The sequence below is a fragment of the Pseudomonas sp. B15(2017) genome, from assembly GCF_002113215.1.
Classification (GTDB): Bacteria; Pseudomonadota; Gammaproteobacteria; order Pseudomonadales; family Pseudomonadaceae; genus Aquipseudomonas.
This window is the reverse complement of sequence record NZ_NEJZ01000007.1, coordinates 1-115343: the sequence shown is the minus strand read 5'-3', so window position 1 is coordinate 115343 and position 115343 is coordinate 1. Positions and strand designations below refer to the sequence as shown.

Genomic DNA, 115343 nt, shown 5'->3' with positions numbered 1-115343 from the left:
AGTCGGTCTCGAACAGCTTGCGGAAATAATCGGAGGCGCGTGCTGTCCACTCATCGTCGCCATAGGCGCGCTGGTGGCCGTGGTTGGCCTGTTCCATGGCAGCCCAGGCTTCAGGGCAGATACCGGAATAGTTGTCGCTGGCGAATTGTTGGCTCTTGTCGGTCATGGCCGGCTTCCGTAATCGAGGCGCTTGTGGCGCTTCGTGGGGTCAATGATGGTGCGCACTGTACCGAAGATCATCCGGGGAGCACACGGGATGTCGCTGTCAAAACTTTACAAGGATGCGAGCCGATTATGCACCTGAGCCGGCGCGACGGCGCACTCGATCTGCTCAAGTGGCTGGCGCTGCTGAGCATGCTGCTCGATCACCTGCGATATGTCGGGATCAGCGCCGATTGGCTGTATGTGCCGGGACGGCTGGCGTTCCCGTGGTTCTGCCTGGCGATGGCGGCGAATCTGACGCGGGACGGCGCACGCAAGACCGAATGGCGCTATCTGGGCTGGTTGCTGCTGTTCAGCGCTATCAGTGAAATTCCCTACCGTCTGTACATTCCCGCGCCCGACACCTTGAACGTGATGCCCACGCTGGCGCTGGGTTTGCTGGTGGTGCGAGGCTGGCAGGATCGAGTGCTGATTTCACGCCTGCTGGGAGTCGGAGCCTTACTGGCGGCGGCGATGTTCCCGGAGCGGCTGATGTTCGGTCTGTTCGGCGTCCTGCTGCCGCTGGCGATGTTGTTGGTATTTCATCGGCCCTGGTATTTCAGCCTGCTACCAGGGCTGGTGTGTGTGGCCGCGAATCAATGGCGGGTGCTGTACGAAGCCGCGCAGTTCGGCAACATCGTCGCCATCTTCGGGCTTGCGACCTGCCTGATGGCGCCACTGCTCGGAATGTTCCTGTTGCGACACGCCACTTACCTCCACGCGCCACCCATGCGGCGCTGGGCGTATGCGCTCTATCCCGCGCATTTCATGGTCCTTCTGGCCTTGCGCCAGCTGCTTGTTTGAGTCCGTCGTCCCCGCCATGTCGTAAACGCACCTTTGCGTGGCGTCCGTAGGCATTTGACCTCCCTGCGCCGGCCATACCATCGCATCAAAGGGCACTGGCTGAACGCCGTGCCTTACCGAGACGAATGGCGCACAGATGCCGCTGGGAGAGACGCGATGTTCAGCAAGCAAGACCGGATCCAGGGTTACGACGATGCACTGCTGGCGGCGATGAATGCCGAGGAGCAACGTCAGGAAGATCACATCGAGCTGATCGCGTCGGAGAACTACACCAGCAAACGCGTGATGGAAGCGCAAGGCAGCGGCCTGACCAACAAATACGCCGAAGGCTATCCGGGCAAGCGCTACTACGGTGGCTGCGAGCACGTCGACAAGGTCGAAGCGCTGGCCATCGAACGCGCCAAGCAACTGTTCGGCGCCGATTACGCCAACGTCCAGCCGCACTCCGGTTCCTCGGCCAACAGCGCCGTGTACCTGGCCCTGCTGCAAGCAGGCGACACCATTCTCGGCATGAGCCTGGCCCACGGCGGTCACCTGACCCACGGCGCCAAGGTTTCGTCCTCGGGCAAGTTGTACAACGCCGTGCAGTACGGCATCGACACCAACACCGGCCTGATCGATTACGACGAAGTCGAGCGTCTGGCCGTCGAGCACAAACCGAAAATGATCGTCGCCGGTTTCTCGGCCTACTCGAAAACCCTCGATTTCCCGCGCTTCCGTCAGATCGCCGACAAGGTTGGCGCGCTGCTGTTCGTCGACATGGCCCACGTTGCCGGTCTGGTGGCCGCCGGTCTGTACCCGAACCCGCTGCCGTACGCCGATGTGGTCACCACCACCACCCACAAGACCCTGCGCGGTCCGCGTGGCGGCCTGATCCTGGCCAAGGCGAACGAAGAGATCGAGAAAAAGCTCAACGCGGCGGTATTCCCCGGCGCCCAGGGCGGCCCGCTGATGCACGTCATCGCCGGCAAGGCCGTGTGCTTCAAGGAAGCGCTGGAGCCTGGCTTCAAGGCCTATCAGCAACAAGTGATCGACAACGCTCAGGCGATGGCGAGCGTCTTTATCAAACGTGGCTACGATGTAGTGTCCGGCGGCACCGACAACCACCTGTTCCTGGTCAGCCTGATCCGTCAGGGCCTCACCGGTAAAGACGCAGACGCCGCCCTCGGTCGCGCGCACATCACCGTCAACAAGAACGCCGTACCGAACGACCCGCAGTCGCCGTTCGTCACCTCCGGCCTGCGCATCGGCACCCCGGCGGTGACCACCCGCGGCTTCAAGGTGACCCAGTGCGTGACGCTGGCCGGCTGGATCTGCGACATCCTCGACAACCTCGGCGATGCCGATGTCGAGGCCAACGTCGCCCAGCAGGTTTCGGCCCTGTGCGCTGACTTCCCGGTTTATCGCTGAGCGTTCTGGAGTACATGACTATGCAACGCTATTCGGGCTTCGGCCTCTTCAAACACTCCCTCAGCCACCACGAAAACTGGCAGCGTATGTGGCGCACGCCGACCCCGAAAAAGGTCTACGACGTGGTCATTGTCGGCGGCGGCGGGCACGGTCTGGCGACGGCCTACTATCTGGCCAAAGAACACGGCATCACCAACGTGGCCGTGGTCGAGAAGGGTTGGCTGGGCGGCGGTAACACCGCGCGCAACACCACCATCGTCCGCTCCAACTACCTGTGGGACGAATCGGCGCACCTGTACGAACACGCGATGAAACTGTGGGAAGGCCTTTCGCAAGACCTGAACTACAACGTGATGTTCTCCCAGCGCGGCGTCTACAACCTGTGCCACACCCTGCAGGACATCCGTGATTCCGAGCGTCGGGTCAGCGCCAACCGCCTCAACGGCGTGGACGGCGAACTGCTCAACGCCAAGCAAGTCGCGGACGAAATTCCGTACCTCGACTGCTCGAAAAACACCCGCTACCCGGTGATGGGCGCAACCGTTCAGCGTCGCGGCGGCGTGGCCCGTCACGATGCCGTGGCGTGGGGCTTTGCCCGTGCCGCCGACGCCTTGGGCGTGGACCTGATCCAGCAGACCGAAGTGATCGGTTTCCGCAAGGAAAACGGCGTGTGCATCGGCGTTGAAACCAACAAGGGTTTCATCGGCGCCAAGCGCGTCGGCGTGGTGACCGCCGGTAACTCCGGGCACATGGCCAAACTCGCCGGTTTCCGTCTGCCGATCGAATCCCACCCGTTGCAGGCGCTGGTGTCCGAGCCGATCAAACCGATCATCGACAGCGTGATCATGTCCAACGCCGTGCACGGTTACATCAGCCAGTCCGACAAGGGCGACCTGGTGATCGGCGCCGGTATCGACGGCTACAACGGCTACGGCCAGCGCGGTTCGTACCCGGTGATCGAGCACACCATCCAGGCCATCGTCGAGATGTTCCCGGTGCTGTCGCGGGTGCGCATGAACCGTCAATGGGGCGGCATCGTCGACACCACGCCGGACGCCTGCCCGATCATTTCGAAAACCCCGGTGCCGAACATGTTCTTCAACTGCGGTTGGGGCACCGGCGGCTTCAAGGCCACACCGGGTTCGGGCAACGTGTTTGCCGCGAGTCTGGCCAAGGGTGAAATGCACCCGCTGGCCGCACCTTTCTCCATCGACCGTTTCCACAGCGGTGCGTTGATCGATGAACACGGCGCTGCGGCTGTCGCCCACTAACAGGAGAAATCCCCATGTTGCATATCTTCTGTCCTCACTGCGGCGAACTGCGCTCCGAAGAGGAATTCCATGCATCCGGCCAGGCGCACATTCCGCGTCCGCTGGATCCGAACAGCTGCACCGACGAGGAGTGGGGCGACTACATGTTCTTCCGTGACAACCCTCGCGGTCTGCACCACGAGTTGTGGGATCACGTCGCCGGTTGCCGCCAGTACTTCAACGTCACCCGCGACACCGTGACCTACGAGATTCTCGAAACCTACAAGATCGGCACCAAGCCGCAATTCACCGACAAGGCTGACACTGCGAAAACAGCCACGACGGCGCTGGGAGAGAAGGTATGAGCCAGACCAATCGCCTGTCCAACGGTGGACGGATCGACCGCAACAAAGTGCTGAGCTTCACCTTCAACGGCCAGACCTACAAAGGTTTCGAAGGCGACTCGCTGGCCGCAGCCCTGCTGGCCAACGGCGTCGACATCATTGGCCGCAGCTTCAAGTATTCGCGTCCACGCGGCATCTTCGCCGCCGGTGCCGAAGAGCCGAACGCGGTGCTGCAGATCGGCGCAACCGAAGCCACCCAGATTCCCAATGTGCGCGCCACGCAACAGGCGTTGTACCAGGGCCTGGTCGCCACCAGCACCAACGGCTGGCCGAGCGTCAACAACGACATGATGGGGATTCTCGGCAAGGTCGGCGGCAAGCTGATGCCACCGGGTTTCTACTACAAAACCTTCATGTATCCGCAATCGTTCTGGATGACTTACGAGAAGTACATCCGCAAGGCTGCAGGTTTAGGTCGCTCGCCGACCGAGGTCGATCCGGACACCTACGACTACATGAACCAGCACTGCGACGTGCTGATCGTCGGCGCCGGCCCGGCCGGTCTGGCCGCTGCGCTGGCGGCTGCGCGCAGCGGTGCGCGGGTGATCATCGCCGATGAACAGGAAGAGTTCGGCGGCAGCCTGCTCGACTCCCGCGAAAGCCTCGACGGCAAGCCTGCGATGGAGTGGGTGGCCAGTGTCATCGCTGAATTGAAGAACACTCCGGACGTGCTGCTGTTGCCGCGCGCCACGGTCAACGGTTACCACGACCACAACTTCCTGACCATTCACGAACGCCTCACCGATCACCTCGGTGACCGTGCTCCGATCGGCCAGGTGCGTCAGCGCATTCACCGCGTCCGCGCCAAGCGTGTGGTGCTGGCGACCGGCGCTCACGAGCGTCCGCTGGTCTACGGCAACAACGACGTGCCGGGCAACATGCTCGCCGGCGCAGTGTCGACCTACGTGCGCCGTTACGGCGTGGCACCGGGCAAAAAGCTGGTGCTGTCGACCAACAACGATCACGCCTATCGGGTGGCGCTGGACTGGCTCGACGCCAGCCTGCAAGTGGTCGCCATCGCCGACGCGCGCAGCAATCCGCGTGGTGCACTGGTGGAAGAAGCGCGCGCCAAAGGCATTCGCATCCTCACCGGCAGCGCCGTGATCGAGGCCCGTGGCAGCAAGCACGTCACCGCTGCCCGCGTGGCGGCGATCGATGTCAAAGGCCACAAGGTCACCAGCCCGGGCGAATGGCTCGACTGCGACCTGATCGCCAGCTCCGGCGGTTACAGCCCGGTGGTTCACCTGGCGTCGCACCTTGGCGGCAAGCCGATCTGGCGCGAAGACATCCTCGGTTTCGTACCGGGCGAAGCACCGCAAAAACGCGTGTGCGTCGGTGGCATCAACGGCGTCTACGGTCTTGGCGATTCGCTGGCTGACGGTTTTGAAGGCGGCGTGCGCGCTGCGTCCGAAGCCGGTTTCCAGACCGTTGAAGCCGTGTTGCCGAAAGCCCTGAGCCGTCTCGAAGAACCCACCCTGGCGCTGTTCCAGGTGCCGCACGAGAAAGGTACTTCCCGGGCGCCGAAGCAATTCGTCGACCTGCAGAACGACGTGACCGCCGCCGCCATCGAACTGGCGACCCGCGAAGGTTTCGAATCGGTCGAGCACGTCAAACGCTACACCGCGCTGGGCTTCGGCACCGATCAGGGCAAGCTCGGCAACGTCAACGGCCTGGCGATTGCCGCCCGTTCGCTGAACGTGACCATCCCGCAGATGGGCACCACGATGTTCCGTCCGAACTACACGCCGGTGACATTCGGCGCGGTAGCCGGCCGTCACTGCGGGCACATCTTCGAACCGGTGCGCTACACCGCGCTGCATCAATGGCACCTGAAAAACGGCGCCGAGTTCGAAGACGTCGGTCAGTGGAAACGTCCGTGGTACTTCCCGAAAAACGGCGAAGACATGCATGCCGCGGTCAAACGCGAATGCAAGGCTGTGCGCGACAGCGTTGGCCTGCTGGACGCCTCGACCCTGGGCAAGATCGACATCCAGGGCCCGGACGCCCGCGAGTTCCTCAACCGCGTGTACACCAACGCCTGGACCAAGCTCGACGTGGGCAAGGCCCGTTACGGCCTGATGTGCAAGGAAGACGGCATGGTCTTCGACGACGGTGTGACGGCGTGTCTGGCCGACAACCATTTCGTCATGACCACCACCACCGGCGGCGCGGCTCGCGTCCTGCAGTGGCTGGAGCTGTACCACCAGACCGAATGGCCGGACCTGAAGGTTTATTTCACCTCCGTCACCGACCACTGGGCGACCATGACCCTGTCCGGCCCGAACAGCCGCAAGCTGCTCAGCGCCGTGACCGACATCGATCTGGCCAACGAAGCGTTCCCGTTCATGACCTGGAAAGAAGGTCTGGTCGGCGGTGTGCCGGCACGGGTGTTCCGCATCTCGTTCACCGGTGAGCTGTCGTACGAAGTCAACGTCCAGGCCGACTACGCGATGGGCGTGCTGGAAAAAATCGTCGAGGCGGGCAAGCAGTACAACCTGACCCCGTATGGCACCGAGACCATGCACGTGCTGCGGGCCGAGAAGGGCTTCATCATCGTCGGCCAGGACACCGACGGCTCGATGACCCCGGACGACCTGAACATGGGTTGGTGTGTCGGTCGCACCAAGCCGTTCTCGTGGATCGGCCAGCGCGGCATGAACCGTGAAGACTGCGTGCGTGACCAGCGTAAACAACTGGTGGGCCTGAAGCCGATCGATCCGAACGTGTGGCTGCCGGAAGGTGCACAGCTGGTGTTCAACACCAAGCAGTCGATCCCGATGACCATGGTCGGCCACGTGACCTCCAGCTACGCGCACAACTCCCTCGGCTATTCGTTTGCCATGGGCGTGGTGAAGGGCGGTCTGAAGCGCATGGGCGAGCGGGTGTTCGCACCGCTGGCGGACGGCAGCGTGATCGAGGCGGAAATCGTTTCTTCGGTGTTCTTCGATCCGAAAGGCGATCGCCAGAACATTTGACACTGATCGTTCCCACGTCGAGGCGTCGAACCGTCTGCGTGGGAATGCATCCCGGGACGCTCCGCGTCCCAAGAGCGGACGCAGAGCGTCCATGGCGGCATTCCCACGCAGAGCGTGGGAACGATCAAACAAAAGAATAGGTGCTTTATGACCGCAGCCAACGTTTACCAACAACGCCCGACCAACGGGGCCAAGGCCGAGTCGTCGCTGCATCACGCCGACCTCGCCAGCCTGGTCGGCAAGGGCCGCAAGACCGCCGGCGTGACCGTGCGCGAGAAGAAACTCCTCGGCCATCTGACCATCCGTGGCGACGGTCACGATGTCGCGTTCGCTGCCGGCGTGCACAAAGCGCTGGGCATCGAATTGCCGGGCGCCCTGAGCGTGATCGTCAAAGGCGAAACCAGCCTGCAATGGATGGGGCCGGATGAGTGGCTGCTGATCGTGCCGAGCGGTGAAGAATTCGCCGCCGAGCAGAAACTGCGCGAAGCGCTGGGCGATCTGCACATCGCAATCGTCAACGTCAGCGGCGGGCAGCAAATACTCGAACTGAGCGGCCCGAACGTGCGTCAGGTGCTGATGAAATCCACCAGCTACGACGTGCACCCGAACAACTTCCCGGTCGGCAAGGCCGTTGGCACGGTGTTCGCCAAGTCGCAGCTGATGATTCGCCACACCGCCGAAGACACCTGGGAACTGCTGATCCGTCGCAGCTTCTCGGATTACTGGTGGTTGTGGTTGCAGGATGCGTCTGCCGAATACGGCCTAAGCGTTCAGGCGTAATGATCGTTCCCACGCTTTGCGTGGGAATGCATCCCGGGACGCTCCGCGTCCCAAGAACGGACGCAGAGCGTCCATTGCGGCATTCCCACGCAGAGCAATGGGAACGATCAGAGGCCAGACCCAGGAGAAAACGATGAGCCGCGCCCCGGATACATGGATTCTGACCGCCGACTGCCCCAGCGTTCTCGGCACCGTGGACGCGGTGACGCGTTTTCTGTTCGAGCAGGGCTGTTACGTCACCGAGCACCACTCGTTCGATGACCGGCTTTCGGGCCGGTTCTTCATTCGGGTGGAATTCCGTCAGCCCGAAGGCTTCGACGAGCAATCCTTCCGCGCCGGCCTCGCCGAACGCGGTCAGGCGTTCGGCATGATCTTCGAGCTGACCGCGCCGAACTACCGGCCAAAAGTGGTGATCATGGTTTCCAAGGCCGATCACTGCCTCAACGACTTGCTCTACCGCCAGCGCATCGGCCAGTTGTCGATGGATGTGGCGGCGGTGGTCTCCAACCACCCGGACCTCAAGCCGCTGGCCGACTGGCACCAGATTCCCTACTACCATTTCCCCCTCGACCCCAACGACAAACCCGCCCAGGAACGGCAGGTGTGGCAGGTGATCGAGGAGGCCGGCGCTGAACTGGTGATTCTCGCCCGCTACATGCAGGTGCTGTCACCGGAGCTGTGCCGCAAGCTCGATGGCAAGGCGATCAACATTCACCACTCGCTGCTGCCGGGCTTCAAGGGCGCCAAGCCGTATCACCAGGCCTACAACAAGGGCGTGAAACTGGTGGGCGCCACGGCGCATTACATTAACAACGACCTCGACGAGGGGCCGATCATCGCCCAGGGCGTCGAGGCGGTGGATCACAGTCATTACCCCGAAGACCTGATCGCCAAGGGGCGTGATATCGAAGGCCTGACCTTGGCCCGGGCGGTGGGGTATCACATTGAGCGGAGGGTGTTTTTGAACGCCAATCGCACGGTCGTTCTCTAGATCGCTTTCGCGAGCAAGCTCGCTCCCACATTGGAATGCGTACCCCTGTGGGAGCGAGCTTGCTGGCGATGAGGCCATAACAGGCAACACAAGAATCAGCATCTGTACCCGAGCACTTAACGCGCTGCCTGCCTGGGCGGCGCGGTTCCATAAAAACAACAGCGAGGTGAAAGCATGTCTGGCAATCGTGGTGTGGTGTATCTCGGCGCTGGCAAGGTCGAAGTACAGAAAATCGACTATCCGAAAATGCAGGACCCGCGCGGCAGGAAGATCGAGCACGGCGTCATCCTGCGTGTGGTTTCAACCAATATTTGCGGATCCGACCAGCACATGGTGCGCGGCCGTACTACCGCCCAGGTCGGTCTGGTGCTGGGGCACGAGATCACCGGTGAAGTGATCGAGAAGGGCAGCGACGTCGAAAACCTGAAAATCGGCGACCTGGTGTCCGTTCCGTTCAACGTGGCTTGCGGGCGCTGCCGTTCCTGCAAGGAGCAACACACCGGCGTCTGCCTGACCGTCAACCCGGCCCGCGCCGGCGGTGCCTACGGTTACGTCGACATGGGCGACTGGACCGGCGGCCAGGCCGAATACGTGCTGGTGCCGTACGCCGACTTCAACCTGCTGAAACTGCCGGACCGCGACAAGGCCATGGAGAAAATCCGTGACCTGACCTGCCTCTCCGACATTCTGCCGACCGGTTACCACGGCGCCGTTACCGCCGGCGTTGGTCCGGGCAGCACCGTTTACATCGCGGGTGCAGGTCCGGTCGGTCTGGCCGCAGCCGCCTCCGCCCGTTTGCTCGGCGCGGCGGTGGTGATCGTCGGAGACGTCAATACCATCCGCCTGGCCCACGCCAAGGCTCAGGGTTTCGAGATTGTTGACCTGTCGAAAGACACCCCGTTGCACGAACAGATCGCTGCATTGCTGGGCGAGCCTGAAGTGGATTGCGCGGTGGACTGCGTCGGCTTCGAAGCTCGCGGCCATGGTCACGACGGCGTCAAATCCGAAGCCCCGGCCACGGTGCTCAACTCGCTGATGGGCGTGGTGCGTGTCGCCGGCAAGATCGGTATTCCGGGCCTGTACGTGACCGAAGATCCGGGCGCTGTCGATGCCGCCGCGAAAATGGGCAGCCTGAGCATCCGCTTCGGCCTAGGCTGGGCGAAATCCCACAGCTTCCACACTGGCCAGACCCCGGTGATGAAGTACAACCGCCAGCTGATGCAGGCGATCATGTGGGACCGCATCAACATCGCCGAAGTGGTGGGCGTGCAGGTCATCAGCCTCGACCAGGCGCCGGAAGGCTACGGCGAATTCGATGCGGGTGTACCTAAGAAGTTTGTGATTGATCCGCACAAGTTGTTCAGTGCGGCGTAAGCGATGAGGCAATAAAAAAACGGCGACCTCGGGTCGCCGTTTTTTATTGGAAGACGAAAAGCTTCGGGTGTTTTATTCCGGCCGAACCTCTTCTGCCTGCATTCCCTTCTGTCCTTTTCTTGCAACGAAACTCACGGACTGCCCTTCTTTAAGGCTTTTGAAGCCGTCACTCTGGATCGCTTTGAAATGGACAAAAAGGTCATCGCCTCCACCTTGTGGGGTAATGAATCCGAACCCTTTTTCATCATTGAACCATTTGACGGTTCCTTTCACTCTTTCATCTGACATGTTCGTGCTTCCCGCTTCGTTTGATTGATTGACGCGTTACAAAAGCTTAGAGAACCGAGCCGGTCTGGCTACGTCCTCGTCTTGAGCCAGTCGGATGTTGATTGCATAAAACTGGCCTTTATCACTTTGCACAAGGTCATAAGTGACCTTTCGCCCCGCTTTGATATGTTTGAAGTCCGGATGGCCCCGGTCGATGCAGAAGATGATCGGCGAGACTTTTGAGTCTGGTATTTCATTGCGCTCTACGCATTGCTTTTCCATCGCCGTATCTCCCATTCAAATGGCTGGCGCCTGACCCTCGCTGTTTCCGAATCATTGATGCCACTTCACCGTATTCCAGTTCCGATGACTCGGTAACTGTCATATCTGACAGGTAAAGAAATCCTTTCGGCATCAACGCCCGCCTTTTTATGAAGGTGAGAAATAAAGGGTCGGTCCTTCGGCTGAAAGCGCGTCACGCTTCCTTCACAAACAGGATGTGAATATCCAGTTGCACGCCGGAACATGCTGCCGCCTACCCGGTCAAACCGGCAGTTTGATCGCCAGTATCCGGGCGATCTTCACGCCACAAGAGGATGTCTGAATGAAGATTTCACGCGGTTTTGCCCTGGCATCGCTCCTGACCCTGGCGGCAGGACCGGTGTTTGCCGGTTTCAGTTTGAACGACGTGGCCGGCGTGGTATCGGGCATGCAGGGCGGGGACAAGGCTGCAACCGCAGCGCCGACCTCGGAAACCGCTGGCTTGTTGAGTGCGCTGAGCGCGCTGGACCTGACGCCCCAACAAGCCGTGGGTGGCACCAGTGCCATGTTGGGCCTGGCGAAGAACCAATTGAGCAGCACTGATTATTCCGAACTGGCCAAGGAAGTGCCCGGTATCGACCAATTGTCGGGCGGCGCTGGCAGTCTGGCGGCGTTGAGCGGCTTGCTCGGCTCGTCCGGCAAGTCAGCCGGGCTGGAAAATGCGCTGGGCAACGTCAAAGACACCAATGACCTGAACAACGCCTTCGGTGCGTTGGGCATGGACAGCGGGATGGTCGGCCAGTTTGCCCCGATCCTCCTGCAATACCTTGGTCAGCAGGGTGTCGGTGGTTCGTTGCTGCAAAGCCTGGGCAGCATCTGGGGCACCGGCACCAACGGTTGACTCAGCGGCGCTCGTCCTTGAGTTCGTTGATGCGCTGATCCTTGAGGGTCCAGAGCTGATTGACCCAGTTCTGGACCTTCTCGCGAAACACCGGATCGTTTTCGTAATCGCCCTGCCACAAGGCCGGATCCAGCTCGCGGGTCTGGATGTCGATGATCACGCGCGGCACGTTGCCGCTGATCAGGTCCCAGAACCCCGGAATCTTCTGCTGTGGATAAACCACGGTCACATCGAGAATCGCGTCCAGCTGTTCGCCCATCGCCGCCAGTACGAACGCCACGCCGCCCGCCTTGGGCTTGAGCAGGTGGCTGAACGGTGACTGCTGCTGAGTGCTTTTGGCAGCCGTGTAACGCGTGCCTTCCAGATAATTCACCACCGTCACCGGCTGGCGCTTGAACAGCTCGCACGCAGCCTTGGTGATTTCCAGATCCTTGCCGGCCAGCTCCGGGTTCTTCGCCAGGAACGCCTTGGTGTAGCGCTTCATGAACGGGTAATCCAGCGCCCACCAGGCCAGGCCCAGGAACGGTACCCAGATCAGTTCTTTCTTGAGGAAGAACTTGAAGAACGGCGTGCGCCGGTTGAGGGTCTGGATCAGCGCCGGAATATCGACCCAGGACTGATGGTTGCTGATCACCAGGTAGGAAGTGTCGCTGCGCAGGTCTTCGCCGCCGCGAATGTCCCATTGGGTGGGGATGCACAGGCGAAAGATCAGCTTGTCGATTTCTGCCCAGGTTTCGGCGATCCACATCACCGCCCACGAGGCGTAGTCGCGAAAGCGCCCCGGCAGGACCAGCTTGAGCAGGGCGAACACCATCAGCGGGCCGAAGAGCACGAGGGTGTTGGACAACAGCAGCAGGGTGACGAGACAGCCGGTGAGCAAGCGGCGCATAAGCAACTCTTGGAAAACGGATGGGCGCGCCATGATAAGTGGCTTCGGCCAGCAGGCCAAATCGTCCGGTGACGAATGTTTCACCTTTGGCGCGTTAGCCTGATCGTCCCCACGCTCTGCGTCCCTGTGACGCGGAGCGTCACCTGATGCATTCCCACGCGGAGCGTGGGAACGATCAAGTAAACAACGGTCTAAAATCTCGCGTCTGACGCCCCCATTTCCCAAGGAAGCCCCTTACGTGAAATCCCTCCTTGCATTGCTTTCCCTCGTAGCCCTGCCGGTTCTCGCCGCCGAGCCGACCCTGTACGGTCGTTACGAATACATCGCGCTGCCGGAAATCGGCGGTGAAGTGCTCAAGGCCAAGATGGACACCGGCGCGCTGACCGCCTCGCTGTCGGCCAAGGACATCGAGACGTTCAAACGCGACGGCGAAGACTGGGTGCGTTTCCGCCTGGCCACCAAGGACGCGAGCAACAAGGTGTACGAACACAAGGTCGCGCGGATCAGCAAGATCAAGAGCCGCTCGGATGAAGAAGACGAGGGCGAAAGCACCGAAGTGGCCAAGCGCCCGGTGGTCGATCTGGAGCTGTGCCTGGGCGACATCAAGCGTACCGTGGAGGTCAACCTGACCGACCGCAGCAACTTCAACTACCCGTTGCTGATCGGCGCCAAGGCTCTGCGTGAGTTTGGCGCGGCGGTGAACCCGGCGCGGCGCTTCACGGCGGACAAACCTGATTGCTGATCGAGCGTCGTGTCTCGCAAATGCTGTTCCTTTTTGACGGTGTCTGTTGCCGTCATGCTGCGTTGCCGCTCCTCGCCATAGCGGGCTATGACTCGTCGCGGCGCCTTGCCTGACGACAACAGCCACTCGTCAAAAAAGGAACGCATTTGTGAGACGCGACGCTGGTGGTCTCATTGACGTAACGCCGGGCTTGGGGCACCGTTCGCGCACTTAACCCACAGGCTCGGACGCCATGCCTCATATCCTGATTGTCGAAGACGAAGCGGCGATTGCCGACACGCTGATTTTTGCCTTGCAGGGCGAGGGCTTCACCACGACCTGGCTGAATCTGGGTGCGGCGGCGCTGGAGCATCAGCGCCAGACCCCGGCGGATCTGATCATCCTCGACATCGGTCTGCCGGACATCAGCGGCTTTGAAACCTGCAAGCAGTTGCGTCGTTTCAGTGAAGTGCCGGTGCTGTTTCTCAGCGCGCGCAACGCCGAAATCGATCGCGTGGTGGGGCTGGAGATCGGCGCCGACGATTACGTGGTCAAGCCGTTCAGCCCACGTGAAGTGGCGGCCCGGGTCCGGGCGATTCTCAAACGCATGGCGCCACGTCCGCCAGCTGATGCCTGGTCGGGAGTGTTTCGCATCGATCCCGAGCGCGTACAGATCAGCTATCGCGGCCAACCCCTGAGCCTGACCCGCCACGAATTCCGCCTGCTGCAATGCCTGCTCGAACAGCCCGAGCGGGTGTTCAGCCGCGAGCAACTGCTTGATGCGCTGGGCGTGGCGGCGGATGCCGGTTACGAGCGCAGCATCGACAGCCATATCAAAAGCGTGCGCGCCAAATTGCGTCTGGTGCGCGCCGAGGCCGAGCCGATCCAGACCCATCGCGGCCTCGGTTACAGCTACAGCCCGGGGCACAGCTGATGTCGCTGGGGCTGCGGATTTTCCTGGTGTACGTGCTGTTCATCGGCCTGACCGGGTATTTCGTGCTCAACACCGTGATGGAAGAAATCCGCCCCGGCGTGCGCCAGTCCACCGAAGAAACCCTGGTCGATACCGCCAACCTGATGGCGGAAATCCTGCGGGACGATTTCAAGGCCGGCACGCTCAATCAGAACCGCTGGCCCGAATTGCTCCGCGCCTATGGTGAGCGCCAGCCGAAGGCGACAATCTGGGGCCTGGCGAAGAACCAGGTCAACCACCGCATCTACGTCACCGACGCCAAGGGCATTGTGGTGCTGGACTCCAGTGGTCTGGCCGTCGGTCAGGACTACTCGCGCTGGAACGACGTCTACCTGACCCTGCGCGGCGAGTACGGCGCACGCTCCAGCCGCAGCGACCCGAATGACCCGAACTCTTCAGTGATGCACGTCGGCGCACCGATCCGCGACAACGGCGCGATCATCGGCGTGGTCACCGTGGCCAAACCCAACAGTTCACTGCAACCCTATGTCGATCGCACGGAACGGCGTTTGCTCGGTTACGGCGCTGGGTTGATCGGCCTCGGCCTGCTGTTGGGCGCCGGGCTGTCGTGGTGGCTGAGCCGCGCGCTGCACCGCTTGACCGTGTACGCCCAGGCGGTGAGCGAGGGCCGTCGGGTGGCGGTGCCGCACTATCGCGGTGGCGAGCTGGAGCAGTTGGCGACCGCCGTGGAACAGATGCGCATCCAGCTCGAAGGCAAGGCCTACGTCGAACGCTATGTGCACACCCTGACCCATGAATTGAAGAGCCCGCTGGCGGCGATTCGCGGTGCCGCCGAGTTGTTGCAGGGCGAGATGCCGACGGATCAGCGCCTGCGTTTCGTCGGCAATATCGACAATGAAAGTGCCCGCATGCAGCAGTTGATCGAACGCCTGCTGAACCTTGCCCAGGTCGAGCAGCGGCAGGGCCTTGAGGAGCGCGTCGCCGTGCCGTTGGCGGCGCTGGTGAATGAGTTGCTACAGGCACAAATGGCGCGTATCGAAGGCCGGCAACTGCGGATCGAGCAAACCATCGCGCCGGATCTGGCGTTGATCGGCGAGCCGTTTCTGCTGCGTCAGGCGCTGGCCAATCTGCTGGAAAACGCGCTGGATTTCACGCCGCAAAACGGTTCGCTGCGCTTCAGTGCCGAGCGGGTTGGCGAGCAGGTCGTGCTTCGACTGTTCAACGAAACCACGCCGATTCCCGACTATGCCTTACCCCGCTTGAGCGAGCGCTTCTACTCTTTGCCCCGTCCGGACAGCGGACGTAAAAGCACCGGTCTCGGGCTCAACTTCGTCGAAGAGGTGGTCAAGTTGCACGGTGGTTCGCTGCGCATCGGCAACGTTGAAGGCGGGGTGGAAGTCGTTCTGCAGTTGTAGTCTCCACACAAACTCCACATTCCTCCCACAAAACCCCCACATCCCCTTTGCAGACTCTGCCCATCGAAACAGGGAGAGTCCCATGAACAAAAGTCTGACGATAAAACTCGGGGCCATTGCCCTGCTGATCCTGGTGTTGCTGGTGCCGCTGCTGATGATCGACGGCATCATCGATGATCGCCAGCAACTGCGTGACGGTGTGCTGGAAGACATCGCCAGAAGCTCGAGCTACAGCCAGCAACTCAGCGGGCCGGTGATGGTTGTGCCGTATCGCAAAGTGGTGCGCACCTGGAAGACCAAAGAGAAGAGCGACGAGCGATACCAGGAAATCGGCGAAGAACGTGGGCGCCTGTATTTCCTGCCGGAGCGTTTTGAGCTCGACGGCCAGGTGCAGACCGAGCTGCGCGCCCGGGGCATTTATGAGGCGCGGCTGTTCCATGCCGACAACCGCATCAGCGGGCATTTCTCGCTGCCGGCACAGTTGGGGATCAAGGAAGACTTCGTCGATTACACCTTCGATGCGCCATTCCTGGCGGTCGGCATCAGCGACATTCGCGGGATCGAAAACGCGCTGAAGCTGGAACTGGGTGCGCAACGCCTGGACTTCGTGCCCGGCACTCAGGTCGGCTGGCTGGGCGAGGGGGTGCGAGTGACGCTGCCGGCGCTGGACACCGGCAAGACCACGGAACTGGCCTTCGGCTTCGACCTGCGCCTGCAAGGCACCGGCTCGTTGCAGGTGCTGCCGGTGGGCAAGACCAGCCGGGTTAACCTCGCTGCCAACTGGCCGCACCCAAGCTTCATCGGTAACTTCCTGCCGGCCAAGCGCGAGATCAACGATCAGGGTTTTACCGCTGACTGGCAGACCTCGTTTTTCTCCACCAATTTGCAAGAAGCGATGAGCCGTTGCGTGTCGGGCAATGATTGCGAGGCGTTCAACGGGCGCAGTTTCGGCGTGAGCTTCATCGATCCGGTGGATCAATATCTGAAGAGTGACCGGGCGATCAAATATGCGCTGTTGTTCATCGTCCTGACGTTCGCCGGTTTCTTCCTGTTCGAAGTGCTGAAAAGCCTGGCGGTGCACCCGGTGCAATACGCGCTGGTGGGGGTGGCGCTGGCGTTCTTTTATCTGTTGTTGCTGTCGTTGTCCGAGCACATCGGATTTGCCCTGGCGTATCTGTTGTCGGCCAGCGGTTGTGTGTTGTTGATCGGCTTCTATGTCTGCCACGTACTGCGCAGCGTGCGGCATGGCTTGAGTTTTTCGGCGGGGTTGGCGGCGTTGTACGGCTTGCTCTATGGCCTGCTGAGTGCCGAGGATTACGCGCTGCTGATGGGCTCGTTGCTGCTGTTCGGTCTGCTCGGTGTGTTCATGGTGCTGACCCGCAATCTGGACTGGTACGGGATCGGGCAGAAACCGGCCAAACCGCTGGAATTCGATATCGGAGCGGTGCAATGAGCCGGTTCGTGGGGTTGCGTGAGGAGCAGCGGGAGGCCGAGGTGTTAATGACGCTGATTATCGGGTTTCTGCCAGTTGGACCGCGCTGTTGCATTCGCGAGCAAGCTCGCTCCCACAGGAAGGGTGTTGCTTCAGATTGCTCCGTCGCATCCAGGACCAGTGTGGGAGCGAGCTTGCTCGCGAAGGGGCCGGAACAGTCGGCCTAGACCTTCGGCATGGTCGCAATCATCGACGGCCGCTGGCTCACTTCAAAGAACCAGTTGGCCAGTTGCGGGTTGGCGTCACGCCAGCCCAGATCCGGGAAGCGCAGATCCAGATAATCCAGCGCACAGGCCACGCTGATCGAGGCGACGTCGAAGTGGCAGGTCAGCTCGGCAATCGCGTCGCGCTCCAGCAGGGCGAGGGCGCGGCGGATTTTCTCGCGCTGGGCCTCGAGCCATTCGTCCCAGTGTTTTTCCGGAGCACGCAGCGCTTGCTCGTAACGCACCATGACCGAGGCGTCCATGATTCCGTCGGCCATCGAGGCCAGGGTCAGGCGCCGCCAGCGGGCCGAGCCGTCGCGGGGGATCAACGGGTTGCCGACGTGCTGGTGGTCGAGGTAATCGAGGATCACCCGGCTGTCATGGATGACGTTGCCGTCGGCCAGGCGCAGGGCCGGGATCTTGCCCAGCGGGTTGTCTTCGTTGAGGGCGGCGTCCGGGCTGACAGGGCTGAGCACGCAGTCCTGCAGCGCGACGCGATCCTGCTGGCCGGTCTCGTGCAGCAGCACCATGACTTTGCGCACGAACGGGGACAGGGTGTTGTGGAACAGGGTCATGCTGGGAGCGGACATCGGCAGGGTCTCGGTCAGGGGCAATGACGGGCAGCATAGCGCGTTGCCCGTCAGGCTCAAGCCGTTCAGCGACGTTGCAGCAATCCGCGCAGGGCAATGGCGGCCGGAACGCCCAGGCCAATCCAGCTCAAGCCATCCCAGATCCCGTCGCCCAGCAGCGCCGCGAACAGGCCCGCCGCACTCAGCAGCGCGATCACCAGCGGCGTGCTGAAGACCTTCCAGAAATTCGACTGACGCGGCTTCATGCAGAGGCCTCCGCCGCTTCCAGTACCGGTTTCGCAGCCTTGCGCCGTACCACCCACAAATACACGCCACTGGCGAGGACGATGATGGTCAGCACGTCCAGCGTGGCCCAGAGGATTTTCATCGGCATGCCACCGTAGTCACCGAAGTGCAGCGGCTGCGACATGCCCATGGCGTCCATGTACCACGGTCGTTCTGCCACCGCCGTGACTTGCAGGGTGCTGGCGTCGATCAGTACCGGGGTCAGCAGGTGCGAGGTCAGGTGAGTGCCGCCTTTCATGAACACCGAGTAATGGTGCTCGCTGGAGAAGCGGGTGCCGGGGAATGCGATGAAGTCCGGCTTCATCTCCGGTGTGACGCTTGCGGCGATGTCCAGCACCCGGGTGGCCGGGGCCAGTTGCGTCAGCGGCGGGGCATCGCGGTAGGGCGCGATCAGGGTGGTCAGCGCATCGGCGCGCCATGCGGCGATCAGCAGATCGGCGCAGGCGCTGATCACGCCGGTCACACCCACCACCAGCGCCCAGGTCAGGGTCACCACGCCGATCAGGTTGTGCAGGTCGAGCCAGCGCAGGCGGGTGGATTTGTCCTGGCGCACCGTGCCGAACTTCAAACGGCGCATGAACGGCAGGTACAACACCGTGCCGGACACGATCGCGACTACGAACAGCAAACCCATGAACGCCAGCAGCAGCTTGCCCGGCAGCCCGGCGAACATGTCGACGTGCAGACGCAGGATGAACAGCATCAGCCCCCCGTTGGCCGATGGCATCTCCAGCGCTTCGCCGGTACGCGCATCGAGCATGAAGGTGTGCGAGGAGTTGGGCTCGGTGCCGGCGGTCTTGGCCATGATGGTCAGCACTGCATTCGGCTCGTCGTCTTCGAAGCCGAAATACTGTACGACTTCACCGGGCCGATGCTTCTCCGCCGCTTCGACCAGTTGCGCCAGGTTCAGATGCGGCGTGTCCGCCGGCATCAACCGCAACTCGGGCGCATCGCCCAACAGGTGGTCGATTTCGTGATGGAAAATCAGCGGCAGGCCGGTCAGGGCCAACAGCAGCAAAAACACGGTGCAAATGAGGCTGGTCCAGGTGTGGACGAAGGACCAGCGACGAATTGTTTTACTTTTCATTTCATGACCTTCAAAAACACCCAGGCCGTCCACGAGGAACGGCCTGGTTGCAGGGCCTGTTTCAGTTCAGGCGCTTACCACTTGTAGGTGGCGCTGGCGATGACGCTGCGCTGGTCACCGTAGTAGCAATAGAAGCCGTCGCAGGTGGAGATGTAGTCCTTGTCGAACAGGTTGGTCGCGTTGAGTGCCAGCGACGCGCCTTTGAGGCTGTTGTCCAGACGGCCGAGGTCGTAATGCACAGCGGCGTCGAACACGGTGTAGGCGTCCGCCTTGCCCAGCCAGGTGTTGGCCTTGTCGCCGTAGGTGTTGCCGGTGTAGCGCACACCGCCGCCGATGCCGAAGCCGTCGAGTACGCCGCTGTGCCAGGTGTAGTCGGTCCACAGCGAGGCTTGCTGGTTCGGCATCAGTTGCAGACGGTTGCCCTTGTCGACACCTTTCTGCACTTCGGATTTGGCCAGGGTGTAGGCGGCGATGACTTTCAGGTTATCGGTAACGTCGGAGACGGCTTCCAGCTCCAGGCCTTTGACTTTCACTTCACCGGTCTGGCTGGTGATGGTCACGTTGTTGACGATTGAGTTGACCGAGACGTTCTTCTGGGTCAGGTCATACACCGCTGCGCTGAGCAGAGTCTTGCTGCCCGGTGGCTGGTACTTGATGCCCAGTTCCCACTGCTTGCCCTCGGTGGGCTTGAACGAGTCGGTGGCAGTGGCATCGGCGCCGCTGGTTGGCTGGAAGGATTCGGCGTACGACAGGTACGGCACGAAACCCGAGTCGAACACATAGCTGATCGCCGCGTTACCGCTGAACGCCTTGTCACGCTGGGTGTTGGTGGCGTCGCCCTTGTTGAAGAACCTGGTGCTGGTGTGCACCCAGTCTTCGCGGCCGCCCAGGGTCAGGCGCCACTGGTCCAGGGCCATCTGGTCCTGCACGTAGAGGCCGCTCTGGTAGGTTTTCTGGTTGTAGTCATAGAACGCCGAGGAGCGCGGTGGACGAATGATCGTCTGGCCGTAGACCGGGTTGTTGACGTTGATGTCCGGTGCGGAGCCGAAGATCGAGGTGTAGTTGTCGTTGCTGCGCTGATGGTCGAGACCGAGCAGCAAGGTGTGACGGATATCGCCGGTGGCGAAGTCCGCCTGGAAGTTGTTGTCCACGGCGAACTGGCTGATGTCCTCATCGACGTTGGTGGTACCGCGACCGACATTGCCCTGATCGTCGACGGTGAAGCCGGCGAAGGATGGGTTGTAGCTGTTGACGGTCACCGTCTGGAACGACAGGTCGGACTTGGTGTAACGCAGATTCTGTTTGAACTGCCAAACGTCGTTGATGCGGTGTTCAAAGGCATAGCCGAGCGCGTAGTAAGTGCGGTCGTAGAAGTCGTAGTCAGGATCGCCCAGGTTCTTGTGATGGGAGATCTTGCCGAACGGCATGTCGATCTTGGTGCCCTGGATCGGGTAGAACTGGCTGGTGACGCCGGTATCGTCGCGGGTGAACTGCGAGAGCAAGGTCAGCCTGGTGTCTTCGTCGATGTTCCAGGTCAGGCTCGGGGCGATGTTGTAGCGCTTGTTTTCGATGTGGTCGATCTGTGTGTCGCTGTCACGCACCACGCCGCTGATGCCATACAGGAACTGACCGGCGTCGTCGATCTTGCCGGTGCTGGCGAAGTTGATCTGACGGTGGTTGTCGCTGCCGTACTGCAACTGGATTTCGCTGCTTTGCACATCGCTTGGACGACGGCTGACCATGTCCAGCAGTCCGCCCGGCGGAGTCTGGCCGTATACCGAAGAAGCCGGGCCGCGCAGCAGGGCGAGGCGGTCGAGGTTCCAGGTTTCCGGTTTCGGGTTGGCATAAATGCCGCGAGGCAGCGGCAGGCCGTCGAGGAATTGGGTCGGTTCGAAACCGCGCACGCGCAGCCAGTCGATCCGGGTGTCGCTGCCGTAGCTGCTGGCGGTGATGCCCGGCATGTAGCGCACGGCGTCATCGAGGCTGTGCACGCCACGGTCTTCCATTTGCTGGCGAGTGGCGACCGAAATCGAACGCGGCGCCTCGACCAGCGCGGTGTCGGTCTTGGTGCCGGCGGCGGTGCGAGTGGCGGTGTAGCCTTCGACCGGGCCCCAGGCGCTTTCATAGTTTTCCACGCCGATCACCGAGGTTTCCGGCAGAGCCATCACGCCTTCCGGCACGGCGACCAGGGTGTAAGTACCGGCGCTGCTCTGTTCCAGTTGCAGACCGGTGCCACGCAGGGCCGCGCGCAGGGCGCCGGCCGCGTCATATTGGCCATTGACTGGCGCCGAGGTCTTGCCCGCCGCCAGCGAGGGGTTCAGCGACAGTGTGAGGCCGCCCTGGCTGGCGATCTGGTTCAGGGTGGTCGACAGCGGTGCCGCCGGCAGGTTGTAGGCGCGCACGCTCGACGCCTGTTCAGCGGCGATCAGTTGGCTGCTGGCCAGCGGGGTGCAAAGGGCGATGGCGACCGCCAGCAAACTGGGGCGCAACAAGGTGTCTAGCGAACGGGACATACGGCGGCTCCTGAATGGAAATATTTCTCAATTGCCTGTGTGCCGGACGAGATTCGAAAAGTGATAGGGCTGGATGAAAATAATTTCGATTAACGAACGACATCGCTGCGCGAGTCAGCAGAAAGTCCGTTTTCATGGGGGCGAGCAGGCAACGCGGTGTGTCAGGGCTTCGGATCAGCCTTGGCCACGGTCACCCACCACGGTGTGTGCTGCTCGATCTGCACCGGCAGGCTCGGCAGCAAGGCGTTCAGCGCCTTGTCGGTGTCGTGCAGGGGGAAGCTGCCGGTGATGCGCAGGTCGGCAACGTCCGGCGCAATACCCAGATGGCCGCGACGATAACGACCGAGTTCATGCACCAGGTCTTCCAGGCGCGCGTTGTCCACCACCAACATGCCGCGGGTCCAGGCATCGGCGCCGGGGTTGAGCGCCAGCACCGAATCCAGACCGTTGTGGCGGATCAGCACTTGCTGGCCTTCGCGCAGGATCTGTTCCTTCGGATCGGATTGCGGATGCGCCGCGACCGCTGATTGCAGCACGCTCAGACGGGTGCCGGCGTCTTCGCGCTTGACCAGGAACCGCGTGCCCAGGGCGCGCATGCTGCCCTCGGCGGTTTCAACGATGAACGGCCGCGCATCGCCGTGCCCGGTTTCGACGAGGATTTCGCCTTCCTGCAACACGATCAGCCGCTGCTTTTCATTGAAGCGGACATCCACCGCGCTGTGGGTATTCAGGTTGAGCACGGTGCCGTCGGCCAGGCGCACGGTGCGCTGTTCGCCGGTGGCGGTGCGTTGGTCGGCGAGCCAGTAATCCAGCGGCAGATAACGTTCGCCGGCAAACAACGCCAGACCGATCACCGCGACAACACTGGCCAGCCCGCTGCCCAGCTTGCGCACCCGACGGCGAATGCCTTCGCGCGATTGCAGCAATGCGCTGCGCGCCGGGCCATTGGCCACGCTCAAACGCTGGTCGAGCATGCCCAGCTGGCGCCAGGCGCGTGCGTGTTCTTCGTTGGCCGCGTGCCATTTGGCGAACTCTTCGCGCTCCAGTGGCGTGCTGGAATCGAGGGTCAATTGCCAGGCAATCGCCGCGTCCAGCACATGGGCCGGAACCGGTCGGGAACTGGCCGGGCTCATGTCGGCTCACCGTACAGCGCGATGTAGCACTGGCGGATGCCCTGGGCCAGGTATTGGCGCACGCGCGGGACCGACACGCCGAGTTTGTCGGCGATCTCGGCATGAGTCAGGCCATCGATACGGTTATAGAGGAAAGCGGCGCGGGCCTTGGTCGACAGCTTGCCCAGCATGCGGTCGATGGCCTTGAGGTCTTCGAGGATCAGTTGCTGTTCTTCGACAGAGGGCTGTTCGCCCTCGGGGATCAGCATCAGTTCGGCCAGATACGCCTGTTCCAACGCTGCACGGCGGAAGTAGTCGAACAGCAGGCCTTTGGCGATTGCCACCAGAAACGCCCGGGGCTCGCGGGGCGTCAGCAACTCGTCGCGGCCGAGCAGGCGCACGAAGGTGTCCTGGCTCAGGTCTTCGGCGCGTTGCGGGCAAGCCACGTTGCGGCGCAGCCAGGCCAGCAGCCAGCCGCGGTGGTCGCGATACAACGCACCGACGAGCTCACTGTGAGGGCTTTGGGCTGAAGACACGACGACACCGACTGGGAAGTGTTAACTAACGAGAATTGTTCGCGATTGTGGCAGAGGTGGGAATGGTTAGCAATTGGCCACCGGTCGGGTTGTCGGGCGACAACCCGGATTCAGAACGAATGCGTCTGTTGGCGGCGTTTCCACTGACTCAGGCGTTGCTGCAGATTCAGCGGGCTGTGGATCTGCTGCTGGCGTGCCCGGCTGAACAGGATCAGCGCCAGTTCCGCCGTGGCCAGCGCATCGGCACTTGCATGGTGACGCTCGAACACTTCGAGCTTGAACCAGTCGATCCACTCGTCCAGCCCCGCCTCGCGAATGTGTGCCTGCGGGCATAGCAGCGGAGCGATCTGCGCCACATCGAGGAACACCGTCTGCAACTTGTGCCCCAGATGTTCCTTCAATGCGCGGCCGAGCATGTGCTGGTCAAACGAGGCGTGAAACGCCAGCACCGGACTGTCGCCGATAAACTCCAGCAACTCGACCAGAGCTTCGGAGGGCTCGCTGCCGGCGGCAATCGCGCTCGGGGCCAGGCCGTGAATCAACACGCTCGGGCCGAGTTTCAGCTCGCGACATTGCAGGGTGCGTTCGAACTGCTGGCTGAAGTCGATCGCACCGTCCTCGATCACCACCGCGCCGATCGACAGCACCCGATCCTTGTTCAGGTTCAGCCCGGTGGTTTCCAGATCCAGCACCACCCAGCGCTGTTCGCGCAGGCTGCATTCGCGCAGTTCGCCGATGGCCGGGAGTTTCGTCAGGCGTTGTTGCAAGTCGACCGGCACAACGGGGCTGGCCGGGCGCATCCACGAAAACAGGCTCATAGCTGATACCGCAAGGTCAGGCTGCTTTGCAGGCGCTGGGCCTGGCGCAGGGATTCACGCAGGATGCGCCGGTCCAGATGATTGAGGCTGTCGGGATCGACCCGGTTCGAGTACGGCAGGTTTTCCCGGCTCTGCAGTTGATGCTGCTGCATGCGCGTTTGCTGGATGAAATGGTAGGCCTCTTCGTACGCGGCGCCATCCAGCCGGTCGATGACTTGTTTATCCACCAGCTGGCGGAAGCGTTCGAGGGTGTTGTTGGCGTCGATGCCATGGGCCAGCGCCAGCAGACGGGCACCGTCGACAAAGGGGGTCAGGCCCTGGATTTTCAGGTCCAGCGTGGCTTTCTCGCCGTTCTTTTTCGTCAGCACGAACTCACGGAAGCGGCCGACCGGCGGACGGTTGCGCAAGGCGTTCTCGGCCATCATCCGCTGGAACAGCCGGTTGTCGCCAACCTGATCGAGAATTCCCCGGCGCAATTGCTCGCAGCCCTGTTCGTCACCCCAGACCACCCGCAGGTCGAAATAAATGCTGGAGCCCAGCAGGTTCTCCGGCGTCGCCTCGCGAATGAACGCGGCAAAGCGTCGGGCCCATTCGGCGCGGGACAGGCACAGCTGCGGATTGCCGGCCATGACATTGCCTTTGCACAGGGTGAAGCCGCATTGCGCCAGGCTGTTATTGATCTGCTGGGCGATCGGCAGCAACTTGCCGCGAATCTCCGCCGCATGGGCTGCATCCCGCGCGTCGAACAGAATGCCGTTGTCCTGATCGGTGTGCAGGGTCTGCTCGCGCCGGCCTTCGCTGCCAAAGCACAGCCAACTGAATGGCACGCCGGGATCGCCTTTTTCGGCAAGGGTCAGTTCGATAACCCGGCTCACGGTGTGATCGTTGAGCAGGGTGATGATGTGGGTGATCTGGGTCGAAGACGCGCCGTGAGCGAGCATGCGCTCCACCAGTTGGCCGATCTCGCCGCGCAGGGTCACCAGTTGTTCAACCCGTTGGGCGCTGCGAATGGTCCGTGCCAGGTGCACCAGATCGACCCGTTGCAGCGAGAACAGGTCCCGCTCGGAAACCACGCCGCACAGACGTCGATCCTTGACCAGACATACGTGAGCGATGTGCCGTTCGGTCATGGCAATCGCCGCGTCGAAGGCGCTGTGATCCGGCGACAGATAGAACGGCGAGCGGGTCATGTGCCGTTCGATCGGCTCGCTGAAATCGCCAACCCCTTCAGCCACGACATGCCGCAGGTCGCGCAGGGTGAAAATCCCCAGCGGCGCCTTGTGTTCGTCCACCGCGACGATGCTGCCGACCTGTTGTTCGTGCATCAGCTTCACTGCTTCGCGCAGTGGGGTGGCAGGGCTGCAAATCACCGGATGGCGCATGGCCAATTCGCCGAGACGGGTGTTCAGCGAGTATTGGGTGCCGAGGGTTTCCACGGCTTTTTGCTGGACTTGCTGATTGACCTGATCGAGCAGGCTGCTGACCCCGCGCAGGGCGAAATCACGGAAGGTGCCGGAGAGGGCGAACAGTTTGATGAATGCCAGTTTGTTCAGTTGCAGGCAGAAGGTGTCTTCGCCGGCCAGGTGTTCGGTGCGGGTCGCCCGTTCGCCGAGCAGCGCGGCGAGGGGAAAACACTCGCCGGTAGTGATTTCAAACGTGGTTTCGGTGCCGCCCTTGGCCGTATGCGGACGCTCGCCGACCACCCGGCCCTGCTTGACGATGTAGAAGTGTTCGACCGGCCCGTCGGCAGGTTTGATGATGCTCTCGCCCTGACCGTAGAAGCGCAGCTGACATTGCTCCACCAGGTAGGCCAGGTGGGCATGTTCCATTTGATTGAATGGGGGGAAGCGCTGGAGAAATTGCAAAGTGCCCTGAATGTTCTGCAACACCGCGGTTTTCCCTGCCTGGGTGAAGGCGTCCGCTTTACTCATAACCATTACCGCAGTCTTTTTCGAATTGTTGTTGTCGGATCGTTGCAGCCATGGTCGACCCCATCGCGCGGGGTGCCCATTGGACGTAAGTCTAGGTTTGGCATGCCATTGGGGAGTTTTCGGATATGCCCTACAAAATCAGTCGGAAATTCTTCGGTTCGCCCCTTGGAAAAAAATCCGACGAAGTGCACATTTAAGCTCTGCCCAGCGATGTCTGACCACTGTGCCAGGGGATCGATTTTGAAAACGTAGAGAACGCCATGTCCGACCACGATATTTTGAGCGACGCCGAGCGCGAAGCACTCAGCGCCGTCATGCTGGAACCCGATCTGCCGCCGCAGCGGGTACTGATCGTCGACGACGACAAGGATGCCCGCGAGTTGTTGTCGGAGATCCTGGCACTGGATGGCATTCGCTGCCTGACTGCGGCCAGCGGCGAGTCCGCACTGAAGATGCTTGAAGAAAAACCTTCCATTGGCCTGGTAATCACTGATCTGCGGATGGGCAATGTCGGTGGGCTGGACTTGATTCGGCAAGTGCGTGAATCGGTACGGGCAGCGATGCCGATCATCATCGTCTCGGGCGATGCGGACGTGAAGGATGCGATTGCGGCGATGCATTTGAGCGTGGTGGACTTTCTGCTCAAGCCGATCGATACGGCCAAGTTGCTTGGACTGGTCAGGCATGAGCTGGGCATCGAGCCTTAGCCAGTGCGGCGCAAACAAAAAAGCCCTGATCGAAAGATCAGGGCTTTTTCATGTCCGGCATCAGCGCAGGTTACAGGCCGTTGGCAGCCTTGAACTCGCGACGACGACGGTGCAGGACCGGCTCGGTGTAGCCGTTCGGCTGTTTGGTGCCCTCGATCACCAGTTCGACCGCCGCCTGGAAGGCGATGTTGCTGTCGAAGTTCGGGGCCAGCGGACGGTACAGCGGGTCGTTGGCGTTCTGACGGTCCACCACCGGCGCCATGCGCTTGAGGCTTTCCATCACATGCGCTTCGGTCACGATGCCGTGGCGCAGCCAGTTGGCGATGTGCTGGCTGGAGATACGCAGCGTCGCACGGTCTTCCATCAGGCCGACGTCGTTGATGTCCGGCACTTTCGAGCAACCCACGCCCTGGTCGATCCAGCGCACCACGTAACCGAGAATGCCCTGGGCGTTGTTGTCCAGTTCGTTCTTGATCTGCTCCGGAGTCCAGTTCGGGTTGACCGCCAGCGGAATGGTCAGGATGTCATCGACCGAAGCGCGGGCACGTTTGGCCAGCTCGGCCTGACGGGCGAACACGTCGACTTTGTGGTAGTGCAGCGCGTGCAGCGCAGCGGCGGTCGGCGATGGAACCCAGGCAGTGTTGGCGCCGGCCATCGGGTGAGCGATTTTCTGTTCCAGCATCGCTGCCATCAGATCGGGCATCGCCCACATGCCTTTACCGATTTGTGCACGACCTTGCAGGCCGGTGCTCAGACCGATATCGACGTTCCAGTTCTCGTAGGCGCCAATCCACTTCTCGGCCTTCATGTCAGCCTTGCGCACCATCGGGCCGGCTTCCATGGAGGTGTGGATTTCGTCGCCGGTGCGGTCGAGGAAGCCGGTGTTGATGAACACCACGCGCTCGCTGGCCGCCTGGATGCAGGCCTTGAGGTTGACCGTGGTACGGCGTTCCTCGTCCATGATCCCGACTTTCAGGGTGTTGCGCTTGAGGCCCAGCACGTCTTCGATGCGACCGAACAGCTCGTTGGTGAACGCCGCTTCTTCCGGGCCGTGCATCTTCGGTTTAACGATGTAGACGGAACCGGTGCGGGTGTTCTTGCGCGAAGTGTTGCCATTGAGGTTGTGCATCGCCGCCAGGCAAGTCACCAGACCGTCGAGGATGCCTTCCGGTACTTCGTTGCCGTGCTTGTCGAGGATCGCGTCGATGGTCATCAGGTGGCCGACGTTGCGCACGAACAACAGCGAGCGGCCGTGCAGGGTCAGTTCGCTGCCGTCGACCTTGGTGTAGGTGCGATCCGGATTCATGGTGCGGGTGAAGGTCTGGCCGCCCTTGGTGACGGATTCCGCCAGGTCGCCCTTCATCAGGCCCAGCCAGTTGCGGTAGATCACCACCTTGTCGTCGGCATCGACGGCAGCCACGGAGTCTTCGCAGTCCATGATGGTGGTCAGTGCCGCTTCCATCAGGATGTCTTTGACGCCGGCGGCATCGGTCTGGCCGACCGGGGTGCTGGCATCGATCTGGATTTCGAAATGCAGGCCATTGTTCTTCAGCAGGATCGCGATCGGCGCATTGGCGTCGCCCTGGAAGCCGATCAGCTGTGCGTCGTTGCGCAGGCCGCTGGTGCTGCCGCCCTTGAGGGTGACGACCAGTTTGCCGTCAGCGATCTTGTAGCCGGTGGAGTCGACGTGGGAGCCGGTCGCCAGTGGCGCGGCTTCGTCGAGGAACGCACGGGCGAAGGCGATGACTTTGTCGCCACGCACCTTGTTGTAGCCTTTGCCTTTTTCCGCGCCGCCGGCTTCGCTGATGGCGTCGGTGCCATACAGGGCGTCGTACAGCGAACCCCAGCGGGCGTTCGAGGCGTTGAGGGCGAAGCGGGCGTTCATCACCGGAACCACGAGTTGCGGGCCGGCGGTACGGGCGATTTCGTCATCGACGTTTTGCGTCGTTGCCTGGAAATCAGCCGCTTCTGGCAGCAGATAACCGATCTCTTGGAGGAAGGCTTTATAGGCCACGGCGTCGTGCGGCTGACCGGCACGGCTCTGGTGCCAGCCATCGATACGAGCCTGGAAGTCATCGCGTTTGGCGAGTAGGGCTTTGTTCTTCGGCGCCAGGTCGTGAATGACCTTGTCGGCACCTTCCCAGAATTTTTCGGCGGTGAGGCCGGTACCGGGAATGGCTTCGTTGTTCACGAAGTCGAACAGGACTTTGGCGACCTGCAGGCCACCGACTTGAACGTGTTCAGTCATTGCTTGCCTCACTCTGCTCAGCTATTTCGCTTTTCAGCTCTTCAATTTAACAATGAAGCCTCTGGCCATTTAAACCACAAACCCCTCGACCAGTACATGCCATCGCTGGCGGCTGGGTTGGGACCAATCAACGGCTTGGGGGCCTTGCTGACGGGGCTTTCAGGGTTGCGAACGTGCCTTGGGCAGACATCGATCCAGCGTTATGTAGTGCGCGCTGCGGCATACTACATGATGAGTTGCGGTTGTGAAAATCAGACTAATTACGTCGTTCTGCGACCCCATGACGCATTGCGGTCACGGCGCGGAACGGGATGTTCTCAAAAAACCAATGGATTGTTCCAGCTAAATATAAAAAGTTGTACACGATTTGTGATTTCGAGCGTCTGAGGCGTCTGTCGAACGCTTGCCTATACTTGCTTTTCTATAACAAAAGTCATGACAGAGGGCTGCGCCATGGATCACCTCGTACTCACCGTCTTCGCACCGGACAAGCCCGGGCAGGTCGAGCGCATCGCCCAATGCATCGCCGAACACGGCGGTAACTGGCTGGAAAGCCGCATGTCGCGGATGGCCGGGCAGTTCGCCGGGATTCTGCGCGTGGGAGTGCCGGCAGAGGCTTACGACGAATTAGTCGATGCCCTACAAGCTTTGTCGGCGCAGGGCATTCGCGTGCTGGTGGCCGAAAGCGGTATCGAGCAGGCCTGCACCTGGAAACCGATCGCCATGGAACTGGTGGGCAATGATCGTCCGGGCATCGTGCGCGACATTACCCGGTTGCTGAGCGAGCAGGGCGTCAACCTCGAACGACTGGTGACTGAAGTGCGCCCGGCGCCGATGAGCAGCGAACCGCTGTTCCACGCCGAGGCGATTCTCGCGGTGCCGCTGACCCTGTCGCTGGATGTTCTGCAATCGCGGCTGGAAACCCTGGCCGATGACTTGATGGTGGAACTGGTGCTGCGCACCGATCCGTGAGCGCGGGAAGGGTTATCCAGTTTTAGCGTGCACCTGCCTGTGGATAACCTGTAGAGACCGCGCGTCAGGCCACGTCAGCCGTGGCTTGGCGAGGACTGATCAAAAAACCGCCAACATTCAGTGACTTGCGCACAAACGGCGGGGATCACGCTGTGGATAACCTTGGGAAGGAACGATACAGGCCACGAGAACCGTGGCCTGTGGAGGTTTGTACGTTTTTTGATCAGCTGCGTCGGCGCAGGCTCATCCACGCATCGACGCTGTACACCGCAAGGCCGGCCCAGATAAACATGAAGGCGATCAGCGTGCTGGACGACAGGTGTTCGCCGAACAGCAATACGGCTTGCAGCAGTACCAACGTCGGCGCCAGGTATTGCAGGAAACCGAGGGTGGTGTAGGGCAGGTGCCGTGCCGCTGCGTTGAAGCACACCAGCGGCACCAGTGTCACCGGGCCGGCCGCCACCAGCCACCAGGCTTCGGATGTCGTCCAGAACTCGGCCTGGGCGCTGGTCGCGGTCGGATTGAACAGCAGCCACGCGAGGGCGATCGGCACCAGCATCCAGGTTTCCACCACCAGCCCCGGCAGCGCCTTGACCGGTGCCTGCTTGCGGATCAGCCCATAGAAACCAAAAGTCAGCGCCAGCACCAGCGACACCCACGGCAGACTTCCCACCTGCCAGACCTGCTGAGCCACGCCGACCGTTGCCAGACCGACCGCCAGCCACTGCATGCGCCGCAGGCGTTCGCCCAGAATCAGCATGCCCAGCAACACATTCACCAGCGGGTTGATGTAGTAACCGAGGCTCGCTTCCAGCATCCGGCCGTTGTTCACCGACCAGACGTAGGTCAGCCAGTTGGCCGCGATCAAGGTGCCGCTGAGCGCGAGAATCGCCAGGCGTTTCGGGTTGTCGCGCAGTTCCTGCCACCAGCCGGGATGCTTCCAAACCATCAACAGCAGCGCGCCGAACAGCGCCGACCACAGCACCCGGTGAATGATGATTTCCACTGCCGGCACTTCGGCGATGGCTTTGAAGTAGAGCGGGAACAATCCCCAGATGATGTAGGCACTGAGGCCCAGAATGTACCCGCGACGCGGGTTGGCGGCTTGCATGCAGAGTCCTTGCTTAGGCAGCTAACAAAGCAGCGATTGTACGGGCAGTTGTATAGACGTGTCGTGTCAGAAAAGCTTCAACGGCTCTTCGTTCAGCGCCGACAGTTGCTCACGCAACGCCAATACCTGATCGCCCCAATACCGCTCGCTGCCGAACCATGGAAAGCTGCGAGGGAACGCCGGATCGTCCCAGCGCCGGGCCAGCCAGGCGCTGTAATGCATCAGGCGCAAGGCGCGCAGCGGTTCGATCAGCGCCAGTTCGCGCGGGTCGAAGTCATGAAATTCGTTGTAGCCGTCCATCAATTCCGACAACTGTCCCAGACAATCCTGACGATCGCCGGCGAGCATCATCCAGATGTCCTGCACCGCCGGGCCCATGCGGCAGTCGTCAAGGTCGACGATGTGGAATATCTCGTCGCGGCACATCATGTTGCCGGGGTGGCAGTCGCCATGCATGCGGATGTTCCGGTGCGGGGTGTTGGCGTAGACGTCCTCCACACGCTTGAGCAGGTCGCGGGCGACGGACTCGTAGGCCGGCAGCAGACTCCTGGGGATGAAGTTGCCTTCCAGCAACGTGGTCAGCGAGTCATGGCCGAAGTTCTGCACGGCCAACGCTTCGCGGTGCTCGAACGGTTGGGTCCCGCCGACTGCGTGCATGCGCCCGAGCAACTGGCCGAGGCGATACAGCTGATCGAGATTGCCCGGCTCCGGCGCCCGGCCGCCGCGACGGGGAAACAGGGTAAAACGAAAGCCGGCGTGTTCGTGCAGGGTTTTACCGTTATGGATCAATGGCGCCACCACCGGAATTTCGACGTCAGCCAGTTCGAAGGTGAACTGGTGCTCTTCCAGAATCGCTTCGTTGGTCCAGCGCTGCGGGCGATAGAACTTGGCGATCAGCGGTTCGGAGTCTTCGATGCCGACCTGATAGACGCGGTTTTCGTAACTGTTGAGCGCCAGAATGCGCGCGTCGCTCAGGAAACCGATGCTTTCGACGGCATCGAGCACGAGGTCTGGGGTGAGGGTTTCAAACGGGTGGGCCATGCTGACTCCTGCGCGCAGCAGGCTGCTGCGTCCGGCTCGGCATGGTAGCGCAGACGGGCTGTCTTGAGTGGGATCGTTCCCGTGCAGCGCACAGGAACGATCAGAACGTCGCCCGATCAGGCGCCGACGATCCCGCCATCCTCACGGGTAATTGCCATCACCGACGAGCGCGGCTTGCCGTTCGGCAAATGCTCGGGGAAGGTCGAACCGCCGTTTTCGCCCGGGTGCTGAATCCCGACGAACAGGGTTTTCTGATCCGGCGAGAAGCTGATCCCGGTGACTTCGCAACCGATCGGTCCGACCATGAACCGGCGAATCTCACCGGTCGCAGGATCTGCGCAGAGCATCTGGTTGTTGCCCATCCCGGCGAAATCACCGGTGTTGCTCGAGTCGCCGTCGGTGAGAATCCACAGTCGGCCAGCCTTGTCGAAGCCGAGGCCGTCGGGGCTGTTGAACATGTTTTGCGGGGTGATATTCGATGAGCCGCCCTTCGGTGTACCGGCGTGCACGCTCGGGTTGCCGGCCACCACGAACAGATCCCAGGCGAAGGTCTTCGAACCGTGATCGTCGCGGTCGGTGCGCCAGCGCAGGATCTGCCCGTAGACGTTCTTCTCGCGCGGGTTCGGCCCGCCCACCGGTTGCCCGTCCTCGCCGCGTTTGGCGTTGTTGGTCAGGGTGCAATAAACCTGGCCGTCTTTCGGGCTGACCACGATCCATTCCGGACGGTCCATGCGCGTGGCGCCGACCACGCTGGCGGCGAGACGCGCGTGAATCAGCACTTCGGCCTGATCGGCGAAACCGCTGCTGGCGTCGATGCCGTTCTTGCCGTGGGTCAGCTCGATCCACTGGCCCTGGCCTTTCGGGTGATCCGGATTACCGTCACCGGCATCGAACCTGGCCACATACAGCGTGCCGTGATCGAGGATGTCGCGGTTGGCCTTGGCGTTGCGATGATTGATCTTGTCGCGGCTGACGAATTTGTAGATGAACTCGCCGCGTTCGTCGTCGCCCATGTAGACCACGGCGCGACCGTCGTCGGTCTCGGCCAGTGCGGCGTTTTCATGTTTGAAGCGACCGAGGGCGGTACGTTTGACCGGGGTCGATTGCGGGTCGAACGGGTCGATTTCCACGACCCAGCCGTGACGGTTCAGCTCGTTCGGGTTCTTCGCCAGGTCGAAGCGCGGATCGAACGGATGCCAGTTGATCTCGCGGCTGGCGGCTGTCACACCGTAGCGTTTCTGCGCCGGGTCGAACTGCTGCTGGGCGTTGCTGCTGCCGAAGCAGTCGGTGAAGTTCTCTTCGCAGGTCAGGTAAGTGCCCCACGGCGTCTTGCCGTTGGCGCAGTTCTGGAAGGTGCCGAGGACTTTCTTGCCATGCTTGTCGGCGCTGGTTTTCATCAGCTCGTGGCCGGCGGCCGGGCCGCTGATCCGCAGCGGCGAGTTACCGTGAATCCGCCGGTTGTAGCGCGAGCCCTGAACGAACTGCCATTGGCCGTTCTTGCGCTGGACTTCGATTACCGACACACCTTCGCAGGCCAGGGCCTTGCGCACGTCTTCGGCCGATTGCGGCAGGCCGCCGTGCGGATAGAGGTAGCGGTAGTTTGTGTATTCGTTGTTGATCGCCATCAACGCACGGTTTTTCTCGCCCGGGAATTCAAACAGGCTCATGCCGTCGTTGTTGTCGCCGAACTGCACTTCCTGTGCGGCCGCGGTTCCATTGCCGCTCGGGTCGAAGGCCGGGCCGTTCTTGTGCAGCGGTTGACCCCAGCTGATCAGCACCGACGACTTGTAGCCCTTGGGCAGGCTGATGGTGTCGGTGGTGGCCGCCGGAATGCTGTCGAAGCCGAGCAAACGGCTGTTGCCGGCGCTGACACTGGCGGCCAGTACGCTGCGACTCAGCAGGTTGCCGCCGAGGAACATCGCCGCGCCGCACAGCGCGCCGGCACTGATGAAACCGCGACGGCTCAGGCCGACCATTTTTTCCAGGTCTGTGGATTGGTTTTCTTCTAATAGGCTCACATCAGGCTCCCTGCATGGTTTTGGCAGCCACCTTAATGCGGGTCGATGACGCTTTCGTTGCAGCGCTGTCAGAGCGGTGTGCCCAGCAGCACATTCGACGGGGAAAACTGCACCTGCACCGGTTGCTCGACCTTCAGACCACGGCTGCGCAAGTCCAGCGGTTCGGCCAGCGCGCAAAGGGTCTGGCCATTGGGCAGGGCGATGCGTACTTCGCTGGGGCCGTCTTCGGCGTCGAGAATCGCCTCGATCCGACCGTTCAAAAGGTTGTGTCCGACGGCAGGCGTAGCCTCGGGCGCGAGCAGTTCGAGCCAGCCGGCCTTGATCAGCGCCACCACTTCCGTGCCCGGTTGCAGCTCCAGGTGCACAGTGCTGTCGTGGGTGATCTGCGCGTCGATCGACAGACCTTCGGCCAGCTCAAGGCGGATCAGATCGTTGCGGCCCTGACCTTCGATCTGCACGACTTTGCCGTGCAGTTGATTGCGCGCGCTGGTCCTGAGCATCAGCCGACCGAGCAGGTCCAGATCGCTGGCATCCTCGGCGGCTTCAAGTACCTGGGCCTGCAAGGCTTGCAGCTTCTGATAGAGGCGCAGCACTCGCTCGCCCTCGCTCGACAGTTTGGCGCCACCTCCGCCCTTGCCGCCGACCGCGCGCTCGACCAGAGGCTTTTGCGCGAGGTTGTTCAGCTCATCGATGGCATCCCACGCCGCCTTGTAACTCAGGCCGGCGCTTTTCGCGGCGCGGGTGATCGAACCCTGCTCGGCGATGTGTTGCAGCAAGGCGATGCGCTGCGGACGGCGGACGATGTGCTGGGACAACAGGGTGGGCAAGGACATGGCGGACGCTTTGCTGAAGGGTTGAGGGAGGACGTTGGCGGCTCGAGGCGTATCCGTCAAGCCGGGTCGCCGGGTTTTGGCGTGCGGGCCAGGCAGTACACATCCACCCGTGCGGCGCCGGCGTTCATCAGCAAACGGGCCAGCGCCTGGGCGGTGGCGCCGGTGGTCAGCACGTCGTCGACCAGGGCCAGGTGCCGGCCTTTCACCTGGGCATCGGGACTGAGGGCGAAGGCGTGTCGCAGATTGCTTTTACGTGCCTTGGCATTGAGGGCTTGCTGGGCGTCGGTATCCTGCACGCGCAAGAGGTTGTGCTCTTCGCAAGGCAGGTCGAGTGACTTGCCCAGCCACTGCGCCAGCATCGCCGCTTGATTGAAGCCGCGCTGGCGCAGGCGTTTCGGTGCAAGCGGCACCGGCAGCAGGGCGTCCGGGCGAGGCAGGTCTTCTTCGAAGCGATGTTGCAGGAACTCGCCGAGAACGTCGGCGAGCAAGTGGCCAAGCGGCCATTTGCCGTTGTGCTTGAAGCGGGTGATCAGCGTGTCCATGGGAAAGCTGTAAGTCCATGGCACGGCGACTTGTTCAAAGGCCGGTGGATCCTGCAGGCAGGCACCACAGGTCAGGCTGGCGGCGAGGGGCAGGGCGCAGGTCACGCATTGATCGCCCAGCCACGGCAGATCGGTTTCACAGGCAGTGCAGATCGGGATTTGCCCGTCTGCCGGTTCGTCACACAATAAACAGTGTTGTTTGTTTTTTAACCAGATGTAAACCGGCCTTTTGTAGTGTGGTTGACAGCGCATGACTCTTCCTTAAATATGCCGAACATCCGTGTCGTGCCTGTGGGTATTCCGTTTCCCCAGGCGCCAGCCAAGCATAACCAAGGAAACGCCCATGAGCGCCAGCACCACTGCCACCCTGCGTCACGACTGGACTTTGGCCGAAGTCAAAGCACTTTTCGTTCAGCCATTCAACGATTTGCTGTTCCAGGCGCAGACGGTGCACCGCGCGCATTTCGACGCCAACCGCGTCCAGGTTTCCACCCTGTTGTCGATCAAGACCGGCGCCTGTCCGGAAGATTGCAAATATTGTCCGCAGTCCGGTCACTACAACACCGGGCTGGAAAAAGAAAAGTTGATGGAAGTGCAGAAAGTCCTCGAAGAGGCTGCCCGCGCCAAAGCTATCGGCTCAACCCGCTTCTGCATGGGCGCGGCGTGGAAACACCCGTCGGCCAAGGACATGCCTTACGTACTGAAGATGGTCGAAGGCGTGAAGGCCATGGGCCTGGAAACCTGCATGACCCTCGGTCGTCTCGATCAGGATCAGACCGAAGCGCTGGCCAAGGCCGGGCTCGACTACTACAACCACAACCTCGACACCTCGCCGGAGTTCTACGGCAGCATCATCACCACCCGCACTTACAGCGAGCGCCTGCAAACCCTGGCGTACGTGCGCGATGCGGGGATGAAGATCTGCTCCGGCGGCATTCTCGGCATGGGCGAGTCCCTCGATGACCGCGCGAACCTGCTGATCCAGTTGGCCAACCTGCCGGAGCACCCGGAATCGGTGCCGATCAACATGCTGGTGAAAGTCGCCGGCACGCCGCTGGAAAACGCCGACGACGTCGATCCGTTCGATTTCATCCGCATGCTCGCCGTGGCGCGCATCCTGATGCCGCAATCTCACGTGCGCCTGTCCGCCGGCCGCGAAGCAATGAACGAGCAGATGCAGGCCCTGGCGTTTTTCGCCGGCGCCAACTCGATCTTCTACGGCGACAAACTGCTGACCACCGCCAACCCGCAGGCCGACAAGGACATGCAGCTGTTTGCGCGTCTGGGCATTCAGCCGGAAGCCCGCGAAGAGCATGCCGACGAAGTGCATCAGGCCGCCATCGAGCAGGCGCTGGTGGAGCAGAAGAGCAGCGAGCAGTTCTACAACGCGGCGGTGTAAAAACCTGCGCGGATTCCTCTGAAGGAATGCAAACCCCTATGGGAGCGAGCTTGCTCGCGATAGCGGTGCTTCAGTCGACATTGATGTCGGATGTGAAGGCCTCCTCGCGAGCAGGCCCGCTCCCACAAGGGGATCTGTGTCACTTGAATGTCGAGGCTTGCATGTCTTTCGATCTCGCCGCACGCCTTGCTGCCCGTCGTGCCGAAAATCTTTATCGCCAGCGGCCATTGCTTGAAAGCCCACAAGGGCCGCAAGTGGTGGTCGACGGCCAGCCATTGCTGGCGTTCTGCAACAACGATTACCTGGGGCTGGCCAATCACCCGCAAGTGATCGAAGCCTGGCGCGCCGGTGCTTCGAAGTGGGGCGTCGGCGGTGGAGCCTCGCATCTGGTGATCGGCCACAGTGGCCCGCATCACGCGCTGGAAGAGGCTTTGGCGGATCTCACCGGACGGCCTCGCGCGCTGTTGTTCACCACCGGTTACATGGCCAACCTCGGCGCGGTCACCGCATTGGTCGGGCAGGGCGATACGGTGCTGGAAGACCGGCTCAATCATGCCTCGTTGCTGGATGCCGGATTGTTGTCCGGCGCGCGCTTCAATCGTTATCTGCACAACGACGCCGACAGTCTGGCCAAGCGTCTGGAGAAAGCCACCGGCAATACGCTGGTGGTCACTGACGGCGTGTTCAGCATGGACGGCGACCTTGCCGATCTGCCGGCCCTGGCCCGGGAAACCAAGGCCAAAGGCGCGTGGTTGATGGTCGATGACGCCCACGGCTTCGGTCCTTTGGGCGCGAATGGTGGCGGGATCGTCGAGCATTTCGGTTTGAGCCAGGAGGATGTGCCGGTATTGGTCGGGACTCTTGGCAAAGCGTTCGGCACGGCGGGTGCGTTCGTCGCGGGCAGTGAAGAGCTGATCGAAAGCCTGATCCAGTTCGCCCGTCCGTACATCTACACCACCAGCCAGCCGCCGGCGCTGGCCTGTGCAACATTGAAAAGTCTGGAACTGCTGCGCAGCGAACACTGGCGTCGCGAGCATCTGCGCACGCTGATCCGCCAGTTCCGCCACGGCGCCGAGCAGATTGGTCTGGAACTGATGGACAGCTTCACGCCGATCCAGCCGATCCTGATCGGCGATGCCGGTCGCGCCGTGCGTCTGTCGCAGATGCTGCGCGAGCGTGGGCTGATGGTCACTGCGATCCGCCCGCCGACCGTGCCCGCCGGCAGTGCGCGGTTGCGGGTGACGCTGACCGCCGCCCACAGCGAGGCGCAGGTGCAGCTATTGTTGGAAGGACTGGCCGATTGCTTTGCCAAACTCAAGTCGGAGCCAAGCCATGCGTGATCGTCTGATTCTGCTACCGGGTTGGGGGCTCGGCGTTTCGCCGCTGGAGCCGCTGGCCGCTGCGTTGCGTGGACTCGATGAACACCTGCAGGTCGACGTCGAACCGTTGCCGGAGCTGGATTCCAGCGATCTGCAAGACTGGCTCGACGAACTCGATGAGCGCATCCCCGAAGATGCCTGGCTCGGCGGCTGGTCGCTGGGCGGCATGCTCGCTTCCGAGCTGGCGGCACGGCGTGGCGAACATTGCTGCGGCTTGCTGACCCTGGCGAGTAATCCTTCGTTTGTCGCTCATGAACAGTGGCCTTGTGCGATGCCCGGCGAGACCTTCGATGCGTTTCTTGCCGGTTGCAGCGCTGATCCGCGGGCGACCCTGAAGCGATTCTCTTTGCTCTGCGCCCAAGGCGCGCAAGATGCGCGCGGCTTGTCGCGGTTGTTGCTCGGCGGCGCGCCGAATACTTCGCCGGCCGCTTTGATGGCGGGTCTGGAATTGTTGGCGCAGATCGATACGCGGGAAGCCTTGCAGGCGTTTCGTGGCCTGCAACTGCATTTGTTTGGTGGGCTGGACGGGTTGGTGCCGGCGGAGTCTGCGGGCGAGCTGTTCGCGTTGCTGGCGGATGTCGAAGTGGGTCTGATCGAGCAGGCCAGCCATGCGTTTCTTCTGGAAGACCCCCACGGTGTGGCGGGTGCGATCCAGGCGTTTTTAAGTGAGTGTGGTGATGACTGATTTGTCTGTTGCTGCGTTGCCCGGCGGCTTGCCTGACAAGCGCCAGGTCGCGGCTTCTTTTTCTCGCGCGGCAGCCAGTTATGACAGCGTCGCCGAGTTACAGCGCGATGTCGGTACACAGTTGATGAATCGCTTGCCGGTGGGTTTTCGGTCGTCACGCTGGCTGGATCTCGGCTGTGGCACAGGGTATTTCACACGGGCGCTGGCCGAGCGATTTGGTGAGGGGCTGGCGCTGGATATCGCTGAGGGCATGCTCAATCACGCCCGGCCGTTGGGCGGCGCCACGCACTTCATCGCTGGCGATGCCGAGCGTTTGCCGTTGCAGGATTCAACGTGTGATCTGATCTTCTCCAGCCTCGCCGTGCAATGGTGCGCGGACTTTGGAGCGGTGCTCGGCGAAGCGTTTCGAGTGCTGAAACCTGGGGGGATTTTCGCGTTTGCTAGTCTTTGTGCAGGGACGCTGTACGAACTGCGCGACAGTTGGCGTCAGGTAGACGGCCTGGTGCACGTCAACCGTTTCCGCGAGTTCGCACGTTATGAGCAATTGTGCGCGGCCAGTGGCTTGTGCAGTGTTTGTCTGGAGAACCGGCCGCATGTGCTGCATTACCCGGATGTGCGCAGCCTGACTCATGAACTCAAGGCCTTGGGCGCGCATAACCTGAACCCCGGTCGGCCGGGTGGATTGACCGGGCGGGCGCGGATTCTGGGCTTGGTCGAGGCTTACGAGCAGTTCCGCCAGCCTGCGGGACTGCCGGCGACCTATCAGGTAGTCTACGCCGTGTTGGAGAAACCCTTATGAGCGCAGCCTATTTCATCACCGGAACCGACACCGACGTTGGCAAGACCACCGTGGCCGCCGGGTTGCTGCACGCTGCGCGGTCGGCGGGGCTGAGTACGGCGGCGGGCAAACCGGTGGCGTCCGGTTGTGTAGTGACGCCCAAAGGTTTGCGCAACTCCGATGCGCTGGCGTTGCAGGCCGAATGCTCGTTGCCGCTGACGTATCAACAGGTCAACCCGGTGGCGTTCGAGCCGGCGATCGCGCCGCATCTGGCAGCGCGTGAGGCCGGTGTGGCGCTGACCGTGCAATCGTTGCTGGCGCCGATGCGCGAGATTCTGGCCATGAACGCCGACTTCACGCTGATCGAAGGCGCGGGCGGTTGGCGGGTGCCGTTAGCGGATCAGGACAATCTCTCGGATCTGGCCATCGCGCTGAAGCTGCCGGTGATTCTGGTGGTCGGTGTGCGTCTGGGATGCATCAGCCATGCATTGCTGACTGCCGAGGCGATTGCCCGGGACGGCCTGCAACTGGCCGGTTGGGTGGCGAACATCATTGATCCGAAGACGTCGCGGCTTGAAGAAAACCTCGCGACACTCGCCGAGCGAATTCCGGCGCCGTGCCTGGGGCGAGTGCCGAAACTCAAGGCGGTCAGCGCCGAAGCGGTTGCCGATCACTTGCAACTGGATCTGCTCGACTGATTTTGGCTATGGCAAGGCACTGTGCCATTAGTGTTTTTGACGGGTGTTTTTCTGGCGCCTCTGGTTCAATGGCACCCATTGATCCTTCCCAAGGATGAGAGCTCCCATGGAAATCTCTGGAAATACAGCTTTTTATGCAGGTCTGAGCACCATTCAGACCGGACAGAACCGCGTCGACCAGGCCGCCAGCCAGATCGCCAGCAGCACCATCGAGCGTTCGGTCACCAGTCAGTCTTCGGAAGTGCAGGTCGATCGTCTGCGTTCTGTGGACCGCGCCCAGCAATCGGACCTGGCCAGCAACATGGTCGAGATGGCCCAAGGCAAGTTTCAAGCGGAACTGGGTGTGAAAGTCGCCAAGGCTTCCGACGAAGTGCTCGGTACGATCATCGATACCTTCGCCTGATTTTCTGACCTGCGCTTTGCCAGACGCCGCGACTGTTCGCGGCGTTTTTCGTTGTAAGTCCTTCTCCCTCAACTAATCTTTTTTCAGTGCACATGCCTCGGTCGGGCGCATGTCGTATTGCTCTGTCCGGCGTTTGGAAAATGTGATGACGAATGGCAAAAGAACGACGCTTGACAAGATTTCGGCGTAAACGTATGTTTCAAACAACTGTTTGACCGTCACAACAAATCAACGCGGTCGTTCATTCCCGGTTACATCAGCAGAGGTTTATCGCTATGCCTGACTACAAGGCCCCCTTGCGTGATATTCGCTTCGTTCGTGACGAACTGCTCGGCTACGAAGCGCACTATCAGAGCCTTCCAGCGTGCGCAGAAGCAACGCCGGACATGGTTGACGCCATTCTCGAAGAGGGCGCCAAGTTTTGTGAGCAGGTGCTGGCACCGCTGAACCGCGTGGGTGACACCGAAGGCTGCACCTGGAGCGAGTCTGGCGTGAAAACCCCGACCGGCTTCAAAGAGGCCTACAAGCAATTCGTGGAAGGTGGCTGGCCAAGCCTGGCCCATGACGTCGAGCACGGCGGTCAGGGCCTGCCTGAGTCGTTGGGTCTGGCCGTCAGCGAGATGGTCGGCGAAGCCAACTGGTCGTGGGGCATGTACCCTGGCCTGTCGCATGGCGCGATGAACACCATCTCCGAACACGGCACCCCAGAGCAGCAAGAAGCCTATCTGACCAAACTGGTCTCCGGCGAATGGACCGGCACCATGTGCCTGACCGAACCGCACTGCGGCACAGACCTGGGCATGCTGCGCACCAAGGCCGAACCTCAGGCCGACGGTTCCTACAAAGTCTCCGGTACCAAGATCTTCATCTCGGCCGGTGAACACGACATGGCCGACAACATCGTCCACATCGTGCTGGCCCGCCTGCCGGACGCACCGGCCGGCACCAAAGGCATCTCGCTGTTCATCGTTCCCAAGTTCCTGCCGAACGCCGACGGCACCGTCGGTGCACGCAATGCTGTGACCTGCGGTTCGATCGAACACAAGATGGGCATCCACGGCAATGCGACCTGCGTGATGAACTTCGACGGCGCGACCGGTTTCCTGATCGGCCCGGCGAACAAAGGCCTGAACTGCATGTTCACCTTCATGAACACCGCACGTCTGGGTACCGCGCTGCAAGGTCTGGCCCACGCCGAAATCGGCTTCCAGGGCGGCTTGAAATACGCTCGCGATCGTCTGCAAATGCGTTCCCTGACTGGCCCGAAAGCGCCGGACAAAGCGGCTGACCCGATCATCGTTCACCCGGACGTACGCCGCATGCTGTTGACCATGAAGGCATTCGCCGAAGGCAACCGTGCGATGGTGTACTTCACCGCCAAACAGGTCGACATCGTCAAATACGGCGTGGACGAAGAAGAGAAGAAGAAAGCCGACGCACTGCTGGCCTTCATGACTCCGATCGCCAAAGCGTTCATGACCGAAGTCGGTTTCGAATCCGCCAACCACGGCGTACAGATCTACGGCGGCCACGGCTTCATCGCCGAGTGGGGCATGGAGCAGAACGTTCGCGACAGCCGCATTTCGATGCTGTACGAAGGCACCACCGGCATCCAGGCACTCGACCTGCTGGGCCGTAAGGTGCTGATGACTCAGGGCGAGGCTTTGAAGGGCTTCACCAAGATCGTCCACAAGTTCTGCCAGAACAACGAAGGCAACGAAGCCGTCAAAGAATTCGTCGCACCGTTGGCTGCACTGAACAAAGAGTGGGGCGAGCTGACCATGAAGGTCGGTATGGCCGCCATGAAAGATCGCGAAGAAGTCGGCGCGGCCTCCGTGGACTACCTGATGTACTCCGGTTACGCCTGCCTGGCCTACTTCTGGGCTGACATGGCGCGTCTGGCTGCTGAAAAACTGGCTGCCGGTACCACCGACGAGGCGTTCTACACCGCCAAGCTGCAAACCGCGCGCTTCTACTTCCAGCGCATCCTGCCGCGTACCCGTACACACGTGGCCACCATGCTGTCGGGCGCCAACAACCTGATGGACATGAAAGAAGAAGACTTCGCACTGGGCTACTAAGCCTTAACGCAGTCCTTCAAAAAACCGCTGCTCCTTCGGGGGCAGCGGTTTTTTTTGTACCCGGATTTCCCCAATCCCGGGGCTCATTCCCCAGCATGGATAAGGGCGCTGCTCAGCCGAACCCTTGCGCTTATTGATTCAAAATGTTTCCAGAAGAGTGGCCAATTAATTGCACCGCCCGATTTACCGGTGCTTATCAGAACTGCCTGCTCAAAGAAGCAAGACGCCCGGCACTTAACAACAACAGTCAGGGTGAAGCCTATGAACATCAGTCGACTCGCTCGTTTGACCTTTTGGTTACCCGTCGCGCTGGCAGTCCACAGCGCATGGGCCGCCGACCCCGCCGAAGTCGATCCTCCCGTGCCGGAGGTTCCCTCGCTGCAATCGTTGCGCGGAATGGTGCCCCCCGATCCGTCCGGGACCGAGGGCGGACGCAAGGTCGACCTGATGACCGACTACGTGCTCAATCGCCAGGCCGCGATCCTGCTGGGCAAGGCGCTGTTCTGGGACATGGAGATCGGCAGCGATGGCGCCACCGCCTGCGCCTCCTGCCACTACCACGCCGGCGTCGATCACCGCATCACCAACCAGCTCAACCCCGGCCAGGCACACACCAACGCCAACGTCGCGTCGATCTTCAACAAGCCGTTTGTGGCCTCGGACATTCCGGGTGACGTGGCGTCCTACGCAACGTTGTCCGGCGGCAAGGGTGGCCCGAACTACACGCTGAAGAAAACCGACTTCCCGACTCACGTGCTGAGCAATCCGCTGGAGCGCAACTCGCCCATCGTGTACTCGACGGACGATGTGGTCGGCTCGCAAGGCGTGTTCGACGCCAACTTCGTCAAACCCAATCAGGCGCGTTTCGACAAATGCACTCAGCAGCCGGACGGTATTTTCCAGGTCGGTGGCATCAACGTTCGCCGCAGCACCGGGCGCAATGCGCCGTCGGTGATCAATGCCGCGTTCAACGTGCGCAACTTCTGGGACGGTCGGGCCAACAACGTGTTCAACGGCTTCTCGCCGTTCGGCAATCGCGATCCGGATGCCGGGATCTACGTGACCAGCGAGCGCAGCACAATCGCGACCAAAGTGCGGCTGGCGCTCAACGATGCGTCAGCCGCCTCGCAAGCGGTCGGCCCGCCCGGTAGCCCGGTGGAAATGTCCTGCGGCGGTCGCACCTTTGCCGACATCGGCCGCAGGATGCTCGACACGTTGATGCTCAAGCAGCAACGGATCTCATCCACCGATTCGGTACTGGGTCCTGTGTCCGGCGCACGACGGCCGACCTATCGCGAGCTGATCAAGAACGCCTTCCAGCCCCGGCTGTGGAACGCCACGCAAAACGTTCTGGTGGGCGGTGCGCCGTACACCCAGATGGAGGCCAACTTCCCGCTGTTCTTCGGCCTGGCGATCCAGATGTATGAGGCGACGCTGGTGTCCGATCAGGCGCCGATCGACGCCTACCTGCAAGGCGATCACACCGCGATGAACGCGCAACAGGTCGAGGGCATGAATCTGTTTCTCGGCAAGGGTAAATGCGTCAATTGCCACGGCGGTCCGGAGCTGACCAACGCCGCCAGCCGCCTGCTGATGCATCCGCGCGAACGCATCGAACGGATGGTGATGGCCGACAACCTGACCACTCTCTACGACAACGGCTTCTACAACACCGGCGTGCGTCCGACCTCGGAAGACCTGGCCCTCGGGGGCGCGGATGCGTGGGGCAACCCGTGGTCGTTCACTCGGCAGTACAACACGGTGTTGCAGGGCGGAAAATCGGCCGATCCGCTGGACGTCGATGTCTGCACGTTCGAGGCGCCGTTGAGCGCGGCCATTCCATGCGATGCCACGCTCAAGCCGAATGTCGGTTTCCGCGATTCGGTCGACGGCGCGTTCAAGACCCCGACTCTGCGCAACATCGCGCTGACCGGGCCGTACTTCCACAACGGCAGCCGCTCGACGCTCAAACAGGTGATGGAGTTCTACAACCGTGGCGGGGACCGGCGCGGGGAAGACGCCAACAACACCAGCGGCTTCGAGCATCCGGCGGTGAACCAGCACAACACTTCCAACCTCGACCCGGACATGACGGCGCTGAACCTGACGCCCGATGAAATCGATGCGCTGGTGAAATTCATGGAAGTCGGCTTGACCGATCCGCGCGTGGCCTGGGAGCGAGCACCGTTCGATCATCCGTCGCTGGTGATCCCGCAAGGCCATATCGGCGATGAAAATGCCGTGACCCAGCGCCCGGCCAGTCCGAAAGTCACCACCCGTCAGGCGATGGACGCATCGCTCAATCTCAAGCCTTACGGTGCTGAAGGCAGGCCCGCGTCCGAAGGGCCATTACAGCCGTTCTACAACGATCTCTGAAAAGAAAAACAGACCATGGCCATCAAGAATGATGGCCATGGTGGCCGTCTAGCGGCCATTCCGCAAAAAACCTTACTGAATCCCTCAGCTACCGACGATTTCGGCCGTTAAAGAGACAGCCTGTGATCTGGATCACATTGTGTGTGCTTAACTGGCCATATTGCAGGCACAATGCCATCTCTTTGCCATGACGGGTCGGAGCTTTACCCTTGCCGCGTTCTTCAGCTGTACGTTTCAGTCATTTCCTACCTTCACTGCTGTTGTTGCTCGCGGGGTTGGCGGCTGCGTACGTCAAAGACCTCAACGTGTTCTTCACTTCGCTGTTCAACGTGTTGCCGACCTTGGTGCTGCTGTTGGGCGGTTCGTACTGTGCGGTTTACCGACGTCAGCGCGAGCTGTTTCTGATGGTCACGGTCTACATCGCCTACTTCCTGCTCGATACCCAGACCGACTATTACCGCGACAACGGCAAGGTCCGCGACGACGCGGCCGTGGTGTTCCATCTGGTCTGTCTGCTGTTGCCGCTGCTGTTCGGTCTGTTCGCCGCGTGGCAAGAGCGCACGCACCTGTTTCAGGACATGGTCGCGCGCTTCGCCGTGCTGCTGGCCTTTGGCAGCGTGGCGCTGGGGCTTGAGCAAAGTTATCCGCAGGCGTTGCTGATGTGGCTTTCCGAAATCCGCTGGCCGGCGCTGCACGGCGCGTGGATGAGCCTGATCCAGTTGTCGTATCCGGTGTTCATCTCGGCGTTCCTGCTGCTGGCCTGGCAATACTGGCGCAACCCGCGTCCGCTGCATGCGGCGCAACTGGTGGGGTTGCTCGGCGTGTTCTGGATGCTGCCGAAAACCTTCATCCTGCCGTTCACCCTGAACATCATGTGCAGCCAGGTGATGTTGATGATTGCCGCGGCGGTGGCGCACGAGGCTTATCAAATGGCTTTCCGCGACGAGCTCACCGGCCTGCCCGGGCGCCGCGCACTCAACGAGCGCATGCAGCGTCTGGGGCGCAACTATGTGCTGGCGATGAGCGACGTCGATCACTTCAAGAAATTCAACGACACCCACGGCCACGACGTGGGGGATCAGGTCTTGCGCCTGGTCGCCAGCAAGCTGTCCAAAATCAGCGGCGGCGGTAGGGCTTATCGCTATGGCGGTGAGGAATTTGCCCTGGTGTTTGCAGGCAAGACCCTCGAGGAGTGCATGCCGCACCTTGAGGTCATCCGCGAATCGATTGCGTCCTACAACATCCAGTTACGTAATCAGGAAAGCCGCCCGCAGGATGATCAGCAGGGACGTCAGCGTCGCTCGGGTTCGGGCGCGTCCAGCGTGTCGGTCACGGTCAGTATCGGCGTAGCCGAACGTCTGGAACAGCGCACCCCGGAGGAAGTGCTGAAATCCGCCGACCAGGCGCTCTACAGCGCCAAGGGCGCAGGGCGAAACTGTGTGATGGCGTTCGGTCAAAACCGCCGTGGCGCGGTGCGCATGGACAGCGCCGCAGGTTGAGTGATGACGGCGCATTCAGCGTCTGGACAGTGATTGTGGGGCAGGGTGGCCGGCAGTAGGTTGAAGCAATCTGCTGAAGGAGAAGCCACCATGCCCGAGTACAAAGCTCCCCTGCGCGACATGCGCTTTCTGATCGACCACGTCTTTGACTTCCACACTCAGTACGCGGCCCTCGGCGCCCACGACGCCAGCCCGGACATGATCAACGCGATCCTCGACGAAGGTGCGAAGTTCTGTGAGAACGTTCTGGCACCGCTCAATCGCAGCGGTGACGAAGAGGGCTGCCATTTCGACAATGGCGTGGTGACAACGCCTACAGGTTTCAAGCAGGCCTTCGCACAATACGTGGAAGGTGGCTGGCACGGTCTGGCGGCAGATCCGACCTACGGTGGCCAGGGCCTGCCGAGTTCGCTGGGGCTGGTGATCAGCGAAATGGTCGCCTCCAGCAACACGTCGTGGGGCATGTACCCGGGCCTGACTCACGGCGCCATGTCGGCGATCCACGTCCACGGCACCGAGGAACAGAAAAACACCTATCTGCGCAAACTCACCGCTGGCCAGTGGACCGGCACCATGTGCCTGACCGAAGCCCATTGCGGGACTGATCTGGGCATCATCAAGACCCGTGCCGTGCCTCAGGCCGACGGCAGTTATGCAGTGACCGGCAGCAAGATTTTCATCTCCGCCGGCGAGCACGACATGAGCGACAACATCATTCATCTGGTGTTGGCCAAATTGCCGGACGCGCCAGCGGGGACCAAAGGCATCTCGCTGTTCATCGTGCCGAAATTCCTTCCGGACGCCTCCGGTGAGGCCGGCGAGCGCAATGGCGTTTCCTGCGGTTCGATCGAACACAAAATGGGTATCAAGGCCTCGGCCACCTGCGTGCTGAACTTCGACGACGCCAAAGGCTTCCTGATCGGCGAGCCGAACAAGGGCCTGAACTGCATGTTCACCATGATGAACCATGCGCGTCTCGGTACCGGGATGCAGGGCCTGTGTCTGGGCGAGGCAAGTTTCCAGGGCGCCATCAAATACGCCAACGACCGTCTGCAGATGCGTGCCCTGACCGGCGCCAAAGCCCCGGACAAACCGGCCGACCCGATCATCGTCCACCCGGACGTGCGACGCATGCTGCTGACCATGAAGGCCTTTAACGAAGGCAACCGTGCGCTGACCTATTTCACCGCGCAAATGCTCGATGTCGCGCATCTGAGCTCGGACGCCGAGGCGCGTCAGGAGGCCGAAGACCTTCTGGCGTTCCTGACTCCGATCTGCAAAGCCTTCATGACCGATACCGGGCTGGAGGTGACTAACCACGGCATGCAGGTGTTCGGCGGCCACGGATTTATCCGCGAGTGGGGCATGGAGCAACTGGTTCGTGATTGCCGGATCGCGCCGATCTACGAGGGCACCAACGGCATTCAGGCGCTGGATCTGCTCGGACGCAAGGTGCTGGGCAGCCAGGGCAAGCTGCTGCGCAACTTCACCAAAATCGTCCACAAGTTCTGCGCCGCCAACGCCGGGCACGCGCAATTGGGCGGGTTTGTCGCGCAGCTCGATGGCCTCAATCAGCAGTGGGGCGAACTGACCATGAAGGTCGGCATGGCCGCGATGAAAAATCCCGATGAAGTTGGCGCCGCGTCGGTGGACTACCTGATGTACAGCGGTTACATCGTTCTGGGCTACCTGTGGCTGCGCATGGCCCTGGTCGCCCAGGCGCAGCTGGAGTCGGGCGAGGGTGATGGCGATTTCTGCCAGGGCAAACTGGCGACGTGCGAGTTCTACTTCAAGCGTCTGTTGCCGCGTACGGAGGCGCATCGTTCGGCGATCGAGGCGGGCAGCGATTGCCTGATGAAACTGCCGGCCCAGTTGTTCTCGCTGTAACACGCCCCTGTTAAACAAAAGAGCCCGCTGATTGCGGGCTTCTTTATGGTTGATTGTTGATGACTAAAAATAACAAAACAGTCACCGCCTGACCCTATGTGTCGCAAAAGTTGTTGGGTTACACTCCAGCTCAACGAAAACACCCTTCCACGAATCACCTGTTTAGATCTTTGCGAGGTTTGCCATGGCTGACTACAAAGCGCCGCTGCGCGATATGCGCTTCGTCCTCAATGAAGTGTTCGAAGTCGCCAAACTCTGGGCCGAACTGCCGGCCCTGGCCGAAACCGTGGACGCGGAAACCGTTGAAGCCATTCTCGAAGAGGCCGGCAAGGTCACCAGCAAAAGCATCGCGCCCCTGAGCCGGGCCGCCGACGAAGAAGGCTGCCACTGGGCCGACGGTGCCGTCACCACGCCGGCCGGTTTCCCACAGGCCTATCAGACTTATGCCGAAGGTGGCTGGGTCGGTGTGGGCGGTGATCCGGCCTACGGCGGCATGGGCATGCCAAAAGCCGTGTCGGCTCAGGTCGAAGAAATGGTCAACTCCGCCAGTCTGGCTTTCGGCCTGTACCCGATGCTGACCGCCGGCGCCTGCCTGTCGATCAATGCCCACGCCAGCGAAGAGCTGAAAGCCGCTTACCTGCCGAACATGTACGCCGGTGTCTGGGCCGGTTCCATGTGCCTGACCGAACCGCACGCCGGTACCGACCTGGGCATTATCCGCACCAAGGCCGAGCCTCAGGCCGACGGTTCCTACAAGGTCAGCGGCACCAAGATCTTCATCACCGGCGGTGAGCACGATCTGACCGAAAACATCATCCACCTGGTGCTGGCCAAACTGCCGGACGCTCCGGCTGGGCCGAAAGGCATTTCGCTGTTCCTGGTGCCGAAGTTCATGGTCAATGCCGATGGCAGCCTGGGTGCGCGCAACCCGGCGAACTGCGGTTCGATCGAACACAAGATGGGTATTCAGGCATCCGCCACCTGCGTGATGAACTTCGACGAAGCCGTGGGTTATCTGGTCGGCGAGCCGAACAAAGGCCTGGCCGCGATGTTCACCATGATGAACTACGAGCGTCTGGGCGTCGGCATCCAGGGCCTGGCCACCGGCGAGCGTTCGTATCAGAACGCCATCGAATACGCCCGTGACCGTCTGCAAAGCCGTTCGCCGACCGGCGCGCAGAACAAGGACAAGGTTGCTGACCCGATCATCGTCCACCCGGACGTGCGTCGCATGTTGCTGACCATGAAAGCCTCGAACGAAGGCGGTCGTGCGTTCTCCACCTACGTGGCGATGCAACTCGATACCGCCAAGTTCAGCGAAGACGCCGCCACCCGCAAACGTGCGGAAGATCTGGTGGCCTTGCTGACGCCAGTGGCCAAGGCGTTCCTGACGGATCTGGGTCTGGAAACCACCGTCCACGGCCAGCAGATTTTCGGCGGCCACGGCTACATCCGCGAGTGGGGTCAGGAACAACTGGTGCGTGACGTGCGCATCACCCAGATCTATGAAGGCACCAACGGCATTCAGGCGCTGGACCTGGTGGGTCGCAAGATCGTCGGCAGCGGCGGCGCGTTCTACAAGCTGTTCGCCGACGAGATCCGCCATTTCACCGCGACTGCCAGTGCCGATCTGGGCGAGTTCACCAAACCGCTGAATGATGCCGTCGACATCCTCGACGAGCTGACCTCGTGGCTGCTGGACCGGGCGAAAACCAACCCGAACGAAATCGGCGCGGCGTCGGTCGAGTACCTGCAGGTGTTCGGCTACACCGCTTACGCCTACATGTGGGCGCTGATGGCCAAGGCATCGCTGGGCAAAGAAGCGCAGGACGATTTCTACGCGAGCAAACTCGGTACGGCGCGGTTCTATTTCGCCCGTCTGCTGCCGCGGATTCACTCGCTGAACGCGTCGGTCAAGGCCGGCAGCGAGTCGCTGTTCCTGCTGGACGCTGCGCAGTTTTGATGATGTAACGTCATGTAAGCGATCTCTTACATGACGTGCTGCTGTTCTCCCATAGGCGAAGATTGGATCCAGAGCTAATCTATTTTCCATGGACGTCGCGCAGGAAGCGCAAAGTAACAACACGGACACGTAGGATTCTGCCAGGGTGGCGGAGTGAAATGGATGTCAGGGAAACAGTCTGCAAAGCCCCGCTTCGGCGGGGTTTTCTTATGCCCGCAAAAAAGTTTTCAGTTCAGCGCATCCAGTGGCGGCGTACCTTTCAGCGGTTTGTCCTCACGCTGCATCACCTCTTCCAGCAACGTTCGCAGCAAGGCCAATGGTGCCTGTTGGCGCTGCACATCGCGACACACCAGCCCGACCTTCAACGGCACACGCGGCTCACTCAACGGTTTCCACAGCAGATCCTGATCGTCGTACTCCTTTTGCGAACGACCGGGCAGCACCGTCGCCAGACGCGTGTGCGGCAGGCTGTCGAGAATCCCCACCATATTGTTCAGTTCCGCCTGCACTTGCGGGCGTCGTCCGAGATTGGCCAATTGCGCCTGCCAGATCTGGCGGATCTGAAACTCTTCACCCAATAGCAACATCGGTAATTCGGCCGCCTGACTCATCGAGACTTTCTTGAATTCCCGCAGCGGATGATCCGCCGGAATGACCAGTGTCAGTTCATCTTCGTACAACATTACGCCGTGCAGACCGGGCTGCCGTGGCGGCAGATAGCTGATGCCGATATCCAGCAGGCCATTGAGCAGACGCCGTTCGATCTCCAGCCCCGTCAATTCATAAATCTGCACCACCAGATGCGGCTGGGCCTTGCGCACTCGCTCGAGCATTTGCGGCACCAGGCTGGTGTGCACGGTCTGCAGAACGCCGATCGCCAGTGTCCGCAATGCCTGACCCTTGAAGTTGCCCAGCGCCTCACGCGCCCGCTGCATGCCGTCGAGCAGCGGCAGGGCGTGGTTGTACAAGGTGTGGGCGGCGAGCGTCGGCAACAGGCGTTTGCTGCTGCGTTCGAACAAGGTGACGTCGAGGTTTTGTTCCAGGTGGCGAATCTGCTGGGACAACGCGGGTTGAGAGATCGACAGGCGCTCGGCGGCGCGTCCGACATGACCTTCTTCGTAGACCGCGACGAAATAACGCAGTTGTTTGAAATCCATAAGTAACACTTATTGAAAATGCTGGGAAATCGAAATGGCTCGACGCCGTAAACGGGCCTAGTCTAACCGCATTCACAAGGCTTGCAGGGCCGGAAAGCGCAATGACCAGCGTTTGTTTTGAAAGTGTTTACATAGGCAGTTCAAAAAACCTCGATCGAGGTTTTTTTCAATGAATCTGTTCAGTTTGCGGCGCCAGACGCCGAGCCTCGATGACCTGTCTTTTGAAACCCGGGAATCGGACGCCGCTGATGGCTTGAATGCCGAGCGCCTGATGCCCAGCGTCGAGCGCCCGCAGCAGGTATTCGTTCGTGGCCAGGGCTCCTGGCTGTGGGACAGCAATGATCGCGCCTACCTGGACTTTTCCCAGGCCGGTGGTGCCAACAGCCTCGGCCACAGCCCTTCGGCGCTGGTCAAGGCGATCGCCAACCAGGCTCAAGCGTTAATCAATCCCGGCTTCAATCTGCATAACCGCGGCATGCTCAGCCTGGCCGAACGCCTGTGTGCCAGCACTGCCAGCGATCAAGCGTATCTGCTCAACAGTGGCAGTGAAGCTTGTGAAGCGGCAATCAAACTGGCGCGCAAATGGGGCCAACTGCATCGCGGCGGCGCCTCGCGGATCATTGTCGCCAGACAAGGCTGTCACGGACGTAGTCTGGCGACTATTTCGGCGTCGGACAGTTGCAACCTGCACAACCGCTTCGCACCGTTGCTGCCGGGTTTCGATCTGGTGCCGTTCAACGATCTGCCGGCGCTGCATGCCGCGGTCGATGCGCAGACCGTGGCAATCATGCTCGAACCGATCCAGAGCGATGCCGGTGTGATTCCTGCCACCGAGCATTACCTCAAGGGTGTCGAGCGTCTGTGCCGTGAGCTGGGGATTTTGCTGATCCTGGACGAGGTTCAGACCGGCATCGGCCGCTGCGGCACCTTGCTCGCCGAACAATCCTACGGCGTGCGCGCCGATATCGTCGTGCTCGGCAAAGGCCTTGGCGGTGGTGTTCCCTTGGCGGCGTTGCTGGCGCGAGGCAAGGCCTGCTGTTTCGATTCCGGCGAGTTGGGCGGCACTCATCACGGCAACGCGTTAATGACCGCCGCAGGGCTGGTGGTGCTCGACAGCGTGCAGGACCGCGCATTCCTCGAACAAATCCGGGACAACGGCCAGCACCTGCGCGAAGGGCTCGCCCGTCTGGCCCATCGTTATGAACATGGCGAGTTGCGTGGACAAGGGTTGTTCTGGGGACTGACCCTGTCGGAAGACTCCGCCGAAGCCGTGGTAAAAGCCGCGCTTCACGAGGGCTTACTGCTCAACGCCCCACAAGCCGACTGCCTGCGCTTCACCCCGGCGCTCAACGTCAGCAAGGCCAACATCGACGAAATGCTCCTGCGCCTGACCCGCGCCTTCTCCCGGGTACGCACGGCGCAACTGCAATGCCGAAAAGGGATTGCCGTCTGAGCTGAAGTTTCCCACCCGAATTCAAGAACCGTCTCGCGGTATAACGCACGCCCCACGCCTGATTCTTTTGGCGTGGGGCGTTTTTTTTGTGGTCGGTAATGGCCATCAGATGGCGAGACCGCGGTTTGCACTGAACCCTGACAAACGGCAAAGGTCGATTAGCTTGTATGGCTCAGGTGAGCCAACCCCCAATCAGGAGCTGCCCCATGGACTTTATCCGCATCATCATCGCCATTCTGTTGCCGCCACTGGGCGTGTTTCTGCAAGTCGGGTTCGGCGGCGCGTTCTGGCTGAACATTCTGCTGACGCTGTGCGGTTATATCCCGGGGATCGTGCACGCGGTGTACATCATCGCCAAGCGCTGAGTCTCAGTCCGTCAAACCCATTACTCGCCGATAGAACCGCCATTCCTGCTCCAGCGCATGGGCCTGATTGGCGGCCCGGCGGAAGCCGTGGCGCTCATCGGCGTAGTAATGCGCTTGGACCTCAATGCCGTTTTGCTCCAGGGCCGCGACCATGTCGCGGGTCTGTTGCGGTACGACAACGGCATCCAGTTCGCCCTGAAAGAAAATCATCGGTACGCGAATGTTGTCTGCGTGCAGCAATGGCGTGCGGGCGGCGTAGCGCTCGGCGTCCTGCTCCGGATCGCCGATCAGCCAGTCCAGGTAATCGCCTTCGAACTTGTGTGTCGCGCGACCGAGAGCAACCGGGTCACTGACGCCATAAAGGCTGGCACCGGCGCGGAATACCTGATGGAACGCCAGGGCACATAGCGTCGTGTAACCACCGGCGCTGCCGCCACGGATGAATGCACGGTCGCCATCGATCATGCCGCGATCATTCAGGTAGGCCACCACCGCACAGGCATCCTCGACATCCACCGCGCCCCAACTCAGATGCAGCGCCTGTCGATACTCCCGGCCATAGCCGCTGCTGCCTCGGTAATTGAGGTCCGCGACGGCGAAGCCGCGTTGCGTCCAGTACTGGATGCGCGGGTCGAGCATCGGGTAGCACGCCGACGTCGGGCCGCCGTGGATGAAGACCACCAGCGGCGGTTTGGCATCGCCATTGGTGGCCGGATAAAAGAAACCGTGCGCTTCACCTGAACCGCTGGGATAGCGCAGGGTTTGCGGACGGCTGATGCGTTCAGCGGGCAGCGGCGCAACGCCGCCGGCCAGCACCTTCACTTCACGCGACTCGAGATCAATGGCAAGTACCGCTGAAGGGCTGATCGGTGAAGCGGCGATGCAGTAAATGAACTGATCATCGACAGCCAGATGGCGGAAGCGACTGTAGTCGCCGGTGAAGTCTTCGCCGTTGAGCGCCAGACGACCAAAACCGTCTTCGCTCCAACTCGCCAAATGGCTTTCGCCGACGGGCAGCCAGGTGCAGCCGCCGAGTTGCCACGGCGCTGGTGCGTGATCGGCTTCGGCACAGGGCAGCATTCGCAAACCGGCTGCGGACTCGATCCACGGTTGCCAATATCCGCCACGATCAGTCAGACAGCCCAGTCGGCCACTGGCATCGAAGCGCGGTTGCTGGATCGACTCTTCAAGCGTTTCACCTGCCACGCAACGTGGAGCAGAAAATCCATTACCTGTGCGCTCGGCGATCATCAAACGGGTGGAGGTCCACGGCTGATGCGGGCGGCTCCACTCGATCCATGCAAGGCGTTGGCCGTCCGGGCTGATAATGGGCGACGCGTAAAAATCCGCGCCATCAACCAGCCTGTGGCGTTCGCCACTCGCCAGATCAATAGCCACCAGCCGATGCCGATCACCGTTCTCTTCAACAGCCAGCACCTGCCCGTTGGCAAAATGCAGATCACCATATCGGCATTCCCCGGACGTCAATGCTACGGGTTCGCCGTCCAGCGCCTGTCGGTACAACTGCTGGTCCGCCTCGTTGACGAAAACCACTCCCTCAGGCGTCAGACAAAACGCCCCACCGCCATATTCGTACACCCGACTGCGCACGCTGAAACCCGCGGGTGTCAGACATTTCGCCGAGCCATCGCGCCAGTGCCAGATCCGGCACGCGGCGTCTGCCGGCCGGTATTCGTTCCAGAACAAACCATGGGCGCCGAGCTGCAGTTCGGCGAAATCCACACCGGCAGCAACGGCGGCAGTGGCGCTGAAAGGCTCAGCCTTTGGCGATGAGGCGCGAGTTTCGTTCATTGCGAAAGGCCAGTTGTTCGATGGTCTGGGTGGCGTGCTCGGCTTCTTCGCGGGCCTTGAGAATCACACCGTGATGTTCGGACTTGCTGCACACCGGATCGGCATTGCTGGCATCGCCGGTGAGCATGAAGGCCTGGCAGCGGCAGCCGCCGAAATCCTGTTCCTTTTCATCGCAGGAGCGGCACGGCTCGGGCATCCAATCGTAGCCGCGGAAACGGTTGAAGCCGAACGAGTCGTACCAGATGTGCTGCATGCTGTGGTCGCGCACATTGGGAAATTGCACCGGCAGCTGTCGGGCGCCATGACAGGGCAGGGCGGTGCCGTCCGGTGTGACCGTCAGAAACAGACTGCCCCAGCCGTTCATGCAGGCTTTCGGGCGCTCTTCGTAATAGTCCGGGGTGACGAAAATCAGTTTGCACGGATGCCCTTCGGCCTCCAGCTTGGCGCGGTATTCGTTGGTGATGCGTTCGGCGCGGACCAGTTGTTCCCTGGTCGGCAACAGGCCGACACGATTGAGCTGCGCCCAGCCGTAGAACTGGCACGTGGCGAGTTCGACGAAGTCCGCTTCCAGCGCGATGCACAGCTCGATGATGCGGTCGATCTTGTCGATGTTGTGCCGATGAGTGACGAAGTTCAGCACCATCGGATAGCCGTGGGCTTTCACGGCGCGGGCCATTTCCAGTTTCTGCGCGAAGGCTTTTTTCGAGCCGGCGAGCAGGTTGTTCACTTGCTCGTCGCTGGCCTGGAAACTGATCTGGATGTGATCGAGCCCGGCCTTCTTGAAGTCGCTGATCTTCTGCTCGGTCAGGCCGATGCCGGAGGTGATCAGGTTGGTGTAGAAACCCAACTGGCGCGCTTCACGGATCAGCTCGGCAAGGTCCTGGCGCACCAGCGGTTCACCGCCGGAAAAGCCCAGTTGCGCCGCACCCATCTCCCGCGCTTCACGGAACACCTTGATCCACTGCTCGGTGCTCAGCTCTTTGCCCTGCCCGGCAAAATCCAGCGGATTGGAGCAGTACGGGCATTGCAGCGGGCAGCGATAAGTCAGCTCGGCGAGCAGCCATAGCGGCAGGCCGATTTCCGGTTTGGCCGGGACTTGCACCGAGGACTCAGGCAAGTTCGATCCAGTGCTGCGCACGGGCAACCTCCATGAATTGCTCGATGTCGTCACCGAGCTCGGGTACGCCGGGAAACTGTTTGTCGAGTTCGGCGATGATCGCCGCGACATCCCGCTCACCGTCGATCAGGCCGCCGATCAGCGCGGCACTTTCGTTGAGCTTGATCATGCCCTCCGGGTACAGCAGCACATGGCCTTTCTGGGCCGGTTCGTACTGGAAACGGTAGCCGGGACGCCAGTTCGGGGTCTTGCTGCGGTCGAAACTCATAAGGCGATTCCTTTATGCCAGACCCGTTGATCGGTGACGCTGTGATACGGCGGGCGGTTCAGTTCGTAGGCCATGCTCATGGCATCGAGCATGCTCCAAAGGATGTCCAGTTTGAACTGGAGAATTTCCAGCATGCGTTCCTGGCCTTCGCGAGTCTTGTAGTGCTCCAGCGTGATCGCCAGACCATGCTCGACATCGCGTCGGGCCTGACCGAGACGGGTGCGGAAATATTCGTAGCCGGCCGGGTCGATCCACGGGTAATGCTGCGGCCAGCTGTCGAGCCGCGACTGGTGAATCTGCGGCGCGAACAGTTCGGTCAACGAGCTGCTGGCGGCTTCCTGCCAACTGGCACGGCGGGCGAAGTTGACGTAGGCATCGACGGCGAACCGAACGCCGGGCAGCACCAGTTCCTGGGAGCGCAATTGAGCCGGATCGAGACCGACGGCCTGGCCCAGTCGCAGCCAGGCTTCGATGCCGCCGTCTTCACCGGGAGCGCCGTCGTGGTCGAGCAGCCGCTGGATCCACTCGCGGCGGATCTCGCGATCCGGGCAGTTGGCGAGGATCGCTGCGTCTTTCAGGGGAATGTTCACCTGATAGTAGAAGCGGTTGGCGACCCAACCCTGGATCTGCTCACGGGTGGCGCGGCCTTCATACATCGCCACGTGATACGGGTGATGAATGTGGTAATAGGCGCCCTTGGCGCGCAGGGCCGCTTCGAATTCGGCGGGGGACATTGGAGTGTCAGTCATGTCTGTTCTCCGGGAACAACCATTGGATTCTTTGGTGTCTGTCAGGACGCCTTCGACTGGCCAGCGATGAGGCCCTCAGCTACAGCACAATACTCATGCCGTCATACGCCACTTCAACATTGCGCCGAACCAGCTCCGCGCGTTCCGGGGAGTCCTCGTCGAGAATCGGGTTGGTGTTGTTGATGTGGATAAGCACCTTGCGCTGCTCGGGAAGCTGTTCCAGCACTTCGAGCATGCCGCCGGGGCCGTTCTGCGCCAGGTGGCCCATTTCGCGGCCGGTGCGGGTGCCGACACCACGGCGCTGCATTTCATCGTCGTCCCACATCGTCCCGTCCACCAGTACGCAATCGCTGCCGGCCATGATTTCCAGCAGCGGCGCGTCGACCTTGCCCAGGCCTGGCGCATAGAACAGTTTGCCGCCGGTGCTGAGGTCTTCGACGATCAGGCCGATGTTGTCGCCCGGGTGCGGGTCGAAGCGGTGCGGCGAGTAGGGCGGCGCGGCGCTGCGCAGCGGCAGCGGGGTGAAGCGCAGGTTCGGGCAGGCGGCTACGGTGAAGCTTTGGTCGAGTTCGATGCGGTTCCAGTCGAGCCCGCCGTTCCAGTGCTTGAGCATGGTGAACAGCGGGAAACCGGTGCTCAGGTCTTCGTGAACCATGTCCGTGCACCAGACCTGATGCGGGCAGCCTTCGCGCAGGCTGAGCAGGCCGGTGGTGTGGTCGATCTGGCTGTCCATCAAGATGATCGCGCTGATGCCGGTGTCACGCAGGGACCGGCCCGGTTGCATCGGGGCGAAGCTCTGGAGCTGCGCGCGGATGTCCGGCGAGGCATTGCACAGCACCCAATTCACGCCGTCATCGGAAATCGCGATGGACGATTGGGTACGGGCCTGGGCATTCAGGCTGCCGTCGCGAAAACCGGCGCAATTGACGCAGTTGCAGTTCCACTGCGGAAAACCGCCACCGGCGGCCGAACCCAGAATCTGGACGAACATGAACGCTCCATCATTTCAACGCTGAAAATAAAACGCCCCGGCGAGCCGAGGCGTTGCACTGCAGTGTTCTGCTTGAGGCAGGACTCAGCGGCTGGCGAAGTACATGGTGACTTCGAAGCCGATGCGCAGGTCGGTGTAAGCAGGTTTGGTCCAAGCCATCGGGTGACTCCTTTTTCAGGTGGGTGAGATAGCGCTATCCATAGGTATAGTCCACGGCAGCGCAGGGATGTTCCAAATAGTTAGGTGGCTATGTTACTCAAAATTTCAGAAGGTTGGCCCGTGAATCTTTGAGAAAGCTCCTTGCAGCCCCGGTAATGATCATTTTGCCGATTGCCATGGCGCGCCTGGCGCGGGGCCGTTGGCCAGGCCGTGCCAGCCGCCTTCGGCGCGGATCAGACGTTGTGCGGCGGTCAGCAATGCCGGGTGATCCAGTCGAGCGATGGCGCTGCGCAATTGCACCCGATAATCCGACGAGTGGCCGGCGAGTCGAGCCTGCCACAGGATCTCGGCCGCATCTTTGCCGGACAGGACGCTGTCATCGAATTGATCGGAAAGTGTCTGGCGTTGCCGGGCGAGGCCGGCGTCGTCGAGTTGTTCGACAAGGGCTGGCAGTCCTTCGAGAAACTGCTGAATGTGCTCGAGCAATTGCGCGGCGGTGGCCGAGGGCGATTGCACACCGAACAGTAATCCGGTCTGGCCGTGTAGCTGACGCAGGCCGCTGAACACCGCATAACCCAATTGCAGTTCGACTCTCAGGCGTTGGTAAAACGGTGTCTGGCACAGGTGGGCGAGCAGGCGCCACGCGGCTTCGTCGTCGATTTCACGGCTGGCGGTCGGACAGAACAGCAGCAAGGCGTGTTCGCTGGACGCGCTGTCGATCTGACTCCACCGGTATCCGTTATGGATTGCCGACGGTGAGGGGATTTGATTGTCCGGGATGCCCGGGATGCGGCTCAGGGCCAGGCCCATGGCTGACTGGGTCTGTGGGTTTAGCCCCAAAGCCAGACCGTCCCAGCTAGAAGTTGCCCACAGGTGCGCGGCGTCATCGGATTCACCTACCGCTGGCAGGTACAGTTCGGGCAGTACTTTGAGCAGCTGGCGGATCGGTATCAGCGCCGTTTTCGGTTCGCCTTTTGCGCAATCGACGCCCACTTGTGTCAGAGATTTCAGCGCGTGTTCCAGCACAACAGGCAGCGTGTCCTGCAGGCCGTTGAGTCTCAACAGCCACTGATTACCTGTGGCGCTGAAGGACAACTCGACTCCGGCCAGACGTGCGTCGTCGGAAACCTCCCGCAGACTGCGTTGCAGTTTCGCCTGCAGCTCGGCCGTGGCCGCCGCCTCTGTCTGCCAGCGCACATACACCGCCCCTTCGTCGCTGTTGTCCGGCAGCGCCTGGCTGAATTGCATCGGCGAACGTTCGCGGCGGTTGCGCGAGCGATCCTGAGCAAACGTGCGCAGGCCTCGGTGGGCGCTGGTCTGGCCGCGGATAAGTCCGGCGTTGGCCAGCGGCTCGGCTGCGCGCAGAAACGGGTTGGCAGCGGGCAGGTGCCAGTGATTGCTGAAGTTATCCACAGTGCCGATTTTGCCGAGAATCACATTGAGCGCCGCAACGGCTGATTCAGAAAGCCCTCTTTCGAGTTGTTCGCTGTCTAGTCGCGCAAGCTGCAATGCACCGCTGACCTGCTGCTGGCGTTGATGCTGTGCCGAATATTCCTCGCGAAGTGCCGGCCAGTCTTGCTGCGCAGCGAAGAAGCTCAGCCCGTCGAGAAACTGTGCCTGGATGGCGTCGAGTGATCCGGATGCCGCCGTGAATTGAAGATGCAGCAACGCCTGCTCAGCAAACTGATACAGCACACAGGCCTGTAAATCTTCCGCAAGCCCCATCTGCTGCAAATGCGCGAGCAACCCGCCGGGTTTGGCGCTGTTCAACCAGTGACAGAGAAACGCCAGCGCTTCGGCCGACGACTCCGGCAACTCCTCCAACGCAAACAGCAGGTTGCCGTGCCAATCGCCGGCCTGTTGATAACTTGCCTGTGGATTATTCATCAAGCGAACGGGCGCTGCCTGGGCAGTTTTATCCCCTGGCGTCAGCATGGCGGCAAACTGTTCGGCCAGCGCTCGCAGTTCTTCAACACTCTGCGGCCCGACCAGGCTCAGGCTCATCTGCCCGGTGCGGTAAAACTGCTGATGAAAGTCTTTCAACGCCTGCTGAAAATCCGCTTGATCTACCGGCAGGCTTTCGCGGTTTCCGGCATGAAAGCCGCGCAAAGGATGTGCTGCCGCCAGCCCCTCGAACAGCGCCTCTTTCTGCTGAGCCGCCGCATCCTGCGACCACGCAATAAACTCTGCCTGCAATACTTCCCGTTCCCGCAACTGATCGTCCGGATTCATACGCGGATGGGCGAGCATGTCTGACAGGCGCTCCAGCCCACCGCTGAAGGACGCTGGCGGCAACTCAAAGAAGAAATCGGTGGTGCGCTCGCGGGTGCTGGCATTCACCTGGCCGCCGTGACCTTGTACATAGGCCATCAGCCCTTGCTGTGCAGGAAAGCGCTCGGTGCCGAGGAACAGCAAATGCTCAAGGAAATGCGCCAGCCCCGGCCACGCCAATGGCACGTCATGACTGCCGGCAGCCACCCGCAACGCAGCGGCGCTGCGCTTCAGGCCGGGCACGTGACGCAGGGTCACGCGCAAGCCGTTGGCCAGGGTTTCGGTGTGGGGGCGGGGGTGAGTCGGCGCAGGCATGGGCACTTCCAGAACAGTGAAGTGCCAATGCTAGCGGATTAGCGCTTGCTGAGCGCGTCGTAAAGTTCGGGGCGGCGGTCGTTGAAGTAGCGGTTGGCGCTACGGGAGTCGGCCATCAACTGGCGATCCAGCTCGCCGACGATCAGTGCTTCGTCCAGTCCGGCCTTTGCGATGCGGCTGCCATCCGGCGCGGCAATGCTGCTTTGTCCGCAGTAATGGATGTCGCCTTCGTGGCCGCAGTAGTTGGCGTAAGCCACGTAGCACTGGTTTTCAAAGGCGCGGGAGCGGACGGAAACATCGGCAATGAAGTCGAAAGGAATCATGTTGGCTGTCGGTACCAGAATCAGCTCGGCGCCTTCGAGGGCCAGGCGCCGGGCGTTTTCCGGGAATTCCAGGTCGTAGCAGATCAGAAAACCGAGCTTCCAGCCGTTGAGCTCGACGATGGGAAAGTCGCCATCGCCGGGGCTGAACATCGAACGGTCCAGATCACCGAACAGATGCGTCTTGCGGTAATTGCACAGGCGCTCACCGTTCGAGTCGATCAGTTGCACGGCGTTATAGATCTGTCCTTCGGCGGTTCGCTCCGGGTAACCGTAAAGAATTGCCAGACCGGCAGCCTTGGCGATTCGTCCAATCTGCTGCGCCCATTCACCGTTGTGGACCTCGGCCAATGTCGCAACCGCCTCCTTGCCGATGTTGTAGCCGGTCAGGAACATTTCCGGCACCACCAGCAGATCGGCGCCTTTGGCCTCCATCGCCAGTTGATGCAGGCGCTGGAGGTTGGCAGCAGGTTCCAGTGGCAGCGGTGGACATTGGTAAAGGGCTACACGCATCAGGGATTCCTCTTACTCGGGCAGGGCGATCGGGCCGATGTCGTTGAACACATCTCCCGGGCCGGGGTTCTCTTTATGTGTGGACCCGCCGAAGTGCTTCATGATTCCCCATACCGCGTTGAGCGAAGTCTGCACCGCGCCCTCGACCCACGCTGGCGTCCACGACACGTCGTCGCCGGCGATGAAAATCCCGCGCTGCTCCGGCGGCATGTCGTCCTGCATGAAGTGTGCGTACATGCGCTGGTTGTAGCGATAGTGGCCGGGCAGGGCGCCCTTGAACGCGCCGAGGAAGTGCGGATCGGCTTCCCACGATACGGTGATCGGATCGCCGATGATTCGCGCGGCGATGTCGACTTTCGGGTAGATCTTCTTCAACGCATCCAGCGCCAGCTTCACGCGTTTTTCCACCGGGTGCGGGAGCATCTTCAGCGCATCGCTCATCCACGAGTACGACAGGCAGATCACGCCCGGTTTATCGTCGCCGTTGTCGAACAGGTAAGTACCACGGGTCAGGCGATCGGTGAGGGTCATGCTCATCAGATCGCGACCGGTTTCCGGATCCTTGTCCTTCCAGAACGGGCGGTCGACCATCACGAACGTTTTCGACGATTGCATGTAGCGCGTGCGGTCCAGTGCCATCCACATCTTTTGCGAGAACAGGGTTTCGTCGCATTCGATCTGGGTGGTCAGCAGCCAGCTCTGGCAGGTGGTCAGTACGGCCGCATATTCGCGGGTGTCGCCGTTGTTGTCGGTGACTGCGAAACGCCCGTCGGGTGCGTGAGCAATTTTCTTTACCCCGGAGCGCGGTGCGCCGTGGTGCAGCGATTTCAGGCTGGTGCCCTGTGGCCAGTGGACGCAGCGCTCCGGCGCATGACGCCAGATACCCTGTGGCACTTGTTCCACACCGCCGACCACCAGATGTTGGTGATCGTCGCAGTTGGTCATCACCACGCGGAAAATTTCCAGCATCGAGTTGGGGAAGTCCGAATCCCAGCCGCCGGTGCCGAAACCGACCTGGCCGAACACTTCGCGGTGATGGAACGACAATTTGGCGAAAGCTTTGGAGGTGGCGACGAAGTCGTAGAACGTGCGGTCGTCCCATAGCGGCACCAGGGTGTTCCACAATTCTTTGAGGCGTGGCACGTCACGGTCACGAATCGCTTGCTGGATATCCGAAAACTGCGAGCCGGCCTCCAGAGCGTCAGCCCAGGCATCGGCAACTTCCTGGAACAGTGCAGGAAGATCCTTCAGGCTTTGTGCGTAATGAGTTTTGCCTTCCAGGTCGATCACGGTACTGCCGGACGCCGCCGTCAGCGGGTTGGGGAAGGGCTTGGTTTCCAGACCGAGTTTGTCGACGTAGTGATAGAACGCGGTGGACGACACCGGAAAACGCATGCCGCCGAGTTCGGCGACGATGCCATCGGTGCCATTGAACGCTTGCGAACGCAGACGGCCGCCGAGCTTCGAGGCCTCATACACGACGGGTTTCAAGCCGAGTTTCATCAGCTCATAAGCCGCCACCAGACCGGCGATACCGGCCCCGACGATTGCCACTTCGGCACCGTGATTGTGCTCGGGAATGCTGCCGAGGCCGGCCGGGTGTTCAATCCAGTCGTCGAAGGCGAAAGGGAAGTCCGGGCCAAAAATGGTGACTGGTTTCTTACCGTCTGCAGGATGGCGATTGTTCTTGTTCATGGCTGACCTTGCTGGCGACCCGACGCTGGATGCGCGTCTGAGTATAGGAAAAGATGCCAGCCATTCTAGGGAGCGTAGAACACGTTAATAAGACGCAATGTGTCGTCGTTTTGAGCATTGATGCTGCAATATGACGAAGGCAGTGATCAGACTGGATGTCCGCGATCAATCTTGCTGCTGAGGATGATCGACGTCGTGGTCTTCTCTACCCCGTCTACACTGCCGATCTGATCCAGAAGCTGATCGAGCTGTTCCGGTGAATCAGTACGCAGCCACGCCACGTAATCGAATTCGCCACTCACTGCGCACAATTGCTGTACCTGAGCCATTGCGCTCAAGCGGCGCAGTACCTCTTTGCCGGAGCGTGGCTGCACCTTGATCCCGACGTAGGCCTGCAAACCGCCATCCACCACGCGTTGGCCCAGACGCACGCCATAACCTGTGATGACCTTGGCCTTTTCCAGCCTCGCCAGTCGCGAAGTCACGGTGGTACGGGCGATCCCCAATTGCCGGGCCAGCATCGCCACGCTCTCACGGGCATTGATTTGCAGGGCGGCGATCAGCTGGCGGTCGATTTCATCGAGCACGGGTGGGCGGATGTCGGGCAAGGGCAGGCTCCAGCGGTATGGATCAATGGGGCTGCATGTTACAGGCTCGTCACGCGAGGCGCTTGTAAGCGCTGATTGAGCGGCGGGGGATTAGGCAGTCATCGGATCGGGGGATTTTACCGAAACAAAAGAACAGACAAATGATTTGACTTGCCTGCTGCCTTTATCAAAAATGGCCTCAAGAGCGCGAAATCTGCTGCCTTGCAGGGCTTCAGCAGACGTAGGTACCTCAGCGATGCTGCAACATCGGTGTAAGGTGAGACCTCTTCATCCCATTTCCTGAGGATGCCAATATCAGGATTCAAATATTCAAGGGGAGCCAACAGGCTCCCCTTTTTGTTTGTCCTGAAGAACGTATCTCTTGTAGAGAAGCTCGCCTTGGCGGTGCTTGTTCATCGCTCTAGCCGGGGCATGCATGAAGTTCCACAGGACATGTCCGTGCCTGACATCCACCACGACGAGCATGTCATTCTTTGCCTCGTAGGCATTGATGAAGGCCATGCGGTATCCGCCGTTGTCGTACAGCACTCTCCATATTTCAAACGGTCCCGTCAGCGTATCAATCGCATGCCGAACGTAGCGCTCTCGTGAGTCAGCGCGTTTTTCGACGATGTGGGCAAGTTTGTCCCTCATGACCGCAACGTTTCCGATCGGGGTGAGGATGGTAACTGCGAGCAACGCTTCATCGATGAATCCGAAGTGAACCAGGAGAATTCTGAGGGCTCCTTGCGCATCGTCTGCCCTTTTCACTTCATCAATTGCGGCTGAGCGAAGCTCCCTGGCCAGCGTACGCAGGTCGGGCAGAGCTAAGTCGATCCATGTTTGTTGGCCACTAGATTCTTTTATCAGCGGCGCAGCATTCACGAGCATGAAAGTAATCCTTGGCGAACAGCGGCGCCCGGAGATTACTCGCTCGGAGAAAAGGCCAACAAGGCCGAAAACTGAGTGAAAACACAGCTTGGGAAATAACCTACAGACTTTGCGGTAGTCTTCCGAACATTGCGTTTGGGAAGAACGTAAACGCCAACCGACTGGCGAAAAAAAGCCGCGCGAGTGCGCGGCTTTTTCATGTTTGGTGGGCCCACACGGACTTGAACCGTGGACCAAAGGATTATGAGTCCTCTGCTCTAACCAACTGAGCTATAGGCCCTCAGTAGGCCGCGGATTATAGCGACGGTTTCTCGGCTGTGCTATCCGAAAAATCTGATACGGCTATACGAAGAAACGTCGCGGCGAACTCTTCAGGTGGCAGCGGCAGGCTGACGATGTAGCCCTGGATCTGTTCGCAGCCTTCGGCGGTGAGGAATTGTTGCTGGGCCTGGGTTTCCACGCCTTCGGCGATCACGGTGAATTGCATGCTGCGGCCCAGGGCGATGATTGCGCGCACGATTGCCGCGTCGTGCGGGTCGTCGGGCAGGCCGCGGACGAAAGACTGGTCGATCTTGAGGATGTCCAGTGGCAGGCGTTTGAGATAACTCAGTGAAGAATAACCGGTGCCGAAGTCGTCGATGGCCAGTTGCACGCCCAGGTGTTTGAGCTGGTGCAGCACCGCCAGCGCTTCTTCGGCCTGGCTCATGATGAAGTTTTCGGTAATTTCCAGTTGCAGTAATTCCGGCCGCAGGCGGTTGTCCTTGAGCAGTTGCTCGATGCGTCCCAGCAGGTTTGGCTGTCGCAGTTGCGCGCCGGCGAGGTTCACCGACAGCGGGCCGAGAGATTCGTAGATCTGGCCCCACTCGAACATCTGCCGGCAGGCGGTTTCCAGCACCCAGTCGCCGATTTGCAGGATCATCCCGTTCTCTTCCGCCAGCGGGATGAAGTGCTCTGGCGGCACTTCGCCGAAGTTCGGGTGGCGCCAGCGGATCAGGGCTTCGGCGCCGACCAGACTGTGATCGTCGAGGCTGATTTTCGGTTGGTAATAGAGGTACAACTCCTCGCGCTCGATGGCTCGGCGAAGTTCGTGCTCCAGCGCCACACGCTCGCTGGCCTGGGCGGTGAGATCGCGGGTGTAGCTTTCGACCCGGTTGCGGCCCTTGGCCTTGGAGCGATACATCGCCGCGTCCGCGTTCTTGATCAGGGTCGCAACATCGCAGCCGTCGCGCGGATAGAGGCTGGTGCCGATGCTGGCGCTGATGAAGAACTCATGCTCGCCGGCCTGGAAGGGTGCGCCAAAGCAGTTCAGTAGTTTGGTGGCGATGTTGTCGGCATCGCCGGGCTGTTGCAGGCCGGGCAACAGAATGATGAATTCATCGCCCCCCAGGCGCGCGACGGTGTCGATATCACGCAGCTGCTCCTTCAGGCGCACGGCGATCCCCTTGAGCAGCAGATCGCCGACCGGGTGACCGAGGCTGTCGTTGATGTGCTTGAAGCGGTCGAGGTCGAGAAACAGCACCGCACCTTGACCACCGTTTTCCTGCTGGCTATTGAGAGCCATCAACAGGCGACTTTCGAACAGCGTGCGGTTCGGCAGGCCGGTCAGCGGGTCGTGATGCGCCTGATAGTCGAGTTTGGCCTGGGCGTGCTTGAGGCTGGAGATATCGGCGAACACAGCAACGAAGTGGGTGATGAATTTGTCGCGGTTGCGCACGGCGCTGATGGTCAGCCAGCTCGGGTACAGCTCGCCGTTCTTGCGCCGGTTGGAGATTTCGCCCTGCCAATGACCTTCGGCAGTCAATTGATGCCACATCGCCGCGTAGAACGCGCTGTCGTGCAGGCCAGATGCAAGCAGGCGCGGAGTGTGACCGAGCGCTTCGCTTTCGCTGTAGCCGGTGATTTCGGTGAAGGCCCGGTTCACCGCGCTGATGTGTTGCTGGGTGTCGGTGATCAGCACGCCCTCGGCAGTGCTTTCGAACACGGTCGCGGCCTGTTGCAGTTTTTCCTGCATCAGGTGGCGTTCGGTAATGTCCCGGGCGATGGTCAGCATGCAATCTTCATCGCCGATCGGCAGCGGACGGCTGGATACCTCGCAGAGGCGGATCTGCCCGTCGCTGCGGCGGATATGGCAGCTGAAGTCGCGAACGAACCCGTCGCGGTGAAGCAGGTCGAGCATTTGCTTGCGTTCGTTAAGGTTGACCCAGATTCCCAGGTCCAGCGTCGAGCGATCCACCGACATGGCGCTGTTGAAACCGGTGATACGACTGAAACCTTCGTTGACTTCCAGCAGCAGACCATCGCTCTGGCGCGACAGCAGCAGACCGTCTGGCGAGGCGTGGAAGGCCTTGGCGAACTTCTCTTCGGAAGTTTGCAGTTGCTGTTGGGTTTCCTTGAGCTGGGTAATGTCGCGGACCACCACAACCAGCGCGGGAGTGGTGTCGAGCTCGAAGGGTTCGGCGGAAATCAGCCCGGTGAACACCTGGCCATTGTTGCGGCGAAAGGGCATCTCCAGATTGCGAATGCTGCCGGCCTGCAGCCGCTGAAGCAGGCCCGGGCCGACTCCGGGAATGCCCCAGATGTTGAGTTCGGTAGCGGTCTGGCCAATCACCTCTTCGGCCTTCAGCCCGATCTGTTCTTCGAAGGCTTCGTTGACCTCCAGCAGGCAGCCGTCGGATAGCCGGGCGATGACCAGAATGTCCGGGCATTGCTGGAATACCGAAGCGAATTTCTGTTCCGACAGGCGCAACGCCTCTTCGGTGCGCTTGGTTTCGCTGATGTCGATCATCAGGCCGCGCATCACCGGTTCGTGGCCATGTTCGATCAGGCTGACAATGTCACGCACCCACAAACAACGGCCGTCAGCGGTGATCACCCGGTAATCGAGACTGTGATCGCGCCCGGCCAGCACTTCGTGATCACAGAAGCTCTGGGCGCGAGTCAGATCGGCGGGGTGAATGATGTTGCGCCAGAAGCCTGGAATCAGCCAATGGGACAGCGGATAGCCGAGCAGATCCTCGGCGTGGGGCGAAACATAGCTGTAGGTGAAGTCACTGATCCGCGCTTCCCAGGCGATGGCCGAAAGACTCTCAACCAGTCCGCGATAGTGGTATTCGCTGCTGCGCAGTTCCTGTTCGAGATCGATACGTCGGGCGATCTCCGAACTCAGGCGACGGTTGATGCGGATCACCATCGCCAGGACGATGACCAGAAGCAATAGCCCCGGTAAACCGTAAACCAGCAGATCCGACCAGAATGTCCGGTGATCGAGGACGTTGCCGACCCAATGTTCCTGAATGCTGCTGATTTCCTCCGGGGACATGTCGGCCAGCACCTTGTCCAGAATCCCCACCAGCACCTTGTTGTCACGCGGGACGCCCATCGCCAGTTGATAGCGGTAAGGGGTTTCGCCGCTGACATACAAACCATCCAGTTTGAGCTGACGCAGGCTCCAGACGCTGGAGGCCAGATCGCCGACCACCGCGTCCACTTCATCGGTGGCCAAGGCCTGCAACGCGGAGCTGACGTTGGGCATCGCCACCAGATTCAGGTCGGGATGATGTGTGCGCAGCAGCTCATGGGGCGCGTAGTTCTCGACCACGGCGATTTTCAAACCGTAAAGCTCCTCGAGCTTGCGCGGTTGCGGGCCGCCGACATGGGCGAGGATGACGATCGGAAAGTCGAGATAGGGGCGAGTGAAAGACAGGTAGCTCTGGCGCTCCGGGGTGGACATGATGCCCGGCAGCAGGTCGATCGTGCCGTTTTTCGCCTGTTCGAGCACGACTGTCCAGCTCACCGGCTCGATGGGGGTAAGTTTGACCGCCAGGCGTTGGCGAATCACATCGATATAGTCCGCCGCCAGGCCCTGATAGCGGTTCTGGTCGTCGCGAAACTCGAAGGGCGGCCACGACGCATCGACACCCAGTCGCAAGTCCGGGTGAGCCGCCAGCCAGCTACGTTCTTCATCGGTCAGAGTCAGCGCGTCAGCCGTTGCGGTCCAGATCATCAGTGACAGCAAAAAAAGCACGGACGCCAGTCTGGGCATAACGGTCTCGTTATGGCTCGGGGGAATGTTTCGAGTGTAGACGGGCTGTGCGCGGGGGGAGGGCGGAGCTGGGTATTTAATCTGCCATATAAACAAAACCCCCGGCCTGGGCCGGGGGTTATGGTGTCACTCGTCGAGGAAGGAGCGCAGATGCTCGCTTCGCGTCGGGTGGCGCAGCTTGCGCAGCGCCTTGGCTTCGATCTGACGGATCCGCTCACGGGTCACGTCAAACTGTTTGCCGACTTCTTCGAGCGTATGGTCGGTGTTCATGTCGATACCGAAACGCATGCGCAGTACCTTGGCTTCACGGGCAGTAAGGCCGGACAGCACTTCGCGGGTCGCTTCTTTCAGGCTCTCAACAGTGGCGACATCGATTGGCGACTGCATGGTCGAGTCTTCGATGAAGTCACCCAGATGGGAGTCTTCGTCATCACCGATCGGGGTTTCCATGGAGATCGGCTCTTTGGCGATCTTCAATACCTTGCGGATCTTGTCCTCAGGCATTTCCATGCGTTCACCCAGCTCTTCCGGGGTCGGTTCGCGACCCATTTCCTGCAGCATCTGACGGGAAATGCGGTTGAGCTTGTTGATCGTCTCGATCATGTGCACCGGAATACGGATGGTGCGGGCCTGGTCGGCGATCGAGCGAGTGATCGCCTGACGGATCCACCAGGTGGCATAAGTCGAGAACTTGTAACCACGACGGTATTCGAACTTGTCCACCGCTTTCATCAGACCGATGTTGCCTTCCTGGATCAGATCGAGGAATTGCAGGCCACGGTTGGTGTACTTCTTGGCAATCGAGATCACCAGACGCAAGTTCGCTTCAACCATCTCTTTCTTCGCGCGGCGGGCTTTCGCCTCACCGATCGACATGCGGCGGTTGATGTCCTTGATCTCGGCGATGGTCAGGCCGGTCTCGGTTTCCAGCGCGGTCAGCTTCTGCTGGCAACGGATGATGTCCGGTTGCACGCGAGCGATGGCTTCGGCGTACTTGCTCTTGCCTTTGGCCAGGGCGTCGGACCAGCTTTCGTCGACTTCGTTGCCCGGGAACTGGCGCAGGAAGTCGGCACGCGGCATACGTGCATCACGTACGCACAGCTGCATGATCGCGCGCTCTTGCTGACGCAGACGATCCAGGGCACTGCGAACACGCTCGACCAGGGCTTCGAATTGCTTCGGCACCAGTTTGATCGGCATGAACAGATCGGCCAGGGCCAACAGTTCAGCAATCGCCGCCTTGTTGTGACGACCGTGCTTTTTCAGGGCCTTGCGGGTGATTTCCATCTGGTCGGCCACGGCGCCGAAACGCTGGGCAGCAATGACCGGATCCGGACCGCTTTCGGCTTCTTCTTCGTCATCGGAAGCTTCGGTATCGTCATCGTCGTCGGACTCTTCCGCTTTCGCCGCTTTCGCGTCGATCGGCGGCGGTACTTCGGCGGCAGGCGGCGTAATGCCGTCGTCCGGGTCGATGTAGCCGCTCAGAACGTCGGACAGGCGACCACCTTCGGTGGTAACGCGAGTGTACTCGGAGAGAATATGGTCAACCGTGCCAGGGAAGTGCGCGATGGCGCTCATCACTTCGCGGATGCCTTCTTCGATACGCTTGGCGATTTCGATTTCGCCTTCACGAGTCAGAAGCTCGACCGTACCCATTTCACGCATGTACATGCGCACCGGGTCTGTGGTGCGACCGATATCGGTCTCCACCGCCGCCAACGCAGCGGCTGCTTCTTCCGCAGCGGCCTCGTCGGTATCGGCGTCGGCCAGCATAAGGGCGTCCGCATCCGGAGCACTCTCGTGTACGGGGATCCCCATGTCGTTAATCATGCGGATGATGTCTTCCACCTGCTCCGGATCTGAAATATCCTCGGGCAGGTGGTCGTTGACCTCGGCGTAAGTCAGATACTTCTGCTCACGACCCAGTTTGATCAACTCAATAATACGAGACTGCTGTTGCGCTTTTCCGGACATAACACCCTATCCACTGAAGGTCTTGGCGGGCAAAAAACAAGCCGAGGATTATACCTGAGCTATGACCTCACGCGCCAGTTGAGGTCGGGTTTGATGCGGAAACATTGCGACTTAAAAGGTCGCGCAGTTGATTTTTCTCATCAGTGCTCAGTTCGCTTTGACGCGCTTTCCTGAGCAGTTGTTCCAGATTTCGCTCGCGTTGGCGGGCTGACAAGCTAGTAATGGTGTCGAAAAACTGTTGTTCAAGGTTGTCTCCGTCAATCAACCATTCCTTTTCCGCCAGCGCCTTGAGCAGGCGGCCCTGTTCGGTTCCGTGCCATCGCGCGATCAACTGAAATGAGTTTAGCTTGGGATTCTTCTGTACGGCTTCAAGCAGTGCCACCAGCAGTTGTGCGTTGGTCTGGTTCTCGTCCGCGAAGTGCCCGGCATTCTCGACTTTTTCCGCCAGTTGCGGGTGATGCAGCAAGGTTCTCAGGGCGGCCAGTGTCGGTGGTTCGACGGCGGCCGGCACGCGTGGGGCACGTGGTTGATCACGATCACCGCCACGCTTGCCATTTTTGTCCCATGGCTTCTTGTCCCATTTCTTGCCGCCGGCGCCGGGTTTCTTCGGCGTCCATTCCTGCTGCGGCACATACATGTCCTGTGCCTGCGGCTGATGGTAGTCGCTGTAGTCCGGCATGGCGTCGTAATCGATGCCGGGGTCGTAGGCCGGCGGCGCTTCCTGCGGAGCGCTCTGGGCCAACTGGCTGACGCTTTCGCTGCTCAGGCCGGTGATCTCGGTCAGGCGCTGGCGCATCAGGATGCGCAGGTTGGCGCCAGGGATCTTGTCGATCAACGGTGCTGCGAGCGTGGCCATGTGGGCCTTGCCCTCCAGCGAGCGCGGGTCGGCTTCTTCGGTCAGTTGTTGGAAAAAGTAGTCCGCCAGCGGCTGAGCATGCTGATTGATCCGGGCGCGGAAGGCATCAGTGCCCTCGGCACGAATCAACGTATCCGGGTCTTCGCCTTCAGGCAGAAACAGAAAGCGTGCACGACGCCCGTCCTGCAGGCTGGACAGTGTTGCTTCCAGCGCACGCCAGGCGGCGTTGCGGCCGGCCTGGTCGCCGTCGAAGCAAAACAGCACGTTCGGCACGACGCGAAACAGGCGTTTGAGGTGTTCTTCGCTGGTCGCGGTGCCCAGTGTCGCCACAGCGTTGCGCAGGCCTTGCTGGGCGAGGGCGATGACGTCCATATAGCCCTCGACGACGATGATTTCGTCGAGGTTGCGATTGTTTTTGCGGGCTTCGTAAAGGCCATAGAGTTCCTGGCCTTTATGGAAAACCGGAGTTTCCGGCGAGTTCAGGTATTTGGGTTTGTCGTCGCCGAGCACCCGGCCGCCGAAAGCGATGATCCGCCCGCGGGTGTCGCGTATCGGGAACATCACGCGATCGCGGAAGCGGTCATAGCGTTTGCCGGTTTCGGCATTCTCGATCAGCAGGCCGGCTTCGATCATGGCCTTCTGCTGCAAGGTGTCGCTGCTCAAGTGTTTGAGCAGGTTGTCCCAGCCCGGCGGTGCAAATCCGAGGCCGAAGTCTCGGGCGATCTCGCCGGTCAGGCCGCGTCCCTTGAGGTAATCCACCGCCGCCTTGCGTGCCGGATGGCTCTTTAGAGCCTGCCGGTAAAAGTCGGCCGCGGCGGTGAGTAGCGGGTACAGCGGAGAGTCGGTCGGTTGGCGCGGTTTGTTCGAGCGGCCGCCTTCTTCACGCGGGACTTCCATGCCGGCGGCTTTGGCCAGATCCTCGACGGCCTGGGGGAAGTCCAGGTTGTCGTGATCCATGAGAAAGCCGAGGGCGTTGCCGCCGGCGCCGCAGCCAAAGCAGTAATAGAACTGCTTGTCGGGGCTGACGCTGAACGACGGGGTTTTCTCTTTATGGAACGGGCAGCAGGCGGTGTAGTTCTTGCCGGCCTTCTTCAATTGCACGCGCGAGCTGACCACATCGACGATGTCGGTGCGGTTCAGAAGGTCGTCAATGAAGCTCTGGGGAATCAGCCCGGCCATGGCGTTCTCGTCTGCGCTGTAAAGGGTCCGATGCGAAAGGGCGCCGGACGCGGGTCATTGAGTGATGCGCGCACATGGGGCGGCTCGACCGGTGTCGTTTGCGTAATCGCTGTCGGGAAGTGTATCTGCCGAAAATTCACTGACGTTAGTACTCATCAGTCTTCGACTATTCGAAAATGTTGCGCTGAATCCGCTGACGGCCTGTAATCGGCCTCGGATAGCTCATGAAGCGGGCACGCAGCAGGTGCCTTGGGCTGATCGTCGTAAGAGGAATCAGTGGGTGTGCTCGTCAGTAGCCTTGAAAGGCTCGTCAGAAAAGACGTGCACCGCTGGCAAAAGAGCCAGGCCTGACGCGGTGAAGCGGGTTTGTCTCGGTCGCATCTGCGGCTTCGACGGTGAAGCATCAAGCGTTTTACGCAAATGCCATTAGCCCGGCTGAGGGCCGGGCTTGGCAGAAGCTTGCTACGATCGTCTGCGTATTAGTACAGACGAACGGCGCGGCGCTGTTCGCGCTGAACTTTCTTGGCATGACGCTTAACAGCAGCAGCTGCCTTGCGCTTACGCTCAGAAGTTGGCTTCTCGTAAAATTCGCGGCTACGAACTTCAGCCAGTACACCGGCTTTTTCGCAGGAGCGCTTGAAACGACGCAGAGCTACGTCGAAGGGTTCGTTCTCTTTAACTTTGACGGCTGGCATCCAGAGCTACCTTCATTCATTACCGGGGTCAACATCCTCGCGGCAAAAGAGCACTTGAAGACGTCGGTTTTTAAGGGTTGCGGATGTTAACCCCTCATCGCTCGGAATGCAAAGCCTCTGATCGAAAACCGCTGGTCGGGGCATCACGCGGCGACTATTATGCGCGCCTTCGAATTCAGCCTAAACAAGGCGCAAACCCATGCTAGTACTGGGATTAGAAACTTCCTGCGACGAAACCGGCGTCGCTTTGTACGACAGCGAGCGCGGCCTGCTGGCCGACGCGCTGTTCAGTCAGATCGACCTGCATCGCGTCTATGGCGGCGTCGTGCCGGAGCTGGCTTCGCGCGATCACGTCAAGCGCATGCTGCCCCTGATTCGTCAGGTGCTGGCCGAGTCCGATTGCGTACCGACCGAGATCGACGCCATCGCCTACACCGCGGGTCCCGGCCTGGTCGGGGCGTTGCTGGTGGGGGCTTCCTGCGCCCAGGCGCTGGCTTTTGCCTGGGGCATTCCGGCGCTCGGCGTGCACCACATGGAAGGCCACTTGCTGGCGCCGATGCTTGAACCAAAGCCGCCGGAGTTCCCGTTCGTCGCTTTGTTGGTCTCCGGTGGTCATACGCAGTTGGTTCAGGTCGATGGTATCGGCCAATACAGCCTGCTTGGCGAGACGCTGGACGATGCGGCGGGCGAAGCGTTCGACAAGACCGCAAAAATGATGGGCCTGAATTATCCGGGCGGACCGGAAATCGCCAAGCTGGCAGAGAAGGGCGTCGCAGGACGTTTCACCTTTCCGCGTCCGATGTGTGATCGCCCGGGTCTGGATTTCAGCTTCAGCGGCCTGAAGACCTTCGCCCTCAACACCTGGCAGCAGTGCGTCAGCGCCGGGGACGACAGCGAGCAAGCCCGTTGCGACATCGCGCTGGCGTTCCAGCAGGCCGTGGTGGAGACTTTGACCATCAAGTGCAAGCGTGCCCTTAAGCAGGCCGGCATGAAGCGCCTGGTGATCGCCGGCGGCGTCAGTGCCAACAAGGCGTTGCGTGTTTCGCTGGAGAAAATGCTCGGCGACATGAAGGGCGATGTGTTCTATGCCCGTCCCCAGTTTTGCACCGATAACGGCGCGATGATCGCGTTTGCCGGTTGCCAGCGTTTGCAGGCCGGTCAGCAGGAAAGCCTGGCGATCAGTGTGCAGGCGCGCTGGCCGATGGAGCAGCTGTCGGCGCTGTGATGAGCGGTGCTCACTTGCGGTATTTAAAAATGCCGTTCGCGCCCGGCGAACAGGTCGCGTAGATTGCCCCGGTGGCGCCAGACGATCAGCAGAGTCAGCGTGCTCATCGGCAATAGCGCTGCCGGTTCCTGCCAGGCCAGCAACGGCAGGGTCAGCGGAGTGGCGATCAGCGCCGCCAGCGAGCTGGTGCGGGTCAGGTAGAACGTCAGCAGCCAGGTGCATACGGCCAGCAGCGCGGCGGGTGGATACAGGGCCAGCAGCATGCCGGCTGCCGTGGCAACGCCCTTGCCACCGCGAAAGCGGAAGTACAACGGGAACAGGTGACCGATCACGGCGCAGACGCCGATCCACGCCTGATCCTGCAGCGAAAGGCCCACAGCCGAGGCAATCAGCACCGGCAACAGGCCTTTGCACAGGTCACCCAGCAGGGTCAGGATTGCGAGTTTGCGTCCGGCCAGGCGCAGCATGTTGGTGGCGCCGGCATTACCCGAGCCACTCATTCGCGGATCCGGATTTCCGGTCAGGCGGCTGAGCAAAATGGCGAAGGACAGAGAGCCGAGCAGGTAGGCGAGGATCGCCAGTAACCAAAACATGCTAACTATTCCGGGCGAGGACGCCCTGATTCTAACGGCGCATTGCGCCCTTGTCGTGCAGCGGAGAGAAGTGCTTGGACAGAGTGTTTATCGAGGGCCTGGAAGTCGACACCGTGATCGGTGCCTACGACTGGGAGCGCGGCATCCGACAGTGCCTGCGTCTTGATTTGAGCTTCGCCTGGGACAATCGCCCGGCCGCTGCCGGTGACGACCTGACCCTGGCGCTCGATTACGCCAGTGTGTCTACGCGGATCCAGGCCTTTGCCGAGCAGTCCCGGTATCAACTGGTCGAGACCTTCGCCGAGCGTCTGGTCGAAGTGCTGATGAACGAATTCAAGATCACCTGGGTGCGCCTCAAACTGACCAAGCCCGGCGCCGTGCCGGCCGCCAAGGGTGGTGTGGGAGTGGAGATCGAGCGCGGATGCCGCTGACCCAGGTCTACCTCGGGCTCGGTAGCAATATCGAGCGCGAAACCCATTTGCAGGCCGGTCTGGATGCCTTGTCCACGTTTCTGGTGGATATCCGCTGCTCGCCTGTATTCGAAAGCCAGCCGGTGGGAATCAAGAGCGGGCCGTTCTTCAACTTCGTGGTATCGGCGTTCACCGATCTGCCGTTGATCGAGCTGGATCGCCGCTTGAAATTCATAGAAGCGGACAACGGTCGCTATGCGCCGGATCGCAAGGGCTTGCCTCTGGATATTGACGTATTGCTGTACGGCGATTTGACGGGCAACTTCGACGGGCTGATTCTGCCCCGTGCGGAAATTCTTAAAAATGCCTTTGTGCTGTGGCCGCTGTCTTTGATTGCGCCGGATCGGGTACATCCGGGTGTGGGAAAAAGCTTCGCCACATTGTGGGCCGAAGCGCAGATCGATCAGGTGCTGGCGCCGGTCGGATTTGAGTGGCGTGGTACTCAACTCACGCCTTCACACTTGTCTTGAACATTTTGATCCGCCCTCGGCAGGGCGGATCAAATGTTTTCAAGACGACGCCGACTCCTTGTAAGCCTTCAATGCCTTGAGCCGTTCGCGTTTGAGTGCCTCGCCCAGTTCCGGGCCCTTGAATCCCTTCTCCAGCAACGGCTGCACTGCCACGCCGCGCGCCACATTGGCCGCGCCGCGCAGGTAATCCGCTTGTGGATAACTACGCTGTTCAAGCCCTTTGCGGCCTCGGGCATCCATTTCGCACGCGCTGATGAATTCCTCGAACCGCTGTGGTCGACGGTAAACGTCAAAGCTTTGCAGCAACTCAAGCAAGGTCGAAGCCTTCAACTCCAGGGCACGATGCCCGTGGGTGTGATATTGGCCGACCAGCAAGGCCAGTTCCTGACAGTCTTTCGGTGCCTTGAAGCGCTCGTTGACCGCTTTGATCAACTTCAGGCCTTTGTGCTCATGGGCGATATGCCGTGGCCATTCTTCTTGCGGGGTCAGACCTTTGCCGAGATCGTGCAGCAGGCAGGCCCAGCGCACGGTCAGCGGCTGCTTGTGCAAGGCTGACTGCTCAAGCACGCTGAGGGTGTGAATGCCGCTGTCGATTTCCGGGTGATGGGCTTGCGGCTGCGGTACGCCGAACAAGGCATCGACCTCCGGCATCAGTACCTTCAAGGCGCCGCAATCGCGCAACACCTGAATGAACACTTGGGGTTGATCTTCCATCAGTGCGCGGGAAATCTCTTTCCAGCTGCGTTCGGCCGTAAGGGCTTCCAGTTCACCCGATTCGCTGAGCTGACGCATCAGCTCCAGGGTTTCGGGCGCGACCTTGAAGCCGAGCGCCGCGTAACGGGCGGCAAAGCGCGCAACGCGCAGAACCCTGAGCGGATCTTCGGCAAATGCGGGGGAAACGTGGCGCAAAATCCGCTCTTCGAGATCGCGCTGGCCGTGATAGGGATCAGTCAGGTTTTGCTGATCGTCTTCGGCCATGGCATTGATCGTCAGGTCGCGGCGGATCAGGTCTTCTTCAAGCGTAACTTCGGGGCTGGCGTGAAAGGTGAAACCACCATAACCGCGACCGCTCTTGCGCTCGGTGCGGGCGAGGGCGTACTCCTCGCCGCTTTTCGGATGAAGGAAAACCGGGAAGTCCGCGCCGACCGGGCGAAACCCCTTGGCAAGCATTTCTTCTGTCGTCGCGCCGACCACCACCCAATCGATATCCGTGACCGGTTTGCCCAGCAGGCGATCACGAACCGCACCGCCGACCTTGTAAATCTGCATAAAAAACCTCCGTTGGCCCGACAGGATAACCCTTGCGCCGGACTTTCGGAGGCCTGAACGGGATCAAAGATGAATGACGGCCAAGTCGAGGCGACCGTAATCCCCCTCGCTGTGTTCGCTGCGGGGAGGAACGTGATGGGTCTTCATGATCTGGTCGCCCTGCAGGGTTTCCAGATGAATGTCGAAGCCCCACAGCCGATGCAGGTGTTTCAGGACCTCCTCAGTGGAATCACCCAGCGGTTTGCGGTCGTGCTGCTGGTGGCGCAGGGTCAGCGAGCGGTCGCCGCGGCGGTCGATGCTGTAGATCTGCACGTTCGGTTCGCGGTTGCCCAGGTTGTACTGCGCGGCCAGGGTCTCGCGAATGATCCGGTAACCGCCCTCGTCATGAATGGCGGGCACCAGCAAGTCGTCTTTCTGATCGTCATCGAGAATGCTGAACAGCTTGAGGTCGCGGATCACCTTGGGTGACAGGTACTGCAGGATGAAGCTCTCATCCTTGAAGCTGCTCATGGCGAACTTGATGGTCGACAGCCAGTCGCTGCCGGCGATTTCCGGGAACCAGCGACGGTCTTCTTCCGTGGGCTCTTCGCACATGCGACGGATGTCGCGATACATCGCAAACCCCAGCGCATACGGGTTGATGCCGTTGTAATAAGGGCTGTCGAACCCAGGCTGGAACACCACGCTGGTGTGGGACGTCAGGAACTCCATCATGAAGCCGTCCGTTACCAGGCCCTCGTCATACAGGTCGTTCATCAGCGTGTAGTGCCAGAACGTCGCCCAGCCTTCGTTCATCACCTGGGTCTGGCGCTGTGGATAGAAATACTGAGCGATCTTGCGCACGATCCGCACGATCTCGCGTTGCCAGGGCTCCAGCAGCGGGGCGTGTTTCTCGATGAAATACAGAATGTTTTCCTGCGGTTCGGCCGGGAAGCGTGCGTTGTCCTTGTCGCTGTACTTGTCTGCGCCTTTGGGAATGGTGCGCCACAGATCGTTGATCTGCTTCTGCAGATGCTCTTCGCGATCCTTCTGCCGACGCCGTTCTTCCTCGGCGGAAATCGGATACGGACGTTTGTAGCGGTCGACACCGTAGTTCATCAGGGCGTGGCAGGAGTCGAGCAGATCTTCCACGGCGTCGATCCCGTGGCGCTCCTCGCACTGCATGATGTACTGCTTGGCGAACACCAGGTAATCGATGATCGAACTGGCATCGGTCCAGGTGCGGAACAGATAGTTGCCCTTGAAGAAACTGTTGTGGCCGTAGCAGGCATGCGCAACCACCAGTGCCTGCATGCAGATGGTGTTTTCTTCCATCAGGTAAGCGATGCACGGGTCCGAGTTGATCACGATCTCGTACGCCAGCCCCATCTGCCCGCGACTGTAGGATTTCTCGGTGCTGAGGAAATGCTTGCCATAGGACCAATGGTGATAGCCAAGCGGCATGCCGACCGAAGCGTAGGCGTCCATCATCTGTTCGGCGGTGATCACTTCTATCTGGTTAGGGTAGGTATCCAGGGCGTAGCCGGCCGCGATGCGGGCGATTTCGCGGTCGTACGCCTGGATCAGCTCGAAGGTCCATTCCGAGCCGGTGGATATGGGTTGGCGCTTCTGCTCTTTGGCGGTCTTGGCGGTCATGTCACTAACCTGCGCTGGAAGAGTTCACGGAAGACCGGATAGATATCCCCGGCCGAGACCAGTTGTTGCTGGGCAAAAGTGTCGGAAAAGGCTTCGGCGATGCGTTCGTACTCGTACCACAAGGCCTGATGTTCGCGCGGGGTGATCTCCACGTAAGTGTAGTACTGCACGAACGGCATGATCTGGTTGATCAGGATGTCGCGGCAGATCGGCGAGTCATCGTTCCAGTTATCGCCGTCGGAAGCCTGGGCGGCGTAGATGTTCCACTCGTTGCTCGGATAGCGCTCGGCCATGATCTCCTGCATCAGTTTCAGGGCACTGGAGACGATGGTGCCGCCGGTTTCGCGGGAGTAGAAAAACTCCTCTTCATCCACTTCACGTGCGCTAGTGTGGTGGCGGATGAACACCACGTCGATCTTGTCGTAGTTCCGCTTGAGGAACAGGTACAACAGAATGAAAAACCGTTTGGCGATGTCCTTGGTCGCCTGGGTCATGGAGCCGGAAACGTCCATCAGGCAGAACATCACGGCTTTCGAACTGGGGTTTGGCTGCTTGATCAACAGGTTGTACTTGAGGTCGAAAGTATCGAGGAATGGCACGCGGTGGATGCGCGCGCTGAGTTTTTCGATTTCCGCCTCGAGATCCTGAATATCGCCGAAGTTATCCGGCTCTTCGCGTTTGAGTCGCGCCAGTTCCTCTTTGACTTCACGCAGTTTGGCGCGGCTGCTGCCCGACAGGGCAATGCGCCGCGCATGAGCAGAACGCAGGGTGCGAATAATGTTGATCCGCGACGGATTGCCTTCGTTACTGATCCCTGCGCGTACGGTCTTGAAGGTGTCGGTACCGGTCAGGTTGCGCTTGACCAGGTTCGGCAGTTCGAGATCCTCGAACATGAATTCGAGGAATTCTTCCTGGGTGATCTGGAAGACGAACTCGTCCATGCCTTCGCCAGAGTTACCGGCCTTGCCCGGCCCACGGCCACCTCCGCCTCCGGGCGGACGGGCGATGTGTTCGCCAGCGGTAAATTCCTTGTTGCCGGGGTGAACCACGGTCTGCTTGCCGCCGCGACCATGGTGAAGCACCGGTTCGTCGATATCGCGACCGGGAATGCTGATTTGCTCGCCGTGCTCCATATCGGTAATGGAACGCCGGCTGACCGCCTCTTCGACAGCCTTCTTGATGTGGTCACGGTAACGCCGCAGGAACCGCTGACGGTTCACCGTGCTCTTGTTCTTGCCATTGAGACGTCGGTCGATCACATAGCTCATGACTGCTCCTTAGAAGCTGTCCTGCAAAGGGGCGAGCGGTCATGCAGCATTGAACCGAATGCCAAGGGACGTACACGCTCCCCCAAGCGCTTTGGGTGCTGCCTGAACCTCGCTACCGCCTTTCGAACACCTTCCAGAGGCCTGTGTAGCAGAAAATGCGGGCACAGGCCTCGGGCTGACGACAACCGGTCTGACCGGCCGCGGTTTACTGTGACTTTCTGACCCGCAGATACCACTCGGAAAGCAGTCGTACCTGTTTGTCGGTGTAGCCGCGTTCGACCATTCGTGTAACGAAGTCGTTGTGTTTCTGTTGATCCTCTTTGCTGGCCTTGGCATTGAAGCTGATGACTGGCAGCAGGTCCTCGGTGTTCGAGAACATTTTCTTCTCGATAACCACCCGCAGTTTTTCGTAGCTGAGCCAGGTCGGGTTCTTGCCGTTGTTGTTGGCCCGGGCGCGCAATACGAAGTTGACGATTTCGTTGCGGAAATCCTTCGGATTGCTGATACCGGCCGGTTTCTCGATTTTTTCCAGCTCCTCGTTGAGGGCGACGCGGTTGAGGATCTCGCCGGTTTCCGGATCGCGGTATTCCTGATCCTGAATCCAGAAGTCCGCATACAGCACGTAGCGGTCGAAGATGTTCTGGCCGTACTCGCTGTAGGACTCGAGGTAGGCGGTCTGGATCTCCTTGCCGATAAATTCGATATAACGCGGCGCCAGGTACTCTTTCAGGTAGCGCAGATAGCGTTCGCGGGTTTCGGCCTGGAACTGTTCCTGTTCGATCTGCTGTTCCAGCACATAGAGCAGGTGTACCGGGTTGGCAGCGATTTCATGCGGATCGAAGTTGAATACCTTGGACAGGATCTTGAACGCAAACCGGGTCGACAGACCGTTCATGCCTTCATCGACGCCCGCTGCATCGCGGTATTCCTGGATCGACTTGGCCTTCGGATCGGTGTCCTTGAGGTTTTCGCCGTCATACACGCGCATCTTGGAGTAGATGTTGGAGTTTTCCGGCTCTTTCAGGCGCGACAGTACGGTGAACTGCGCGAGCATCTTCAGGGTATCCGGCGCGCAATGCGCCTTGGACAGTGAGCTGTTGAACAGCAGCTTGTCGTAGATCTTCACCTCGTCACTGACCCGCAGGCAGTACGGCACCTTGACGATGTAGATCCGGTCGATGAAGGCTTCGTTGTTCTTGTTGTTGCGGAAGGTGTGCCACTCCGATTCGTTGGAGTGGGCTAGCAGAATCCCGGTGAACGGAATCGCGCCGAGGCCTTCGGTACTGTTGTAGTTGCCTTCTTGCGTGGCGGTCAGCAATGGATGGAGCACCTTGATCGGTGCCTTGAACATTTCGACGAATTCCATCAGGCCCTGGTTGGCCCGGCACAGCGCACCGGAGTAGCTGTAGGCGTCGGCGTCGTTCTGCGGGAATTCTTCGAGTTTGCGGATATCGACCTTGCCCACCAGCGCGGAAATGTCCTGGTTGTTTTCGTCACCCGGTTCGGTCTTGGCGACGGCGATCTGGTTGAGAATCGACGGGTACAGCTTGACCACGCGGAACTGGCTGATGTCGCCGCCGAATTCGGCCAGACGCTTGGTGGCCCAAGGCGACATGATGGTGTTCAGGTAGCGCCGTGGAATGCCGAAGTCCTCTTCGAGGATCGCGCCATCTTCGGTGGCGTTGAACAGACCCAGTGGCGATTCGAATACCGGCGAGCCCTTGATGGCATAGAAGGGCACTTTTTCCATCAGTTGTTTCAGCTTCTCGGCCAGGGACGATTTACCGCCGCCGACGGGGCCGAGCAGATAGAGGATCTGTTTCTTCTCTTCCAGGCCTTGGGCCGCATGGCGGAAATACGACACGATCTGGTCAATGCATTCTTCCATCCCGTGGAAGTCTTCAAAGGCCGGATAGCGACGGATCACCTTGTTGGAAAAGATTCGCGACAGCCTCGAATTGGTCGAGGTGTCGAGCAATTCCGGTTCGCCGATGGCCATTAACAGACGCTCGGCGGCGGAAACGTAGGCACTGCGATCCTTTTTGCACAGTTCCAGGTACTCCTGCAGGGAGAATTCTTCCTGGCGTGTGGACTCGAAGCGTTGTTGGAAGTGGCTAAAGATACTCATGACGTCACCTCGCTCGATACGTGGAGCCGACGCCGGATCACTCAGTCGATGCTGGCAAGCAGCTGCAATGGCAGCTGTTGTTTACCCCCCAGAACCCTTCCACGATCGAAAATCGCGAAAGTCACTCCCGATGACCCGTGCGCCGGTGTACCGGCTCTCCCCTGTTTTGGATGGCCTGGGCTTAAGGATAGTTGGGAATTCGGGAGGTAAAGGCGAGATACGTAATTAGTTGTGGCAGACCGTTCGTCTGCCACCGCGCGAGCCCACGGGAGCCGGGGCTTGCACGTTACAAAAAAATTATTCGGAGGTGCCTTGCGCGGTTTCCGACGGAAAAGTCGTACGCCACAGTTCGAAGCCGCCGTCCATGCTGTAGACGTCGGAGAAGCCCTGGCTCACAAGATACGCGGCGGCACTCTGGCTCGAGTTGCCGTGGTAGCAGACTACGACGGTGGGGGCATCGAGGTCGGCGCCCTGAATGAAAGCATGGAGGGAATGATTGTCCAGATGCTTCGAGCCGCTGATGTGCAGTGCGGCAAATGTTGCCGGGTCACGGACGTCGACGACCACCGCGCCTTGCTCGCGCAGGGCCTGGGCCTGTTCCGGTGGGATACGTTTGAATTCGCTCATGGCGGGCTCCTGTGGCTCGGCTGAAATCGCAGTCTAGCGCGGGGCGCTGACGGGAGAAGATTCGGTGATCAGTGGCGCGACGGTGGGCAGGACGGCCCCGTGGTCGTCGCATTTGCATGACAGGCGTTCGCCGCTGTCGACGTTCATCAGGGTCAGGCTGCCGCCCCACACGCAACCGGTGTCCAGGGCTGAAATGCCTGGCTCGAGCACGTTGCCTTCCAGCGCCGCCCAGTGACCGAAGATGATCCGCAGGCCGCGGGTCTTGCGCTCCTTGTGCTGGAACCAGGGTTTGTAGCCCGCTGGCGCGGTGTCGAGGCCTTCCTTGGTCTTGAGGTCGAGCTTGCCTTCGGCTGTGCAGAAACGCATGCGGGTGAAGTAATTGGTGATGACTCGCAGGCGTGTCACGCCTTTCAGGCCGCTGTCCCATTTCGCCGGCTCATTGCCGTACATGCCGTCGAGGAAGAGCGGAAGCAGGTTGTCATCACGCAGCGCAGTCTCGACTTCTTCAGCGTACTTGAGCGCCTTGCGCAGCGACCATTGCGGCGCAATGCCCGCGTGCACCATGGCCACTTCGCGCTGCTCGTCGTAGTGCATGAGTTTCTGCTGGCGCAGCCATTCCATCAGGTCGGCGCAGTCGGGCGCTTCAAGGATTTCACGCAGCGTGTCGGATTTTTTCATCCGCTCGATGTTCTTCGCCGCTGCAAGCAGGTGCAGATCGTGATTGCCGAGGACGCAGACCAGGGAGTCGCGCATGCCATAAAGGAAGCGCAGGGTTTCCAGTGACTGCGGGCCGCGGTTGACCAGATCGCCGACCAGCCACAGGCGATCCAGGGCCGGGTCGAACGCGACCTGTTTGAGCAGGCACTTGAGCGGTTCGAGGCAGCCTTGAAGGTCGCCGACGGCATACGTCGCCATCAGTGCAGCGCTCCGGGAACGGCGAGGCGAAAGGGCTTGATGATCGCATCGAAATGCTTGCCGTCGTCGGCGACCATTTCGTAGCTGCCTTGCATGGTGCCGACCTTGGTGGTCATCACCGTGCCACTGCTGTAGGTGTGGCTTTTGCCAGCGCCGATCAGCGGTTGCTGGCCGACCACACCGGCGCCGCGCACTTCTTCGACATGCCCGTCGCCATCGGTGATGACCCAATGGCGCGACATCAGGCGGGCCGGTTGCTCGCCATTGTTCTGCACGGTGATGGTGTAGGCGAAGGCAAAGCGCTCGTGCTCGGGTTGCGATTGGTCTGCCAGATAGTGGGTAACGACACTGACATCGACCTGGTAGCGAGGATCGGACATGCAAAAGGCCTTAAAAACGAAGCGGGACGCGGGGCGTAGCTGATTGGGGTTCAGTCTAGGCAAGTATCGGGCAGTAGACCAGAGTCGGGGTTCCGCCCGATAGCGATGATTACCGGTCAGTCGGCTTCAGGCGCTTTCCCCGGCTGTTCGGCGAGCTTGTCAGCCAAACGCACAAACGCGGCCAGGTCGAGTTGCTCGGGGCGCAGGCTGCCATCGACGCCGGCGGCTTCGATCTCGGCGTTGCTCAGTAACTGCTTGAGGGTGTTGCGCAAGGTCTTGCGACGCTGGTTGAAGGCTTCGCGTACCACGCGCTCGAGCAGGCGATGATCCTTGGCGGGATGCGGCAGCACCGCGTGCGGTACCAGGCGGACGATCGCCGAGTCGACTTTCGGCGGCGGATTGAATGCGCCCGGGCCGACGTTAAACAGGTGTTCGACCCGGCAGTGGTACTGAACCATGATCGACAGACGGCCCCAATCGCCGCCGCCAGGACCTGCGGCCAGACGTTCGACCACTTCCTTCTGCAACATGAAGTGCATGTCGCGGATGATGCCGGCGTTGTTCAGCAGGTGGAAAATCAGCGGCGTGGAGATGTTGTACGGCAGGTTGCCGACCACGCGCAGGCTGTTCGGCGCAGCGTTCAGGCTGTTGAAGTCGAACTTCAGCGCATCGCCCTGATGCAGGTTGAAATTGCTCTTGCCGGCGAACTGCTGGTTGAGGATCGGGATCAGGTCCTTGTCCAGCTCCACCACGTCCAGCTGGGCACCGGAGTTGAGGATGCCGGCGGTCAATGCGCCCTGGCCCGGTCCGATTTCCAGCATGCGGTCGCCGGCCTTGGCACTGATGGAGCGCAGGATGCGGTCGATGACGCCGGCATCGTGCAGGAAGTTCTGGCCAAAGCGTTTGCGCGCCTTGTGTTGGTATTGCTCGGTCATAAACGGGTCTCGGCCATCTGGTAGGCGGTTTCCAGGGCGACTTGCAGGCTGCCGGTGTCGATCTTGCCGCTGCCGGCCAGATCCAGGGCAGTGCCATGGTCGACCGACGTGCGAATGATCGGCAGGCCCAGGGTCACATTGACCGCTGCGCCGAAGCCTTTGTATTTCAGCACGGGCAGGCCCTGGTCGTGGTACATCGCCAGCACCGCGTCGCAGTGCTCCAGATATTTGGGGGTAAACAGAGTGTCGGCAGGCAGCGGGCCACGAAGGTCCATGCCCTCGCCGCGCAGGCGCTCCAATGTGGGTTCGATGATGTCGATTTCTTCATGGCCCAGATGACCGCCTTCACCGGCGTGCGGGTTGAGTCCGCAGACCAGGATGCGCGGTTGGGCGATGCCGAATTTTTGTTGCAGATCGGCGTGCAGAATCCGCGTGACCCGTTCCAGCCGCTCCGGCGTGATCGCATCGGCGATGTCGCGCAAGGGCAGGTGAGTGGTGACCAGCGCCACGCGCAAACCGCGGGTGGCGAGCATCATCACCACTTGGGCGGTGTGGGTCAGGTCGGCGAGAAATTCGGTGTGACCGGAAAACGCGATGCCCGACTCGTTGATTACACCCTTGTGAACCGGAGCGGTGATCATCCCGGCGAAGTCACCGTTCAGGCAACCATTGCCGGCGCGGGTCAGGGTTTCGAGGACGAATGCGGCGTTGGCCTTGTCCAGTTGCCCGGCGACCACGGGGGCGCTGAGCGGAGTATCCCAGACGTACAGGCTGTTGGCGGGCGCCGGAGCGTCCGGCCAGTTGTCAGGTGTCACTTCCAGCAAGCTGACAGCCAGCCCCAGCTGCGCGGCCCGCTCCTGGAGCAGGTCGCGGCTGCTGATGGCAATCAGGGGATGTGGCTGGGCTTGCGAGGCGAGCAGCAGGCACAGGTCGGGACCGATGCCGGCTGGTTCGCCGGGTGTCAGCGCGAAACGCTTGGGTTTCACTGCGCTGCCTGGTCTGCACCAGGGAGTTTGATCTCTACGTACGCTTCGTCACGGATCTGACGCAGCCAGGTTTGCAGCTCTTCGTCGTATTTGCGGTTACGCAATACGGTCATCGCCTGCTGCTCGCGGGCCTGTTCGGTGCTGTCGGTGGCGCGACGGCCAAGGACTTCCAGAACGTGCCAGCCGTACTGGGTCTGGAACGGCTTGGACAGCTGACCCTGCGGGGACTTGGCCATCACAGCGCGGAATTCCGGTACCAGTGCGTTCGGGTCGATCCAGTTCAGGTCGCCGCCGTTAAGAGCGGACCCCGGGTCTTCCGAATATTTTTTCGCCAGTTCAGCGAAGTCTTCGCCAGCTTCGATGCGGTTATAGAGCGACTGAGCCAGTTCCTTGGTCTTGGCTTCGTCGCGAACCGGACTTGGCTTGACCAGAATGTGACGCACATGCACTTCGTCGCGCATCTGGCTTCCACCGCCGCGTTTTTCCAGCAGCTTCAGGATGATGAAACCGCCCGGAGTGCGTGCCGGTTGAGTGATGTCACCCGGCGACATGGCGCTCAGTTCGCGATCGAACGGCGGTGGCAATTGAGCGGCTTTACGCCAGCCCATATCGCCGCCTTCCAGCGCGTTGTCACTGGCGGAGTTGGCCACGGCCATCTGGCCGAAATCAGCACCTTGCTTGAGCTGCTGGTAAACCTCCATCGCCTTGCGTGCTGCACTCTGAATCGCTTCGGAGTTGGCGCTTTCCGGGGTCGGGATCAGGATGTTGGCCAGGTGCAGCTCTTCGGACAGTTGCATCTTGCCCAGGTCGGAGGCGAGGAAGTTCTTCACTTCCTGTTCCGATACCTGAATGCGCTCGGCCACGCGGCGCTGACGCACACGGCTGATGACCATTTCGCGGCGGATCTGCTCGCGAGCATCCTCATAGGACAGGCCATCACGGGACAGCGCGACGCGGAACTGCTCCGGGGTCATGTTGTTGCGCTGGGCAATGGTGCCGACTGCCTGGTTCAGCTCTTCATCGGTGATGCGAATACCGGAACGTTCGCCGATCTGCAGTTGCAGATTTTCGATAATCAGGCGCTCGAGCACCTGCTGATCCAGTACGCCCGGAGGCGGCAAGCCGCCGCCACGCTTGGCGATGGTTTGCTGAACTTCGTGGACACGCTGGTCCAGCTGGCTCTGCATGACCACGTCGTTGTCGACGATGGCCACCACTTTGTCGATGGGCTGTACCGCGGCGTTGGCCGCGGTACCCAGGAACAGCGCGCCCAGCATCAGCGGGCGCAGACAATCAGAAAGCTTGGTCTTCACGTTGACGATAACCTTGGATGCCTTTGTCGAGGAAGCTCTCTACCTTGGCGCCAGTGAGGCCGCCGAGTCCCTTCAGAACAATTTGGAGGAAGACGCCGTGGTCGCCTTTTTCGTTTTCCGGGGCGTTCTGACTGAACTCGTCATAGCTGACCCAGTAACGGTTGATCAGGCGCAGTTTCCAGCAGCAGTTGTCATATTCGAAACCACCGAAGGCTTCCAGCGTGCGATTGCGGTTGTAGTCGTACTGCCAGCGGCTGATCGCGCTCCACTGCGGAACGATCGGCCAGATGACCGAGAAGTCATGCTGCTGGATCTTGTAGTAGTCCTTCACGTAGCCAGGCTGGCCCGGAGTGCCGTAGTCACCACCACCCACCGACCATTTACCGGTGTTCTGGTCGTAACGGACCTGGTCGTTGCGATAGCGATAGCCGACGTTGACCACCTTGTTCGGGTTGTCTTCAGGCTGGTAGTGGAACATCGCGCTGCCTGAACGAGGGCTGCGGCTGTCCGGATCCCAGTTGTAATCGGCAGTGGTGCGCCAGTCGCGGTTCCAGCGGTATTCGTATTCCAGGGCGTACGGGGAAACGCTGGATTTTGCGTCGTCGCGATCATTGAACGCGATGCCTGGCAATTGAACCTTGCGATCCTTGAAGTACAGCGCCTGGCCGACGCTGATGCGTTGACGTTCGAAGCCGTCATCTTCGATCCAGCGACTGGTCACGCCCAGCGACAGCTTGTTCTCGTCGCCGACACGGTCGGAGCCGGAGAAGCGGTTGTCGCGGAACAACGAGGCGTAGTTAAAGGTGTACTCGCTGGTGTCGAATACCGGAATGTCCGACTGGTCTTTCTCTGGTACATAGAGATAGAACAGGCGTGGCTCTAGAGTCTGACGGTAGTCCTTGCCGAACCATTGGGTGTTGCGGTCGAAGTAGAGGCCGCCGTCGATACTGGCAATTGGCACGCCACGGCTCTGGCTGCTGCCGAACTTTTCATCGGCCAGCAACGTACTTTTACCTCGCTGATCCAGATCAAGCTGATACTGGGTGTATTGGTACTTGAGCGATGGCTTCAAGAACCCATAAGTCCAGTTCATCGGCAGGCTGACACCTGGTTTCAGATTCAGACGATCGCCATTGGCGCGAGCGAGGCCGACCACGTTGTTGTCGAGGCGAGGCTCGACAGTGCCGTCTTCATTCACGAAGTCGCCGTTTTTCAGATCGCGATCAAACCGGACGATCTCGGTCTCGTAATCGAAATTCAGGCCTTCCGGGTGATACGGCAGCTGACCATTGAAGGTGATCTGCGGCAGGCGGTCATACGGCGTGATGTTCGATACGGTCGCCAGCTGGTACGCCTGGGCATTCAAGCGGGCGGTGTAGCTGTCGCCACGGTAGGTAACCGAGCCCTGCTGGTTCACGTAGTCGGCGCTTTTCACGCCGATCTGGTCGGTCTGCAGATCCTGGAAGTAATACGGATCGCTGATTTTGGTGTAATCCACCTGGGTGAACACGCGGGAGTCCAGACCACCCTTGTGTTGCCAGTTGTACATGTAGCGAGTCTTGTCGTAGTCGGTCTGGCCCTTGCGTTCGTCGTCCTCGTCGTTGAGGTACGCCGCACCGAACTGGCCTTCGCTCGACTTGGTCAGATAGCGGAACTCGCCTTCCATCAGCATGCCGCGCTTGCTCATGTAGCGCGGGTACAACGTGGCATCGTAATTCGGTGCCAGGTTGAAGTAGTACGGGGTGACCAGCATGAAGCCGGTATCGCTGCCGGAGCCGATGGTCGGCGGCAGGAAGCCCGACTGACGACGGTCGTCGATCGGGAAGTAGATATACGGCGTGTACAGGACCGGAATGTCCTTGACCCGCAGCGTCACGTTGGTCGCGGTACCGAAGCCGGTGGCAGGGTTCAGGGTGATGTTGTTGCCCTTGAGCTGCCAGGCGTTGCTGTTCGGTTCGCACGTGGTGTACGTGCCGTCCTTCAGACGGATGATCGCGTTCTCGGCACGCTTGGCGTACAGCGCGTTACCGCGGATGCGCGACTTGTGCATCACGTATTCGGCGTTGTCGACCTTGGCTTCACCGGTGTCGAGCTGCACATCGGCGTGGTCGCCGACGATCAGCGCGCCGTTGTCGCGAATGCGCACGTTGCCGGCCAGTTCGCCACGGCTTTCGGCCTGATACAGGTTGGCCTCGTCGGCTTCGACCTGCATGCTGCCCTGACGCATGACCACGTCACCGGCCAGACTCGCGACCTGCGAATCCTGCTGATAACGCGACGCCTTGGCACCGATGAAGGTCGGCGCGTCACTTTTATTCGTCTTGTCATTCATGCCAGGACGAATCGGTTCGATATAGGAACCAGAGCAGTAAGGACCGGTCTCGGCCAATTGGGCGGCGGTGAGCTTCTCGCGCGGAACCCAGTCGAGGTGACTGTAGTCTTCGCTACGGGATTTCAGGCCACGGCCCTTGGATTCGGTAACCAGTACCGGCTTGGGCCCGGACTCGGCGGTGGAACCGCTCTCGGCCGGTGCTTCGCCGGCGGCGCTGACGGCACTGCCGTCATGCACGGGACGCGGCGGCAAGGCAGCGGCCGGTGTCTTCGGCGAGCAGGCCCAGCCACCCGTTGCCGAGACGGCGCAGTCATACTGCTCGGCGGCAACAACGAATGAACTGGCCAGAGGTTGCATAGCCAGCAGACTGCCGGTTACCAACAACGGAAATTTTTTACGAAACGCGGGGGATTTCAATGCCATCTTATTAGTCCGGGCTTCCTGCGTGCCATCTGCCCGCGGTGTGGGCCGCACGCCTCTCGATGGTCTGAAAAAGATGCTGGATAATAAAGCATGACCCGCTTGACGGCTAGCGCCGTCGGAGACCCTTGCAATGCCTGATCAAGATGTACGCTTGCAACACCTGAAAGTTTGGCTCGATGAACAGTTGGCAATCCTTTTCGCAGATCAGGGCTGGGGAGCCGTACCCCCGGCCACATTGACCGCGGCCAGCAGCGACGCGAGTTTCCGCCGCTATTTCCGCTGGGAAGGCGCGGGTCGCAGCTTCGTCGTGATGGACGCACCGCCGCCGCAGGAAAACTGCAAACCGTTCGTGGATATCGCCTTTTTGCTGGCGAAATCCGGCATCAACGTGCCGAAAATTTATGCCGAAGACCTCGAACGCGGGTTTCTTTTGCTCAATGACCTGGGCAACAAGACCTATCTGGACGTGATCGACAGTGAAAATGCCGACGCATTATTCTGCGATGCCTTGCAAGCGCTGCTGGCTTTTCAGCAGTTGCCGATGGTTGCGCCGCTGCCGAGCTATGACGTCGCGTTGTTGCGCCGCGAGCTGGAGCTGTTCCCCGAGTGGTACGTGAAGCGCGAGCTGGGCGTCGAGTTCGATGCCACCCAACAGCAGCAGTGGCAAAAGGTCAGCGAGCTGCTGATCGACAGCGCCCTGGCCCAGCCGAAAGTGCTGGTGCACCGCGACTACATGCCGCGGAACCTGATGCTCAGCGAACCGAATCCCGGCGTGCTGGATTTCCAGGACGCCGTGTATGGTCCGGTGACCTACGACGTGACTTGCCTGTTCAAGGACGCATTCCTCAGCTGGCCGGAAGAACGTGTGCGCGGCTGGCTGGAAAGCTACTGGCAGCAGGCGTCGGCGCTGAACATCCCGGTGCAGCCGGACTTCGAAGAGTTCCTGCGCGCCAGCGATCTGATGGGCGTGCAGCGCCATCTGAAAGTCATCGGCATCTTCGCCCGCATCTGCCATCGCGACGGCAAGCCGCGTTACCTGGGTGATGTGCCGCGTTTCTTCTCTTATATAGAAGCGGTCATCGCGCGCCGCCCCGAGCTGGCGGATCTGCAGGCACTGCTCGCCAGCCTGCGTGGTGGAGTGACGGCATGAAGGCAATGATTCTGGCGGCAGGCAAAGGCGAGCGCATGCGCCCGCTGACCCTGACCACTCCCAAGCCGCTGGTGCGAGCCGGGGGCGTGCCGCTGATTGAATATCACCTGCGAGCCCTGGCCGCGGCCGGTTTCAATGAAATCGTGATCAACCATGCCTGGCTCGGACAGCAGATCGAAGATCACTTGGGCGATGGCTCGCGATTCGGCGTGTCGATCCAGTACTCGCCGGAGGGCGAGCCACTGGAAACCGGCGGCGGCATTTTCCGCGCCTTGCCGCTGTTGGGCGATGACGCGTTCCTGGTGGTCAACGGTGACATCTGGACCGATTACGACTTCAGCGTGCTGCATCAGCCGATCACCGGCCTGGCGCATCTGGTGCTGGTAGACAACCCGGACCATCACCCGACAGGCGACTTCACCCTGACCGACGGCCAGGTGAGTGATGGCCAGGCCGATGCGGCAACCCTGACCTACAGCGGCATCGCTGTATTGCATCCGCAGTTGTTCGACGGTTGCAGCGACGGTGCCTTCAAACTGGCGCCGCTGCTGCGTAAAACCATGGCGGACGGGCAGGTGACCGGCGAGCGGCTGAAAGGTCACTGGGTTGATGTCGGAACGCACCAGCGTCTGGCCGAAGCTGAAGCCTTGATAGAAGCGAGTCGCTGATATGTTGTGGCCAGGGACTCTGATTGGAGCCGGAGCGGGTTTTGCTATCGCCAGCATTCCGGGGGCCATGCTGGGTGCTTTGTTGGGGCAGGCGCTGGATCGGCGCCTTCATTTGCAGAGCTGGGGGCATTTGCGGGAAAAACTCGGCGGTCGGCCGATGCTGCGCAACGACGAACTGTTGTTCGTGTTGCTCGGGCGTCTGGCCAAGAGCGACGGGCGGGTCACGGACGGTCACATCCAGCAGGCGCGTCAGGAGATGCGCTCGCTGGAAATGAGCGAGCCGGCACAGCGCCGGGCGATTGCCGCGTTCAATCGCGGCAAGTCCGGCAACGACAATCTGCGCGGTTATCTGCGTCGGTTGAGCGCTCAACCCCATGCGGCTGAAGGCGTGTTGCGCGCCTGCTGGCGAATGGTCTGGGCTGATGGCCGGGCCGGTGTCAGCGAGCGTGAATTGCTGGCGCAGTGGGGCAAGTGGCTGGGCTGGACGACGCACCAGATCCAGGCGTTGGCGGCGGATTATGAGCCGCACAAGCGTCCGATCGTCAGCGCCGCGGTGAGTTATCAGGAGGCGATGCGCCTGCTCGGCGTATCGGCCACCAGCGAACCGGCGCAGATCAAGCGTGCCTACCGACGCCTGCTCAGCCGGCATCACCCGGACAAGGTGGCCGGGACCGGCGCCACGCCGGCGCAGGTGCGCGAGGCCACCGAGAGGACCCGCGAATTGCACAATGCCTACAGGTTGATTCGCGAACGGCGGGATTTTCGCTAGGCGAAAAAAATCGCAGCGTTGGGCTGCGATTTTTTTTGTCTGCGTTTTGACAGTCGGGGCTTTAGTCAGGGCTCTGCGGATTCAACCAGCCACGCACTCGACGGAACAATTGTTCCTGCTCAGCCTTGTTGTCCGGCAAGGCCTTGAGCGCGACCTGACTGAACGCAGACGTCTTCAGCCGCTTGCTCGCCTGCATGCGCTCCAGTGCCGCGTTGCGGTCCAGCGGTTTGTCCATGTAGAAAATATCCGCTGTCGGCAGCTTCAGGGTCGGTGTCAGTTCCACCAGTTCCGGTTTGGCCTTGACCGGGGTCTGCGCGGCCACCAGCACCAGCTTCTCGACCTGTGAGGTCTGGCGCTCACTCAAGTAACGTGCGGCCCAATAAGCGCCGGTGCCATGACCGAGGACGACGATGCTGCGCGCGCTCTGTTGCTCGGCGTAGGCCAGTGCAGCGTCAATGCGAGCGAAGATTCGCTCGGCGTCGGCCTTGGACTGTTCCTCGGTGGATTCAGCAACGACCTTGTCGGCCACCTCGGCTTCGCCGCCGGCGGCTTGTTCAATCGGCTCGGCGGTGGTCGAATCCTTGCTGCCCGGATCGGCGGTTTTCGGTGCAGCGGGGGCTTCGGCTACGCGCGGTGCGATGGTATCGCTTTGCAGATCGGGCAGGGTGATACTCAGGCTGCTCCACTCGACATCCGGCAGCTTGCGGCGCAACGGGCCGATCGCCTGGGGCCAGTCAGCGGTTTCGCCGGCACCGGGAACGAGGATCACCGCGCCTTTGGGTTCGGCGGTGTTGGCCGGTTTCCACAGGGCGAGGAAGGTGTCGCTGCCGGCTTGCAGTTGCTGTTGTTCCTGGGCCGGAACCATGCGCTCGAGTGCCGCGGCTTCTTCCTGACTACGCTCAAGCAGTGGCTGGCGTTCGACCGGTTTTTCTTCGGCGGCTTTTTCTGCGGCGGGAGTGGGCGTCGGATCTGCAGCTTCGACGGAAAACGCGCAAGGCAGGATCAGCGACAGGCACAATGCTGGCATTGCCAGGCGATAGACAGGGGGCATCGGTTATTCCAGGCCAGAAGTTATCCCGGCAGCCTAATGGGTTGGTCAGAATTTGTCAGTGTATGAGACTTCAATGATGCGTTTTTGCTGCCTGTGGGTTATCGGCTGTCTGGCGTTTCCCTTGATGGGTTGGGCGGCGCCTGCGCCACCGAGTCACCTCGCGCGGTTGTCGGCGAGTGAGCAACAGTGGCTCGCACAGCACAACGAATTGCGCGTCGGCCTGGTGTTGCAGGCGCCATACGCGCAATACGACCGACGCTTGCAGCGGCTGTCGGGGGCCAACGTTGAAGTGATGAAGGCATTGGCCAGGGCGCTGAATGTCGAGCTGAGCTGGCGCAATTTTCAGGATCTGGCACAACTGGAGGGCGCTGCCCGGGATGGCGAAATCGACATCGCCCCGGGCCTGACCCAGACTCCGGGAGGGCTGCGTCTGTGGCAGTTTTCCGACCCGTACATGCGTGTGCCGCAATTGGTGGTCAGCGACCAGAAGGGTAGCGCGACGGTGGAGCTGGAAAAACTCGACAGCCAGACCCGCGTCGCCGTGCGCATGCCCGGCGTCACCGCCGATTACCTGCGCGGCAATTATCCGCACCTGAATCTGCAAGGCGTACCGATGGAGCGCCAGGCGCTGCAACTGCTGCTGACTCAGCAGGCGTCCTACGCGGTGGTCGATGAGGCGCAACTCGGGCGGCTGTCGGCGGAACCGGAGTTTGCCGGGCTGGTGGTAGTCGGAGACATCGGTTTGCCGCAGTTGCTGCGCATCGGCACCCGCCGCGACTGGCCAGAGCTGGCCGGAATCGTCGAAAGCGCCCTGCGAGCCATCCCGGCCAAGGATCTGGAGCGCCTGCATGCGCAATGGCTGCAACCCAAGTATCCAAGGCTTTCCGAGTCGCCGGGCTTCTGGCAGAACCTGAGTCTGTTGTTCGCGGTGCTGTTGCTCAGTTGCATGGCCATCGTGTTCTGGCAACGCCGTCAGCAACGCAGTCTTGAGCAACGCCTGCTCGATGCGCGGGAAGACATCGCCCTGCGCGCCGCAAGCGAAGAAGCCCTGCGCCTGACCCAGTTTTCCATCGATCAGAGCACCGTCGGCATTCTCTGGGTCAACTGGGACAGCCATGTGCGTTACGCCAATCGAGCGGCAGAAAACATGCTCGGTTATCCACAGGGCGCCATCATCGACCGGCCGTTGATCGACTTCGAACCGGGCCTGCACATGGATCGCTGGCTCAACCTGTGGAAGCGCGCCCGGGCCAGCGAAGAGGGGCCGCTGAGTTTTGAAACCAATTGTGTTCGGGCCGATGGCAGTGTGCTGCCGGCCGACGTGTCGCTGAGCTTCCTGCGTTTTCGCGATGGCGAGTACCTGGTGGTTTACCTCACCGATGTCACCGAGCGTCGTCGTGCCCTGGCTGCGTTGCAGGAAAGCGAGGCGCGGCTGCAAGGCATCGCGGCCAATGTGCCGGGGCTGGTGTTTCGCCTCGAGCGAGCACCGGTGACCGGGCAGATCGACTTTGCCTACATCAGTGAGGGCAGCGAAAGTCTGGTCGGTTATGCGCCGGCCGCCATCGCCCATCGCGACATGGGCCTGCGCAGTCTGGTGCATCCGGATGACCGGGCCGGTTATCACCAGACCCAGGACCAGGCGCTGGACACCGACAGCGACTGGTCGTGGCAGGGCCGGATCCTCACGCGCCAGGGCGAGCAGCGCTGGGCCGAAATCAAGGCGATCACCCGCCAGCTTGAGGGCGGGTCCTATGTCTGGGACGGCATCGTCTGGGACATCACCGAAAGCAAACGCATCGAACTGGAGCTGGCGGCCTCCCGCGAGCAACTGCGCGAGTTGTCGGCGCATCTGGAAAGCGTGCGGGAAGAAGAAAAGGCGCGGATTGCCCGCGAGGTTCACGATGAGCTGGGACAGATGCTGACGGTGCTGAAACTGGAGACGTCGATGTGCGAACTGGCCTACGCGCAACTCGACCCGGGTCTGAACGAACGGCTGAACAGCATGAAGCGCCTGATCGCCCAGTTGTTCCAGCTGGTGCGCGATGTGGCGACGGCGTTGCGCCCACCGATCCTCGATGCCGGGATCGCCTCGGCGATCGAGTGGCAGGCGCGGCGGTTCGAGGCGCGCACGCACATTCCCTGTCTGGTGCAGGTGCCGGACAATCTGCCGCCGCTCAGCGACGCCAAGGCCATCGGTCTGTTCCGCATTCTTCAGGAGGCGCTGACCAACGTCATGCGCCATGCCCAGGCGCATACTGTGGAGCTGACGCTGACCCAGGAAGGCGACGAATTGTGTCTGACGGTCAGCGATGATGGCGTAGGATTTGTCGCCGCTGCCGGCAGGCCGACGTCCTTTGGACTGGTGGGCATGCGCGAGCGGGTGTTGATCATGGGCGGGCAGCTGTCACTCGACAGCGAGCCGGGCGAGGGCACCACACTGAGCGTGCGGGTGCCACTGGATGAGGAGAAGTAAGTGATCCGTGTACTGGTAGCCGAAGACCACACCATCGTTCGCGAAGGCATCAAGCAATTGATCGGCCTGGCCAGGGATCTGCAGGTGGTGGGGGAGGCGAGCAATGGCGAGCAGTTGCTGGAAACCCTGCGCAATGTGCCCTGCGAAGTGGTGTTGCTGGATATCTCGATGCCCGGAGTCAACGGGCTCGAAGCGATTCCACGGATCCGCGCACTGAGCAGTCCGCCGGCGATTCTGGTGCTGTCGATGCACGACGAAGCGCAGATGGCCGCCCGGGCGCTGAAGGTCGGTGCCGCCGGGTATGCGACCAAGGACAGCGATCCGGCGCTGCTGCTGACGGCGATCCGCAAGGTCGCGGCGGGTGGGCGCTACATTGATCCCGAACTGGCCGACCGCATGGTGTTTGAAGTCGGCCTGACCGATGCGCGACCACTGCACTCATTGCTGTCCGAGCGCGAGTTCTCGGTGTTCGAACGTCTGGCGCAAGGCGCCAACGTCAACGACATCGCCCAGCAACTGGCCCTGAGCAGCAAGACCATCAGCACCCACAAGGCGCGGCTGATGCAGAAACTCAATATCACCTCCCTCGCCGAGCTGGTGAAGTACGCGATGGAACACAAGCTGCTCTGAACCACACCTCTATCCACTGTGGGAGCGAGATTGCTCCCACAAGTTTCTTCATCGATCCTGCGATATTGGGCATATCTGTTAGCGACACGCGCTTTTGCTTGTTATTGAAGCTTGCAGCTCCGCGCTCGTCACTGCTTTATCCATTAACGCCATCCTTGTAGGGCAATCCCTACCCCCGGCCTTCCATCCGGCTGAGGCGATTCTCTCCTGCGCCCCGATTTGCGTGACTGTGAGCAGCCACTAGGCTTAATCCCACAGCAGTCATCAATAACAAAGGTGTGGGTATGAGCCAGGTCGAATCAAACGCAGGGGCCAGCGATGTGCTGGTCAGCTTTCGTGGAGTGCAGAAGAGCTACGACGGCGAGAACCTGATCGTCAAAGACCTCAACCTGGACATCCGCAAGGGCGAATTCCTCACCCTGCTCGGGCCGTCCGGCTCCGGCAAGACCACCAGCCTGATGATGCTCGCCGGTTTCGAAACACCGACCGCCGGTGAAATTCTCCTGGCCGGGCGCGCGATCAACAACGTGCCGCCGCACAAGCGCGACATTGGCATGGTGTTCCAGAACTACGCGCTGTTTCCGCACATGACCGTCGCCGAGAACCTGGCGTTCCCGCTGACCGTGCGTGGCCTGAACAAGAGCGACGTCAGCGACAAGGTCAAGAAAGTCCTGAGCATGGTCCAGCTCGATGCCTTCGCATCGCGTTACCCGGCGCAACTGTCCGGCGGTCAGCAACAGCGTGTGGCGCTGGCCCGCGCGCTGGTGTTCGAGCCGCAACTGGTGCTGATGGACGAACCCCTGGGGGCTCTCGACAAACAACTGCGTGAGCACATGCAGATGGAAATCAAACACCTGCACCAGCGCCTCGGCGTGACCGTGGTCTACGTGACCCACGACCAGGGCGAAGCCCTGACCATGTCCGACCGCGTTGCCGTGTTCCACCAGGGCGAGATCCAGCAGATCGCTCCGCCGCGCACCCTCTACGAAGAACCGAAAAACACTTTCGTCGCCAACTTCATCGGCGAGAACAACCGCCTCAACGGTCGCCTGCTCAGCCAGAACGGCGAGCGCTGCGTGGTCGAGCTGGGGCGTGGGGAAAAGGTCGAGGCACTGGCGGTCAACATCGGCCAGACCGGCGAACCGGTCACCCTGTCGATTCGTCCGGAGCGCGTCAGCCTCAACGGTTCGAGCGACCAATGCGTCAACCGCTTCTCCGGGCGGGTGGCCGAATTCATCTATCTGGGCGACCACGTCCGGGTGCGCCTGGAAGTCTGCGGCAAGACCGACTTCTTCGTGAAACAACCGATTGCCGAGCTCGATCCTGCGCTCGCGGTCGGTGACGTGGTTCCGCTTGGCTGGCAGGTCGAGCACGTTCGTGCACTCGACCCACTTTTAGAGGCGCACTGATCGCCCCGGCAATACCAACACCAACCCTGCACGTGGAGAGAACAATAAATGTTGAGATCCCTGAAGTTCACAGCCCTGACCCTGGGCCTGATGGGTGCGGCAAGCGCAATGGCCGCTGGGCCGGATCTGACTGTGGTGTCGTTTGGCGGGGCGAACAAGGCGGCGCAAGTCAAAGCCTTCTACGCACCGTGGGAAGCGGCGGGCAACGGCAAGATCGTCGCCGGCGAGTACAACGGTGAGATGGCCAAGGTCAAAGCCATGGTCGACACCAAGAGCGTGTCCTGGGATCTGGTAGAGGTTGAATCGCCGGAGCTGTCCCGTGGTTGCGACGAAGACATGTTCGAACAACTGGATCCTGCGCTGTTCGGCAAATCCGAAGATTACGTCAAAGGCGCGATCCAGCCGTGCGGCGTGGGCTTCTTCGTGTGGTCGACCGTGCTGGCCTATAACGCCGACAAGCTGAAAACCGCACCGACCAGCTGGGCGGATTTCTGGGACACCAAAAAATTCCCGGGCAAGCGCGGCCTGCGCAAAGGCGCCAAATACACCCTCGAATTTGCACTGATGGCCGACGGCGTTGCGCCCAAAGACGTGTACAAGGAACTGGCCAGCAAGGGCGGTCAGGATCGCGCGTTCAAGAAGCTCGACGAGCTGAAACCGAACATTCAGTGGTGGGAAGCCGGCGCCCAGCCGCCGCAGTACCTCGCCTCCGGTGACGTGGTCATGAGCTCGGCCTACAACGGTCGTATCGCCGCCGTACAGAAAGAATCCAACCTGAAAGTGGTATGGAACGGCGGTATCTACGACTTTGACGCCTGGGCCATCCCGAAAGGTCTGGACGCCAAGCGCGCCGAAGCGGCGAAGAAGTTCATCGCGTTCTCGGTGCAGCCGCAACAGCAGAAGACCTACTCGGAAAACATCGCCTACGGACCGGCCAACTCCCAGGCCGTGCCGTTGCTGGACAAGGCGATCCTGAAAGACATGCCGACCACCCCGGAAAACATCGCCAACCAGGTGCAGATCGACGTCAGCTTCTGGGCTGACAACGGCGAGCAACTGGAGCAGCGCTTCAATTCCTGGGCTGCGAAGTAACCAGAGGGCTCGCCCTCCTGTGATCGTTCCCACGCTCTGCGTGGGAACGCATCCAGTGACGCTCTGCGTCACAGGGACGCGGAGCGTCCCGGGCGGCATTCCCACGCAGAGCGTGGGAACGATCAGTCAGGTTGCGGTGTTCCAACACAACAGAGACGGTTTACCGCCTCTGTAACGATCAAAGATTTGCGGAGTACGTCATGGCCATCGCCGTTCCCCTGAACGAGGGCAACAGCCCCACCTTGAAGCAGCGGCTCAAGCACGCCGAGCGGGTCAACCGCTGGAAGGCCCAGGCGCTGATCGCGCCGCTGGTGCTGTTTCTGTTGCTGGTGTTCCTGGTGCCGATCGTGGCGCTGCTCTATAAAAGCGTCGGCAACCCGGAAGTGGTCGGCGGCATGCCGCGCACCGTGACCGCGATTGCTGCGTGGGACGGCCGAGGCCTGCCCGCAGAACCGGTCTACAAAGCCGCCAGCGAAGACCTCGCCGAAGCGCGCAAAAACCAGACCCTGGGCGATCTGTCCAAGCGCCTGAACATGGAGTTGGCCGGCTATCGCAGCCTGCTGACCAAAACTGCCCGCTCGCTGCCATTTGCCAGCGAACCGGCCTCTTATAAAGAAGCGCTGGAAGGCCTCGACGAGCGTTGGGGCGATCCGGCCTATTGGCAAGCGGTGAAGCGCAACACCAGCAGCATCACCCCGTTCTATCTGTTGGCAGCGGTGGACCACCGCATCGACGACCTCGGTGAAATTGCCCCGGCGACCCCGGATCAGGCGATCTACCTCGATATCTTCGCCCGGACGTTCTGGATGGGCCTGATCATCACCGTGATCTGCCTGGTGCTGGCCTATCCGCTGGCCTACTTGCTGGCCAACCTGCCGTCGCGTCAGAGCAACCTGCTGATGATTCTGGTGCTGCTGCCGTTCTGGACCTCGATCCTGGTGCGAGTCGCCGCGTGGATCGTGTTGCTGCAATCCGGCGGTTTGATCAACAGCGCGTTGATGGCGATGGGCATCATCGATAAACCGCTGGAACTGGTGTTCAACCGCACCGGGGTCTACATCTCGATGGTGCACATCCTGCTGCCGTTCATGATCTTGCCGATCTACAGCGTGATGAAAGGCATCTCGCCAACCTACATGCGTGCCGCGATTTCCCTCGGCTGTCATCCGTTCGCCAGCTTCTGGCGGGTCTACTTCCCGCAGACCTACGCCGGTGTCGGCGCCGGTTGCCTGCTGGTGTTCATCCTCGCCATCGGCTACTACATCACCCCGGCGCTGCTGGGCAGCCCGAACGATCAGATGGTCAGCTACTTCGTTGCGTTCTACACCAACACCAGCATCAACTGGGGCATGGCCACCGCGCTCGGCGGGCTGTTGCTGCTGGCGACCGTGGTGCTTTATCTGATCTACAGCTGGCTGGTGGGCGCCAGTCGCCTGCGCCTGAGCTAAGGGGAATTTGAAATGCTGAGTCCTTATATGTCGCCCGTCGAGCGGGTGTGGTTCTACAGCTTGCGGATCCTCTGCGGCTTGATCCTGTTGTTCCTGATCCTGCCGGTGCTGGTGATCGTGCCGCTGTCGTTCAACTCGGGCAGTTTTCTGGTGTATCCGCTGCAGGGCTTTTCGCTGCAGTGGTATCAGGACTTCTTCGCCTCGGCGGAATGGATGCGTTCGCTGAAGAACAGCATCATCGTCGCCCCGGCCGCGACCGTACTGGCAATGGTATTCGGCACGCTGGCGGCGATCGGCCTGACCCGTGGCGACTTCCCCGGCAAGCCGTTGGTGATGGCGCTGGTGATTTCGCCGATGGTGGTGCCGGTGGTGATCATCGGCGTGGCCAGTTACCTGTTCTTCGCGCCGCTGGGGCTGGGCAACAGTTTCTTCTCGCTGATCGTGGTGCACGCGGTGCTCGGTGTGCCGTTCGTGATCATCACGGTGTCGGCGACCTTGCAGGGCTTCAACCACAATCTGGTGCGGGCGGCGGCCAGTCTCGGAGCCTCGCCGCTGGTGACATTCCGTCGGGTGACCTTGCCGCTGATTGCGCCGGGGGTGATTTCCGGGGCGCTGTTTGCCTTTGCGACTTCGTTCGATGAAGTGGTGGTGACGCTGTTCCTCGCAGGTCCCGAGCAGGCGACGTTGCCGCGGCAGATGTTCAGCGGGATTCGCGAGAACCTGAGCCCGACCATCGCCGCCGCTGCTACGTTGCTGATCGCCTTCTCGGTGATTCTGCTGCTGACGCTGGAGTGGTTGCGTGGGCGGAGTGAGAAATTGCGTACTGCTCAAGTCTAAGAGTCCGCTACCAAAACCTGTGGGAGCGAGCTTGCTCGCGAAAGCGATGTGTCAGGCGATACAGATTGCGCATGTGGCGCCGCCTTCGCGAGCAAGCTCGCTCCCACAAGTGCTGCTCTGGTCATTCATGCGCTGAATGACAGACAACCCCGATTCCCCAGCTACGCTTGTGCTCAGCTCCCACATTTATAAGAGGCTGCGCACGATGAGTCTTTCCTCGTTCAAGATCGCTCACAAACTGATCACCGGCGCCGGAGCCATCGAGCAGCTGGCGACCGAGCTCACGCGGCTGGACATCGACAACCCGCTGATCGTCACCGATGCCGCGCTGGTGAAGTCCGGCACGGTGGAGCTGGCGCTGGCGCAGATCGGCGAGCGCGAGTACGAAATCTTCGACCGGGTGCTGCCGGATCCGGAAATCGCCATCGTCGAGGATTGCATGCGCGTCTATCGCGAAGGCGGGCATGACGGGCTGATCGGTCTGGGCGGCGGCAGTGCCATCGACATCGCCAAGAGTGTCGCGGCGTATGCCGGTTATCACGGTGCGCTGGAGGATCTGTTCGGCGTCGATCAGGTGCCGCGCAAGGGCCCGCCGCTGATCGCCATCCCGACCACGGCCGGCACAGGTTCTGAGGTGACCAACGTAGCGATTCTTTCGGACAAGGTCGCTCAGTTGAAGAAGGGCATTGTCAGCGACTACCTGTTGCCGGACGTGGCGCTGGTCAGCCCGCAGATGACCCTGACCTGCCCGCGCAGTGTCACCGCCGCCAGTGGCGTCGATGCGCTGGTGCATGCCATCGAGTCCTATCTGTCGCTGAATGCCTCGCCGATTACCGATTCGCTGGCCATCGGCGCCATCAGGTTGATCGCCCGCTCCTTACCCAAGGCCTACGCCAATCCGTCCAACCTGCAGGCCCGGGAAGACATGGCCACCGCCAGCCTGATGGCCGGCATGGCGTTCGGCAACGCCGGGGTCGGCGCGGTGCATGCGCTGGCGTATCCGCTGGGCGGGCGCTTCAACATTGCCCACGGCGTCAGTAATGCGCTGTTGCTGCCGTATGTGATGACCTGGAACAAGATGGCCTGCGTCGAACGGATGCAGGATATTGCCGAAGCCATGGGGGTAAAGACCGCTCATCTGAGTTTCAATGAAGCGGCCGACAGCGCCGTCGCGGCGATGACCGAACTGTGCGCGGCGGTAGAAATTCCGCTGGGTCTGCGCAGTTTCGGCGTGCCCGAAGAGGCGATCCCGGCCATGGCCGTAGAGGCCGCGGGGATCGAGCGCCTGATGCGCAACAACCCGCGCAAGCTCAGCGCCGCCGACATCGAGAAGATCTACCGGGCGGCGTACTGAGAACCGCCCGGCCGCCGGTCATGGCACAACCCAATCATCGCGGTCACGGTGCGCGCGCGGAAACTTGAGGTATACAATGCGCGCCATCGTGATTTAGCTCAGAAAAGGTGCGTCATGCAGCCCTTCGTTATTGCTCCGTCGATTCTCTCCGCCGACTTCGCCCGCCTCGGCGAGGAAGTGGACAACGTTCTGGCCGCCGGTGCCGACTTCGTTCACTTCGATGTCATGGACAACCATTATGTGCCGAACCTGACCATCGGCCCGATGGTCTGCGCCGCGCTGCGCAAGTACGGCATTACCGCGCCGATCGACGCGCACCTGATGGTCAGCCCGGTGGATCGCATCGTCGGCGACTTCATCGAGGCCGGCGCCACTTACATCACCTTCCACCCGGAAGCCACGCTGCACGTCGATCGTTCGCTGCAACTGATTCGTGAAGGCGGCTGCAAGTCCGGCCTGGTGTTCAACCCGGCGACCCCGCTGGACGTGCTCAAGTACGTGATCGACAAAGTCGACATGGTCCTGTTGATGAGCGTCAACCCGGGCTTCGGCGGGCAGAAATTCATTCCGGGCACCCTCGACAAGCTGCGCGAAGCGCGCGCGATCATCGATGCCTCGGGCCGTGACATCCGCCTGGAAATCGACGGCGGCGTCAACGTCAACAATATCCGTGAAATCGCTGCCGCTGGCGCCGACACCTTTGTGGCCGGCTCGGCGATCTTCAATGCGCCGAACTATCAGGAAGTCATCGACAAGATGCGTTCCGAACTGGCGCTGGCTCGCCCATGAGCGGTTTTGAGCAGCTGTTCCCGGGGCAACTGCCGCGGTTGGTGATGTTCGATCTGGATGGCACGCTGATCGATTCGGTACCCGACCTGGCGGCGGCGGTGGATAACATGCTGCTCTCCCTCGGGCGCAAGCCTGCCGGTATCGAGTCGGTGCGCGAGTGGGTCGGCAACGGCGCGCCGGTGCTGGTGCGCCGCGCCTTGGCCGGCGGCATCGATCATTCCGCCGTGGATGACGTCGAAGCCGAGCATGCGCTGGAGGTATTCATGGAAGCCTACGGCGCCAGCCATGAACTGACCGTGGTCTATCCCGGCGTGCGTGACACCCTGAAATGGCTGCACAAGCAGGGCGTGGCCATGGCGCTGATCACCAACAAGCCGGAGCGCTTCGTCGCGCCGCTGCTGGATCAGATGAAGATCGGCCGCTACTTCAAGTGGATCATCGGCGGCGATACGCTGCCGCAGAAAAAGCCTGACCCGGCAGCGCTGTTCTTTGTCATGAAGATGTCCGGCATTCCGGCCTCGCAATCGCTGTTCGTCGGCGATTCGCGCAGCGACGTGCTGGCGGCGAAAGCGGCGGGGGTCAAATGTGTTGCGCTGAGTTACGGCTACAACCATGGCCGGCCGATCGCCGAGGAATCCCCGGCGCTGGTCATCGACGATCTGCGCAAGCTAATTCCCGGTTGCCTGGATACGGCCGCTGAGATAACGTTGCCCGACGCTTCTCAATCCCCTTCTGGAAACGCCATCGTGGTGGTCACCCGCAAACTCTGGATGAAAGTCATCAAGGCCCTGGCCCGCTGGCGTTGGCGCGCCTGACTTGTTCCTGGCCGGCCTGCCGGCGCGTTTGCACACCTGACTGATTTGCACCTCACACCACGAGGCACCCTATGATTCGCGAAGAATTCCTGCGTCTGGCCGCTGATGGCTACAACCGCATCCCGCTGGCCTGTGAAACCCTGGCCGACTTCGACACGCCGCTGTCGATCTACCTGAAACTGGCCGACCAGCCCAACTCCTACCTGCTCGAATCGGTGCAGGGCGGCGAGAAATGGGGCCGTTACTCGATCATCGGCCTGCCGTGCCGCACCGTGCTGCGGGTTCACGATCATCACGTCAGCATCACCGTCGATGGCGTCGAGACCGAAAGCCACGACGTCGAAGACCCGTTGGCTTTCGTTGAAACCTTCAAGGCCCGCTACAACGTGCCGACCATCGCCGGTCTGCCGCGTTTCAACGGTGGCCTTGTGGGTTACTTCGGTTACGACTGCGTGCGCTATGTAGAGAAGCGCCTCGGCAAATGCCCGAACCCGGATCCGCTGGGCGTGCCGGACATCCTGCTGATGGTTTCCGATGCGGTGGTGGTGTTCGACAACCTCGCCGGCAAGATGCACGCGATCGTGCTGGCCGATCCGGCGCAGGCCGATGCCTACGAGCAGGGCCAGGCGCAATTGCAGCAACTGCTGGAAAAACTGCGTCAGCCGATCACCCCGCGCCGTGGCCTGGACTTCAGCAAGCAGCAGGCCGCCGAGCCGGTGTTCCGCTCCAGTTTCACTCAGGACGACTACGAAAAAGCCGTCGACACCATCAAGGAATACATCCTCGCCGGTGACTGCATGCAGGTCGTGCCGTCCCAGCGCATGTCGATCGACTTCAAGGCGGCACCCATCGATCTGTACCGCGCGCTGCGTTGCTTCAACCCGACCCCCTACATGTACTTCTTCAACTTCGGCGATTTCCATGTCGTCGGCAGTTCGCCGGAAGTGCTGGTGCGGGTCGAAGACAACCTGATCACCGTACGCCCGATTGCCGGCACCCGTCCTCGCGGGGCTACCGAAGAGGCGGACGTGGCGCTGGAAGAAGACCTGCTGTCGGACGACAAGGAGATCGCCGAGCACCTGATGCTGATCGATCTCGGACGCAACGACACCGGTCGCGTTTCGGAAATCGGTTCGGTGAAGCTCACCGAGAAGATGGTCATCGAGCGTTATTCCAACGTGATGCACATCGTGTCCAACGTGACCGGTCAGTTGAAAACCGGGCTGACGGCGATGGACGCGCTGCGGGCGATCCTGCCGGCGGGTACCTTGTCCGGCGCACCGAAGATCCGCGCGATGGAAATCATCGACGAGCTGGAGCCGGTCAAGCGTGGTGTGTATGGCGGTGCGGTCGGCTACTTCGCCTGGAACGGCAACATGGACACTGCGATTGCGATCCGCACCGCCGTGATCAAGAACGGCGAACTGCACGTGCAGGCCGGTGGCGGTATCGTCGCCGACTCGGTGCCGGCGCTGGAATGGGAAGAAACCATCAACAAGCGCCGGGCAATGTTCCGCGCTGTTGCGCTGGCCGAGCAAACCCCGGACTGAGTGATTGATGATTCAGCCACAAAAAAACGCGGCGCCTGTGAGGGCGCCGCGTTTTTTTGTGGCCTGCGAATCAGAAGTCGAGCGCTACGCCGACGTTGATCCCTTGCTGGGTGAAGTCGTCATCCTTGCGGATGTCGTAGCTGGCGCGCAATGCCAGGTCCTTGGTGAGGTTGTGGCTCACGCCCAGGTTCAGGCGGTTCAGGTTGGTTTGAGGGGCGTAGCCGGCCAGGGTGTAGCGGTTGTTCGGCAGGCTGTTGAGGTTCATCGTCACATTCTGGGTGTCGTCGTTGTACTCGCGCTCATGGGCGAATTCGCCGAACACCTGGGTCTGCGAGGTGATCTGATACTTGCCCTGGATCCCGAGGCCGAGACGCCGGGAAATGCGCGACTGGTCATCGAACGTCAGTGCGGTGGAGTCGGCGCCGTTTTCCGAATATCCATCGACTTCAACCTTGGCAAAGTCGGCACTGACGAACGGCGACAGATGCCATGGGCTGCTCGCTTGCGGCGCAATGTCGTAACCCACGCGTCCGCTGAAGGCCAGAACATAACCGTCGGTATCGCCTTTCTCACCGCGCTCGTTGACCCCCAGCTGGAATTTGCGTTTGAGGCTGTCGTAATCCAGATGCCCGGCGGTCACTGCGGCATCACCCCACCAGCGGTTCTGCTGATACTGGGCGAACGCGGTACCCAGATAAGTGTTCAGCTTGTAGTCCGAATCATTGTCGCCGGCCTCCAGTTTCTGGTTGTAGAAACCCGCCGCCACGCCCACGCGCCACGCGTCGTTGAGACGGTAGCTGCCGCCGATGTTCAGGTTGTAACCGTTGCCGTCGGCGCTGGCGCCGCTGCGCTGGCTATCGAAATCCTGATGCTGGCCGCCACCGGCGACAATCGCCCGCCATTGGCCAACGGCCTGCCAGTTTTCCCAATCCGCCAGCCACTGGTTACGCAATTCGTCCTGATGCGAACGCAAGGTGCCTTGAGCCATTTGCGGTAACAGGGTTGCTTCCCATGGCGCGGCCAGCAGCGAATAAGCGTAATCGGCAATCAGGCGCTGCCCGGCCTCGGTCGGGTGGACGGCGTCGTTGTAGATCAGCTTGGTCGGGTCCGGGGTGGCGCTGTTGATCCCGTATCGGGCGTTCTCGGTACAGCCGCTGCCGCTGAAGCAGGTGCCGACCAGGTTCTGGTCAGTGGCCAGGCCGAACTGCGCCGGATTGGCGAATGCCTCTTTGAGCAGAACCGGAACGTTCAGCGGAATGACGTTGGCGTTGACGCTCTGCAACTGGCTGACCAGTTCGGTATTGAACTGGGCGCTGAGTTGCGAGGTGAAGGCTTGCAGCGGCGAGCCGTTGATGGCTGGTGTCAGGCCGATGTCCGGCAACAGCCAGACCATGATGTAACGGGCGCCGGCACCTTGCAGTGTGCGTACGCTGTCGACCAGTCGATCGGCGGCGGCATTCGCCTGAGGAAGACTGGTGACGCGGCCCTGAAGGAAGTCGTTGCCGCCCCCGGTCAGGTAATACAGGGCATTCGGGTCGGCACGGAAGCCGTTCGACGGCAGGTAACCGGCGCGGGTGCGTTCGCCAGTGGCGGACTGGCTGGTGATCGAGTCGAGAATCTGGTCGGTGCGGTAGCCGCCCACGGCCCAGTTATTGCCATCCGGCAAGCCTTGGTCGGGACGTACGGTAGACGACGAGGCGGCGGTCTGGTCCGGTGTGAAGCCGAGGCGGCCGCCGAGCAATTGGGTGGCGTTGAGCGAATAGAACTCACCGCTGCCGTCCTGATAGTTCGGCCCCGTGCGGTTGGTGAAGCGTTTGCCCGATCCGGCCGGGCCGCCGCTGTCGGTGAAGGTTCCCGCGTCGCTGAGGCTGTCGCCGAAAACCACGAAATTCGAATAAGGATTGGGTGAGGCGTTTGCCTGGGCGCAAGCCATCGCGAGCAGGCATCCGGCGAGCGGTACAAACAATGTCTGTTTGATCATGAGCAGTCCGTTTATTTATTGTTGTAGTGAACGAAACGACAGTACCAAAAACTTCCGGCGTTTTGCCATCGGTCGTCAACCCTCCCATTGTTTTATCCCCCGCGGCCCCGGCCATATTGCACGCTCCGCCCAGCTAAGTTACTGTGCCGAAACGTATGAACGAGACCTTCCCCGTGTTGATCACCAGCAAACTTCTGGATCAAGTCATCAAGGCACACGCCCGCTGGCGTTGGCGCGCCTGAATCTTTTCTGCCGGCCCCGCCGGATCTGTATCGCTTTGCCTTCCTTGCCCCTTTGAAATGCCGCTGTGCCGATGCGACCTGCGCGTCCGCCAGTGTGCAGCGCTCTGGCAAGTCATCCGAAGGCTGTTTTCAAGTCAGAATTCAAGAGGTTCGAAACGCCATGTTGCTGATGATCGACAACTACGACTCCTTTACTTACAACGTTGTGCAATACCTCGGCGAGCTGGGAGCCGAGGTCAAAGTGGTGCGCAACGACGAATTGACCATCGCCGAAATCGAAGCGCTCAACCCTGAGCGGATCGTTGTGTCCCCAGGCCCGTGTACGCCGACCGAAGCCGGCATTTCCATCGAAGCCATCAAGCACTTTGCCGGCAAACTGCCGATCCTGGGCGTCTGCCTCGGCCACCAGTCCATCGGCCAGGCCTTTGGCGGGGATGTCGTCCGCGCCCGACAGGTGATGCACGGTAAGACTAGCCCGGTATTTCACGAGGACAAGGGCGTGTTTGCCGGTCTGAACCGCCCGCTGACCGTCACCCGCTATCATTCCCTGATCGTCAAACACGAAACGTTGCCCGATTGCCTGGAGCTGACCGCGTGGACTCAGCACGATGACGGCTCGGTCGACGAAATCATGGGCCTGCGTCACAAAACCCTGAACATCGAGGGCGTACAGTTCCACCCGGAATCGATCCTCACCGAACAGGGCCATGAACTGTTCGCCAACTTCCTCAAACAAACTGGCGGCACGCGCTAAGGACTTTCCATGAATATCAAGACAGCCCTGAGCCGTATCGTCGATCACCTCGACCTCAGCACCGAGGAAATGCGCGACGTGATGCGCGAAATCATGACCGGCCAATGCACGGACGCGCAGATCGGCGCGTTCATGATGGCCATGCGCATGAAGAGCGAAAGCATCGACGAAATCGTCGGCGCTGTGTCGGTGATGCGCGAGCTGGCGGACAAGGTCGAACTCCAGACTCTCGACCGCGTGGTCGACGTGGTCGGCACCGGCGGTGACGGCGCGAACATTTTCAACGTGTCGACCGCATCGTCCTTTGTGGTCGCCGCGGCGGGTTGCACCGTGGCCAAACACGGTAACCGTGCAGTGTCGGGCAAGAGCGGCAGCGCCGATCTGCTGGAGGCCGCCGGCATCTACCTCAACCTGACCCCGGTTCAGGTGGCGCGCTGTATCGACAACGTCGGCATCGGTTTCATGTTTGCCCAGACTCACCACAAAGCCATGAAGTACGCTGCCGGCCCGCGTCGCGATCTCGGCCTGCGTACCTTGTTCAACATGCTCGGCCCGCTTACGAATCCGGCCGGTGTGAAACATCAGGTGGTGGGCGTGTTCACGCCTGCGCTGTGCCGGCCGTTGGCTGAAGTCTTGCAGCGTCTTGGCAGTAAACACGTGCTGGTGGTGCATTCGAAGGATGGTCTGGACGAATTCAGTCTGGCGGCACCCACCTTTGTTGCCGAGTTGAAGGACGATCAAATCACCGAATATTGGGTCGAACCGGAAGATCTGGGCATGAAGAGCCAGAGCCTGCACGGTCTGTCGGTCGAAGGCCCGGAAGCCTCGCTGGCGCTGATCCGCGATGCACTGGGCAAGCGCAAGACCGAGAACGGTCAGAAGGCTGCCGAAATGATCGTGCTCAATGCCGGTGCGGCGCTGTATGCAGCCGATCTGGCGACAAGTCTGAAAGAGGGCGTGGCTCTGGCCCACGACGCTCTGCACACCGGTCTTGCTCGGGAAAAACTCGAGGAGTTGGGTGCCTTTACCGCGGTATTCAAAGTGGAGAATGAGGGATGAGTGTACCGACGGTTCTGGAAAACATTCTGGCCCGCAAGGTTCAGGAAGTCGCCGAGCGTAGCGCCCGTGTGAGCCTGAGCGAGCTGGAAAGTCTGGCCAAGGCGGCCGATGCACCCCGTGGTTTTGCCCAGGCATTGCTGGCGCAGGCCAAGAAGAAACAACCGGCAGTGATTGCCGAAATCAAGAAGGCATCGCCGAGCAAGGGCGTGATCCGCGAGGACTTCGTTCCCGCCGACATCGCCAAAAGTTACGAGAAGGGCGGGGCGACCTGCCTGTCGGTGTTGACCGATATCGACTACTTCCAGGGCGCCGATGTTTACCTGCAACAGGCCCGCGCCGCGTGCTCGCTGCCGGTGATCCGCAAGGACTTCATGATCGATCCGTATCAGATCGTCGAAGCCCGTGCCCTTGGCGCCGATTGCGTGCTGTTGATCGTCGCTGCGCTGGATGACGTGAAAATGGCTGAACTGGCGTCAGTCGCCAAAGACGTCGGCCTCGACGTGTTGGTGGAAGTGCACGACGGCGACGAGCTGGAGCGCGCGTTGAAAACCCTCGACACGCCACTGGTCGGGGTCAACAACCGCAATCTGCACACCTTTGATGTCAGTCTGGAAACCACCCTCGACCTGCTGCCACGCATTCCGCGCGATCGGCTGGTGGTCACCGAGAGCGGGATCCTCAATCGTGCCGATGTCGAACTGATGGAAATCAGCGATGTTTACGCGTTCCTGGTCGGCGAAGCGTTCATGCGCGCCGAAAGCCCGGGCATCGAACTGCAGCGTCTGTTCTTCCCGGAACGCGGCGTCCCGGTGAGCGGTTCGACCCTCGACTGATCGAGTCTTCGCAGGCGCCCGGCCCTTGATGGAGCGGGCTTGCCCGCGAAGGCGGCATAAGATTCACCTCAGACTCAGCGTCCTATGGAAACCTTATGATCCCCACCTCCCTGACCATCGAAGCCGGCCTGCAAGCCGAACAGGATCTTCTGGCCTCGGTCTGCGCTGGTGATGCCGAATCTGGTCTGCTTTTTTGGCAACCCAGCGACCGTGCTTTGGTCATGCCGCGCCGTTTGAATCGCTTGCCCGGATTCGATCACGCCTGCGAAGTCTCCGCTGCTGCCGGTTGGCCGGTGCTGTTGCGTGAAACCGGCGGCGAACCTGTTCCGCAATCGGCTTCCACCATCAACATTGCACTGGTCTATGCGCCGCCTCGCAGCGAAGGCGATCTGAACCGCATCGAAACCGGTTATCGGCGGTTGTGCGACCCGATCTGCGAGTTGCTGGATGAGTTGGGTGGCACTTCGTCGTTGGGTGAAATCGACGGGGCGTTCTGCGATGGGCGCTTCAACGTCAATCTCGACGGTCGCAAGATGGTCGGCACCGCCCAGCGCTGGCGTCAGAGTCAGGGCGGTCAGCGTCCGGTGGGGTTGGTTCACGGTGCGATGCTGGTGGATGACGAGCGTGAGTCGATGGTCGCGGCGGTCAACCGCTTCAACGAAGCGTGTGGTCTGGAGCATCGGGTACGTGCCGCCAGCCACATCGCTCTGCATGAAAAATTCCCCGCGCCCCATGCCTTGGCACGTCTCGATGAACTCTTTCGTTTGATGCTGGCGCAGATCTACGCCGGCTGAGCTTTGGAACTCAGCGAGTGCCGAAGACCACCATGGTCTTGCCTTTCACATCCACCAGGTTGCGCTCCTCAAGATCCTTGAGCACGCGACCGACCATCTCTCGCGAGCAACCGACAATCCGGCCGATTTCCTGACGGGTCACCTTGATCTGCATGCCGTCGGGGTGGGTCATGGCGTCCGGTTGTTTGCACAGCTCGAGCAAACAGCGAGCGACACGGCCGGTGACGTCGAAGAACGCCAGGTCGCCGACCTTGCGCGTGGTATTACGCAGGCGTTGTGCGATTTGTCCGCTGAGGACGTAAAGAATGTCTGGATCCTGTTGCGACAGTTCGCGGAACTTGGCGTAGCTGATTTCCGCGACTTCGCATTCAACCTTGGCCCGCACCCAGGCGCTGCGCTGTTGTTCCTGGCCGGCTTCTTCGAACAGGCCCAGCTCACCGAAGAAGTCCCCGGCGTTCAGGTACGCGATGATCATCTCGCGGCCGTCGTCATCCTCGATCAGGATCGTGACCGAGCCGCGGATGATGAAGTACAGCGTGTCGGAGCGATCCCCGGCGCAGATGATGTTGCTCTTGGCCGCATGACGTCGGCGCTGGCAATGCATCAGCAACTTGTCGAGGTTCTTGATTTTGGGTGTGGGGGTAATACCAACCATGGTTGTATCCCGAAAAGACTGCACGGTTATATTTGGTTTTTATATGAGGCGCTGAGGCGGTCGCTCCACAGTCTGGCTAGGGCGCCAGCGAATTGGCGCCAGCTTACCAGACACTTCGTCGAAATTTCGAGAAATCACCTACGTCAAAGGTGCATTTGTCCTAGGAACCTGCTCGCTGTCCGGGCAGGGCCCTGTGCTAAGCTGGCGACCCTTTTTTCTACAGTGGAGTCTTGGCGATGAAGGCACGCATCCAATGGGCTGGCGAAGCCATGTTCCTCGGCGAATCCGGCAGCGGTCATGTCGTGGTCATGGACGGTCCGCCGGACGCCGGTGGTCGTAACCTGGGTGTCCGCCCGATGGAAATGCTCCTGCTGGGTGTCGGCGGTTGCAGTAATTTCGACGTGGTCAGCATTCTGAAGAAGTCCCGTCAGGCCGTTGAAAGCTGCGAGGCCTTTCTGGAAGCCGAGCGCGCGACCGAAGATCCGAAAGTGTTCACCAAGATCCACATGCACTTTGTGGTCAAGGGGCGTGGTCTGAAAGAAGCCCAGGTCAAGCGCGCTATCGAACTGTCTGCCGAGAAGTATTGCTCGGCCTCGATCATGCTCGGCGCGGCCGGTGTAGCGATCACCCACGACTACGAAATCGTCGAACTCGGCTGAGCCGACACTCAACTATCATAAAAGCAGTGCAGACTCTGGCGATCCCCCGCTGACGTCTGCATAATGCGCCACTTTTTTCAGGGCAGTGATCAGTCAACCGACGGGTCATCCGCCTGAACAGATAACCAAAATCGCCATCGCGAAGAGGTGTTAACCGTCCTACGCAGGTGCGTTGTTCGCACTTGACGGGCATGCTTGATCACGCGGCCGTGCCGCATACATAGAGAGTTTTTAACGGTGAAAAGCAAACTCAAGCTCCACGGGTTCAATAACCTGACAAAGACCTTGAGCTTCAACATCTATGACATCTGCTACGCGGAAACCCCGCAAGACCAGCAGGCTTACGTCGAGTACATCAATCAAGAGTACAACGCCGAACGCCTGACGCAGATCCTCACGGAAGTTGTCGAAATCATTGGTGCCAACATTCTGAACATTGCGAGTCAGAACTATGAGCCTCAGGGTGCCAGCGTCACGATTCTGATCTCGGAAGAGCCGGTGACCCCGACCGAAAGCCAGATCGAAGAGTCCCCGGGCCCGTTGCCCGAAATCATCCTGGCCCACCTCGACAAGAGCCACATCACGGTGCACACCTACCCTGAAATCCATCCGGACGCCGGTATCGCGACTTTCCGTGTGGACATCGACGTGTCGACCTGTGGTGTCATTTCACCGCTCAAAGCACTCAATTTCCTCATTCACCAGTTCGATTCGGACATCGTGACCGTGGATTACCGTGTGCGCGGCTTCACCCGTGACGTTGAAGGCAACAAGCATTTCATCGACCACGAGATCAACTCGATCCAGAACTACCTCTCCGAAGACACCCGCGACGCGTACCAGATGACCGACGTGAACGTGTATCAGGAAAACCTGTTCCACACCAAAATGCTGCTGAAGAACTTCGAACTGGATAACTACCTGTTCGGTGATGCCACCAGCAACCTGTCTTCCGAGCAACGCGCTCAGGTGACCGAGCGTGTGAAACACGAAATGCTGGAAATCTTCTACGCGCGCAATATGCCGAGCTAAGAAATCCGGGCACAAAAAAAGGCGACTGCTTTGCGGCAGTCGCCTTTTTTGTGGGCGTTGTCTCGTCCTGAATAAGGTTTACACCTTCTGACCCATTCTCAGGAGGGAGTAATGAATACAGGAAAAAGGCGCAGTCAGCGTGATTACACGCGGACCT

98 protein-coding genes and 1 tRNA gene (1 of these 99 running past the window's edge) are annotated in these 115343 nt (G+C 60.9%); 50 read left to right on the top strand and 49 right to left on the bottom strand.

The features are described 5' to 3' along the window. Positions 1 to 166, bottom strand: partial view of a low specificity L-threonine aldolase gene (locus tag CAF73_RS12685; protein ID WP_007959802.1) — the beginning only. 875 nt of this gene lie to the left of the window's left edge; 166 of the gene's 1041 nt are visible here — the first part of the coding sequence; it begins with the start codon at positions 164 to 166; its stop codon lies beyond the left edge, outside the window. A gap of 128 nt (positions 167 to 294) precedes the next feature. Here CAF73_RS12685 and CAF73_RS12680 point away from each other — a divergent pair, with 128 nt between their 5' ends. The 8 genes from CAF73_RS12680 to fdhA all read left to right on the top strand — a co-directional run bounded on the left by CAF73_RS12680 (position 295) and on the right by fdhA (position 10189). Beyond that, positions 295 to 1005 (top strand): TraX family protein, encoded by a 711-nt coding sequence (locus CAF73_RS12680; protein WP_085702863.1) that lies wholly within the window; start codon positions 295 to 297, stop codon positions 1003 to 1005. A gap of 156 nt (positions 1006 to 1161) precedes the next feature. Beyond that, positions 1162 to 2415 (top strand): serine hydroxymethyltransferase, encoded by a 1254-nt coding sequence (glyA, locus tag CAF73_RS12675; protein WP_085697766.1) that lies wholly within the window; start codon positions 1162 to 1164, stop codon positions 2413 to 2415. Positions 2416 to 2435: 20 nt separating this feature from the next. Next, positions 2436 to 3686, top strand: a complete 1251-nt coding sequence (locus CAF73_RS12670) for a sarcosine oxidase subunit beta (protein ID WP_085688558.1) — start codon at positions 2436 to 2438, stop codon at positions 3684 to 3686. Between the two features lie 14 nt (positions 3687 to 3700). Next, positions 3701 to 4030, top strand: a complete 330-nt coding sequence (locus CAF73_RS12665) for a sarcosine oxidase subunit delta (RefSeq protein ID WP_011336273.1) — start codon at positions 3701 to 3703, stop codon at positions 4028 to 4030. Beyond that, positions 4027 to 7044, top strand: a complete 3018-nt coding sequence (locus CAF73_RS12660; RefSeq protein ID WP_085654007.1) for a sarcosine oxidase subunit alpha — start codon at positions 4027 to 4029, stop codon at positions 7042 to 7044. The genes CAF73_RS12665 and CAF73_RS12660 overlap by 4 nt, the downstream gene beginning before the upstream one ends. A gap of 147 nt (positions 7045 to 7191) precedes the next feature. Continuing rightward, complete coding sequence (locus tag CAF73_RS12655) at positions 7192 to 7824, top strand: sarcosine oxidase subunit gamma (protein ID WP_085702862.1); 633 nt, start codon at positions 7192 to 7194, stop codon at positions 7822 to 7824. A gap of 133 nt (positions 7825 to 7957) precedes the next feature. Further along, positions 7958 to 8815, top strand: coding sequence for a formyltetrahydrofolate deformylase (gene purU / locus CAF73_RS12650; protein ID WP_085688556.1), 858 nt, complete (start codon positions 7958 to 7960; stop codon positions 8813 to 8815). Positions 8816 to 8989: 174 nt separating this feature from the next. Then, entirely contained in the window at positions 8990 to 10189 is a 1200-nt protein-coding gene (gene fdhA / locus CAF73_RS12645) for a formaldehyde dehydrogenase, glutathione-independent (protein WP_085688554.1), read from the top strand. Positions 10190 to 10261: 72 nt separating this feature from the next. Here the strand turns inward: fdhA and CAF73_RS12640 are convergent, their stop codons facing one another. Next, positions 10262 to 10477 carry a cold-shock protein gene (locus CAF73_RS12640; RefSeq protein WP_085688552.1) on the bottom strand — a complete coding sequence of 72 codons (216 nt, stop codon included), beginning with the start codon at positions 10475 to 10477 and terminating at the stop codon, positions 10262 to 10264. A gap of 583 nt (positions 10478 to 11060) precedes the next feature. Here CAF73_RS12640 and CAF73_RS12630 point away from each other — a divergent pair. Next, positions 11061 to 11618, top strand: coding sequence for a DUF2780 domain-containing protein (locus tag CAF73_RS12630; RefSeq protein ID WP_039768021.1), 558 nt, complete (start codon positions 11061 to 11063; stop codon positions 11616 to 11618). 1 nt (position 11619) lies between these two features. Here the strand turns inward: CAF73_RS12630 and CAF73_RS12625 are convergent, their stop codons facing one another. Continuing rightward, positions 11620 to 12507, bottom strand: coding sequence for an acyltransferase (locus CAF73_RS12625; protein WP_085697760.1), 888 nt, complete (start codon positions 12505 to 12507; stop codon positions 11620 to 11622). Between the two features lie 238 nt (positions 12508 to 12745). On the opposite strand from CAF73_RS12625, the gene CAF73_RS12620 reads away from it, so the two are divergent. The 4 genes from CAF73_RS12620 to creD all read left to right on the top strand — a co-directional run bounded on the left by CAF73_RS12620 (position 12746) and on the right by creD (position 17030). After that, on the top strand, positions 12746 to 13249 hold the full coding sequence (locus CAF73_RS12620) for an ATP-dependent zinc protease (RefSeq protein WP_085697759.1): 504 nt from the start codon (positions 12746 to 12748) through the stop codon (positions 13247 to 13249). 232 nt (positions 13250 to 13481) lie between these two features. Further along, complete coding sequence (gene creB / locus CAF73_RS12615; RefSeq protein WP_085702861.1) at positions 13482 to 14162, top strand: two-component system response regulator CreB; 681 nt, start codon at positions 13482 to 13484, stop codon at positions 14160 to 14162. Then, on the top strand, positions 14162 to 15577 hold the full coding sequence (gene creC, locus CAF73_RS12610; protein ID WP_085702860.1) for a two-component system sensor histidine kinase CreC: 1416 nt from the start codon (positions 14162 to 14164) through the stop codon (positions 15575 to 15577). Before creB ends, creC begins: the two co-directional genes overlap by 1 nt. A gap of 82 nt (positions 15578 to 15659) precedes the next feature. Then, positions 15660 to 17030 carry a cell envelope integrity protein CreD gene (gene creD, locus CAF73_RS12605; RefSeq protein ID WP_085702859.1) on the top strand — a complete coding sequence of 457 codons (1371 nt, stop codon included), beginning with the start codon at positions 15660 to 15662 and terminating at the stop codon, positions 17028 to 17030. Between the two features lie 202 nt (positions 17031 to 17232). On the opposite strand, the gene CAF73_RS12595 is transcribed toward creD, so the two are convergent. The 8 genes from CAF73_RS12595 to CAF73_RS12560 all read right to left on the bottom strand — a co-directional run bounded on the left by CAF73_RS12595 (position 17233) and on the right by CAF73_RS12560 (position 26150). Beyond that, positions 17233 to 17862 carry a glutathione S-transferase gene (locus CAF73_RS12595; protein ID WP_085702857.1) on the bottom strand — a complete coding sequence of 210 codons (630 nt, stop codon included), beginning with the start codon at positions 17860 to 17862 and terminating at the stop codon, positions 17233 to 17235. 65 nt (positions 17863 to 17927) lie between these two features. Continuing rightward, a complete protein-coding gene (locus CAF73_RS12590) occupies positions 17928 to 18107 on the bottom strand; it encodes a hypothetical protein (protein ID WP_085697754.1) in 180 nt (59 codons plus the stop codon). Further along, on the bottom strand, positions 18104 to 19234 hold the full coding sequence (locus CAF73_RS12585; protein WP_085702936.1) for a PepSY domain-containing protein: 1131 nt from the start codon (positions 19232 to 19234) through the stop codon (positions 18104 to 18106). The genes CAF73_RS12590 and CAF73_RS12585 overlap by 4 nt, the downstream gene beginning before the upstream one ends. A 74-nt stretch (positions 19235 to 19308) precedes the next feature. Next, positions 19309 to 21747, bottom strand: a complete 2439-nt coding sequence (locus CAF73_RS12580) for a TonB-dependent siderophore receptor (RefSeq protein ID WP_085702856.1) — start codon at positions 21745 to 21747, stop codon at positions 19309 to 19311. 161 nt (positions 21748 to 21908) lie between these two features. Next, the gene (locus tag CAF73_RS12575) at positions 21909 to 22880 is read right to left on the bottom strand and encodes a FecR family protein (protein WP_085702855.1); all 972 of its coding nucleotides are present in this window, start codon (positions 22878 to 22880) and stop codon (positions 21909 to 21911) included. Beyond that, the gene (locus CAF73_RS12570) at positions 22877 to 23395 is read right to left on the bottom strand and encodes an RNA polymerase sigma factor (RefSeq protein ID WP_085702854.1); all 519 of its coding nucleotides are present in this window, start codon (positions 23393 to 23395) and stop codon (positions 22877 to 22879) included. Before CAF73_RS12570 ends, CAF73_RS12575 begins: the two co-directional genes overlap by 4 nt. Positions 23396 to 23505: 110 nt before the next feature. Continuing rightward, positions 23506 to 24213: a PolC-type DNA polymerase III gene (locus tag CAF73_RS12565; RefSeq protein WP_085697749.1), complete on the bottom strand. Its 708-nt coding sequence runs from the start codon at positions 24211 to 24213 to the stop codon at positions 23506 to 23508. After that, positions 24210 to 26150, bottom strand: coding sequence for a putative nucleotidyltransferase substrate binding domain-containing protein (locus CAF73_RS12560; protein ID WP_085702853.1), 1941 nt, complete (start codon positions 26148 to 26150; stop codon positions 24210 to 24212). Before CAF73_RS12560 ends, CAF73_RS12565 begins: the two co-directional genes overlap by 4 nt. 254 nt (positions 26151 to 26404) lie before the next feature. Here CAF73_RS12560 and CAF73_RS12555 point away from each other — a divergent pair, with 254 nt between their 5' ends. Then, positions 26405 to 26851: a response regulator gene (locus CAF73_RS12555; RefSeq protein ID WP_085609066.1), complete on the top strand. Its 447-nt coding sequence runs from the start codon at positions 26405 to 26407 to the stop codon at positions 26849 to 26851. A gap of 70 nt (positions 26852 to 26921) precedes the next feature. On the opposite strand, the gene CAF73_RS12550 is transcribed toward CAF73_RS12555, so the two are convergent. Beyond that, positions 26922 to 29099, bottom strand: a complete 2178-nt coding sequence (locus CAF73_RS12550) for a malate synthase G (protein WP_085702852.1) — start codon at positions 29097 to 29099, stop codon at positions 26922 to 26924. A gap of 453 nt (positions 29100 to 29552) precedes the next feature. Here CAF73_RS12550 and CAF73_RS12545 point away from each other — a divergent pair, with 453 nt between their 5' ends. After that, positions 29553 to 30071: a glycine cleavage system protein R gene (locus CAF73_RS12545; RefSeq protein ID WP_007959830.1), complete on the top strand. Its 519-nt coding sequence runs from the start codon at positions 29553 to 29555 to the stop codon at positions 30069 to 30071. A gap of 223 nt (positions 30072 to 30294) precedes the next feature. On the opposite strand, the gene rarD is transcribed toward CAF73_RS12545, so the two are convergent. The 5 genes from rarD to CAF73_RS12520 form a co-directional block, all read right to left on the bottom strand. Further along, positions 30295 to 31182, bottom strand: coding sequence for an EamA family transporter RarD (gene rarD, locus CAF73_RS12540; protein WP_085697746.1), 888 nt, complete (start codon positions 31180 to 31182; stop codon positions 30295 to 30297). Between the two features lie 66 nt (positions 31183 to 31248). Continuing rightward, positions 31249 to 32223, bottom strand: a complete 975-nt coding sequence (locus CAF73_RS12535; protein WP_085697745.1) for a serine/threonine protein kinase — start codon at positions 32221 to 32223, stop codon at positions 31249 to 31251. A gap of 116 nt (positions 32224 to 32339) precedes the next feature. Beyond that, positions 32340 to 34241, bottom strand: a complete 1902-nt coding sequence (locus CAF73_RS12530) for a PhoX family phosphatase (protein ID WP_085697744.1) — start codon at positions 34239 to 34241, stop codon at positions 32340 to 32342. Positions 34242 to 34309: 68 nt separating this feature from the next. After that, positions 34310 to 35074, bottom strand: a complete 765-nt coding sequence (locus tag CAF73_RS12525; protein ID WP_085702851.1) for a TOBE domain-containing protein — start codon at positions 35072 to 35074, stop codon at positions 34310 to 34312. 56 nt (positions 35075 to 35130) lie between these two features. Next, positions 35131 to 35868 (bottom strand): ComF family protein, encoded by a 738-nt coding sequence (locus CAF73_RS12520; protein ID WP_085702850.1) that lies wholly within the window; start codon positions 35866 to 35868, stop codon positions 35131 to 35133. Between the two features lie 91 nt (positions 35869 to 35959). Here CAF73_RS12520 and bioB point away from each other — a divergent pair, with 91 nt between their 5' ends. The 11 genes from bioB to CAF73_RS12465 all read left to right on the top strand — a co-directional run bounded on the left by bioB (position 35960) and on the right by CAF73_RS12465 (position 50764). Further along, entirely contained in the window at positions 35960 to 37015 is a 1056-nt protein-coding gene (gene bioB / locus CAF73_RS12515; RefSeq protein ID WP_007959840.1) for a biotin synthase BioB, read from the top strand. Between the two features lie 161 nt (positions 37016 to 37176). Continuing rightward, a complete protein-coding gene (bioF, locus tag CAF73_RS12510; protein ID WP_085702849.1) occupies positions 37177 to 38355 on the top strand; it encodes an 8-amino-7-oxononanoate synthase in 1179 nt (392 codons plus the stop codon). Further along, entirely contained in the window at positions 38348 to 39079 is a 732-nt protein-coding gene (locus tag CAF73_RS12505; protein WP_085702848.1) for an alpha/beta fold hydrolase, read from the top strand. Before bioF ends, CAF73_RS12505 begins: the two co-directional genes overlap by 8 nt. Beyond that, positions 39072 to 39878, top strand: coding sequence for a malonyl-ACP O-methyltransferase BioC (gene bioC / locus CAF73_RS12500; RefSeq protein ID WP_085702847.1), 807 nt, complete (start codon positions 39072 to 39074; stop codon positions 39876 to 39878). Before CAF73_RS12505 ends, bioC begins: the two co-directional genes overlap by 8 nt. Then, a complete protein-coding gene (bioD, locus tag CAF73_RS12495) occupies positions 39875 to 40555 on the top strand; it encodes a dethiobiotin synthase (protein ID WP_085697738.1) in 681 nt (226 codons plus the stop codon). The genes bioC and bioD overlap by 4 nt, the downstream gene beginning before the upstream one ends. Positions 40556 to 40661: 106 nt before the next feature. Then, positions 40662 to 40958 carry a pyrroloquinoline quinone biosynthesis protein PqqE gene (locus tag CAF73_RS12490; RefSeq protein ID WP_085697737.1) on the top strand — a complete coding sequence of 99 codons (297 nt, stop codon included), beginning with the start codon at positions 40662 to 40664 and terminating at the stop codon, positions 40956 to 40958. Positions 40959 to 41233: 275 nt separating this feature from the next. Continuing rightward, entirely contained in the window at positions 41234 to 43039 is a 1806-nt protein-coding gene (locus CAF73_RS12485; RefSeq protein WP_074692190.1) for a phenylacyl-CoA dehydrogenase, read from the top strand. A 261-nt stretch (positions 43040 to 43300) separates the two neighbouring features. Continuing rightward, on the top strand, positions 43301 to 45415 hold the full coding sequence (locus CAF73_RS12480) for a cytochrome-c peroxidase (RefSeq protein ID WP_085702846.1): 2115 nt from the start codon (positions 43301 to 43303) through the stop codon (positions 45413 to 45415). Positions 45416 to 45624: 209 nt separating this feature from the next. Next, positions 45625 to 46914, top strand: a complete 1290-nt coding sequence (locus CAF73_RS12475; protein WP_085697735.1) for a GGDEF domain-containing protein — start codon at positions 45625 to 45627, stop codon at positions 46912 to 46914. A 90-nt stretch (positions 46915 to 47004) separates the two neighbouring features. Beyond that, the gene (locus CAF73_RS12470) at positions 47005 to 48801 is read left to right on the top strand and encodes an acyl-CoA dehydrogenase C-terminal domain-containing protein (protein ID WP_085702845.1); all 1797 of its coding nucleotides are present in this window, start codon (positions 47005 to 47007) and stop codon (positions 48799 to 48801) included. 184 nt (positions 48802 to 48985) lie between these two features. Next, the gene (locus CAF73_RS12465; RefSeq protein ID WP_085702844.1) at positions 48986 to 50764 is read left to right on the top strand and encodes an acyl-CoA dehydrogenase C-terminal domain-containing protein; all 1779 of its coding nucleotides are present in this window, start codon (positions 48986 to 48988) and stop codon (positions 50762 to 50764) included. A 227-nt stretch (positions 50765 to 50991) separates the two neighbouring features. On the opposite strand, the gene CAF73_RS12460 is transcribed toward CAF73_RS12465, so the two are convergent. Then, entirely contained in the window at positions 50992 to 51921 is a 930-nt protein-coding gene (locus CAF73_RS12460) for a LysR family transcriptional regulator (protein WP_085697732.1), read from the bottom strand. Positions 51922 to 52090: 169 nt separating this feature from the next. On the opposite strand from CAF73_RS12460, the gene CAF73_RS12455 reads away from it, so the two are divergent. Next, complete coding sequence (locus CAF73_RS12455) at positions 52091 to 53374, top strand: aspartate aminotransferase family protein (protein WP_085702843.1); 1284 nt, start codon at positions 52091 to 52093, stop codon at positions 53372 to 53374. A 206-nt stretch (positions 53375 to 53580) separates the two neighbouring features. Further along, entirely contained in the window at positions 53581 to 53739 is a 159-nt protein-coding gene (locus tag CAF73_RS12450) for a YqaE/Pmp3 family membrane protein (RefSeq protein ID WP_003228885.1), read from the top strand. A 3-nt stretch (positions 53740 to 53742) separates the two neighbouring features. Here the strand turns inward: CAF73_RS12450 and CAF73_RS12445 are convergent, their stop codons facing one another. The 16 genes from CAF73_RS12445 to rpsU form a co-directional block, all read right to left on the bottom strand. Next, positions 53743 to 55551 carry a S9 family peptidase gene (locus tag CAF73_RS12445; protein ID WP_085702842.1) on the bottom strand — a complete coding sequence of 603 codons (1809 nt, stop codon included), beginning with the start codon at positions 55549 to 55551 and terminating at the stop codon, positions 53743 to 53745. After that, positions 55517 to 56653, bottom strand: a complete 1137-nt coding sequence (gene pqqE / locus CAF73_RS12440) for a pyrroloquinoline quinone biosynthesis protein PqqE (RefSeq protein ID WP_371918973.1) — start codon at positions 56651 to 56653, stop codon at positions 55517 to 55519. Before pqqE ends, CAF73_RS12445 begins: the two co-directional genes overlap by 35 nt. Before the next feature lie 7 nt (positions 56654 to 56660). Continuing rightward, positions 56661 to 56936 carry a pyrroloquinoline quinone biosynthesis peptide chaperone PqqD gene (pqqD, locus tag CAF73_RS12435; protein ID WP_085688496.1) on the bottom strand — a complete coding sequence of 92 codons (276 nt, stop codon included), beginning with the start codon at positions 56934 to 56936 and terminating at the stop codon, positions 56661 to 56663. Next, positions 56933 to 57685: a pyrroloquinoline-quinone synthase PqqC gene (pqqC, locus tag CAF73_RS12430; protein ID WP_085702840.1), complete on the bottom strand. Its 753-nt coding sequence runs from the start codon at positions 57683 to 57685 to the stop codon at positions 56933 to 56935. The genes pqqD and pqqC overlap by 4 nt, the downstream gene beginning before the upstream one ends. Positions 57686 to 57764: 79 nt before the next feature. Continuing rightward, positions 57765 to 58676, bottom strand: a complete 912-nt coding sequence (pqqB, locus tag CAF73_RS12425) for a pyrroloquinoline quinone biosynthesis protein PqqB (protein WP_085702839.1) — start codon at positions 58674 to 58676, stop codon at positions 57765 to 57767. Between the two features lie 84 nt (positions 58677 to 58760). Further along, positions 58761 to 58835, bottom strand: a complete 75-nt coding sequence (gene pqqA / locus CAF73_RS12420; protein ID WP_003444522.1) for a pyrroloquinoline quinone precursor peptide PqqA — start codon at positions 58833 to 58835, stop codon at positions 58761 to 58763. Between the two features lie 159 nt (positions 58836 to 58994). Further along, the gene (gene pqqF, locus CAF73_RS12415; RefSeq protein ID WP_085702838.1) at positions 58995 to 61421 is read right to left on the bottom strand and encodes a pyrroloquinoline quinone biosynthesis protein PqqF; all 2427 of its coding nucleotides are present in this window, start codon (positions 61419 to 61421) and stop codon (positions 58995 to 58997) included. 38 nt (positions 61422 to 61459) lie between these two features. Then, positions 61460 to 62254: a carbon-nitrogen hydrolase family protein gene (locus CAF73_RS12410; protein ID WP_085702837.1), complete on the bottom strand. Its 795-nt coding sequence runs from the start codon at positions 62252 to 62254 to the stop codon at positions 61460 to 61462. A 12-nt stretch (positions 62255 to 62266) separates the two neighbouring features. Further along, complete coding sequence (locus CAF73_RS12405) at positions 62267 to 63949, bottom strand: NAD(P)/FAD-dependent oxidoreductase (protein WP_085702836.1); 1683 nt, start codon at positions 63947 to 63949, stop codon at positions 62267 to 62269. A gap of 146 nt (positions 63950 to 64095) precedes the next feature. Next, on the bottom strand, positions 64096 to 64557 hold the full coding sequence (locus CAF73_RS12400) for an Lrp/AsnC family transcriptional regulator (RefSeq protein WP_007959884.1): 462 nt from the start codon (positions 64555 to 64557) through the stop codon (positions 64096 to 64098). A 309-nt stretch (positions 64558 to 64866) separates the two neighbouring features. After that, a complete protein-coding gene (locus CAF73_RS12395) occupies positions 64867 to 65427 on the bottom strand; it encodes a PBECR2 nuclease fold domain-containing protein (protein ID WP_085702835.1) in 561 nt (186 codons plus the stop codon). A 203-nt stretch (positions 65428 to 65630) separates the two neighbouring features. Next, positions 65631 to 65707: transfer RNA gene (locus CAF73_RS12390), tRNA-Ile, on the bottom strand. 15 nt (positions 65708 to 65722) lie between these two features. After that, complete coding sequence (locus CAF73_RS12385) at positions 65723 to 69469, bottom strand: bifunctional diguanylate cyclase/phosphodiesterase (RefSeq protein WP_085697724.1); 3747 nt, start codon at positions 69467 to 69469, stop codon at positions 65723 to 65725. Between the two features lie 126 nt (positions 69470 to 69595). Further along, the gene (rpoD, locus tag CAF73_RS12380) at positions 69596 to 71443 is read right to left on the bottom strand and encodes an RNA polymerase sigma factor RpoD (protein WP_085697723.1); all 1848 of its coding nucleotides are present in this window, start codon (positions 71441 to 71443) and stop codon (positions 69596 to 69598) included. Positions 71444 to 71510: 67 nt separating this feature from the next. After that, positions 71511 to 73478, bottom strand: a complete 1968-nt coding sequence (gene dnaG, locus CAF73_RS12375) for a DNA primase (RefSeq protein WP_085702834.1) — start codon at positions 73476 to 73478, stop codon at positions 71511 to 71513. Positions 73479 to 73957: 479 nt separating this feature from the next. After that, positions 73958 to 74173: a 30S ribosomal protein S21 gene (gene rpsU / locus CAF73_RS12370; protein ID WP_002551877.1), complete on the bottom strand. Its 216-nt coding sequence runs from the start codon at positions 74171 to 74173 to the stop codon at positions 73958 to 73960. A 199-nt stretch (positions 74174 to 74372) separates the two neighbouring features. On the opposite strand from rpsU, the gene tsaD reads away from it, so the two are divergent. Further along, complete coding sequence (gene tsaD, locus CAF73_RS12365) at positions 74373 to 75398, top strand: tRNA (adenosine(37)-N6)-threonylcarbamoyltransferase complex transferase subunit TsaD (RefSeq protein ID WP_085697721.1); 1026 nt, start codon at positions 74373 to 74375, stop codon at positions 75396 to 75398. A gap of 23 nt (positions 75399 to 75421) precedes the next feature. Here the strand turns inward: tsaD and plsY are convergent, their stop codons facing one another. Continuing rightward, on the bottom strand, positions 75422 to 75991 hold the full coding sequence (gene plsY / locus CAF73_RS12360; protein WP_085697720.1) for a glycerol-3-phosphate 1-O-acyltransferase PlsY: 570 nt from the start codon (positions 75989 to 75991) through the stop codon (positions 75422 to 75424). A 74-nt stretch (positions 75992 to 76065) separates the two neighbouring features. Here plsY and folB point away from each other — a divergent pair, with 74 nt between their 5' ends. Together folB and folK are read left to right on the top strand one after the other, a co-directional pair. Continuing rightward, positions 76066 to 76422, top strand: a complete 357-nt coding sequence (gene folB / locus CAF73_RS12355) for a dihydroneopterin aldolase (RefSeq protein ID WP_085697719.1) — start codon at positions 76066 to 76068, stop codon at positions 76420 to 76422. Beyond that, positions 76413 to 76931: a 2-amino-4-hydroxy-6-hydroxymethyldihydropteridine diphosphokinase gene (gene folK / locus CAF73_RS12350; protein WP_085697718.1), complete on the top strand. Its 519-nt coding sequence runs from the start codon at positions 76413 to 76415 to the stop codon at positions 76929 to 76931. The genes folB and folK overlap by 10 nt, the downstream gene beginning before the upstream one ends. Positions 76932 to 76970: 39 nt before the next feature. On the opposite strand, the gene CAF73_RS12345 is transcribed toward folK, so the two are convergent. The 11 genes from CAF73_RS12345 to CAF73_RS12295 all read right to left on the bottom strand — a co-directional run bounded on the left by CAF73_RS12345 (position 76971) and on the right by CAF73_RS12295 (position 91142). Beyond that, the gene (locus tag CAF73_RS12345) at positions 76971 to 78200 is read right to left on the bottom strand and encodes a multifunctional CCA addition/repair protein (protein WP_085697717.1); all 1230 of its coding nucleotides are present in this window, start codon (positions 78198 to 78200) and stop codon (positions 76971 to 76973) included. A 63-nt stretch (positions 78201 to 78263) separates the two neighbouring features. Continuing rightward, entirely contained in the window at positions 78264 to 79835 is a 1572-nt protein-coding gene (locus CAF73_RS12340; RefSeq protein ID WP_085688468.1) for a SpoVR family protein, read from the bottom strand. Next, the gene (locus CAF73_RS12335) at positions 79832 to 81103 is read right to left on the bottom strand and encodes a YeaH/YhbH family protein (RefSeq protein ID WP_007959907.1); all 1272 of its coding nucleotides are present in this window, start codon (positions 81101 to 81103) and stop codon (positions 79832 to 79834) included. Before CAF73_RS12335 ends, CAF73_RS12340 begins: the two co-directional genes overlap by 4 nt. Positions 81104 to 81308: 205 nt before the next feature. Next, entirely contained in the window at positions 81309 to 83231 is a 1923-nt protein-coding gene (locus CAF73_RS12330) for a PrkA family serine protein kinase (protein WP_064599839.1), read from the bottom strand. Positions 83232 to 83528: 297 nt separating this feature from the next. After that, on the bottom strand, positions 83529 to 83858 hold the full coding sequence (glpE, locus tag CAF73_RS12325; RefSeq protein WP_085702833.1) for a thiosulfate sulfurtransferase GlpE: 330 nt from the start codon (positions 83856 to 83858) through the stop codon (positions 83529 to 83531). 33 nt (positions 83859 to 83891) lie between these two features. Beyond that, positions 83892 to 84773, bottom strand: coding sequence for a symmetrical bis(5'-nucleosyl)-tetraphosphatase (locus CAF73_RS12320; RefSeq protein ID WP_085697715.1), 882 nt, complete (start codon positions 84771 to 84773; stop codon positions 83892 to 83894). After that, positions 84773 to 85153: a Co2+/Mg2+ efflux protein ApaG gene (gene apaG / locus CAF73_RS12315; RefSeq protein ID WP_011336209.1), complete on the bottom strand. Its 381-nt coding sequence runs from the start codon at positions 85151 to 85153 to the stop codon at positions 84773 to 84775. Before apaG ends, CAF73_RS12320 begins: the two co-directional genes overlap by 1 nt. 116 nt (positions 85154 to 85269) lie before the next feature. Next, positions 85270 to 86088, bottom strand: coding sequence for a 16S rRNA (adenine(1518)-N(6)/adenine(1519)-N(6))-dimethyltransferase RsmA (gene rsmA, locus CAF73_RS12310; protein ID WP_085702832.1), 819 nt, complete (start codon positions 86086 to 86088; stop codon positions 85270 to 85272). Further along, positions 86085 to 87074 (bottom strand): 4-hydroxythreonine-4-phosphate dehydrogenase PdxA, encoded by a 990-nt coding sequence (gene pdxA / locus CAF73_RS12305; protein WP_085702831.1) that lies wholly within the window; start codon positions 87072 to 87074, stop codon positions 86085 to 86087. Before pdxA ends, rsmA begins: the two co-directional genes overlap by 4 nt. After that, on the bottom strand, positions 87071 to 88387 hold the full coding sequence (locus tag CAF73_RS12300; RefSeq protein WP_139832581.1) for a peptidylprolyl isomerase: 1317 nt from the start codon (positions 88385 to 88387) through the stop codon (positions 87071 to 87073). The genes pdxA and CAF73_RS12300 overlap by 4 nt, the downstream gene beginning before the upstream one ends. Next, entirely contained in the window at positions 88368 to 91142 is a 2775-nt protein-coding gene (locus CAF73_RS12295) for an LPS-assembly protein LptD (protein ID WP_085697712.1), read from the bottom strand. The genes CAF73_RS12300 and CAF73_RS12295 overlap by 20 nt, the downstream gene beginning before the upstream one ends. A gap of 130 nt (positions 91143 to 91272) precedes the next feature. Here CAF73_RS12295 and CAF73_RS12290 point away from each other — a divergent pair, with 130 nt between their 5' ends. Genes CAF73_RS12290 through CAF73_RS12280 form a run of 3 tightly spaced genes read left to right on the top strand, consistent with a single transcriptional unit; the run spans position 91273 to position 93729 of the window. Beyond that, positions 91273 to 92292 (top strand): aminoglycoside phosphotransferase family protein, encoded by a 1020-nt coding sequence (locus CAF73_RS12290; protein WP_085702830.1) that lies wholly within the window; start codon positions 91273 to 91275, stop codon positions 92290 to 92292. Further along, the gene (gene murU / locus CAF73_RS12285) at positions 92289 to 92960 is read left to right on the top strand and encodes an N-acetylmuramate alpha-1-phosphate uridylyltransferase MurU (RefSeq protein WP_085702829.1); all 672 of its coding nucleotides are present in this window, start codon (positions 92289 to 92291) and stop codon (positions 92958 to 92960) included. Before CAF73_RS12290 ends, murU begins: the two co-directional genes overlap by 4 nt. Position 92961: 1 nt before the next feature. Next, positions 92962 to 93729: a TerB family tellurite resistance protein gene (locus CAF73_RS12280; RefSeq protein ID WP_085697709.1), complete on the top strand. Its 768-nt coding sequence runs from the start codon at positions 92962 to 92964 to the stop codon at positions 93727 to 93729. A 61-nt stretch (positions 93730 to 93790) separates the two neighbouring features. Here CAF73_RS12280 and CAF73_RS12275 read toward each other — a convergent pair whose 3' ends face one another. Further along, positions 93791 to 94780 (bottom strand): alpha/beta hydrolase family protein, encoded by a 990-nt coding sequence (locus CAF73_RS12275; protein WP_085702828.1) that lies wholly within the window; start codon positions 94778 to 94780, stop codon positions 93791 to 93793. A 73-nt stretch (positions 94781 to 94853) separates the two neighbouring features. Here CAF73_RS12275 and CAF73_RS12270 point away from each other — a divergent pair, with 73 nt between their 5' ends. The 10 genes from CAF73_RS12270 to trpE all read left to right on the top strand — a co-directional run bounded on the left by CAF73_RS12270 (position 94854) and on the right by trpE (position 107177). After that, positions 94854 to 97253, top strand: coding sequence for a PAS domain S-box protein (locus CAF73_RS12270; RefSeq protein WP_085702827.1), 2400 nt, complete (start codon positions 94854 to 94856; stop codon positions 97251 to 97253). After that, positions 97254 to 97883, top strand: coding sequence for a response regulator transcription factor (locus CAF73_RS12265; RefSeq protein WP_085697706.1), 630 nt, complete (start codon positions 97254 to 97256; stop codon positions 97881 to 97883). A 284-nt stretch (positions 97884 to 98167) separates the two neighbouring features. Further along, positions 98168 to 99292, top strand: coding sequence for an ABC transporter ATP-binding protein (locus tag CAF73_RS12260; RefSeq protein ID WP_007959931.1), 1125 nt, complete (start codon positions 98168 to 98170; stop codon positions 99290 to 99292). A 48-nt stretch (positions 99293 to 99340) separates the two neighbouring features. Continuing rightward, positions 99341 to 100384, top strand: a complete 1044-nt coding sequence (locus CAF73_RS12255) for an ABC transporter substrate-binding protein (protein ID WP_007959933.1) — start codon at positions 99341 to 99343, stop codon at positions 100382 to 100384. A gap of 200 nt (positions 100385 to 100584) precedes the next feature. Then, entirely contained in the window at positions 100585 to 101832 is a 1248-nt protein-coding gene (locus tag CAF73_RS12250; RefSeq protein ID WP_007959935.1) for an ABC transporter permease, read from the top strand. A gap of 12 nt (positions 101833 to 101844) precedes the next feature. Further along, positions 101845 to 102669, top strand: a complete 825-nt coding sequence (locus CAF73_RS12245; RefSeq protein ID WP_085702826.1) for an ABC transporter permease — start codon at positions 101845 to 101847, stop codon at positions 102667 to 102669. A gap of 205 nt (positions 102670 to 102874) precedes the next feature. After that, positions 102875 to 104023, top strand: coding sequence for an iron-containing alcohol dehydrogenase (locus CAF73_RS12240; RefSeq protein ID WP_085702825.1), 1149 nt, complete (start codon positions 102875 to 102877; stop codon positions 104021 to 104023). 114 nt (positions 104024 to 104137) lie between these two features. Continuing rightward, positions 104138 to 104812, top strand: a complete 675-nt coding sequence (gene rpe / locus CAF73_RS12235) for a ribulose-phosphate 3-epimerase (protein WP_003228808.1) — start codon at positions 104138 to 104140, stop codon at positions 104810 to 104812. Beyond that, on the top strand, positions 104809 to 105627 hold the full coding sequence (locus CAF73_RS12230) for a phosphoglycolate phosphatase (RefSeq protein ID WP_085688443.1): 819 nt from the start codon (positions 104809 to 104811) through the stop codon (positions 105625 to 105627). Before rpe ends, CAF73_RS12230 begins: the two co-directional genes overlap by 4 nt. A gap of 71 nt (positions 105628 to 105698) precedes the next feature. Then, positions 105699 to 107177 carry an anthranilate synthase component I gene (trpE, locus tag CAF73_RS12225; RefSeq protein WP_085688441.1) on the top strand — a complete coding sequence of 493 codons (1479 nt, stop codon included), beginning with the start codon at positions 105699 to 105701 and terminating at the stop codon, positions 107175 to 107177. A gap of 70 nt (positions 107178 to 107247) precedes the next feature. Here trpE and estP read toward each other — a convergent pair whose 3' ends face one another. Continuing rightward, positions 107248 to 109158 (bottom strand): esterase EstP, encoded by a 1911-nt coding sequence (gene estP, locus CAF73_RS12220; protein WP_085702824.1) that lies wholly within the window; start codon positions 109156 to 109158, stop codon positions 107248 to 107250. 402 nt (positions 109159 to 109560) lie between these two features. On the opposite strand from estP, the gene CAF73_RS12215 reads away from it, so the two are divergent. From CAF73_RS12215 to CAF73_RS12200, 4 genes are all read left to right on the top strand, one after another. After that, a complete protein-coding gene (locus CAF73_RS12215) occupies positions 109561 to 110154 on the top strand; it encodes an aminodeoxychorismate/anthranilate synthase component II (protein ID WP_007956309.1) in 594 nt (197 codons plus the stop codon). 9 nt (positions 110155 to 110163) lie between these two features. Continuing rightward, positions 110164 to 111213 carry an anthranilate phosphoribosyltransferase gene (gene trpD / locus CAF73_RS12210; protein WP_085697700.1) on the top strand — a complete coding sequence of 350 codons (1050 nt, stop codon included), beginning with the start codon at positions 110164 to 110166 and terminating at the stop codon, positions 111211 to 111213. Further along, the gene (gene trpC / locus CAF73_RS12205; protein WP_085697699.1) at positions 111210 to 112046 is read left to right on the top strand and encodes an indole-3-glycerol phosphate synthase TrpC; all 837 of its coding nucleotides are present in this window, start codon (positions 111210 to 111212) and stop codon (positions 112044 to 112046) included. Before trpD ends, trpC begins: the two co-directional genes overlap by 4 nt. Before the next feature lie 95 nt (positions 112047 to 112141). After that, positions 112142 to 112840 carry a lipoate--protein ligase family protein gene (locus CAF73_RS12200; protein WP_085697698.1) on the top strand — a complete coding sequence of 233 codons (699 nt, stop codon included), beginning with the start codon at positions 112142 to 112144 and terminating at the stop codon, positions 112838 to 112840. A 10-nt stretch (positions 112841 to 112850) separates the two neighbouring features. Here the strand turns inward: CAF73_RS12200 and crp are convergent, their stop codons facing one another. After that, a complete protein-coding gene (crp, locus tag CAF73_RS12195; protein WP_011336190.1) occupies positions 112851 to 113495 on the bottom strand; it encodes a cAMP-activated global transcriptional regulator CRP in 645 nt (214 codons plus the stop codon). Positions 113496 to 113731: 236 nt separating this feature from the next. Between crp and CAF73_RS12190 the strand changes: the two genes are divergently transcribed. After that, complete coding sequence (locus CAF73_RS12190; RefSeq protein ID WP_003228794.1) at positions 113732 to 114154, top strand: OsmC family protein; 423 nt, start codon at positions 113732 to 113734, stop codon at positions 114152 to 114154. A gap of 237 nt (positions 114155 to 114391) precedes the next feature. Next, on the top strand, positions 114392 to 115186 hold the full coding sequence (gene speD / locus CAF73_RS12185) for an adenosylmethionine decarboxylase (protein ID WP_007956315.1): 795 nt from the start codon (positions 114392 to 114394) through the stop codon (positions 115184 to 115186). Positions 115187 to 115343 lie beyond the last annotated feature (157 nt).

What these genes read in the sequence shown, in the direction of transcription:
- CAF73_RS12680 (WP_085702863.1), top strand. Translation starts at nt 295, where the DNA reads ATGCACCTGAGCCGGCGCGACGGCGCACTCGATCTGCTCAAGTGGCTG.
- glyA (WP_085697766.1), top strand. Translation starts at nt 1,162, where the DNA reads ATGTTCAGCAAGCAAGACCGGATCCAGGGTTACGACGATGCACTGCTG.
- CAF73_RS12670 (WP_085688558.1), top strand. Translation starts at nt 2,436, where the DNA reads ATGCAACGCTATTCGGGCTTCGGCCTCTTCAAACACTCCCTCAGCCAC.
- CAF73_RS12665 (WP_011336273.1), top strand. Translation starts at nt 3,701, where the DNA reads ATGTTGCATATCTTCTGTCCTCACTGCGGCGAACTGCGCTCCGAAGAG.
- CAF73_RS12660 (WP_085654007.1), top strand. Translation starts at nt 4,027, where the DNA reads ATGAGCCAGACCAATCGCCTGTCCAACGGTGGACGGATCGACCGCAAC.
- CAF73_RS12655 (WP_085702862.1), top strand. Translation starts at nt 7,192, where the DNA reads ATGACCGCAGCCAACGTTTACCAACAACGCCCGACCAACGGGGCCAAG.
- purU (WP_085688556.1), top strand. Translation starts at nt 7,958, where the DNA reads ATGAGCCGCGCCCCGGATACATGGATTCTGACCGCCGACTGCCCCAGC.
- fdhA (WP_085688554.1), top strand. Translation starts at nt 8,990, where the DNA reads ATGTCTGGCAATCGTGGTGTGGTGTATCTCGGCGCTGGCAAGGTCGAA.
- CAF73_RS12640 (WP_085688552.1), bottom strand. Translation starts at nt 10,477, where the DNA reads ATGTCAGATGAAAGAGTGAAAGGAACCGTCAAATGGTTCAATGATGAA.
- CAF73_RS12630 (WP_039768021.1), top strand. Translation starts at nt 11,061, where the DNA reads ATGAAGATTTCACGCGGTTTTGCCCTGGCATCGCTCCTGACCCTGGCG.
- CAF73_RS12625 (WP_085697760.1), bottom strand. Translation starts at nt 12,507, where the DNA reads ATGCGCCGCTTGCTCACCGGCTGTCTCGTCACCCTGCTGCTGTTGTCC.
- creB (WP_085702861.1), top strand. Translation starts at nt 13,482, where the DNA reads ATGCCTCATATCCTGATTGTCGAAGACGAAGCGGCGATTGCCGACACG.
- creC (WP_085702860.1), top strand. Translation starts at nt 14,162, where the DNA reads ATGTCGCTGGGGCTGCGGATTTTCCTGGTGTACGTGCTGTTCATCGGC.
- creD (WP_085702859.1), top strand. Translation starts at nt 15,660, where the DNA reads ATGAACAAAAGTCTGACGATAAAACTCGGGGCCATTGCCCTGCTGATC.
- CAF73_RS12595 (WP_085702857.1), bottom strand. Translation starts at nt 17,862, where the DNA reads ATGTCCGCTCCCAGCATGACCCTGTTCCACAACACCCTGTCCCCGTTC.
- CAF73_RS12590 (WP_085697754.1), bottom strand. Translation starts at nt 18,107, where the DNA reads ATGAAGCCGCGTCAGTCGAATTTCTGGAAGGTCTTCAGCACGCCGCTG.
- CAF73_RS12585 (WP_085702936.1), bottom strand. Translation starts at nt 19,234, where the DNA reads ATGAAAAGTAAAACAATTCGTCGCTGGTCCTTCGTCCACACCTGGACC.
- CAF73_RS12580 (WP_085702856.1), bottom strand. Translation starts at nt 21,747, where the DNA reads ATGTCCCGTTCGCTAGACACCTTGTTGCGCCCCAGTTTGCTGGCGGTC.
- CAF73_RS12575 (WP_085702855.1), bottom strand. Translation starts at nt 22,880, where the DNA reads ATGAGCCCGGCCAGTTCCCGACCGGTTCCGGCCCATGTGCTGGACGCG.
- CAF73_RS12565 (WP_085697749.1), bottom strand. Translation starts at nt 24,213, where the DNA reads ATGAGCCTGTTTTCGTGGATGCGCCCGGCCAGCCCCGTTGTGCCGGTC.
- CAF73_RS12560 (WP_085702853.1), bottom strand. Translation starts at nt 26,150, where the DNA reads ATGGTTATGAGTAAAGCGGACGCCTTCACCCAGGCAGGGAAAACCGCG.
- CAF73_RS12555 (WP_085609066.1), top strand. Translation starts at nt 26,405, where the DNA reads ATGTCCGACCACGATATTTTGAGCGACGCCGAGCGCGAAGCACTCAGC.
- CAF73_RS12550 (WP_085702852.1), bottom strand. Translation starts at nt 29,099, where the DNA reads ATGACTGAACACGTTCAAGTCGGTGGCCTGCAGGTCGCCAAAGTCCTG.
- CAF73_RS12545 (WP_007959830.1), top strand. Translation starts at nt 29,553, where the DNA reads ATGGATCACCTCGTACTCACCGTCTTCGCACCGGACAAGCCCGGGCAG.
- rarD (WP_085697746.1), bottom strand. Translation starts at nt 31,182, where the DNA reads ATGCAAGCCGCCAACCCGCGTCGCGGGTACATTCTGGGCCTCAGTGCC.
- CAF73_RS12535 (WP_085697745.1), bottom strand. Translation starts at nt 32,223, where the DNA reads ATGGCCCACCCGTTTGAAACCCTCACCCCAGACCTCGTGCTCGATGCC.
- CAF73_RS12525 (WP_085702851.1), bottom strand. Translation starts at nt 35,074, where the DNA reads ATGTCCTTGCCCACCCTGTTGTCCCAGCACATCGTCCGCCGTCCGCAG.
- CAF73_RS12520 (WP_085702850.1), bottom strand. Translation starts at nt 35,868, where the DNA reads ATGCGCTGTCAACCACACTACAAAAGGCCGGTTTACATCTGGTTAAAA.
- bioB (WP_007959840.1), top strand. Translation starts at nt 35,960, where the DNA reads ATGAGCGCCAGCACCACTGCCACCCTGCGTCACGACTGGACTTTGGCC.
- bioF (WP_085702849.1), top strand. Translation starts at nt 37,177, where the DNA reads ATGTCTTTCGATCTCGCCGCACGCCTTGCTGCCCGTCGTGCCGAAAAT.
- CAF73_RS12505 (WP_085702848.1), top strand. Translation starts at nt 38,348, where the DNA reads ATGCGTGATCGTCTGATTCTGCTACCGGGTTGGGGGCTCGGCGTTTCG.
- bioC (WP_085702847.1), top strand. Translation starts at nt 39,072, where the DNA reads ATGACTGATTTGTCTGTTGCTGCGTTGCCCGGCGGCTTGCCTGACAAG.
- bioD (WP_085697738.1), top strand. Translation starts at nt 39,875, where the DNA reads ATGAGCGCAGCCTATTTCATCACCGGAACCGACACCGACGTTGGCAAG.
- CAF73_RS12490 (WP_085697737.1), top strand. Translation starts at nt 40,662, where the DNA reads ATGGAAATCTCTGGAAATACAGCTTTTTATGCAGGTCTGAGCACCATT.
- CAF73_RS12485 (WP_074692190.1), top strand. Translation starts at nt 41,234, where the DNA reads ATGCCTGACTACAAGGCCCCCTTGCGTGATATTCGCTTCGTTCGTGAC.
- CAF73_RS12480 (WP_085702846.1), top strand. Translation starts at nt 43,301, where the DNA reads ATGAACATCAGTCGACTCGCTCGTTTGACCTTTTGGTTACCCGTCGCG.
- CAF73_RS12470 (WP_085702845.1), top strand. Translation starts at nt 47,005, where the DNA reads ATGCCCGAGTACAAAGCTCCCCTGCGCGACATGCGCTTTCTGATCGAC.
- CAF73_RS12465 (WP_085702844.1), top strand. Translation starts at nt 48,986, where the DNA reads ATGGCTGACTACAAAGCGCCGCTGCGCGATATGCGCTTCGTCCTCAAT.
- CAF73_RS12460 (WP_085697732.1), bottom strand. Translation starts at nt 51,921, where the DNA reads ATGGATTTCAAACAACTGCGTTATTTCGTCGCGGTCTACGAAGAAGGT.
- CAF73_RS12455 (WP_085702843.1), top strand. Translation starts at nt 52,091, where the DNA reads ATGAATCTGTTCAGTTTGCGGCGCCAGACGCCGAGCCTCGATGACCTG.
- CAF73_RS12450 (WP_003228885.1), top strand. Translation starts at nt 53,581, where the DNA reads ATGGACTTTATCCGCATCATCATCGCCATTCTGTTGCCGCCACTGGGC.
- CAF73_RS12445 (WP_085702842.1), bottom strand. Translation starts at nt 55,551, where the DNA reads ATGAACGAAACTCGCGCCTCATCGCCAAAGGCTGAGCCTTTCAGCGCC.
- pqqD (WP_085688496.1), bottom strand. Translation starts at nt 56,936, where the DNA reads ATGAGTTTCGACCGCAGCAAGACCCCGAACTGGCGTCCCGGCTACCGT.
- pqqC (WP_085702840.1), bottom strand. Translation starts at nt 57,685, where the DNA reads ATGACTGACACTCCAATGTCCCCCGCCGAATTCGAAGCGGCCCTGCGC.
- pqqB (WP_085702839.1), bottom strand. Translation starts at nt 58,676, where the DNA reads ATGTTCGTCCAGATTCTGGGTTCGGCCGCCGGTGGCGGTTTTCCGCAG.
- pqqF (WP_085702838.1), bottom strand. Translation starts at nt 61,421, where the DNA reads ATGCCTGCGCCGACTCACCCCCGCCCCCACACCGAAACCCTGGCCAAC.
- CAF73_RS12410 (WP_085702837.1), bottom strand. Translation starts at nt 62,254, where the DNA reads ATGCGTGTAGCCCTTTACCAATGTCCACCGCTGCCACTGGAACCTGCT.
- CAF73_RS12405 (WP_085702836.1), bottom strand. Translation starts at nt 63,949, where the DNA reads ATGAACAAGAACAATCGCCATCCTGCAGACGGTAAGAAACCAGTCACC.
- CAF73_RS12395 (WP_085702835.1), bottom strand. Translation starts at nt 65,427, where the DNA reads ATGCTCGTGAATGCTGCGCCGCTGATAAAAGAATCTAGTGGCCAACAA.
- CAF73_RS12385 (WP_085697724.1), bottom strand. Translation starts at nt 69,469, where the DNA reads ATGCCCAGACTGGCGTCCGTGCTTTTTTTGCTGTCACTGATGATCTGG.
- rpoD (WP_085697723.1), bottom strand. Translation starts at nt 71,443, where the DNA reads ATGTCCGGAAAAGCGCAACAGCAGTCTCGTATTATTGAGTTGATCAAA.
- dnaG (WP_085702834.1), bottom strand. Translation starts at nt 73,478, where the DNA reads ATGGCCGGGCTGATTCCCCAGAGCTTCATTGACGACCTTCTGAACCGC.
- rpsU (WP_002551877.1), bottom strand. Translation starts at nt 74,173, where the DNA reads ATGCCAGCCGTCAAAGTTAAAGAGAACGAACCCTTCGACGTAGCTCTG.
- tsaD (WP_085697721.1), top strand. Translation starts at nt 74,373, where the DNA reads ATGCTAGTACTGGGATTAGAAACTTCCTGCGACGAAACCGGCGTCGCT.
- plsY (WP_085697720.1), bottom strand. Translation starts at nt 75,991, where the DNA reads ATGTTTTGGTTACTGGCGATCCTCGCCTACCTGCTCGGCTCTCTGTCC.
- folK (WP_085697718.1), top strand. Translation starts at nt 76,413, where the DNA reads ATGCCGCTGACCCAGGTCTACCTCGGGCTCGGTAGCAATATCGAGCGC.
- CAF73_RS12345 (WP_085697717.1), bottom strand. Translation starts at nt 78,200, where the DNA reads ATGCAGATTTACAAGGTCGGCGGTGCGGTTCGTGATCGCCTGCTGGGC.
- CAF73_RS12340 (WP_085688468.1), bottom strand. Translation starts at nt 79,835, where the DNA reads ATGACCGCCAAGACCGCCAAAGAGCAGAAGCGCCAACCCATATCCACC.
- CAF73_RS12335 (WP_007959907.1), bottom strand. Translation starts at nt 81,103, where the DNA reads ATGAGCTATGTGATCGACCGACGTCTCAATGGCAAGAACAAGAGCACG.
- CAF73_RS12330 (WP_064599839.1), bottom strand. Translation starts at nt 83,231, where the DNA reads ATGAGTATCTTTAGCCACTTCCAACAACGCTTCGAGTCCACACGCCAG.
- glpE (WP_085702833.1), bottom strand. Translation starts at nt 83,858, where the DNA reads ATGAGCGAATTCAAACGTATCCCACCGGAACAGGCCCAGGCCCTGCGC.
- CAF73_RS12320 (WP_085697715.1), bottom strand. Translation starts at nt 84,773, where the DNA reads ATGGCGACGTATGCCGTCGGCGACCTTCAAGGCTGCCTCGAACCGCTC.
- apaG (WP_011336209.1), bottom strand. Translation starts at nt 85,153, where the DNA reads ATGTCCGATCCTCGCTACCAGGTCGATGTCAGTGTCGTTACCCACTAT.
- rsmA (WP_085702832.1), bottom strand. Translation starts at nt 86,088, where the DNA reads ATGACCGAGCAATACCAACACAAGGCGCGCAAACGCTTTGGCCAGAAC.
- CAF73_RS12295 (WP_085697712.1), bottom strand. Translation starts at nt 91,142, where the DNA reads ATGGCATTGAAATCCCCCGCGTTTCGTAAAAAATTTCCGTTGTTGGTA.
- CAF73_RS12290 (WP_085702830.1), top strand. Translation starts at nt 91,273, where the DNA reads ATGCCTGATCAAGATGTACGCTTGCAACACCTGAAAGTTTGGCTCGAT.
- murU (WP_085702829.1), top strand. Translation starts at nt 92,289, where the DNA reads ATGAAGGCAATGATTCTGGCGGCAGGCAAAGGCGAGCGCATGCGCCCG.
- CAF73_RS12280 (WP_085697709.1), top strand. Translation starts at nt 92,962, where the DNA reads ATGTTGTGGCCAGGGACTCTGATTGGAGCCGGAGCGGGTTTTGCTATC.
- CAF73_RS12275 (WP_085702828.1), bottom strand. Translation starts at nt 94,780, where the DNA reads ATGCCCCCTGTCTATCGCCTGGCAATGCCAGCATTGTGCCTGTCGCTG.
- CAF73_RS12270 (WP_085702827.1), top strand. Translation starts at nt 94,854, where the DNA reads ATGATGCGTTTTTGCTGCCTGTGGGTTATCGGCTGTCTGGCGTTTCCC.
- CAF73_RS12260 (WP_007959931.1), top strand. Translation starts at nt 98,168, where the DNA reads ATGAGCCAGGTCGAATCAAACGCAGGGGCCAGCGATGTGCTGGTCAGC.
- CAF73_RS12255 (WP_007959933.1), top strand. Translation starts at nt 99,341, where the DNA reads ATGTTGAGATCCCTGAAGTTCACAGCCCTGACCCTGGGCCTGATGGGT.
- CAF73_RS12250 (WP_007959935.1), top strand. Translation starts at nt 100,585, where the DNA reads ATGGCCATCGCCGTTCCCCTGAACGAGGGCAACAGCCCCACCTTGAAG.
- CAF73_RS12245 (WP_085702826.1), top strand. Translation starts at nt 101,845, where the DNA reads ATGCTGAGTCCTTATATGTCGCCCGTCGAGCGGGTGTGGTTCTACAGC.
- CAF73_RS12240 (WP_085702825.1), top strand. Translation starts at nt 102,875, where the DNA reads ATGAGTCTTTCCTCGTTCAAGATCGCTCACAAACTGATCACCGGCGCC.
- rpe (WP_003228808.1), top strand. Translation starts at nt 104,138, where the DNA reads ATGCAGCCCTTCGTTATTGCTCCGTCGATTCTCTCCGCCGACTTCGCC.
- CAF73_RS12230 (WP_085688443.1), top strand. Translation starts at nt 104,809, where the DNA reads ATGAGCGGTTTTGAGCAGCTGTTCCCGGGGCAACTGCCGCGGTTGGTG.
- trpE (WP_085688441.1), top strand. Translation starts at nt 105,699, where the DNA reads ATGATTCGCGAAGAATTCCTGCGTCTGGCCGCTGATGGCTACAACCGC.
- estP (WP_085702824.1), bottom strand. Translation starts at nt 109,158, where the DNA reads ATGATCAAACAGACATTGTTTGTACCGCTCGCCGGATGCCTGCTCGCG.
- CAF73_RS12215 (WP_007956309.1), top strand. Translation starts at nt 109,561, where the DNA reads ATGTTGCTGATGATCGACAACTACGACTCCTTTACTTACAACGTTGTG.
- trpD (WP_085697700.1), top strand. Translation starts at nt 110,164, where the DNA reads ATGAATATCAAGACAGCCCTGAGCCGTATCGTCGATCACCTCGACCTC.
- trpC (WP_085697699.1), top strand. Translation starts at nt 111,210, where the DNA reads ATGAGTGTACCGACGGTTCTGGAAAACATTCTGGCCCGCAAGGTTCAG.
- CAF73_RS12200 (WP_085697698.1), top strand. Translation starts at nt 112,142, where the DNA reads ATGATCCCCACCTCCCTGACCATCGAAGCCGGCCTGCAAGCCGAACAG.
- crp (WP_011336190.1), bottom strand. Translation starts at nt 113,495, where the DNA reads ATGGTTGGTATTACCCCCACACCCAAAATCAAGAACCTCGACAAGTTG.
- CAF73_RS12190 (WP_003228794.1), top strand. Translation starts at nt 113,732, where the DNA reads ATGAAGGCACGCATCCAATGGGCTGGCGAAGCCATGTTCCTCGGCGAA.